A 115343-nucleotide genomic window follows, 5' to 3' on the forward strand; every position below is an offset into this window, starting at 1 on the left:
TGAAAGCGGTTGATGCGCTGCTGACCTGCGGAAAAGGTCAGCGGCTGGGGATTTTTGCCGGTGCCGGGTGCGGTAAAACGGTACTGATGAATATGCTGATTACGCATGCGCAGGCGGATATTTTCATCATCGCCCTGATCGGCGAACGCGGGCGGGAAGTGACCGAACTGATTGACGAGCTGCGCAGCAGTCCGCAGGCGGCAAAATGCATTCTGGTCTGCTCAACATCGGATAAACCGGCAGTGGATCGCTGTAATGCAGCACTGGTGGCAACGTCACTGGCGGAATATTACCGTGACGAAGGGAAAGAAGTGATTCTGTTTGTTGATTCACTGACCCGCTATGGCCGGGCATTACGGGATGTGGCACTGAGTGCCGGTGAAGTTCCTGTCCGGCTGGGGTATCCGGCATCAGTATTTGAGCAGTTACCGGCACTGCTGGAACGACCCGGCGCCACGACAACCGGGGTAATTACTGCGTTTTATACAGTTTTGCTTGATAGTGAGAATGAGCCGGATGGTTTTGGCGATGAAGTACGTTCGATTCTCGACGGGCATATTTATCTCTCCCGGCGGCTGGCGATGCAGAATCATTACCCGGCGATTGATATACCGGCCAGTATCAGCCGCGTTATGTCGCAGATTGTCTCTCCCGGGCATCTGACAGCGGCCGGACGCTTCCGGACACTGCTGGCTAAACAAAATGAACTGAAACTGCTGGTGGAGCTCGGGGAATATAAAGCGGGACTGAATGCAGAGAATGACAAAGCCGTTGAACTGACGTTACCGATGCGTCATTTTTTGTGTCAGTCACCGTCGGAATCCGTTGCTCCGGGCGAAACAGGCAGGTTGCTTGAACAACTCACACAATGAATTGCAGCAACTGATCGCGCACTTCAGCCTGAAAGAGCATTATGCTCAGGCGGCACTGGCACAACTGCACCAGCGTCACCGGCAGGAACAGGAAAATAAAGATAAACTCTTGCTGTTAATCAATGGGTTAGAGCAGCAAATTATTGATTTCGGGTGCCGCGGATTATTATCTTATACAGAGTTGAATGAACGCCGCCGCAAACAGGCAATATACCGCAAACAAATTCTGGATGTCCGTGTCCGGGTTGATGAATCGTCTCTTCAGCTGGAACAAATTTCGGATGATATTGCAGAAAGTCATAAAGTGATAATCAGCCTGAAAAAGAAAATCATTAAGTTCGGGTTATATAGTGAGCGATAGATTAATGTTATAAATAGAAACAGGAAGCCATAATGGATATTGAATCTTATTGCAGTAAGCCGGCATCCGTTTTTTGTGATAATTTCGCTGATAAAAAGATAGCCAATTTATTACCCGGGATGATAAAAAAGAAGGGAAATAAACAGTATGAAGATACGGTTCCGGTAATCTGTCTGCCAATGCAATTTAATAATGATAAATATTATTATAGAAATAAATTATATTGTCTGCTGAAGATAAAAAATAGTGATTGTCATTCCCGGAACGGGCATGATGTTACACTGATACCGGCATTATCACCGGATAAGATAAAAAATACTGTTTATCAGAATAATATTTCTCAATATGATTTATGTGAAAATACGGGAAATACCCGATCTGATAAAATCCCTGCTAATGTGATATCAGCAGAAAAACCGGAAATAATCCCGGTAAAAAGCGTTCAGACAGAAAGTATTCAGACAGAAAGTACTCAGACAGAAAGTATTCAGGCAGAAAGCACTCAGGCAGAAAGCGTTCAGGCAGAAAGTGTTCAGGCAGAAAGTGTTCAGGCAGAAAGTATTCCGGCGGAATATCGGCCGGGCAGCGATTGTGCTGACTCCGGTGCCAACCCGGCGCAGGTTATTTCTCCCGTGCTGCCGGAACTTTCTGTTTTCCGGATTTCCGATGTTCCCCCGGAAAGAAAGCATCTTCCGTTGTGGCAATATGCGCAGGAAAAAACATCTCAGATCACCAGCCATACCGGACCCCCCCGGAGTTCCCCGGAAAGCAGCAGTCCTGATTATTATTGTTCTTATTATTTTAGGCAGAAGCATCAGCCGCCGGAACCAGTACTTATTTACCGGGAAAAACCGGGGCGGTTTAAATTGGAAACCGGTTCAGAACCCCTTAACCGGCGTCTGAAATCCATAGTAAATATAAATGGAATTGATAATATTGATATATTATAGACGGATAAAATAAATGTATTATGATACATATCAGGCAATGGATTATCTGAGCTGTTACCTTCCTGAGAAAAAAGAAATAAACAGGCGTGTTATTTATTGCCGACTGGTTAATACACAGAATATATTGGATGTTTTAATTGATGTGGAATCATTTCTCCATTATTTAATTGGTGAAAATACCATTCCGTGGGAAATCATTCCTGAAAAATATCTGATTGAACTGATTAATGAGCATAAAAAAGAGATCAGGCTGCCTTTTTTCTCACCGGAATATTATTTCCCGGAACTCAGTACCGGAATACCTCCGGCAGATCGTACCCGTAAGCTTACATTCAGCGAAGAGGGGATTGATTTCTGTCTGATTGGTGCGAAAGGCCGGTTTGATATTACCGGAACACCGCTGACACCGGATCTGTCTGTTCCGGTAAATGCCGGGATTTATATGGGGTCAACCCGGACATTTACCGGGGTGATTCAGCAGATCACTGAAGGTGATGTCCTTTTCATTACACAAAACCAGCGATTTCTGAGAGCAGGAGGCTATTTTCAGATGACACTGAAGCAGGAGCAGGACGAAACGGTTATCACTGCGCGCGGGATTGTTCCGGAAGAGCCGGTTTCCGCACCGGAAAACACGGTGTTTGACAGCAGCAGAATACCGGTTCAGGTGGATTTTCTGCAGTACCGCAGGGTGTTTCCGCTGTCTGAACTGACGGCATTGCAGCCGGGAGATAAACTGGCGCTGCCGGCAGCGGATAATCAACTGATTATGCTGGAAATTAACGGACAGCGCTTTGCTCAGGGGGAACTGGTACGTATCGCAGAGCAGTACGCAGTCGAAATTCATCATATCTTTCAGAAGGGTGAATGATGACCGACAGCGCTGTTTCGATGATGCTGATGCTGGCCGCGGCATCCGTTTTACCGTTTATTCTGGCGGCGGGAACCTGTTATCTGAAATTTTCCATTGTCTTTGTGATGGTGCGTAATGCACTGGGTGTTCAGCAGGTACCGTCAAATATGGTACTCAATGCCGTTGCCTTTATTCTGGCGATGGTGGTGATGTTTCCGCTGGTCAGTAAAACGTACCATTATGTGGCTGAAAATCCGGTGGAATTATCACAGCCGGAATCACTGTCACGCTTTGCGGATGAGGGATTGCAGGATTACCGGGACTATCTCTTTCGTTATGCGGACAAACCACTGTTATCTTTTTTTGCGCAAACCGGCGTTGATGAAGATACGGACCCGGAACTGACAGATGCCCGTGAGATTGCCTTTTTTCCCCTGCTGGCGGCTTATGCGCTGGGGGAAATCAAATCGGCCTTTCTGATCAGCTTCTATCTCTATCTGCCGTTTATCGTGATCGACCTGGTGGTATCCAGTGTTCTGCTGGCGCTGGGGATGATGATGATGAGCCCGGTGACACTGTCGGTGCCGATCAAACTGATCTTATTTATTGCGCTGGATGGCTGGTCGCTGTTATCAACCAGTCTGGTGTCTCAGTATCTCGAACTTATGGATATTTAACATGGATGCTATTTATGCAGCGGATAAAGGGATTTATCTGGTGATTATGTTATCGCTGCTGCCGGTGACCGTCGCCACTGTGGTGGGGCTGACTGTCGGGTTACTGCAAACGGTTACCCAGATCCAGGAACAAACACTGCCCTTCGGGCTGAAACTGATTGCTGTATTTATCTGTATCTTAATGCAGCTCACCTGGCTGGGGGATTCCATGCTTAATTATGCCCGCGAAATGTTTTCACTGGCGCTCAGTGCAACGGCAGCAGGTTAATTTCCGGTGCTGCTATTCTTCTGGTTTCATGATCTGCTCCAGAGTGCTCTGCTCAGCAGTGTGCGGTTATTTGCGGCATTCTCTTTTCTGCCGTTTCTGAATGATAAATTTATTCTCAGCCGTACCTCGCGGGGGATTGTAATTTGCATCCTGGCTTTGTGCCTTGGCGGCAATAACAGCCATTCCGGCGGGGATATTTCACTACTCAGTGTGCTGAGTGAAATCATTGCCGGCACTGTGATGGGCCTGATTTACAGTACACCGTTCTTTATTTTTGCTGCTTTTGGTGAATATATTGATAACCAGCGGGGGGCTAACATCAGTGATACAGCTGACCCGACAACCGGGACAGATGCTTCGCCGTTTTCCACCTTTATGAACCTGTTTTCCGTCTCTTTTTTTCTGCTCAATGATGGTCTGGTATTACTGGTGGCCTCACTCCTGGACAGTTTTCATTTATTACCGCCCGGGACATTGCTGACGGAAATACGGTACGAGGCAGTATTTGACTGGCTGACAAACAGTCTGTCACTCTCTTTGTTGTTCTGTATGCCGGTACTGATTATTTTATTTATCTCAGAGGTCAGCCTGGGCATTCTGGCACTGTATAATTCACAGCTGAATCCGTTTTCATTATCGCTTTCAATAAAAAGTATTATTGCTTTTTTGCTCGCGCTTCTGCTGTTTCGCAGCACAACGGTAACGGATGTGACGGTACTGTTTGATACTTCTCCGGTAACATACTTTCTCAGGGGGAGTGATGGCTGAAAAAACAGAAAAACCCACCAGTAAAAAATTACAGGATGAGTCCAAAAAAGGGAATTCATTTAAATATAAAGAATTACTTTCCACAACCGGCTATGCAACAGGTATAGCGTATCTGCTTTATATTGCTGACTGGTCAGCATTCAGCCGTTTTTATCAGACGGTATTACGCAATGTAAATCATCTGTCTCTCCCGGTGTATATTCAGATGTTATCGGATATTTTTTTTCAGATGGTATTACCGCTGATTATGTTATGCGGCGTGAGCGTCAGTTTTGTTTCACTGATGCAGACCCGCTTTGCAGTTGCTACCGAAGCGATTAAATTTGATTTAAAGAAAATTGACCCGATTGCAGGGTTTAAACGTATTTTTACCAAAAAATCACTGAAAAACCTGGTTAAAGCGCTTATTTCACTGATTGTATATTTATCGGCGGGTTATATATTTATTGTGTTGTACACCGGAGATATTTATCAGTTAATTATGGCTCCTTTCTCTGAAGTAAGTGACGGTTTTCTCTATTTTACCGGCCGTTATATTTTTATCTTCATCCTCCTATTACTGCCATTACTGGTAATTGACTATATCGTTGAATACTTTTTCTTTTTTAATGATATGAAAATGGAAAAACATGAAGTTAAACAAGAGTATAAAAACAGCGAAGGTAATCAGGAAATAAAATCTGCGCGTAAACAACAGCACCGGGAGCTGCTGAATGCGGAAACCAAAGCACTGATAAAGAATTCAGATGTTGTGGTGGTTAACCCGACTCATATTGCCGTCGCAATTTATCTTGATCCGGAAAATGGCGTTATGCCGCTGATCACTGTTAAAGGGAAGGGTGAATACGCACTGGCAGTCCGCCGGTATGCTGAGAAACACAAGGTGCCGGTGGCCAGAGATATTCGTCTGGCGCGGACGTTATTCAGAAAATACCATGTTTTTGACACCATTATTGATAATGATCTGGATAAATTTCTCGATCTCTTACTTTGGCTGAATGAGGCAGAACAGGCTGCATTTGCTGATAGTGAGCTGCACTAATGTGTATCTGACAGGAAGATACTGAGGCGTATTTTATGAAAGTGATTATCAGTGCAATCAGATAGTATTGTCTGACTTGATAATCGGATATTATTAAGGAGAATTGTTATGGATGACAGTATTAATGCAGATATAAAATCACTTGTGGAACATATCTTTTTGTCTCTGGAAAACGGGGCATTTTCAGATATATTCAAACAGGATAAAGGCCATGATTTTAGTAATGTTTATTCTTTAGCCTGTGATTATTATGATAAAGGCCTTATTGAGCAGGCTGAAAAAATATTCAGATCTCTGTGTTTATATGATTTTAGTAATGTTAATTATTTGCTCGGTCTGGCAGCAGTAAAACAAGTTCAGAAACAATATCAGAAAGCCATTAATCTTTATTCACTGGCAATTAGTCTGGATGAAAGTAATGCATCAGCATGGTTTTATATTGGTCAGAGTTACTTATTTTCTGGTGATGAAAACTCAGCCATTACCAGTTTTAAAAAATGTCTTTCAATGTCATGCAGTGATAATGAAAGAGAGCAATCATTAGATTATATATCAATTCTGGAGGGTAATTTGTGAACATAAATAACTATCATAATATTGCGACCAGTATACCATTGACTGAAAATAAAACTAACGCAGAAGAATATGAAAGCTTTGATGTGAAGGCTTCTGATGTATCGAATATTATAGTTGATGATAAAATATTGACTCTTTTTTATAATGAATTATGTGAAATAAACTCAGCTTTGTCAGATCCAATGATAACAGAAAAAAAAGCATTAATAGAATTGGGTAAATATAATGAAATAATAAATGTTGAATATATTCAAAAGTTTATTCTGACCACGGAAAATAAACTTGCAGATAAAATAAGGAATGTACAGGAAGATATCCAATATTTTTTCTTAAAAAAAGAAATGGTTACTTTTGGGTATTTTGTCGACAAAATGGATGTTGCCTCCAGGTATGGACATAATATAAATGTGAAGTGTTACCGCAATGGATTCAGTCAGTATACGGAATTTTATAAAACACTAACAAAATTATTGAGCTCTTATGGTGAATATTCCCGGGGAGTGATTGACGATGGTAAAAGAACAAAATTCAGACAGAATTTATTTTATTGTAATCTGCACAAAGCGTTAATGGATTATTACCCTGTAACCGGTGATTTAAAGAATGATAAAAAGAATGATTGCTCAATATATAAAGGACGCTTTGAAATAGATGCAAATAGTGGAATAGACAATTGTTCAATATATATTGACGGGGAATTAATTGATTCCGGAGTTAGTTATGACAATGCAGTAAAAAAAATGGAATATTTTTTTTCTGTTATGAAAAACCCGGTATCAGGAACCCAGGTTATTAAAAAAATAAATACAGAAACAGACAGTAATGGTAATTTAGTAAGAATAACAGGAATGGTTGATGTTATGGTAATGCCTGAGGCATTATTCAGATGGCTTGAGTTTCCTATAAAAAAAGAAAATTATGACGAAATTAATTCTTTTTTCGAACAATCAATGGATAAATTAAAGAAATTTAATCATATTAATGATGATTATTCTTTGATATCTTCTTTATACGAATCTGCATTAAAAAAACCAGTGACATATTTAATGCTAAATTAAATGACAGCTATTTTAAAACAGCAGAGTCCGGAATAAATGAGGAATGGCCGTTAGATCAAGGTAAAATTAGTTCATATAATACCATTATGGATGGAATAAAAAAAGAATTCCAAATGACGCTTGATGAGTTTTCTCAGCGCTATAACACGATCAACAGCAATTACGATAATATGCTCAGAGTGATTACTACTATGATAAGTGAATTAACTCAGGAGTTAAAAGGTTTTTTACGTATTTAAAAAGGGTGAATACATGGATGTATCAGGAATTAAATCAGCACAGTTAAATGTTACCGGCGCTTTAGCCGGGGAAATTGATGAAGCAGAGAAAAGTAAAGTCGCTAATCAACAGGAAGATATCTCTCATTCTGAGAAAATCATAGAAGAACTGGGGGCTCGATACAACAGGGAAAGCGCGAAAAAAACAAAGCCGCAGCTTAACGGAAATCTGACGGGTAAACAGCATGACGATAAAGCCGCTGAGAAAAGAATGTCGATTAATGAGCTGTTTTCACGGTTATCTGATAATCTTTTTGATGAGCAGGTTAACAATTCAGATATAAATGAAAGTATTAAAAGTAATATACTGAAAAGTATGTGGTCTCCACAGAAAGAAAATGTTCTTAATAAAGAGATTGATAGTTACGCGTCTGCACTATCTGAGTTAATTAATGAGCTGTGTGAATATTATTTCGATGTGTTTCAGGATCAAAATCCGGATCATGATGATATCAGAATGTTCTTTTCCGGCGCTGAACGGACGAAAATAAACGGAAAAAATGATTTTGAGATTCTTTTTAAAAGCAAAGTAAATATTGATAGTGTTAACGATGTCATTGCAGGGAATAATACTGATTGTAATGACAGTATATGTATTCTCAGTGATATTCTGGATAGTATTACGTGTCTGCCGAAAGTAAAAAATAAAGTGCCGATAGCAGAGCCGGAAAAAATAAATTCACTTAAATTTGAATTAAATATGTTACGCGGTACGGCAGAAATACTGTCCTCAGCGAAAGAGTGTTTGTTTTCGGCACAAACATTGATCAATATGAATGATAAGAATACGTCGGAGTATAATAATTCACTCGCTGTTCTTATGGGAAAACTTGCCGATTTACGTGATCAAATAGCCCAGCAAAAACTGGATAATGATCGTGAATTAGCCAGGTTACAGCAGTTGGCATTGCAGGTAAAGACAGATACAGATGCAGCAGAAATTACTGCAAAAATAAAAAAAGCAGAATTCCTGCAAACTTTATTTAAATGGCTGGGACCTCTGATCACTGCAATTATGGCGGTATTAACTGTGATCACAGGTGGCTTATTAGCAAAAGCACTGGTTGCGGTTATTGTTATTATGACAATTATCAGTGAAATTGTAAAAGCTGCGGGTGGTCCTGATATTATGGCAAAAGTGATGGAGCCGGTGACCAAACTGGTACAAGTCATCCAAAAATTTATTAAAGACGTTGCGATGGTTGTTGGTAAAGCGGCAGGAAAATCACCGGAAGAGCTGAAAAAGCTGGAGAAGGTGATGGAAATTGCCGCAATGGTGATGGCTGTTATTGTGGTAGCGGCATTATTTATGGCGGTGGCTTCAGCAATAGGCGCTATTGCAGGGCAGGTTACGGCTCAGGTTGCGTCAGAAGCGATGCAGGCGGCAATAAAAAGTTTCTTTGCTCAAATACAGGCCGTGCTGATTAATATGATGATGTCATCAACAATTGTAAACGGTATCAGTTCTGTAACGAATGGTGTGTTACAGGCAGATATTACCCGGCATCGTGCAGATATGGATACAGATTTAGTATTACTGGACAGAATAACGGAATTAATGAATCAGATAATGGAAACTTTTTCTGAATCACAAAAGGATCTGATCGCGCTTAACGAGAAAGTAAGTAAATACGGAAATGAATCTTTTCAGCGAATGAAGTCAATGTTGCAGCAGGGGCAGCTGGCTGTTTAATTTATAAAGGGAACTGTGATGGAAATTATTAATAATGTCAGTACACCATCTTCTGGCTATATACCGGAAAATGACGTTGTACAGAAAAAAACAGTATTACCGGATAATACTGTTAACCGTGAAATCATCAGATTAGTGGCTGAAAATCAGTATTCTCAGCAAAATACCGTTAGCGGTAAAACGGCGGAAGAAATAATCAGGCCATTTTCACAGCATGTCATACCTTCTTTATTATCCGATTATGATAATAAACGAATGAGTGCAGTGATTGAGCTATGTAACGTGTTGCTGCTTGATGCCGTCAGTCAGCAGGAACGGCGGAATACATTAGAAAATCTGGCTATGCAGCAGGCCGGGAAATTAAAGGAATTGAAATATCAGGAAGCGGATTATCAGATAGCAGCGGCTGTTGTCGGGGCAATTGTGTCTGTGACGATTGCTGTTGCCGGCGGAAGTATGGCAATCAGCGGGATTAATCCGGCTAATCCGGGTGTAATGACAGCAAAAGGGCTTGCCGGGCAGGCAATATCCGGTTTATCACAGTCACTCGGACAGTTAGGTTCTCAGCCTATTGCAGCGATGGGTACCCGCTTACAAGGGGAAGGTGAGGTTGTTCGTGCTTTGAAAGATGTCCTGCTCAGTAACATGGCTGCACATAATAAAGTGTCAGATGATCAGAAAGCATTCCAGAAAAAGCTGCTGGAGATAATGAACAGTGAATTTGAGAATCGTAAGAATACAGTACAGAATCTGATTAATAATATGAAAGGATAGTTTCTCACTCCTTTATATTGTCTCACTCCTTTCATCAATCAAAGCCGCTTCTGACAGCGGCTTTTTTCTCATCATGAAGAAAATTCATCTTGTTTTGCCACTTCCGTTTTGATCTCTGCGGTGAATATCGGTATAAGAAAGGAATATCTAAACGTCTGGACGTCTAAATAATAATATTCACCTGTGCGGTAAGGAAGAACACATGAAACTTGAAACGCTCTCTGTCCATGCCGGTTATTCACCGGATCCGACCACCAAATCTGTCGCGGTTCCTATCTATCAGACCACCTCCTATGCTTTTGATGACACGCAGCACGGCGCGGATCTGTTTGATCTGAAAGTCGCGGGGAATATCTACTCACGCATCATGAACCCGACCAATGATGTGCTGGAGCAGCGCGTGGCAGCACTGGAGGGCGGAATTGCCGGGCTGGCGGTGGCATCGGGCATGGCGGCGATCACTTATGCTATCCAGACGCTGGCCGGGGTCGGTGACAATATTATCAGTGTCTCCAAACTCTATGGCGGCACGTATAATTTGTTTGCGCATAATTTTCCGCGCATCGGCATCGACGTCCGTTTTGCCGATCATGATGACTTCGCACAGCTGGAATCCCTGATTGATAACAATACCAAAGCGGTTTTCTGTGAAACCATTTCCAACCCGGCAGGGCATATCGCGGATATTGAAAAACTGGCAGAGATAGCACACCGTCACGGCGTTCCGCTGATTGTGGATAACACCGTTGCCTCTCCGGCACTGTGCCGCCCGATTGAGTTTGGTGCGGATATCGTGGTGCATTCACTGACCAAATATATCGGCGGACACGGCTCATCACTCGGCGGAATTGTTATCGATTCCGGAAAATTCCCGTGGCAGGAACATGCAGATCGCTTTGCGGTGCTGAATACTCCGGACCCCTCTTATCACGGTGTGAACTACAGCGAACACTTCGGTGCGGCGGCCTTTATTGCCCGCTGCCGCGTGGCTCCGCTGCGTAATACCGGTGCGGCATTATCGCCGTTTAACAGTTTCCTGATTTTGCAGGGACTGGAAACACTGGCGCTGCGCATGGAGCGCCATACTGAAAATGCTCTGCGTGTTGCGGAATATCTGCAGCAGCATCCGCAGGTGGCCTGGGTGAAATATGCCGGGCTGGCGGATAGCCCGGAGCATGCACTGGCGAAGAAATATGTGCAGGGCACCCCGGCGTCAATTATGTCTTTCGGCATCAAAGGGGGGGCAGAGGCGGGTGCGAAGTTTATCGATGCTTTGAAACTGATTGTCCGTCTGGTCAATATCGGTGATGCAAAATCCCTGGCCTGCCATCCGGCCACCACGACTCACCGTCAGCTGAATGAAGCCGAACTGGCCCGTGCCGGGGTATCACAGGATATGATCCGGTTATCCGTCGGTATCGAACACATTGATGACATCCTGGCGGATATCAGTGCGGCACTGGACAGTGCGAAATAATATTATTAGTCAATAAAATATAACCATAACAATATGTTCCGGAGATAGTATGAGAAAAATTATTGTATCGGCACTGCTCGCCTGCACCACATTACTGGCAGTGTCCTGCTCGCAAAATGACGATGAAAAACCGCTGAAAGTGGCGATTAACACCGGGCCGGATCAGGCTATCTGGGATGAAGTAGTTAAAGTCGCCAAAGAGAAGCAGGGGCTGGATATTGAAGTTATCGCTTTCAATGACTATGTCCTGCCGAATGAAGCGCTGCGCAACAATGATGTGGATGCCAATGCATTCCAGACCGTGCCGTACTATGAAGCGCAAAGCAAAGAGCGCGGCTATCAGTTTGAAGTGATCGGCAAAACCTTTATCTTCCCGATAGCGGCATACTCGAAAAAAATCAAATCCGCAGCCGAACTGCCGGAGGGTGCAACCGTCGCCATCTCCAATGAAGCCACCACCCTCGGCCGCAGCCTGCTGCTGTTACAGGCTCAGGGGCTGATTAAACTGAAAGACGGCGTCGGTTATCTGCCGACGACACTGGATATCATTGAAAATCCGAAGAAACTGAAGTTTGCGGAAATAGATACCCCGCAACTGACCCGCACCCTGGATGATCCGGATGTGTATCTCTCCGTTATCAACAATAACTTCTCATCTCAGGTCGGATTATCCGCTGCCCGTGACGGTCTGTTTATGGAAGGAGCGGATTCCCCGTATGTGAACCTGATCGTGGTCAGAGCGGCAGATAAAGACAATGAGAAACTGAAAAAACTGGTTGCGGCATTCCAGAGTGATGAGGTTCTGAAAAAGGCCGATGAGGTTTATAAGGGCGATGCTGTCCGGGCCTGGTAAATACGCGTCATCCTTCCGTCCATAGCGGCGTTGGCCGCACTCAGGGGCCCGGGTCACATACTGATGTATGCTCCCCGTGCCCCTTCACTTGCCGCCTTGCTCTGAACGGAATGATTTAACGTATTGAGAGCCGGGGCACAGGTGACGGGCAAAGAAAACAGAAAGCATGCGAGCCATGGATGGCGAGCCTGAGCGCACATGGAAGTGTTTACAGCGACTTTCTGTTTTTGCCCGTTGCCGGTGTGGGCACCGTAATCCCCGAATGTTGTCACTTTGCCGCCTTGCTCTGAACGAAATGATTTAGCGCATAACACTGAAGTGTTTACAGCGACGTTCTGTTTTTGCCCGTTGCCGGTGCAGGCACCGTAATCCCCGGTTTTACTCTTTCATCCTTATCTTGAATCCCCGGCGGATTGCCTGAATAATAGTCGCCACTGAGATAAGGAAAATACGATGAAACAACTGATTATCGGATTACTGGGTGTGGTGGTACTGGTCGGCGTACTGATGGTGTCCAACTACAACAGCATCCAGACACAGGACGAAGCGGTAACCGCCTCCGCCTCTGAAATGCTCAACCAGTACAAACGCCGTGCTGACCTGATCCCGAACCTGGTGAAAACCGTACAGGCCTCTTCTGACTTTGAACGTCAGGTCTTACAGGATGTGGTCAATGCGCGGGCAAAAGTCGGGCAGATGAATATCAACGTCAGTGACCTGAGTGACCCGGCACTGCTGGCCAAATTCCAGCAGGCACAGACTGAACTGGGTTCCTCGCTCTCCCGTCTGCTGGCGGTATCAGAACGCTATCCGGATCTGAAAAGTAATGCACTCTACAGCGACTTAATGGTACAGCTGGAAGGCAGTGAAAACCGGATCGCCGTTGCGCGCGGCCGCTATATCGAAAGCGTCCGTGAATACAACACCACTATCCGGAAATTCCCGGCAGTGATTATTGCAAACTATATGGGATACACCGCTAAACCCAACTTCAGCGTCGAAAACGAAGCAGAGGTCACAACAGTACCGGATGTGCAATTCAAATAAATAAAAAGGGATAACCGTTCAGTTATCCCTTTTCTGTATTAATCAGCCGGTTTACAGGCTTTGTTTCAGTGCTTTCTCTGCGGCCTGTAATGCCCGGCTGCGTTCCGTGGCATTCATACCGGAATGATCACGGGCGAGCCGGGTGTAAACGGCCGGCAGAACAAACAGGGTAAAGAGTGTTCCGACCATCATCCCTGACACTATCACCACACCAAGACCAAAACGGCTGTTGGCGCCGGCACCGGACGCAAACAGCAGCGGGATAAGTCCTATCACCATTGCGGCCGTGGTCATCAGTACCGGACGCAGACGTATCTGTGCGGCGCGGATAATGGCCTGACGGCGGTCGAGCTTTTCATGCATCTGCAGTTCATTGGCAAACTCCACCATCAGAATACCGTGCTTACTGATAAGCCCGATCAATGTTACCAATCCTATCTGAGTATAAATATTAAGCGTCGCATAGCCGAGCGCCAGCGGCAGCAGGGCACCGCAAACGGACAGCGGGACGGTGATCAGAATAATCAGCGGATCTGTCAGGCTCTCATACTGTGCAGCCAGCACCAGATAAATAATGATAAGTGCCGCCGCGAAAGCAAACATCAGTGTATTTCCTTCCTGTTTGAACTGCCGGGCGTCTGACTGCCAGTCATAACTGAACCCGGCCGGCAGCGCCTGTCCGGCCTGCTCCAGGAAATTCACCGCCTCGCCCAGTGTGACACCGGGGGCCGGTATTGCCTGAAAAACAGCCGCATTCTGCTGATCAAACTGGGTCAGTTTATTCGGTTCGACCGTAGTGCTGATTGTCACAATGGCAGAAAGCGGGATCAGCTGATTATCCCGGGTACGCACATACTGGCGCTCCAGTGCCTGCGGTGTCAGGCGCTGTTCGCGGGTGCTCTGCGGAATGACATCATAGGAACGGCCATCCATCGCGAAGCGGTTAATATAGTTCTCCCCGACCAGCAGATTCAGCGATTCGCCGATATCACTCATGCGGATACCCAGACTGTTGGCTTTTTCACGGTTGATCTTCACCTGCACGACCGGGTTGTTGTAATCGAGATCACTGTCAACCACCATAAATAAACCACTCTCCCGCGCCTGCTGCTTAATGTCCTCCATGGCCTGATACAGCACCGGATAACCCAGCGGGCTGCGCAATACCATCTGCACCGGCAGGCCACCGGCTGACCCCGGCAGCGGCGGCAGCTGGAAGACAAATATCTGACTGCCTTCTATCTCACTGACTGCCTGTTGCAGTGACTGCTGAACCTGCGCTGCGGATGTGGTACGGGCTGACCAGTCAGACAGGTTGATTCCGCCGAAACTGGCAGACGGGCCATCCGTGCCGTTGATAATCCACGTGCTGTCACTTTCCGGCAGTGTCATCATGACCTCATGCAGCCGCTGGTTAAAACGCTCGGCATAGGCGAGGTTGGCATGCTGCGGTGCTTTGACGGCGGTCAGGATACTGGCCTGATCTTCCGCCGGTGCCAGCTCCTGCTGCGCCTGCAGGTAAAGCAGCGGCAGGCTGATACAGACGGTGACAGCAAACAGGCCGGTGATCCAACGGTGATCGAGTAAAAAATTCAGGAGCCGGCCGTAGCCCGCAGCCAGTGAACTGAAAACATACTCCGCACCCGCCGCCATCCGGCCTTCATTCTGTCCGGCGTTCAGCATAAAGGAGCTCATGACCGGTGACAGCGTCAGCGCGACAATACCGGAAACAATCACAGCACCGGCAAGTGTCAGGGCAAACTCTCTGAACAGTGCCCCGGTCAGTCCGGACATCAGGCCGATCGGCGCATAGACTGCCGCGAGAGTAATGGTCATGGCAATGACCGGTCCCGCAACTTCACGGGCACCGATCAGTGCCGCCAGCACCGGTGACTTACCTTCCTCAATATGGCGGTGGACGTTTTCCACCACCACGATGGCATCATCCACTACCAGGCCGATAGCAAGCACCATCGCCAGCAATGTCAGCAGGTTAATACTGAAACCGGCCGCCAGCATGATAATTGCCGCACCCAGCATGGAGAGCGGGATCGCCAGTACCGGGATCAGCACACTACGCAGGGAGCCGAGGCACAGGAAGATCACTGCGATCACGATCGCCAGTGCTTCCAGCAGTGTCTGCATTACCTGATCAATGGAGGCCTCAATAAAACGGGCGGTTTCAAAGGCCATCTCTGCCTTTACACCCGGCGGCAGCGTTTTTTCGATCCCAGGCAGTAACTTTTTCATACCGTCAACAATGACCAGCGGGTTACCGGACGGCGTGGAGAAAAGACCCAGATAAATCGCAGATTCGCCGTTCATCAGGCCGCTGGTTTCGGCTGATACCGCACCGAGTTCGACGGTTGCCACATCTTTCAGCCGGACCAGACCGTTGCCGTCACTGTGGATCACCATATCGCGGAACTCATCGACGCTGGTCAGATCGGTATTTACATACACGTTGGCTATCACAAACTCGCCTTTGACCTTGCCGGGAGCCGCCTGGTAGTTATTGCGCCGTACGGCATCCGCAACATCAGCCGCTGTCAGGCCGCGTCCGGCAAGGCGTTCTGCATCCAGCCACAGCCGCATTGCCAGCGTCTGTCCGCCGAAAACCTGTACTTTTGACACTCCCTCAATCGCAGAAAACTGCGGTTCAACCACCCGGGAAAGATAGTCAGTCAGCGCCGGCAATCCGATATCACCGCCGGAAAAACCGATATAGGCGACCGCTGTGGATTCCCCGGATGATAATTCAATCACCGGATCATATGCCTGCTCCGGCAGTTTATAGCGCACCTGGTTTACCTTGGCCATTGCCTGGGCAAGGGCTGCCGTCGGATCACGGTTCAGTTCCATCCTTACTGTCACGGTACTTTGCCCCTGTACAGAAGAGGAGGTGAGGTAGTCCACCCCCTCCACGGAAGAGACAGACTGAGCAATCGGCTGGGTGACGAAACCCTGTATCAGCTCAGCGGATGCTCCCGGATAGCTGGTGGTGATGGTGATAGCCGAGCTTTGCAGCATCGGATACTGGCGGACAGGTAATTTGCTTAATGCAAACAGCCCGAGCAGCACAATCAGGGCGCTGACAACCAGCGCCAGCACCGGACGTCTGACAAAAATATCAGTAAAGGTCATCACTTCCTCCGGGATGCGGTTGTCTGCGCGGCAGCCAGCGTGTCGCTGTCACTCTGTACAATGGGGCTGCCGTCAGATAACCGGAGCTGGCCGGATGTCACCACCTGCATACCGGCGGTCAGCCCTTCCGTAATTTCTGTTTTGCCGTCCCAGCGTTTCCCGGTTTTGACCGCAGTACGGCGGGCAATCAGCCGGTTATCCTCACTTTTTTGCGCAACAAACACGGTATCGCCGTAGGCACTGTAAGTTACCGCAGTTTCCGGCACCGCAAGTACCCTGGAAGCTTCTTTCTGCGAAACCTGCACGCCCGCATACATACCGGCTTTCAGTCTGCCGTCATGGTTCGGCAGTTCCGCCTGAACGCGTACCGTCCGGGATTTGTCGATCAGAGGATCGACGGCCACAATTTTTGCGGAGAAAGTTTCACCCGGCCAGGCATCTGCCAGCACGGTGACCGGTTGCCCGGTATAGAGCTGAGGGACAGCCTGCTCATCCAGTGAAAAGTTGATTTTCAGCGTGCCGGCGTTGATCAGACTGACGACAGGATCACCTGCCTGAACATACTGACCTTCATGAACCTGACGTATCCCGAGTGTGCCTGAGAAGGGCGCACGGATTGTTTTTTGTGCGATCTGCGCCTGTGTCTGCCGGATAGCCCCCCGTGCCATATCCCGTTCTGCGCGGGTATTATCCACCTGTGCGGCAGCCACCATATTTTTACTGAATAATTGTGTTGTCCGGTTATGAAGCTGCTCGGTATTACGCAGCTGTGCCTGCAGTTTCGCGAGTTCTCCCTGTTCGATTGCATCATTGAGCTGCACCAGCGGCTGACCCTCTTTGACAGTATCACCCGAGACAAAACGGATAGCCGTAATACGCCCCGCGGTTTCCGGTGCCACCAGTACCTGGCGGGCGGCCTCCAGCTCTCCGACTCCCGCCAGTGTCCGGTTCAGCCCGGTTTCCTCAACCGGTGCCAGCGCAACCTGTACCGGCGGCATAACATACTGTCCGTCCGCGGTATCATCCTGCCCGGAGGCCATTACATAAGTACCGGCTGCACCGGCCAGGAGCACCGCGGCAGCCGCGGAACCGATCACATACTTTTTCTTCATCACTGTCAGCCCTTACAAAAAGCCATAAAACGGCATTAAAAAATAAAAAGAACCGGGATATTTGACACCGGAATGCCGTCGGACTATAAAACCTCAGGTTAAGTTGAGGTCAACACTCCGGGTGCCGGAATAACACTAAAGGAACATTCATCATGAAAAATGCCGGAAAACCGATCGATTCCGCCCGGGTGCTGACGGTGGGGGAAGTGGCTAAACGGAGCGGTGTGACCGTCTCCGCGCTGCATTTTTATGAGGAGAAAGGGCTGATCACCAGCACCCGTAATCAGGGAAACCAGCGGCGTTACCCGTCTGTGGTACTGCGCTATGTGGCGTTTATCAAGGCGGCACAGAGCACCGGGATTCCGCTGAAAGAGATTCAGGCGGTGCTCAGTCAGTTTCCGGTCAACAGTAAGCTGACATCAGAACAGTGGCGCATCCTGTCGTCACGGGTGCGCCGTTATCTGGATGAGAAGATCACCCGCCTCACCCGGCTGCGGGATGAATTTGATAAATGTATCGGCTGTGGTTGCCTGTCTCTGACCGATTGCCCGCTGCGTAACCCGGAAGATAAGCTCGGCGCCCTGGGAGCAGGCGCTCAGATTCTGAACCGTCCGGCGGATGATGAGGAATTTACAGCGGGATAAATTGAGTTTCCGGGCAAAATCCGTTAGAAGGAGAGGATAATACTAAGGAGTTATCGTGATTACCGAAGAATTTCTCTCCAATAATGTGCTCAGTCTGATTGTGCTGGTGCTGTGTCTGCTCGGTTCCGGCGGACTGATGATTTATAACCGCAAACGGGAAAAGGGCGAGCACGCCACATTAGTGCATGTTTCCCAGTTTATCATGTGGGCGCTGGGGGTGATTATCCTCGGGGATTTCACCGAACAGGGCATTGATCATTTTCAGTGGCGCTTTATCACGGCAGATACCGTCGGGATGATCTGCACCACACTGATCGTGCTGATGCTGATCCGCAAGCTGTTCCTGATGATAAACCGCCTGGCCGCCGCCCAGATCAAACGCGGCAGTGATGTCACGTCGGCGCATATTGTTTCCCGTGTGCTGAAAATCCTGATCGTGATAGTGGTGTTCCTGTTCTACGGTGAACACTTCGGGATGAGCCTGTCCGGCCTGCTGACCTTCGGCGGTATCGGCGGTATTGCCATCGGTATGGCGGGGAAAGATATTCTCAGCAACCTCTTTTCCGGCATTATGCTCTATTTTGACCGTCCGTTTAAAATCGGTGACTGGGTCAGCTCGCCTGACCGGCAGATTGAGGGCACGGTGGTGGAAATCGGCTGGCGTATCACCAAAATCATTACTTTTGATCACCGCCCGCTCTATATCCCGAACTCGCTGTTCTCCTCCATCAGTGTGGAAAACCCGGGGCGTATGACTAACCGGCGGATCAAAACCACAATTGGTCTGCGTTATGAAGATGCGGAGAAAATTTCACAGATTGTCAGTGAGATACGGGCTATGCTGAAAGCGGAGAGCAGCATTGATCAGCACCAGACGTTGCTGGTCTATTTTGATGAGTTTGGTGATTCCGCCCTCAATATTATGGTGTACTGCTTTACCAAAACCACGGTCTGGGCGGAGTGGCTGGCGGCACAGCAGGCGGTGTATCTGAAGATTATTGATATCGTACACCGCAACGGCGCAGATTTCGCCTTCCCGAGCCGGACTCTCTATATGGAACGCAACAGTGTCTCCCGCGAACCGCCGGGAGTGTGATCTGACGCCTTGCGTCATCCCCCCTGTTTCCGTTATTGTGCCGCCGGTTAATTCCTGAGAAGGTCATCAGAGGCGGCACAATATGGCGAAATATTTTTCCATCGGCGAGATGGCAAAGCTCCATAAAATCAGCATTCAGACACTGCGTTATTATGACCAGCTGGGGCTGTTCCGGCCGGTGTATGTCGATCAGGAAAGTAACTACCGCTATTACACTATCGATCAGTTTTCTCAGCTGGATATTATTAAATACCTGAAATATCTGGGAATGCCGCTGAAAGATATCAAACACCGGCTGGAAGACAGTGATACGCAGATCCTCAGTCTGCTGACGCGGAAAATTGCGGTGGTGGATGAAAAAATCCGCGAGCTTGAGCTGATTAAAAAGGTACTCTCCACCAAAAAAGAGACGCTGGAAAAAGGGATTGATACCGACAGTATCGGAAAAATCACCCGGCGTTATATTCCGCGCCGCCATATTTTATCGATGGATTATGAGCCCGGTCTGAGCTTTGAGGAGACCATGGAGTTCTCGCGGCGGCAGATTGCCAATATCCTCGAAGAGAATATCTCTATTTTCTACGGCGGCGTCAGCGGGCTGGTCTCCCGCAGTGAGTTTCTTGCCACGCAGCAGGTGCATTATCTGAACAGTTTTGTGATTGTCGAGCGCGACCTGTTTAACCCGCAGGTGCAGGATAAAATTACAGAAATTCCGGACGGTGAATTTATCTGTCTGATGTATCAGGGACCCTACAGCGAAAATACCGCAGCGTTTAAAGCCCTGACGGATTATGCGGAATATAAACGCATTCCGGTGGATAACATGATGTATGAAATCCCGGTGATTGACCCGCTTTCCACCAATGATGAGCGCCAGCTGCTGACTGAAATCCAGATCAAAGTGAAACGGCGTGAAATTGATACCCGCTGTCTGGTATAAAACTCTCCATATGCTATAGGTATTTATACTTTCAATACAAAAACAGGCTGATATTACTCAGCCTGTTTTTATTTTTAACACCGTATAATTACCCGTTTTGTGATGTGCATCCACTATATCGTAATTGACTCTATAGTAACTGGAGAGTCTATAGTTATCCACATTACAGCAATGGTTAAAAAGGTCGTTACCACCATACTATTAGTACCACACTATTACCCCCGCTGATCCTGAATCAGCCACCCGAACTGACTAATGATAATAAATGATGACATGCGGATCAGAGTGCTGATCTCATGAGGAGTCTGTTGTGCAAAAAAATACTGATTATGATTTGGAAACCAAACTGATCCACCAGGGTCATTCACCGGACCCGGCCACCGGCGCGCTGGCCAGTCCTATCTATCAGACCGCCACATTTGCGGCGCATTCTGTGGAGCATTTCGAAGAACTGTGCCGGACATGGGGCTATGTCTACAGCCGCGAGTGCAACCCGAACCTGACCGAGCTGGAAAGCAAACTGGCGATGCTGGAAGGGGCGGACAGCGCGATTGTCAGTGCATCCGGCATGGGGGCGATTGCCTCAACCCTCTTGTCACTGGTGAAAACCGGCGATCATATTGTCAGCGCGGACGGGATCTTCTCCCACACCCGCCTGCTGATGACAGAACTGCTGGCAAAATTCGGCGTGGAAATCACCTTCACGGATGCCACGAACAGCGACAATATCCGCGCCGCCATGAAACCGGCGACAAAGCTCGTGTATGTGGAAAGCCCGCTGAATCCGTCACTGGAGCTGGTGGATATCCGCGCGGTGGCAGACATTGCCCATCAGAACAAAAGCCTGCTGATTGTTGACAGCACCTTCTGTACGCCGATCCTGCAACGTCCGCTGGAACTGGGAGCGGATCTGGTGGTTCACAGTCTGACCAAGTTTATGAACGGTCACGGCGATACTCTCGGCGGCGCGGTTATCGGTTCCCGCGAACTGATCGAACTGATCAAATGGCCGGGATTATGCTGCTTTACCGGCGCGGCACTGGCACCAAACAATGCCTGGATGATTATGCGCGGGATGAAAACTCTCGATATGCGCATGAAAAAACACTGCGAAAATGGTCTGGCACTGGCGGAATTCCTGACATCTCAGGGCGAAATCGAAGAAGTCCGCTACCCGGCACTGAAAAATCATCCGCATTATGAGCTGTGTCAGTCCCAGATGAACGGCCTCGGCGGCGGTATCGTTTCTTTCCGTCTGAAAGAGGACATTCACGGCCTGAGCCGCGACCAGGTGAGCCGCAAATTTGTCAACTCCCTGAAACTGACCACTATTGCCACCAGCCTGGGGGAAGAACACACCCTGGTCCAGATGAACGGTGAAAACCTGATCCGTATTGCTGTCGGACTTGAGTCAGCAAAAGACATTATTGCGGATTTCCGCCAGGCCCTGGATGCTGTTCACGGCTGATAAGAAGAGATAACCATTATGGCAAATCACATGGCAAATCAATCCCGCGTCAGACGGATGCTGATTCTGTTTCTGCTGGCATTCGGCACCACCGCAATGTACAGCCTGCCTTACCTGAAGTCCTCGTTCTATGATCCGATGCAGCAGGCGCTGGGGCTGACGCACATTGAGATCGGTAACCTGCTCAGTCTGTATGGCCTGATCGGCATGTTTTCTTACTTTTTCGGCGGCTGGTTCGCGGACAGATTTTCTCTGCGTAACCTGATCACATTTTCACTGATTGCGTCCGGATCGCTGGGATTCTGGTTTGCGACTTTCCCGTCGTATAACACGATCCTGCTGATCCACGTTTTGTGGGGCGTCACTACGATCCTGACATTCTTCGCTGCGTCGATCAAAGTCGTGCGGATGCAGGGCACGGAAAAAGAGCAGGGGCGGATCTTCGGGTTTTACGAAGGATTATCCGGTGTGTCCGGTACACTGATCTCGTTTGTTGGTCTTTATTTCTTCGGCAAATTTGCCGAGGCGGCCATCGGCTTCCGTTATGTGGTCTGGCTTTATTCCGGTGCCTCGGTGATCTGCGGCATACTGCTGTTCTTCCTGATCGCGCACCGCAGCAGTACTGCGGAAAACGGCGAACCGGAAGAAAAAACCACATTCCGTTCTCTGATGAGTGTGGTGACCATGCCGAAAGCGTGGCTGATCGGGCTGATTATTTTCTCCACCTATGTGGTGTTCTCCAGCCTGACGTATCTCAGCCCGTATCTGTCACAGGTGTATGTGGTGCCGATTACCCTGGTGACGGCGCTGTCGATTATCCGCACCTATGTGATCAAAATGGTGGCTTCTCCGGTGGCGGGGATCGTGACGGATAAAGTCGGATCATCTATCAGCGTGATGTTTGTCGGCTTTATTATCATGGCCGTGAACTGTGCTCTGTTCCTCGTGATCCCGAAAGGTAACGCCTTTATGTGGTTTGCGGTGGTGAATATGGTGGTGCTGAGTGCATTACTGTTTGCATTCCGCGGTATCTATTTTGCCTCTGTTGCGGAATCGAAAATCCCGATGAAAACCACCGGTGCGGTTGTGGGCTTTGCCTCCTTTATCGGCTTCTCCCCGGATGCGTTCTATTATTCCGTGGCCGGCTACTGGCTGGATAAATACGGCGAAACCGGTTACAGCTATATCTTTATGCTCTCGGTCGCCTGTGCACTGCTGGGCGTGGTGGCAACGTTCCTGCTGCGTCAGATCAACCGCCGGGAAGCGGCAGGCAGCGGCATGACACTCTCGCCGTCAGTCTGAAAATAAAAAGACGGCACACAGCAGATAAAAATATAAAACAGACAGCGCCCCCGGTAACGGGGGCGTTTTTTATGCATAATCGCGGTTTACGGATGAAGCACGGAGACAACGATATGAATCTGAAACCGGCAGGTGTTTTGCTGATGAGTCTGTTTACGGCACCGTATGCAGCGGCGGAGTCCGGTGGTTTACCGCCGGAAGTCGTGCAGTTACAGCAGCAGGCACAGAGTGGTGAGGCGCAGGCGCAATATCAGCTGGCAGTACGCTATCTCAGGGGAGATGGTGTGGAAAAAAATGAGGCGCAGGCGGTGACATGGCTGGAAAAATCGGCCGCACAACATAATGCGGATGCACAGTATGTGCTGGGATCGCTGTATGCACACGGAAACGGTGTGACGGAAGATAAGAATAAAGCAATTGAATTCTATGACAAAGCCAGAGAGCAGAATCATCCGGAGGCTCAATACATGCTGGGCATAATGTATCTGGAAGGAAAATATGTTGCCCCGAATTATAAATATGCTCGTTACCTGATAGGTGAAGCCTGTAAAGGCGGGGCAGGCGGTGCGTGTGATGCATTTTCCCGTCTGCCTCCGCCGTAAGCGGTAACAATCCCGTATAATTTATGCGGGATTGTATGCGGTATCAGTAACGGTATTCCACGCCCAGCCAGAAGTTACGGCCTTCTTCCATATAGCCGTTGGTGTACTCGTAGGATTTATCAAACAGGTTATTGACGGAGGCATTGGCGGAAATGCCGTAACCGAAGTCATAATCCGCGCGCAGTCCGGTGAGAGCATAACCGGCCACTTTCTCATTGCTGTCATTGTACTGATAGCTCCATGCGCGGAACTCTTCGGACAGGGTGATCGTCAGCGGCTCGATCGGGGTGACTTTCACCCAGGCATACATTTTATGCTTCGGCAGCCCTTCCGCGTGATCAACATCTTTCGGATCACTGTGGATGTAGCTGTAGTTGATCCCGGTTTTCAGCCAGTCACTGACTTCACCTTTCACACCCAGATCCAGCCCGGTGTAATCCACACGGCCACTGTTCTGATTTTGGAAGTAGCGGTCACCGTTTTTAATCACCGTGTGTGCGAGGATCGCATCATCCACGCGGTTGTGATAGATGCTGGCCTGATAACCCCATTTATCGGTGATATTCCCTTCGTAGGTTAAATCGAAAGTCAGTGCGCGTTCGGCTTTCAGGTTCGGGTTAATGATGCCCAGTGAACCATCTTTTGGTTTCTCAGTGGTATAGCGCTCTTTTTGTGTCGGGAAGCGGCTGCGGTCAGAGACAGAGAACCGCACGTTATCCTGGTTGGCGAAGGTATATTTTGACATCACTTCCCAGTTAAAGGCGTGCTGATCATTATCATCCGCACCTTTATCCGCCTGACGGCTTTCGCGCCAGTCATAGCCGATGGCACCGATAAAATCGAGATCAGACGTGGCTGCCCACTGGTATTCGGTGGCGACAGAATAAGTGCGATCTTTATAACGCAGAATATCCCCGTTACGTTGTTTTTGTGCGCGGTGAACGTCATCTTTCCAGTGTGCGGAGAATGACAGCAGATCGCTTTCGCGCATGTCGATCCCTAACTGGAGAGAGGCACCGTTGCTGAAATCATCGTAATAGCTGTAATCGTACCCTTTGCCGTCTTTTTTATACATCAGCAGGGTATTTTCAAACTTATCATGGAACAGGCGGCCCTGGAGGTTCACGCCGTCTGTCAGCTGAGTGGTGCTGTTGAAATAGTAGCTCTCTTTGTTGTAATCCGGCCATTCCCACCAGCTGTATTTGCCTTTGCCCGGCACCGCAGACGGCGAACTGTCTTTGCTGCCGTTCTGCTTCAGATAAGTAAAGACATACTGGTCGGTTTCACGCGGGGTCCAGCCCACTTTCACCATACCGCGTTTATCATCGGATGAGGAGTGCGCACGGCGGCCGTTGCTGCCCGCCTGAGCGTTGTCATCATCGGAGCCCGGCAGGCCGAGGAAACGCTGTTTGTACTGGCTGCCGCTGACCTGGATAAACCCGAGGTCGTTGCGTGCGCCGACACGGGCGCTGGTGTTATAGGCATTATCCGCGCCGCGGGCGAAGCCCTGACTGAATGACACATTGGCTTCAAATGGTTTTTTCGGGGTGGCGGTGGTGAGGTTGATCGCACCGCCCATCAGGTTCGGTCCCTGTAACAGCGAGGTATAGCCTTTGCTCACTTCAATGCTTTCCAGTTCGCTGGTCATAAAGCGGCCGAGGTCAAGGTTGCCGTCATACGGGACATACGTCGGGATACCGTCGAAGAAAACCGGTACCTGACGGCTGTCAAAGCCGCGGACTTTCACCGTCAGCTCATTACGGTTGCCGGATTTTTCGAGAACCACACCCGGCATGGTGCTGATGGCTGTCGCCGCATTGGTTTTGTTCAGCGACTGCATCTGCGGCTGTGTGATGACATCCGGATTGGTGGCCACCGGGCTGCCCCAGACGGTCAGAATATCTGCGCTTTCTGCCTGTACCGCAGGCGCGGTTGCCAGCAGGATCGCTGAGCAGAGTAGAGTTCGTTTCATTATTATTTTTCCTGTTACCGATATGTATTTTTTTATATAACGACTTGCCGGACAAAAGGATAAAACGGCCGGTTCAGTGACCTGACCGGTTTATCCTTTAACTCACTATTTGGTTGTGCGGTTTTCCGTCAGCGCGGATATAACCGGACTTTAATATCCGCCGGGGACGCATAATATGGCGCGGACGTGACGAACAGCTTCACGCCGGTGTCCGCATACCGCCCGATGGTTTCTGCATTCAGCCCGCCTGCGGCAGACAGTGTGCAGTCCGGTGCCAGCACCGCGGCCTCTTTGACGAGACGGCGGATATCATCAGGGCTGAATTTATCCAGCTGTAACACATCCGGGTGTCCTTTCAGCGCCTGACGGGCCTCATCCGGGTTATCCGCTTCGACAATAATGGTTTTTTCCGGCGCTTCACGGCGCAGTGCGGCAATGGCTGAGCACCAGTTTTCCGGCTCTGCCAGGAAGCGGCGGTGATTGGCAAACAGCAGAATGGTTTCCGAACAGCCCTGACGGTGAATGATGCCTTTTCCGGCCAGTACGGCAGCCGTTGCCAGCAGCTTGGTGCCGGGAATGTTTTTACGGGTGCAGGCCAGCTGCGCATCCGGCTGATACTGACGGAGGGTATCCGTCATGCTGCGGGTCATGTGTGTCACGCCGCTGCTCCACTCGATCACATTCTGGACAATTTTCCAGCCCTGATGCAGGGCATCAGCACGTCCGGTGGCTGTCAGCAGGAGAGCACCGGCTTCGGCATAATCGCCGTCGTTCGCGTGTAATTGTGTCTGTAAGCCGAGTTTTTCCAGTAATTTCTGGCCCGGTATCAGCCCGCTGACATAACCGGCCTGCTTGCGGGAAAAGAGCATTTCCCCGCTCTGCGCGCCGATGCCGAGTGCGCGGGTGGTGAGATCGCCGTAATGAATGTCTTCCAGCAGGAGGCTGTCCAGAAAGGCATCACTGTAGTAGATCACTTCTGACCTCCCGGCAGCAGCAGGGCGGATTCCGGTACCACACTCCAGGAAACCATAGCCCAGTCGCGGGTGGCCGGTACCACCGGCAGACCGTCAGCCGCCTGCTTGTCGTAATAGCGGCGCAGCAGGGTCATCTCATGATTATCAAGCTGTCCCAGCGACCAGACCACACCGTCGGCAAACTGCTCAAATGTCATGTTGTCGCGGCTCTGGCAGTTCGGGCTGCGGATAAATTCCACGTCCGGATGAATGCCGAGCTGATTGAGGATATTCACCGCATAAATGTACGTCGGCAGAGTAACCGGTGTGCGGCCGATGGCGCGGATCACGCGGATATCGACAAATGTCGGGCTGACTGTGTGGGTGGTGTAAACCCGCAGCCGCGCGTGGCGGTTCAGTTTCAGCAGTGCGGCCTGTAAATCCATCACCAGCGTGGAGCGGGAAGCCACAGCGATATCGCACGGCGGCAGGGCTGACCAGTCATCTTCCCAGGCGCAGTGGCGGAAAGTGACGTGTGAACAGCCCTGAGTTTCTGCCCGCTGGCGGGCGACTTTCAGCATCCCTTCGCTGTAATCAATGCCGGTGACCTGCTCAAAGCTGTCTGCCAGCTGCAACGCGACAGAGCCCGGCCCGCAGCCGACATCCAGCAGGGTTTTCGCGCCGGTGGTATCGACGATCTCTTTAAAGCGGATCAGGTACGGATCGGCGGGGTTCGCACAGTTTTGTGCCATTTTCTCCGCACGTTTATCCCAGTGTTCCGGATCTTTGCGGGTTCGTTCGGCCTGTGCGAGATGGTCGCGGTAGAGTTGTGCGAAATCGATATCATCAATAGTCATGATCATCCCTTATAAGCGGGCTGCGCAAAGTGCGCAGCAATATGTTCTGGTGTCACATGATAAAGTGCCGCCAGGGTTTCCGGTGTGAGCAGCGCGGCAGGTTTGTCCTGGCAGGCGGGACGGTCTTTGCTGAGCATCACAATGCTGTCTGCCACCGCCGCCGCATGCTGCGGGTGGTGGGTGGACATCAGTATGGTGATCCCTCTCTCACGTAACTGTTCGATTTTATTCAGTAATTTTATCTGATTGCCGAAATCGAGGCTGGCCGCCGGTTCATCCATAATCAGCAGTCCCGGTTGCTGTACCAGGGCGCGGGCAATCAGTACCAGCTGTTTTTCCCCGCCGCTCAGGCAGGAGTAAGTACGCTGTGCCAGATGGGCGATCCCCAGATGCGCCAGTTCCTGCTCTGCCATCTGCCGTTCAGCGCGTCCGGGGGCGGCAAACAGAGAGAGGTGGGCACTGCGTCCGAGTGCCACCATATCCGCCACCCGGAATGAAAACGGCATGTTGTGCGCCTGCGGTACATAAGCAACGCGGCGGGCGAGTGCGGCGGCGCTCCAGTCACGCAACGGAGAGTCATCAATGCGGATCTCACCGGCTTTCGGCGGCAACAGGCCGAGCAGGGTTTTCATCAGCGTGGTTTTGCCGCAGCCGTTAGCCCCGAGCAGACAGATGATTTCGCCCTGATGTAATTGCAGATTTATGTCAGTGAGTATTAACTTTTCTCCGTAACCGACCGCCAGGCCACGGGTGATCAGGACATTGCTCATCCGTTCCTCCGTGTCTGCAACAGCAGAAAAATAAAGAAAGGTGCACCGACAGCAGAGGTCAGAATGCCGAGCGGCAGTTCAATCGGGGCAATCGTACGTGCCAGAGTGTCGGTCAGCAGCAGCATGATAGCGCCGATCAGCAGTGATACCGGCAACTGGTGACTGAAGTTGGCACCCACTAACAAACGGGTGATATGCGGGACAATCAGCCCGAGCCAGCCGATAATCCCGGCGACCGAGACGGCGCCGGCGGTGATCAGGGTGGCTGAAGCGATAAAAATCAGCCGCGTCATCGTGACATTCAGCCCGAGTGTACGGGCTTCCTCATCACTCAGACTGAGCAGATTCATGCGCCAGCGCAGCAGCAAAAGCGGCACCATCCCCGCGAAAATCAGCGGCGCAGTGGTTTTAATATCATCAGGCGAAATAGCGGACAGGCCGCCGAGCAGCCAGAAGGTCATGGCAGGCAATTGAGTGTAAGGGTCGGCGAGAATCTTCATCAGTGAAATAGCAGAGCCGCACAGTGCGCTGACGGCAATCCCGACCAGCACCAGTGACAGTACCGGATCATGCTGACGGGCCAGCCGGGCGACGGAATACACCAGTCCGACCACACACAGCCCGCCGGTAAAGGCGAACAGCTGGATAGTGAGCATTGACTGACCGGCAAAAATCCCGAAGATTGCGCCGACACCCGCCCCGGCGGACACACCCAGAATATCCGGTGACACCAGCGGGTTACGGAACATGCCCTGATACGCCGCACCGGCCATGGCCAGCCCGCCGCCGATAATCAGCGCGGCGGCAATACGCGGCAGACGGATTTGCCAGAAGACGGTCATATCGCGGCTCAGTGCCGGGTCATCCGCACCGGTATTGCCGGTGATTTTCGCCAGCACCACATCCCACAGTTGCTGCGGAGTTAGTGAGAACTTACCAACATTCAGTGCGATACCGGTGAGTAATACCAGCAGCAGAAGCAGTAACAGCGTTTTGGCGGAAGTGGTCATCGGGCTGATAACAGAGTGTTAATCTGTGCCTCCGATAACGGGGAGTGATAAAACAGACTGAAAAACAATCCGGTATCTGTTTTCAGATCCGCACTTTCCGGTTCAAACTGTGCCTGAAGACGGCGCAGTCCTAAAAGCCGGTTCAGTCCCGGCGGACTGTCCAGCCAGCCGGACGGCAGTCCTGCATAGTAAAAAACCTGCTTATTCTTCACCGCATTCAGGCTCTGCCAGACCTCACCCTGCATAATCGCGTCATAGGTCACAGCATCCTGGGCGATAATAAAATCCGGGTTCCACAGCAACAGCTGTTCGGATGAGACTTCTGCCAGTCCCTGCATATCCGGGACATCCGCGACATTTTCAAATCCCAGTAATTCCGGGGCTTCGCTGTGAATGGAGCCGTGCAGACCGGTTTGCAGACCTTTCGCCCCGCGTGCCAGATAAAAACGGCGTTTGTGTGTCTGGCGATCAGCAAAAGCGGCAGCATCCCGCAGCCATTTTTCGGCCAGTTGTGCCTGTTGTTCCGTGCGTTCTGCTTCTCCCAGCAGCGCACCGGCCCGGCGCAGCAAATCCGGTGTTTGTGCCAGATTACCGGACAACAGAATATACGGAATACCGGTCTGACGGCTGAAACGGGCTGCCTGTGAGCGGTAAGTGTCATCGGTCAGCCCGCTGTCAACAATCACGTCCGGCGCCAGCGCCAGCAGGGTTTCGGGAGAGAGCGTGCTGCCGCGTCCGGAGAGGCGTCCGGTGACCGGCAGGGCGCGCCAGCGGGGGGCAAAATACGGGCTGTTTTTCACTGACAGAGACGCGAAGCCCGGCAGTTTTTCCGGGGCAACCGCAAACAGCAGCTGATCAGTCGGCGGGCCGCTGCTGACCACACGGTGAATCGCTTCCGGCGGCGGAAGCTGACCATAAATAAAGACCTGAGAAGGGCTTTCCGGCACGGCAGATAATGCCGGGAAGGAGAGCAGCAGTGCGCAGCAGAAAAAAAATCCGGAACAGAGGCGGTTGAGTCTCATCGTAATCAGTCGTCATTATCGTTATATGTATTATTATATAGCGGGCGTTAGCGCAGAGCATGAGGTGAGTCAATAAAATCAGCGGTAAACAGGGAAGTAAGTCAAAATAAGGTAAAATCCCGTGCGGAATACGGTATAACTACGGGCTATTTCGGCGGATATGACGACACACAGACCAGTCTGTATTAAGATAAGCACTATGAAGAAAAAACGCCCTTCGTTACAGGACGTGGCTGACCGCGTTGGTGTAACCAAAATGACTGTCAGCCGCTTTTTGCGCAATCCTGAGCAGGTTTCCGAAAAACTGCGCGGCACCATTGCCCGTACCCTGGATGAACTGGGGTATATCCCGAACCGGGTGCCGGATATTTTATCCAACGCCACCAGCCGGGCTATTGGTGTACTGCTCCCCTCGCTGACCAACCAGGTCTTTGCGGAAGTGATCCGCGGTATTGAAACTGTTACTGATGCGGCCGGTTACCAGACAATGCTGGCGCACTACGGTTATCAGGCGGAGAAAGAAGAAGACCGTCTGGTCTCTCTGTTATCCTACAATATCGATGGTCTGATCCTGGCGGAACGCACACACACGCCCCGTACGCTGAAAATGCTGGCGACCGCCGGGATTCCGGTGGTGGAGCTGATGGACAGCGTGTCTCCCTGCTATGATTCCGCCGTCGGGCTGGACAACCGGCGCGCGGCATTTGAAATGACGCAGGCGATGATTGAGCGCGGCTGCCGCCGCGTGATCTACCTCGGCGCACGTCATGACGAACGGACATTCATGCGTCTTCAGGGTTACGAACAGGCGATGCGGGATGCGGGACTTGAGCCGGGTAATGTGATGACGCAGGAAAGCTCATCCTATTCGCTCGGGGCGAGACAACTGCACCAGGTCAGAGCCGATTATCCGGATGCTGACGGACTGTTCTGTACCAACGATGACCTCGCGATCGGCGCTGTTTTTGAGTGCCAGCGCCTCGGTATCCGTATCCCGCAGGATCTGGCAGTTGCCGGGTTCCACGGCCATGATGTCGGCCGGGTGATGACACCGGAACTGGCGAGTATCCTCACGCCGCGTGACCTGATGGGACGCCGTGCGGCAGAAGTGCTGCTGGCGCGTCTGCGCGGTGAACTGCCGTCTCAGCAGATAGTTGATGTCGGCTTCGAATTATTACCGGGAGAGAGTATTTAACGGCTCCCGGCCCCTCCTGATGTGACAGGAATTTCGTTTGAGATAACTGTCACAATTTATTCATCTGAAAACAGTGTTTGATTGCATTGTAACCATATCCGTTGGTAATGTTACCGGTAATAGTTACCGGTAACATGTCCGGTGATAATGACCGCATAAGAGGAATTGTTATGAGTGATAGCCAAAAACCACATCACGCCTTTGTATTGATGGGGGTTTCCGGCTGCGGAAAATCCGCTGTGGCTAACGGGGTTGCAACCGGGCTTAATGCGGCCTTTCTGGACGGAGATTACCTGCATCCGCGCGCCAATATTGAAAAAATGGCGGCGGGGCACCCGCTGAATGACGTGGATCGCGAGCCGTGGCTGAAAGCCATCAATGACGCGATTTTTGCCATGCAGCGGACGAATGAACTTTCCGTGATCGTCTGTTCGGCACTGAAAAAAAGTTACCGTGATATTTTGCGCCGCCAGAACAAAAATCTGTCATTTATCTGGCTGAAAGGGGATTTTGAGCTGATCGAAAGCCGCCTGAAAGCCCGCAAAGGGCATTTCTTTAAACCGGAAATGCTGATCACCCAGTTCGATACATTAGAAGCACCGGACACGGCCGACGAGCAGGATGTGCAGGTGCTGGACATTCAGCCGCCGCTTGAGGATGTGATTGCGGGCGCGGTTCAGATTATCAGACAGGTTTCCGGAGGTCAGTCATGACAACATTAACCCTGGTCTTAACCGCTGCCGGGTCGGTCTTACTGCTGCTGTTCCTGGTGATGGTGGCGCGGCTGCACGCCTTTGTGGCGCTGATGATTGTCGCTATCGGTGCAGGGCTGTTCTCCGGCATGCCGCTGGAGCAGATTACACAGACCATGCAAAACGGGATGGGCGGCACGCTCGGTTTTCTGGCGATAGTGGTCGCACTCGGGGCGATGTTCGGCAAAATTCTGCATGAAACCGGCGCACTTGACCAGATTGCCGTAAAACTGCTTAATTCATTCGGTGAAAAACGGGCGCATTACGCGCTGGGGGTCGCCGGACTTATCTGTGCACTGCCGCTGTTTTTTGATGTGGCGATAGTGCTGCTGATCGGCGTGGTTTTCGCGGTTGCCCGCCGTACCGGCGGTAACGTTGTGCGTCTGGCGATCCCGCTGTTTGCCGGTGTGGCGGCAGCTGCCTGCTTCCTGTTACCGGGACCGACACCGATGCTGCTGGCGGATCAGATGAATGCGGATTTCGGCTGGATGATCCTGATTGGCCTGTGTGCGGCGATTCCGGGTATGATCCTGGCAGGCCCGCTGTTCGGTAACTTTATCAGCAAATTTGTGACACTGGAGCTGCCGAAAGACCTGACTGAACCTGCGCTCGGACAGAGCAAAATGCCGTCGTTCGGTCTGAGTCTGGCGCTGGTGCTGTTCCCGCTGGTGCTGGTCGGGCTGAAAACGATTGCTGCACCGATGGTTGACCCGAAATCAGAGCTCCACGGCTGGCTGGTATTTATCGGACACCCGTTCCTGGCGATTCTGATTGCCTGTCTGGTGGCGATTTACGGCCTGGCAATCCGCCGTGGCATGAGCCGCAATAAAGTGATGGAAATCTGTTCTGCCGCTATCCAGCCTGCGGGGATTATCCTGCTGGTGACCGGTGCCGGCGGGGTGTTCAAACAGGTGCTGGTGGACTCCGGTGTGGGGCCTGCGCTGGGTGAATCACTGATTGGCGCAGGGCTGCCGATTGCTGCTGCCTGCTTTATTCTGTCTGCTGCTGTCCGTGTGATCCAGGGTTCCGCAACAGTTGCCTGTCTGACCACCGTTGGTCTGGTATTACCGGTTATCGGTGAACTGGGCTATTCCGGTGCACAACTGGCGGCACTGTCGGTCTGTATCGCGGGCGGCTCTATTGTACTGAGCCATGTGAACGACTCCGGTTTCTGGCTGTACGGGAAATTTACCGGCGCCACCGAAGCACAGACCCTGAAGACCTGGACGCTGATGGAAACCATCCTGGGGACCACCGGGGCCATCGTCGGCATGCTGTTCTTCGCCTTCCTGTAATATCAGCATTTTCATTCTCAGGCAGCGGATTGATAAGATCCGCTGCCTTTTTTATCACTCCCCGCCGTCCGCATAATATTCCTGTTTTTTCCGCCGATAGTAAATCTGTCCCCGGCGGCAATCTGCGCTATTTTCCTGTGTTGTATTATCTGTATTAACCGGAATTAACATGCTGAATATAATGAAAAAATGGATGTTTTTACAAAAAAAACAGCCCGTTGTCTTCCCGGAGGAACCGGCGGTTTATCCGGCACTGTCAGAGCACGTGATGACGGGAAATGCGGATGAACAGAAGCACTATCACGGTGAAATTTTGTGCCGTCACTTACTGGACGGCATCGCGGCGATAGAAATTATCCGCAACTCGCTGCTGGATTCCGGCACCCGCCTGGCGGGGGAACAGGGGACACTGGATGAAATCGCCATGCATAACAGTGAAACCCGCCGTTATATGCAGGAACTGTGCAGTGTGCTGGATGATATCAGTGAGCATGCAGATAAAGGGCTTGATTACACTCAGAAGCTGGTCTCGGTGCTGGGACAGATTAATCAGAATATTAATAACATCGAGCGCCTCGCCAACCAGACTAACCTGCTGGCGGTTAACTCGGCGATTGAAGCGTCTCATGTCGGCAGCCGTGGTGCCGGATTCTCTGTTATTGCCCGCGAGATAAAGCAATTATCCGGAGAAATTCAGGATGAAGCCATCAATATCACCACATTTACCGGCAAAATTAAGTCACATGCCAAAGCGATCCATACCGATGCGGAAGATAATCAAAAGCTGGTGAGCAGCATCCGTGATATTGCGGTTCAGGCGGAAGAGCGTTTACAGGATATGATCACCAGCTCCTCCCGGATGGAAGCAATTATCCGTTTTGTGGCGGTACAGCAGTTTCTCAATACCGTCAAACTGGATCACGTTATCTGGAAAGGGGATATCTACCGCCGCCTGCTGGACGGAAATGCGGACTTATCGGTTAATGACCATACCCAGTGCCGTCTCGGCAAATGGTATTACGCGGACGAAGGACAGCGGTTTATCGGCCATGATGCCTACCGGAAACTGGAAAGACCGCACCGGCTGGTGCATCTTTCCGGGCGCCTGGCGCTGGAAGCCAGGGCACAGGGCTCGCTTCAGGATGAGGAACTGCATTTATCCGCGATGGAGGACGCCAGCCGGGAAGTGATTGAGAACATCGATGATCTGCTGGCATCGATCAGTTACTGATATCAGGTGAACAGTGTGATTTGTCTGTTTTTCAGCTGTGTGATTTTTTCGGATAACTGAATTTTCTTGTCTGCGGCAGCAAAAGCATCCGGCGGCATATGGCTGACCAGTTCACTGAGATGATCAGGAGATTTCACAACAAGAAATTGTTTTTTATCCCGGATAAACACCACGGAATATTTTTTTTGATTTAATAATTCCAGCACATTACTGAGAGTGCCGGTACTGCGGCTGTCCCAGATCATCAGTCCGCAATCCGCGTCAGCGGCCATCGCTAAGTCTTTCGCTGTAAAAAATGCCCTGCTTCCCGGCGCACAGGTGGTTTTTGTTACCTGTACAGGCCAGTTTCCGAGGTTATGTCTCGGAACCCGGGAACTGCTGAAGACGGTGACGTGATGATAACCGGATTGTTTCAGAAATTGCTGAACGGCTGAATCCACCCCCGCGGCATCACCGACAATAATGCGGAGATGCCGGGCGGTTATTTTTTGCAGCCGTTCAGTGACCAATGGGTCTAATACTTTAATTTTAATCGATCCTGCGACGAAAATCGTCGTCATACCGGTCTCCAGGTGAGTGCAGCCACATAGATGTTATTCACTTTACTATAACCGCGAAGAACTTGACAGGCTGACTCCAATGACGCACCGGTATGGTACAGGTCATCAATTACCACGACATTCCAGCATCCGTCATTTTGGATTTGATCAAAAACAGAAAAGCTTTCACCGATGGCATTCAGTTTTTCCTGTTTGTCAGTCAGATTTTTGAGCGGAGTGTTACCGGGTTCTTTCATCAGCAGATGATCAAAATGCGGCAGGTCTGTTATTTTTGAAACTATCCGGACAATTTCTGTTACCGGCTGGCGGGAACGGGCGGTAGAAGCGGGCATGGGAAGGACGAAACGCGCATCCGGAAAACGGATTTTTATATTATCCGCAAGGCACCGGGCGAGCGGGTCAAGCTGAGACCAATCCTGTTTATATTTCAGCCGGTATAGTGCTTCACCCACTTCTGTTCTTTTGGTATCAAACTGCATGTGCCCGGCACTGTTTTCACCCAGTGGTCTGCTCCATTCGGTGTGTTTATCCAGGGCGAACCCCGCTTTCCAGCTCCCGTAGAGAGGTTTGATATTGGTCTTCATCATCAGTCCTTTGGTAACGAATACAACATGGTGATTGAAGGGTGATTAGAGATTATTCTTTTGGATGATGCACGTTTCCGGCGAATGTTTTGCGAGCAGAAGTGTAAAATAAGGGAGTAATACGTATAAAAAACCCCCGGAAACCGGGGGCTGAGTGAACATCGCTGTCGGGTAAACGGGCGGTGTATCAGGGGTGATGATGTAAAAATTCACTTAATTCACGGCGGGTTGGCGCACCATCAGAGCCGGGACGGCTGACCACAATGGCGGCAACCGCATTACCGAACCGGACGGCATCCGTGAGCGGCAGCCCGCAGGCCAGACCTGCGAGAACACCGGCGCAGTGACTGTCTCCGGCAGCGATGGTATCGGCCACCGGCACGCTGAAGGCTGGGATTTTTACCGGCTGCTGTCCCGGCTGACACACCACGGCACCTTCTTTATCAAAGCGGGCGATCAGCGGCAGTCCGTAACTGTCTGCAAACGCCTGTGCATCATCTGTCTGTATCTCAGACTGCCTGCCGCCCCGCGGATTAAGCTGTGCCAGCTCATCACGGTTGACGGTCAGCAGTGGTTTTCTCGTCAGCAGCTTTTCAATAAAGTCCGGATCAATATCCCGCAGACGCGGACCGAAATCCGCAAACAGGGTTTTATCGTCACTCTGTGCCAGCAGCCAGTTACGCAGCGGCGCACTTTCCGGGCTGACCAGTTCATAACCGGAAACATAAATCAGCGCATTGTCCGGCACCGGAATTTGTGCAAGCAGTTCTTCACTCCAGTGCTGCTCGCAACCTTCGATAGTGATAAAAGTACGCTCTTTACTCTCTTCCACCAGCGCCAGACACCAGCCGTTATCATGTGACGGATGGCGCAGCAGAACCGGCAGATTTTCCTTTTCCATCGCGGCAATGACCTGCTTTCCCCAGCTGCCGTTTCCGGCGGGGATGCCGTTGACCGGCACAATACCGAGACGGCTCAGGGCACGGGCGACGTTAAAGGCGCAACCGCCGATCTGCTGCCCGAGGGGCAGGGCGCTGATATCATCCCCGCTGCGCGGCAGTGCGTTCACTTCCAGCATCACATCGCCGAAAGCGGCGCCGATAATCAGGACCGGACGCTGGGGTGTCAGTAACGATACATCCATCAGTTCAGATTAACTCCGTGCCGGTTTCATCATCAGTGTCAGGCGGTATGCCGCCATGCTCACCAGGAAGGAGACAAACAGCCCCAGACTGGAATTCTCAAACACACCGGTGGCAAACGGCCCGTTAATAAAGCCGGTGTTGGTGACCAGCAGCCCGGCAACCGAGCCGCCGAGCCAGCACAGGAACGTCGGCAGAATAACGCCGGTATCGCCGTAGAGCGAAACTTCGTCGTAACCGGCTGTTTTGTGTTTGCTGTAGTAATCGGTGATAAAAATCGCCGCCCAGGAGGCCAGGAACAGCCCGCAGAACACCAGGAATGAAATAAACGGCCCGAGGAAATCACCGGAAACAAACAGAACATAAATCGCGATAGCCAGCACAATTACACCGTCGAGGGCAACGGCGGTGCGCTGTTTGAGTTTGATCCCCATACTCAGCAGGTTCAGACTGGCGGAATAGAGGCTGAGGACGGCGATAGTGACAATCCCCGCCACGGCGGCAGCCAGATACGGCACGGCCATCCAGGACGGCAGCAGACCGCCGATCGCGGCGATCGGGTTTTCTTCCGCGGCCAGATCAGGCAGTTGCGCGGTCAGCAGAATACCGGTCAGGATCAGCAACAACAACGGCAGCGCCGCGCCGCCGACCACGGAACCGAAAATACGGCTGTGGGATGAGGACGGGCTCTGATCACGGCTGTAATCCGCCCCGGCAATCGCCCAGCTGATGCCGGTTCCGGCGGCGATGATGGAAACCGCCGGCAGGAAACCGGTGATCCAGCTGCCGGAAGGACGGCTGAACAATGCCTGCCAGTCGGCGGTGGCCAGCAGCCAGAGTACAACAAACAGGGTCATTGCCCCGAAAATCCGCGTGATCCATTTCTGCATCAGCAAAACCGTGTTCTGCCCGAGAATACTGACCAGCACCGTCAGCCCGCCGAATAATACCAGCGCAACAGCCGTCATCAGGTGTCCGCTGCCCAGCCCGATGGCGGTAAACAGCGCGGCGAGCGTCAGTGTGCCGGTGATGATATTCACGGCTTCCCAGCCCATCAGGTTAAACCAGCAGAAAGCGGTCGGCGCGATATTACCGCTTTTGCCGAAACTGGCGCGGGAAAGGGTGAGAGTGGTGGTCCGGCCGATTTTACCGGCGATACTGGTGATCCCCACTAAAACAAAGGAAGCGACACCCGCCACTGCGGCTAAAACGGACTGAAAGAAGGACAGCCCGAACGACACAATAATCGCGCCGTAGACCACGCCGAGAATACCGATATTGGCGGCACACCAGACAAAGAAAAGTTCGGCCGGTTTTTTGGTTTGCCGGGAGGGCGGGATCAGACCGATCCCCAGTTCTTCTATCGTCGGATCGGTTTTGTTCAATGCTGAAGGTGCAGATTGCTGACTCATGACATCATCCTGTTCGTCGCGGCATACTCCTGCCTGAACTGTGCCAGACGGCGGGCATACGGCGTAAAATCGATATTATTTGTATGATTTATCAATGCGATACTATCAGCATCAAAACTGTCAATGCCGTGAATTGCGCCGCAGATAGCCGTTGCCATGGCACCGATGGTGTCCGTGTCTCCGCCCAGATTTGCAGCCAGTACCGCACAGCGTACGGGATTGGTGTTGGCTAAATCCGCGAGTGCAATTGCACACGGGATAGATTCAATATTATCCATACCGGCGCCGACTATCTCATAAAGATCGGTCAGTGCCTGTTCTTCATCCGTACGCCCGCGGACCACATTGAGCGCATACATAATCCTCCGTCCCAGCAGCGGGCTGAAGGTGGATTCGAACCGGCGCTGAACAGAGTCAGCCAGCGGTATGACAGCCTGTTTTATCGCAGACCAGTCAGTGCCCTCAACAGCCAGACTGACGGCCCGGGCAATCACGACAGCACCGGCAATGGCGATATCGGATTTGTGGGTCGGCAGACAGGAGAGCCTGACCTGCTCAATAAAACGTTCTGTATTATATGATGGCATCAGGCAACCGACGGGCGCGACACGCATCGCGGAACCGTTGGTCACACCATTTGCCTCTATTTTATCTAAAGGTATTCCCTGGTGTATGGCATTCAGCGCAGCTTTTGATGTCGGCCCCAGAATATTTTTTTCAAACGCCTGTATCCGGGTAGCCCATGCCATGATGTGGCGGGCGATCGTCTGCGGGACGACCGCACCGTGCTCCTCAATAATGGCATCCATCAGGGCAACACACTGACTGGTATCATCGGTAAATTCCCCGGCAACAAACTCGTTGGCGGCAATATTCTCCTCCGGGCCCGGCAGGAAAGTATCAATCCAGCCGAAGTGCTGACGGACACGGCTCTTTGGCCAGAGTTCCGACGGCATGCCCATGGCATCTCCGGTTGCCTGCCCGTAAAGACAACCGAGAATACGTTTTTCTGTCACACTTAACGGGACTGCTGCTGATTGTGTCATTTATTATTATCTGAACTGGTGTTGAATGAATTAAGAACAAAATATCTGTTATTGGTATGGGACTGCTGTGTGGCCTTTGTCTTTACTGAGTATATAATAGACTACAAATAAGTCCAGTTGAAGTCCAGTTGGGGCAATTTTAATCAGTATGTGATAGCGGACACAAAAGTTGCTACACTGTTTTCAGCCGTTATCCGCAGCATGACAGGAACCTATTTGTGGAACATGATTTTCTCACTTTTTTACAGCACCGGTTTGATCAGCAATCAACTGTTCCGTTATATATTCAGTTAAAACAAGGGATTGAAGACGCCATTACACAAAAGATGCTGACGCACGGCTGTGTTCTGCCGTCTGAGCGCCGTTTGTCTCAGTCGCTGGGTGTATCCCGCGTTACGGTAGTAAAAGCACTGGACTTACTGCTGAAACAGGGACTGGTGGTGAAGCATCACGGCAAAGGCACGCAGATTAATCTGCCGGTGCAGTACAACCTGTCCGGCGGGGGATTTTCCGCACAGGCGGCCGGCAGCGGTCAGGTTTCCAGCCGCTGGCTTATCCGTCAGCTGGATCGGGTACCGGACTCTCTGGCCTCTGAACTGGAATTATCCGCAGGTGATACGATGGCGGTGATCAAACGTGTCCGGCTGGTGGATGATATTCCGGTCTCGCTGGAAACCATGTTTATTCCGGAAGCCTTTCTGCCGCGCCCTGATTTGCTGGACGGTTCACTGTACGCACACTGGCTGGCGCAGGGTATTGAGCCGGATGTGCAGGAGTATGCGCTCTCTATCTGTCATCCGTCAGAAGAAGAGGCGAAACTGCTCTCTATCCCGCCGACAGCGTCACTGATGAAAATTATCCTCAGAAGCCGCGACAAAGCAGGCAGAGTTCTGGAATACGGTACGGCTATCTGCCGCAGTGATTTCTATCATTTCCACTTTACAGTAAAAGCCTGACAGCAAAAAAAACAGAAAGCAAAAAAGCACTGTAAAAACAGTGCTTTTGATAATGTTACGTTGCTGTTTATCAGGCCATCGCGGTGATGGTTTTATTCAGTAACGCATTGGCGAGTGTCTCTGCGGTCACCGTTTCATTGGTGTTCGCGGTAAGATCCCACAGGCCTATCTGTCCGTCATGGTTAAGCGTCACAATGTAACGGCAGCCGGATTTCAGTGCGTTGCTGTGCTGACGTTTCAGTTTGGCACGGGTGAAATCATTCAGGATTTTATATTGCGGTAACTGATGGCGCAGTGTGTTAGCCAGTAATAACGCTTCCACATTCTGCGCCGGATCTTCATAGGTCACCACGATATCCGGCTGATTAACAATCGCTTTATCCAGTCCGAGGGTCTGGATCAGCAGTAACAGCCGTTCGATCCCGATAGCAAATCCGGAGGCCGGTAACTGTTTGCCGCTGAATAATTCAACCAGACCATCATAACGGCCGCCGCCGCAGACTGTCCCCTGTGATCCCAGCTCTTCGGTGATCCACTCAAACACGGTGCGGGTGTAGTAATCCAGCCCGCGCACCAGACGCGGATTGACCACGTAGGCGATGTTTTCGCTGTCCAGCAGACGGCGCAGTTCATCAAAGTGCTGTTGTGATTCTTCGCCGAGGAAGTCCAGCAGGCGCGGCGCCGCTTCAATCATCTCCTGCATATCCGGATTTTTGCTGTCCAGGATACGCAGGGGGTTGGTTTCCAGACGGCGCAGGCTGTCCTCATCCAGCAGTGCCTTGTGCTGCGTAAAGTAATTCACCAGTTGCTGACGGTGCTCTGAGCGCTCTTCCGGTGTCCCGAGGGAGTTAATCTCCAGGCGGACGTGTTTATCCACGCCGAGTGCCTTAAAGATATCTTTCACCATAAAGATAAGCTCCGCATCCACATCTGCCCCCGGCATACCGAAGGTTTCCACCCCGAACTGGGTGAACTGGCGCAGACGGCCTTTCTGCGGACGCTCATAACGGAACATCGGGCCCTGATACCACAGGCGCTGCGTGGTGTTGTAGCACATGTTGTTCTCAATCACGGTCCGGACGCAACCACTGGTACCTTCCGGACGCAGGGTGATGTGCTCGCCGCTTTTATCGAGGAAGTTATACATCTCTTTTGAAACGATATCGGTGGATTCACCGACAGCGCGTTCAAACAGGGCAACCGGTTCCAGAATCGGCAGCCTGACCTCCTGATAGCCGTAGCGGGAAGTGATATTCCTGATCCGGTTTTCCAGCCACTGCCAGACCGGTGTTTCTTCCGGAAGCACACTTCTCATCCCTCTGATTGACTGAATCTTTTCCATTTTTAGTCCTCTATATACAGTTTCTCTGTGAGAAATTCCGGCTGTCATCATTGTCAGCCGATAACGCCATCTCAGCGGTCTGCTCAGTGCAGATCCCCGGGATGTACGACAGGGCGAGCCCGGGACGGGGATCAGTAGTGTTTTTTTCACGGCGCATAATAAAAAACAGATACAGCGGAATGGTCACCATTTGCAGCACCATGCCCCAGAACAGCGGTTTGGTACCGGCGCCTGTCAGCGCGACCATAATGAATCCCAGACCGATCAGGCTCAGAGTGGCGTAAATAATAAAAGTACGTCCGTACTGCATTTTTTTCGCGATCATGGCGATCGGCAGGGAAATCACGGCAAATGCATACGGGATCAGACTGGCGGATACCGCAAGAATAATGATGTTGCGGAACTGCTGTTCCAGGCTCGGTGAGATGGTAAGCAACAACACGGCGCTCATCATCCCGGCGGTGCAAATCAGTCCTTTATACGGGACACCGTGGCGGTTCACATCGGCAAAAAAACGGGGAAATGTGCCTTCTTCCGCCGCAGAGCGGGGAACTTCAGTCTGTAAAATCTGCCAGCCCGGCAGTGCGCCGAAGCAGGCAATAATCGCGAGTGCAGAGATTATCTGCCCCGCATGTGCGCCCCACAGATAGCGGGCGGTATCCGCAAACGGCGCGGTGGAGTTAACAAGCTGTTCGTGGGGCAGAATCCCCATCATGACATTGGTGGAACTGAGATAGCAGGCGGCAGCAATCACCAGCCCGATAATCGTAGCCAGCGGAATATTGCGGTGCGGATTAATCACCTGGGCAGATGAAACCGACGCGGATTCAATTCCCAGATAGCCCCACAGCGAAATAGCGGCGGCGGCAAAAATAGCATCTGTGTTACTGGTCTGAGTAACATTAAAACTGGTGATGTAACGTGTGTAATCAAAACTGGCCCAGCCGAAAATACTGATGCTCAGAATAACGGTGAGCATACAAAGGCCGGTAAAAATCTGCGCATAGCCGACGACTTTTGCGCCCTGCAAACCCAGCAGAACGAAAGCCCAGAGAATAATAATAGCGGTAATAGCGGCGTAAAGCGGAGTGTGAAGCTGCGGAAAGAAGTAAGAGAGATAACCGACACCGGAGATCAGTAAGGCACAGTTGCCTATCCAGGTCGAAAGCCAGTAAAAAAGTGATGTCTGTAACCCGATATACTGCCCGAATGTCCGGCCGATGTTGGCAATCACACCGCCTTTACAGGGGGAGATTTCACCGGTTTTGGCGAACACCAGCGCCAGTGCCAGCACGCCGCAGAAGGTCAGCAGGCCGCCCCACAGCGCGATCGAACCGATATGCGCGAGGGAGGAGGGTAACATAAACACGCCGCTTCCCATCATATTGGAAGCCGTCATAATAATCAGGGCTGTCAGGCCCATGCGGTGGGTGGGTTTACCATTGGGAACCATACCATTTTGTCCTCACAGAAATACTCCAGCTGCGGATGAGGGAGCAAAAAATCTCACGATCAGAGAACTGAGCCGTGTTTTTTGGTCTTTTTTCTTGCATCATCCTGTGTCGCTGTATAGGTTAGAGAGCGTTGCCGGCAGGATTGGCGTCTGCGCCGGCAACGAACCGTAAGGGGGCAGTGGATATTTACCACTGCCTTTTTTTATGCCGCGTGTAAGTTAAAATCCGCGATAACGTCGTCGATCAGTTTGTCGATCTCTACGGTATCGAGGTGGTGCGCGGTGGTGATCAGGTGAGCCACGTCGCCGGATGTTGCCAGGCAATGTTCTCTCCAGACGCGTTCTGACGGGCAAGGGAACACAACAGTGATGGAGTTCTTGTTGCGCCATGCATTGATACCGGCTTTCTGCATACGGTCAACAGCGTACTGCGCCATATCCAGACTGCGGGTGATGCGGCGTTTCCATTCCTCAGCTGAATGTGAACGGATAGCTTCCCACAGCATCAGTGGTGTATGACCGTTACGTGAACCGGTGATGGTTTTGTCGTGTGCGGAGATGTAGTCGATTTCAACAGAAATACGGTCTACGTTTTCTTTCTTCGCAACAACGATACCGCAAGGGATTGGTGAACCAATCATTTTGTGGCCGGACACACCGATGGAGTCGATACCGTCTGCAAAAGTGAATGGCTGTGCGTCATCAACGAATGGCAGGATCATGCCGCTCAGTGCCGCATCGGCGTGCAGATAGTAATCTTCACGTTTGATACCGGCTGCTTTCAGGCGTTTCTGAATTTCTGCGATATCATCGATTGCACCGCGGACAGTGGTACCGATGTTAGCGAAGATGATCGGATGCGCTTCTTTATCGTCAGCGATTTTTTTCATCAGATCGTCATAGTCGATTTCGCCGCTTGGCAGAGATTCAACAACCTGAGATTTGATGCGCAGTAATTTAACGATTTTCGCAACGGAATAGTGAGTATCTTTTGAATAGTACAGGGTACCGTCAGGGAAGATTTCACGGCCCAGGTAGCAACCGAACATATTACCTTCGGTACCGCCGTTGGTGACATAACCCCAGCTTTGTTCAAACGGAATTTTGAACAGGTCTGCGAAATACTCCATCACTTCTTTTTCGAAATCGAAAGAGTTCAGCAGGTAGTTGCAATATTCGCCCCAGTCACCGCAGTTGTTGATGGAGAAACGTAAGAAGCGTTCCAGATTGGTGTAATCAAAATCCGCTGATTCAGGATAGCCGATGTTGAAATACTGGTTTTTTACGCAATAAGCCCAGAATGCATCAAGTTTGTTTTGATCATTGATAGACAGAGTCATACTTAATTACCTCTTGTTTTTCAAAATTGAAGACTGTGAAGCGGAGCAAATCACGCTTTGTTTTGTTCGTCATTGATATACAGAATGTCGTTGCCTTTTTTCGCACGGCCGGCAGCCACGAAGCTGAACAGCGGGATAGTGACGGACATCATGACCAGACCCCAGAACATAGAATCAGAACCGGAACCTAACAGGGCAAAGACACAGTAGATAATGCCGATAACCACCAGGACGTTATAGAAAATGAATGTTCTGCCGCGGTTCATTTTTTTGGAAACCATGATGATTGGCAGAGAAATCAGTGCATACATGTATGGCAGCAGAGATGCGAAGACAGACATCAGGATGACGATTTCGAACTGTTTGGCCAGGTTTGGTGATGCGGTCATTAACAGCACCAGGCTCATCAGTACCCCGGTGAAAATCAGGCTTTTCATCGGAACGTCATTTTTGTTCACATCAGAGAAGAATTTAGGGAACAGACCCTGATCGGCACCGGCACGCGGACCTTCAGACTGCAGGATTAACCAGCCGGAGATAGAACCGAAGCAGGCGATGATACTCAGGATAGACGCAACAGTACCGGCAGTTTCACCGAACATGTAACGGGCAGCATCCGCAAACGGCGCAGCAGAGTTAACCAGTTCTTCATGCGGAACCAGACCCATGATAACGGTGCAGCTGCCGACGTAGCAGACTGACGCAATCAGCAGACCATAAACGGTGGCACGCGGAACAGTGTATTCAGGTTTGTCGACCTGGCCGCTGGAAACCACCGCGGATTCAACACCCAGGAAGCCCCACAGTGCGATAGATGCCGCAGTAATAATAGCAGTGGTATCACTTTTACCGGTGCCGTTATAAACCTGAGAGAACATCTGCGGATCGAACCAGAACCAGCCGATGACACCGACACCGAGAACAACGACCAGCATGCAGCTTGCAGTGAATGACTGCGCACGACCGGCGACACGGGCACCGAAGCTGGCTAACACCACAAAGCCCCACAGAATCGCGATAGCAACGACACTGCCGATAGCCGGGTTTTTCAGTTCAGGGAAGAAGTAGCTGAGGTAGCCGACACCGGCAACCAGCAGCGCGACGTTACCGACCCAGGCACTGATCCAGTAACAAACTGTGGTCTGGAAACCGATAAACGGACCGAAAGCATCGCTGGCGTAAGCCACGATACCGCCGTTACGCGGTGTGATAAGACTGGTTTTGGCGAAAACTAATGCTAATGCGATAACACCAATGATTGTAAATAACCATCCCCATAAGGAGATGTAACCGACGCCCGCGAGGTTAGTCGGCAGCATGAACACTCCGGAACCCATCATATTTGATGCGGTTACCAGGGTCAGCGCGACCACCCCCATTTTATGGGCGGAACTGGCACTCATGTTTCCCATAATGCTTTTCCTGTAATGATTGTTTAATTGGAAAGGTGCACCCGATGACAATTACCGAGATAGGGAAAACTTAATTTTTAAATGTCGTTCTAAATTTGATATTGATCAAAAAAAACAGCGCTTCCATAACAGTTTCGGCTGAAAATGAATATTTTATGAGCTGTTTTTCAGTAAGTGACTCTGTCCCCCTTTTTAAGTGCTAATAGTTCAACTTTTTGTGTGGTTATTATTTTACTTTTGTCATTCCGGAATTAACAAACAGGTTAAGTAAAAAATAAATATACTTTTTTCAATGCGATAAAAAAGAATGGCATTCAGAAATAAAAACAGGTTTCATGATATGAGTTAAAATAATAAAACCGGTTTTGTATTATATTACTCATTAGATAAATTGATTATTTTTAGCGATTGGAGCGCTGACCTATGCCAAGAAGAGAGCGCCTTTATTTTCCGGGATTACCACAGCTGATTAAACTTAACGGACACAATCATGAAAAACTCTTTCAGGAAGAGAATGATTACGCCCGCTTTCTGACCTGCATTGACAGGTCTTTAGAATCATACAATTGCGAGCTTCATGCATATTCACTTCAGGCCGATACCGTATTATTGCTGCTGACACCAAAATCAAAAGAAGATTTAAGCCGCTTCATTCAGCACATCGGACGCCAGTATGTTCCTTATTACAATAATAAATATCAGCGCAGCGGCGCATTATGGGATCGGCGTTATAACAGCTGTCTGATTGAAGCAAATTCCTATTTTCTTTTGGTCTCTCAATATGTTGATACACTCACATCCGACCAGTCAGAATATAATGACAGACATAACTTAAATTATTCAAGCTATGCTCATAACGCCGGGGAATGTACTATTCCGAGAATGACTGAACACCAGTGTTATTTACAATTAGGAAAAACACCGGAAGAGCGTGGTATCCATTACCAGCATTTTTTATATACCACCATCAGTCAGTCGGTTATTGAGCGAATCCAAATCTGTCTGAATCAGAATTGCGTACTGGGTACGAATCAGTATTGTCAGAAACTGGAATTTGAAGTGAACCGGACCGTGCGCCCGCATCAGAGCGGACGGCCGCGCAAACATTACAGTAATGATGTGGCAGACTGGATCTGGCTGGAAAACCGCGCCTCTAAACTGCTGGCACGTTATTGTTATCAGGAAATCCGTTTTCCGCTGCTGGAATACTGGGATGACCATATGAAGAATACTGCCGCATTCGCAGAGGATAATCATAACGGACCTAAGCTTAATTGCAGTCATCCGGCACTGCTGCGCGGTGAGGGAACGATGGGCTGCCTGCGGGTGATTGCACAGCATCAGCGTTTACAGTCGAAAAGCAAGTTATGGTATATCGGTGCGATGTTCCGCAATGTGGCCGGACAGAAGCAGGATTTTGAACAATATCACCAGATTGGTGTGGAAGCCTTCGGTTACGATAATATTGATATCGAGCTGGAGCATATTTTAATGCAGTATGATTTTTTCAGCTCATTGCATCTTACGCCGTATATTGAACTGAAAATAAATACCGCGGGCAGTGAAGAAGAGTTCAGCTGCTTCCGTCAGGCACTGAGAGACTATTATCAGCCGTTTCTGCCGTTCTTTGAGGAGCCGTGGCTGGCCAGACTGAAAGATAAACCGGAGCAGTTATTATCCGTACCGCACAAGCTGCTGGATATCGTCAATAAAAAAGCCCCCCGGCTCAGTGAGTTTCTCTCTGAAACGTCCGCCGCCCGCTTTCGTCAGTTACTTGAATCCCTTAACCGCCTGAAAATTCCGTACAGCGTAACGCCGGATCTGTATCCGGTGAATAATTACTGCCATACCCTGTTTGAATGGCGCACCACCCATCCGGACAGCCACGATGAACTGTTATGCCGCGGCGGGCGCTATGATGCCAGCGCATCACATCTGCTGGATAAACAGGTGGCGGTCAGCGGTTTTGCCTTTATGCTTGATCCGATTATTTTCCTGATCCGCAAATGCCACAAACAACTGCTGCGTCAGAATGCAACGGATGTGGTGCTGATACCGGAAAACACCCGTGCCGCCGGACACGCGCTGATAGTCGGCCGTCGTCTGCGCACACTGTTCCCGCAATTCACCATTAAAAATGATTGCTCGGGAATGCGGATCAGCACCTGCCGCAAGAATGCGGAGCGTAACGGCAGCCGTTTTATTATTGTGGTGCCGTCAGAGAATGATAAAGAGCTGGAACTGACCGATAAAGATAACGGAATGATTCAGTTTGTGAATGAGAATGCCATGATCGGGGTTCTGGGACACAGCGTAAACGGCTGAGGGGAGAGACTCCGCAGATAATCAGTTATCTGCGGAGTACCGGGTTACTGTTGACTGAGCAGGGTTTCCAGTGCGTTATAGAGTGCGGTGGCACTCTTCTCATAACCCGGACCGGAGAGATGGACTTTATCCGGCCGTGCGAGATCACGCAGCACCCAGCTGTTGATCGCACAGTCGCCGCCCATGAACTGTTGCCAGTCCCAGTAGAGTAAGCCTTCACTTTTCGCGACAGACTTCTGGATCTGCATTACATTGTGCAGATTGGCCGGCTGTTGTGAACGGCAGTCAGGTGCGGTTTTGTTCTTGATGCTGTCGCCCGGGCCGACCAGCAGGATCACCGCATCCGGCATGGTATTGCGGATATTGCGCACCACATTGGTCAGCTGCTGACGGTAGAGATCCAAATCCAGCGTATCATTAAAGGCTTCGTTGGTGCCGTAAGCCAGGATCACCATTTCCGGATCGGTCTGCGCCAGGGTATTCACCCACTGCCGCTGCCATTTTTCCGTCATGGCGATGGTGGCACCGTTGATACCGACAGATGAGAGCATCACACCCGGATGATTGCGGGTAATAAACCAGCCGCCGATATTCAGCGGGCTCTTCTCATTCGCGGTGATGTCTGCCGGGAAGGTCACCGGCACACTGTCAGAAAAACGCCATTCTGAGGACGGCGTCAGGTTCAGCGTGCCGCCTCTGCCGCCGCGTACCGCAACGGAGGCCGGATAACCGGTCTGGTACAGCACCTGCATATCATACTGATAAGAGGACGGACTGCGCTCTTTCATCGTCAGGGTGCTGTGCGGGGTCAGCGGCGAAATAATAAAACCGCCCAAAGGGAAGTTTGGTGCATCATCTTTGCGGCTGGTCAGGAATGACCACTGTTTTTTCGGCTCAGTGAAGACGAAGTTTGCTGTGCGCTGCCCGGCAATAATGCTCGGCGGCACAAAGCCGATCCCCGCATTGCCGTAACGTGCCTGAAATTTGTCACGCAGCGTGCCGGAGAAAAAATCCGCCGCGGTGTGAGAGTCACCAATCTGGACAATATGAACACGCGCGGACGGGTCCCGCAGGCGGTGTGCCAGGCGGCTGAGATTCGGATCGCCGTAGTTGGTCAGATCATTGCGCGACACCGGTGCCGGTGTCTCCGGCTGTATCCACGGTTTATCCTGCGTGTTCTGGCAGGAGAGCAGGGAAAGCGCTGCGGCAAACAGGGCTCCGGCTCCGGCCAGCTTAAGGGGCCACGACGGGCGTTTTTGTTGTTTCATCATGTGTTTCTGTGTTTTCCTGCGCCGCCGGGGTTTCCTCCGGCGCAGCATTAAATTTAATCAGATCAAATACCGTGTCAGCAATGGCTTTCTGACCTTTGTAGGTAAAGTGAATACCGTCACCGCTGCGCAGCTTGATATTGCTGCTGCCGTCACCGGGGTAGTCTGAATAGATATTATCCTGATATTTGAAAATGGCATTTGCGGACAGCCAGATTTCACCGGCATTGTTAATTTCCGTCTGATAAACACCACTCAGATAGTGTACACCATCCGACAGCTTATCTTTTCGCATATTCGGCGGTCCGATCCAGATGACGTCCACACCCTGTATCCGGGCTGTTAACAGAATATCCTGAATCCGCTTGCGGTACTGTGCTTCCCATTCCGGCGACTTAAAGCGCAGATAACGCCCGCCGCCCTCCGGCGGCATGTCCCACGGATCATTCGGGCCAAGGAACACCACCAGCAGGCGGATATCCGGGTTGGCAGCCAGAGTGGTTTTGATAGTCTCCGGCCAGTTAAAAAACTTCGGATACGTCAGGCCGGTACTCTGTTTGCTGAGGTTGATACTCTCAATGCCGTAGGTTTTGGCCAGACGGGATTGTAACACAGGCGCGACCCCCTGCATGAGGGAATCGCCCGCGAAGAAGACTTTATCCCCGGCGGCCAGGTCAATAACGGATTTCGGTGTCTTTTTCGTCAGGATGTGTTGTGCCACCTGTTCCGGGTTGAGCTTCAGCACAGAACCGGCGATTGCCGGACGTTCCCGGTTCAGCAGTTCAGGGAAGGTGACTGACAGCGCGGCAGCCGGATAACGGTAGCCGTTGATAAAATGCAGCCCCACCTGAAACTCTTCCGGGAATGCTGTATTGCCGGGAACCGCTTCTTCCGTTTCTTCAACAATATGATTGCCCTGTGCATACGTCCACAGCGTCTCACCGGCGGCCACCACGCCTTCCTGAAGGTAACCCCCGAGATCCCATCCGTAATGCCCCTCCAGCTTCGCCCACGGCGCAGGCTGGTGGTAGGTCTGTTCCCAGTAACGGGCCAGCGGGTTCTGATTCAGCCAGACCAGTGCCACGGTCGCTGTCAGCACAATAAAGACGACCTTCAGTGCCCGCTCGAGATTTTCTGTAAAATCAAAAATTCGCATAGATAAAACCCGGCATTCCTGAAGGAGAGAAAATAAAGACCAGCGTCATAAAGAGTGCCAGCGGTAAAGGATACCAGACCCATGAGATCCGCCGGTAATAGTGTCCGGCGCGGTGATACAGACTGACGCACAGCGGATAGATAATCAGCAGCAGCCAGAAAGCGATAATCAGCGGTGCACTGGCCGTCACTGAGGCAATAAAGCCGTCAGCGGTCAGCTGAGTCAGCATGGTGAGGGCATCACTGAGGGTGGCGCTGCGGAAGAAAATCCAGGTCAGACACAGCACATGGAAAGTGAAAATCCGGGCGATCCAGACCCCGGTTTTCTGCCACAGAGTCTCCGCCGGATCAGTGCGCGGCGGCAGCAGTTTGTGTTTGATATTCATCAGCACAATCCCCAGCCCGTGCAGTGCCCCCCAGATGATAAACGGCAGTCCGACACCGTGCCAGATCCCGGAAATCACCATCGCGATAAAGGCATTGAGGTTCATCCGCAGCCAGCCCTTGCGGTTACCGCCGAGCGGGATATAAATATAATCACGGATAAAGGTGGAAAGACTGATGTGCCAGCGTGCCCAGAACTCTTTCAGGTTGGTGGCAAGATACGGCGCATTGAAGTTCAGCGGAACCCTGAACCCGAGCAGCATGGCAATCCCGGTGACCAGGTTAGTGTAACCGGAGAAGTTAAAATAGATATTCCAGGCATAGGCGTAAACGGCCACCAGGATCTCACCGGCACTGTAATTGACCGGCGAACTGAAGACCGGGTTGGCGAAGTTTTCCGACAGATAGGCGCTGAATAAAAACAGTTTTACCATCGCCAGCGTGATCAGCAGCAGCGCTTTTCTGTAATCAATGATTTCCCGTGAGGCCGCCTGCACCTGCGGCATAAAGGCTTTGGCACGGTTTATCGGCCCGGCGACAATGCTCGGGAAGAAACAGAGATAGAGCACCACATCCCAAAATGGCGCTTTTTCAATCTCTTTGCGGCAGACCGACACCACATAGCTGACTGAATGGAACGCGTAGAATGATAAGCCCAGCGGAGCCAGCACGGAGAGCACCGGCAGTTCAACCTCGACACCGGCCTGCAGCAGCGCGCTTTGCAGGGATTCCTGCATAAATCCGTAGTATTTGAAAACCGTAAAACAGCCGATGATCCCTGCCGCCAGCAGGCTGTATATGGCCCGTGCGGACAGGCGGCTGCTCAGAATATTGGTCAGCAGATAAATGAACAGGGTATAACCGGCCAGCACATAGGCGAAGCTTGCCTGAAATGAAAAAACAAACAGGTAACTTGCTGCAATTAAAAGAATATTCTGTAAACGGGTCTTTTTTTGACAGAGCCAGTAAATCAGAAAAAAAGCAGTAAAGGAGGCAAGAAATTCAAATGAAAAGAAATTCATATCAGGCTCTGTGCAGGCTTGTTGAAAATGTCATAATTAGCGTGCTGAGTATAATATAAGTTATCAACCACGATTCAATAAGAATATGAGATGCGATAAAAAAACCCGCGTAATACTCGGATTAGCGCGGGTTTTCGGGTGTCTGTTGCAGTGAACAGAGCAATTATGTGTTTTGGGCGACCTTCTGTGCTGATGTGATCAGTTTTTTATTACTGTCATACATCTGGCGGAGGTAACGGTTATACGCATCTCCCTTCTGCGAATAACCTTCCAGCTGACTGATAAGTTCCGGTGTACTCAGTGAGTCATCATCACCCAGACGCTGTTTTGCCCTTTCTGAACGCAGTGAATTATAAGCACGGTGCGTATTCAGATTTTTCATGTAAGCAGTGACACTATCCTCAATAGTGCTGTACGCGTAGTAGCCCTGAACCTGTCCGGCTTTGGCACTACAGCCCCGTCCGCAACGCATACCAAAAAGGTTATTGTTGGACTGAGCCAGTTTTGATGTTCCCCATCCTGACTCGGTTGCCGCCTGTGTGGCAACGAAGTGGGTGGGCAGGATATCGACACGGCTCAGCAGCGCGTTCCAGTTGGTGCGCTTAGGCGAGCTGCATGTCATATCATAGCTCCGGCAAAGCTTTCCGAGCTTTGCAATATCACTCTGTGACCAGTGTTTGGCATTCCGGTGTTCCAGTAACCAGGTGCGGTCATTCATGATTTCGCGATTCACTTTGTCAATCGCAGGGACAATGGCATTTAAAAACGCTTTCTTACGGGGTGTACCTGACGCGTATTTCTTCAAATCAGGCAGTGTTTTCAGCAACTGCTTGTTTTGAGACGAATACGGCAAGCTTGTCGTGGTACTGGTTGAGGCAAAGCCCGAACCGGTAAAGAATAGTAAAATCAAGAAAGCGAAGACTGCATTTGTCCTCATCGTATGAGAGGGCATTGCCTTTTCCTCGTTTTATTGTCTGAACAAAAATCGAACGAATACTAGCAAAATACAAAATCCAAGGCCAGCCTTATTATCCATCGTTTAATATTAATGGGGAATGCTTTGACAGGATAAAATCCTGTTTCCGGATTTTATGTATGTCTATTAGTAAGTTAAAACGGACATGAAATGGCAGCCGATTTTAGTAAAAATGGCGGAATAATCCGGGAAATTAATGTTTTTTACGTCGTGCCGCGTCCTGTTTTGCCTCTTTCCCGCGATTTTTGCCGGATATTTTTATCAAAATTTGTGGTCAGTAATACTCAAAATTGAGGATTGCAGTGGTATTGATACGGCCTGCACTGAGCCGGGAAGCATCATAAACATAGTAATATGCCCAGAGACTGAAGCCATTGTTTACTTCAATAAATTTGTCCTTTCCCCATTCAAACAGGTAGGAATCTGCGCGTGGCTGCCGTCCCGGCGGGGTGATCACCAGCGCGCTGTTGTCATTGGTATCCGCATAACGGCCGACCCGGATACCTGCACCCTGCGCTGCACCCGGTGACGTATCCACAAGGGTTTTCATGTCCCGCAGCCAGACCTGATTGCTGGCCAGATAAGCTTTCACCGGCCGGCTGGTACGGCCGTTCAGGCGATCATGACAGGAGATATCCAGATAAAAGCGGGTCATCCCGGCGGTTTTATTGCGCAGCAGCTGTGCTCTGTCGATTTGCGGCAGTTCAACCAATAAATCTGCATTATTAAAGGTGCAGGTCGTTTCACGCGGCTGATAAATGACATCCAGCGGTTGCAGGAACAGATCTTCGTTATGCTCCGGCCAGTGACCGCTGAGCAGATAACTGATGATATCGAATCCGAGGCGGATAAAAAATGAAATGAGTCCGATCCGCGTGGTGTCTGCCGCTATCACCGCACCGTCAAAACGGTACTGACTGCCGGGAACGGTCACATCGCTGCGTGAATTTTGCGGCATGACCCGGGCGCTGAGTGTAAAACTTGTCTGAAGGCGATCTGCCGGATAAGGATTTCTGCTGTAACCGAATTTCTGTGTGTTGTCCGGACGGATGTCGATCACACGGAACTCGACCGGATAACGTCCGTTCTGAAAACCGACCACCACCGAACGTTTTTGCAGATAAGAAGCGTTGGAGACACTGTTGCTGCGTGCGTTGCAACTGAATTCCCCGCTGTGGCGGGTATTGAAATTGAGCGTGGTTTCCGTCTGACGGTAAAAGGTTTCTGACAGATCAGCGATCAGCGGCGGAGCCTGTTTATTGCCGTCGTTGGTGCACTCCGCCTGTGCATAACCGGTCAGCAGTACCAGCAGCGCGGTAAAAAGATACGATTTTCTGAGCATCGGTGATGCCTCCTTATTCCGCACAGCGCAGAGGTGTGCTCTGCGGACCCGGCGTGAGTGTGATGCGGCAGTAACCGCTGTCCGTATCCGTCAGGCGGACATTAATCTGCGCAGGCTGTGTTTCGCTTCTTATATATATGAGGCTGTTCTGCCCGACATAACCGATACTGTTATTGTCTCCGTCAGTGACTTCCGTTCCGAACGGCAGAGGTTTTCCGTTATGACGTACCGCGTGCAGATAAAATTCCTGCCGGTTATCGGTTCTGAAATTCACGAGTGTCACCGCACCGGCGTAAGGCACGATATCCTGCACATTTCCCAGCAGTTCAGCCGCATTTTCCGGTGCCTGTGACGCGTCCAGGATCAGCGCATTTTTGCGGTAGGCGGACAGGTACGGCACCAGTACCTGACCCTGTGTATTGGTGGTGACATTACGGTCATTATTGACGATGGCATTGGCGGTGCCCGGGACATTCACAATGGCAAAGGTTTCCCCCGGCTGATTGGCGGTGAGAATACCGCCGGACCAGACCACCAGGCTGCCGGTGGCACCGGCGCCGAGCTGGCGGTAACGGCCGGACTCACTGTAAGACGCATTCAGTGTCGCCGGGGCCGCACGGTAAGCGGCACTGGTGCTGAAGGTTGTGCCACCGGCCTGCTGATGAGCGGCATTGACGTTATAACTGAGAGCATTGCTTTGCCCGGCGGTGCCGCTCAGACCGATATTGCTGCTCTGATAACGGCTGTCCTTTATCATGCTGTTTGCTGTCAGGTACACTTTGCGGCCGGATACCGTCAGCGGGACAGAGAGTGTCAGGTTAATCCGTGTCTCTTCATTATTACTGCTGCCTGCCGGATTGCTGCTGTCTTTACTGTAACGGGTCCGGCCCGCACTGAGGGTGTAATTGATATCCTGCCAGTTATTGGCATAACCCAGCTGATATTCGCGGGTGCTGTCCTGACCGCCCCAGTAATCACGCAGCGTACCGGCGAGATACACCGAACCGTAATCCGCGCCGATCCGCTGGTTGATATTGATATTAAAGGTGCTGCGCTGGCGGTAACTCTGTGACTGCGGTGATATCTCACCGGCGGACGCCTGCCGGTTGAGCAGTTCCTGATACTGTACCGCGTCAGTCAGGCTGAAATAACCGCTGGTGGAGTAACGGTAAGCCGCCAGTGAAAAATTGGTATTGGTCTGATGAATAAACCGGCTGTAGGCCACTTTGTAGCTTTCGCCCCGGTAGCGCGGCATGTCCTGATCAAACCGGGCATCAGAGTGTGTGACATCCAGCGACAACGCGCCGATTGGCAGGTTAAAGCCGCTGCCGAGCAAAAACGCCTGATAATTTTTTGCCGCAATCATGCCGCCGTAGCCGGTCAGCGTATTGTTAATGCCGTACCGGAGATTGAGCTGTGCAAAATCCGGATGGTAAGCATTATCTGTCAGCTGAACTTCACCGGCATTCAGCTCATAGTTAAAAAGACCTTCTTTTAACATGTTCGGAACGGCGGAGAAGGGCACCATAAAGTGATTGATCTGCCCGTCCGCTTCATTGATTTCGACCTGTAAATCCCCGCCGGAGCCGGTCGGGAGCAGTGAATCGACCACAAACGGGCCGGGGGGAACACTCTGCTGCCAGATAAGCTGCGAGTCCTGATAGATTTTTACCAGTGCGTTTGTCTGCGCCACGCCGCGTATCACCGGGGAAAAACCCTGCCAGGTATCGGGATACATACGCATATCTGTTTTCAGTGTCGCACCGCGGAAACGGACGGAATCGAACAGATCTCCGGAGGTGTAGCTGTCTCCGGCACGGAAATCAGATTTGATCGCCGGAAAGCCCCGTTGCAGATAGCGGGTGTTGGTATTCCATTTCGTACTTTGTCCGCTGCTGTAGGTCAGAGAGGATTGATCGCGGAACTGCCAGCCGGCCAGATTCAGGCCGCTGTTCAGAGTCAGATACACATTGTCATTATCACTGCCGTCACGTTTATTGGCGGCGTGATAATAGTTAGCGTTATAACTGACCATTGCGGCATTAACACCCTGATCCCACAGGGACGGATCGACATACCCTTTGAGCACACTATTCAGCATGGCCTGCGGCACATTCAGCATCAGCTGAAACTGCCCGGTATTCAGGGTGTAACTGTCCGGCGGAATCAGACTGCTCAGCGCGATATAACCCTCTTCATCTGCCTGCGGCGGCGGTGTCGTGTTACGCAGTCCCAGTTTCGGCACATCGTCCTGCGGTATCAGAATGGTGTGTCCGCTCTGTTGCAGACGCAGGGGGAAGCGTCCCTTCCATTCGCCGTTTACACTGATCTCAACGGTGTATTCGCCGTCGGGCAGGGTATCATTGCGATCAAAACGGGACAGATCTGCTTTGGCAGAATCGCCGTAAAGGAAGTTGGTGTTAAATCCGGCCGCGGCTGCCGGTGTGCTGAACAGCACCGGCAACAGTGAAACAAGGGCGGTAAAACGGCAGATATAACGTGACATCAGGCGGCTGTTCAGTTCAGTGACAGCGGATAGGTATTGATGGCACCGAAATCGTCGATCAGTGTCAGCGTATAGTGATTTCCGGCCGGTAATCCGGATGCGGCAGGCAGGGTAAACTGAGCGTAAGGTGCAATCATCGTACCTTCATCAGCCAGATCACGGCCGTCAGTCGTCGTTTTCAGACCGAGAATATTAATATGATAAGGAGAATCATTTTTCAGAATATAGTGCTGACCGTCACGGGTAAACGTCAGACGGGTATGGGCTTTATCCGCACTCAGGGTCAGGCCGGACGGGCGGTAAAACAGTTTGATGCGCGAGCGGATAGCAATCTGCATCATATTTTTGTCCGCACTGTTTTCCGGCAGTGGCGGAATATCCAGTAAATTCAGATAGAAAAGAGATTCTCTGTCCGCAGGAAGCTGTGCCGGTGTCATTTTTACGCGCAATTGCTGACCATTTTTGCCGTCGATTTTCACCACCGGCGGCGTCAGAATAAACGGAACATTGGCCGTTTCCGGGGTGGAACCGGCATTGCCGTCATCAATCCACGCCTGCACTAATGCCTGCTGTGTTCCGGTATTAAATAATTGTACCGGAACTTCCTTGCTGCCCTGCGGATAAATAACACGGGTGGAATTAATAATAACATTTGCCCGGCTGACAAATGTCATCGTTAATAACAACAATGTTAAGATTGTTTTTTTCATGATGTGTATTTTCAAAAAATCAGACCCCTTTATTAAAAGAGGCCTGAAAATATCAGAAGTAAGACAGGTTATATGTCAGCATGGTATTAATTTTACCGGGCTGAGCTGGTTCGCTGCCGACTTTATAATATTTAGCGTAAAACTGCATAGCGCCGCCGGTGGCTGCAATTTTAGTGTCATATGGCATATTTAAATTAATTACTTCATTGGTTTTTTGTGAGGTCAGTGCAATCCCGACATTTTTAGGATTACCTTTCTCATCAGTTTCCTGATTGATCAGATAATTGCCGTTATTGGAAATCAGATTGGTGGATGCAAAATTAATATGCAGTGATTTACTGTCTTTATCACTGGCGTTACAGTCTGATAATTCAATGGAAAATGCTTTTTTTCCTTCATCGATAGCACCCGGTCCGCTGATCTGATTAACCGTGATTGGATCTAATAATACCGACATGTTCGCATTACCGTTATTAATAGTACAGGTGGCATCAGTAATAAAACCGGTGAAATTGATGGAACCACCGGATGCGGTAGTCGCCGCAGACGCAGAGTTAGCAACAAAAATAAGAGAAACAGACGCTGCAAGAGCGAATTTTTTATTCATTATCCTCTCCGGGATGGAATATATAATAAATTAAGCAGCGGAATTAATTACTCCGCCTGTAAATTTATTTTCTGTCTGTAATAGTTTTTAGCTGATTCTGAAAAAACAAATCAGCAGGGTTTATTTAGTTAGTAGCATCAATAAGAAATAGTTTCCCCCGGTAATTTTTATTACCGCTGACAGGAAAGAAGATTCTTATACATCAGAATGGAAGGCATAACTAAAACGAAACAGAGTATATAGTCATGAAATGATTAATTGAAGTGTTTTTCTGAACCGGGAATTAAAAGGTGAGTTTTATCTGTAATATCCGGATACGGATAGTTACTTATGGTTTTATATACTGCGTTTTTATGTTACTGCGATGTTATACGTCAATTGTTGTTAATATTTTTAAATATTCATTTAAAATATGTTAAAAAGTGCAGTATTTAATATTATTTTTTCTTTATGATTATTGTTTGCAATTATTAAGAATAATTATCATTAACTGTATTAACAGCGTAAAATCAATCACTCAGAATGATTCCGGTATAGAATATCGGCACGGTGACAGAGAACTTTAATTATTTTCAACTTTATTTTAGGCGTGACAGGATAGCTATCAGAATCGGCTGATAACGAATGTAATTATTTATATAGATATTATTTCAGGCCGGATCTGAGGAGCGGGCAGCGTACAGCTGCCCGGGCAGGATCAGTTTTTGTTCTGTTTATGGAATGTCAGACGTTCTTCAAAGTAGTCTTTCAGGTGAGATGCCAGCCCGTGGATTTTGTCATCCAGCTGACGAACCAGAAATTCATCACTGTTCATATCATCAACCCGCTGCATCGCGAGGTCATCAACATATACTTTTTCTTCCGGCGTCAGTTGTGCCATTGTCTGTCTCTCTGAATATAGTGGGAATATGGTATGTTACCACGATTTTAACGGATAACACGCAGGTGTCACGATGGATGAAAAACAACTATATCATTATGCCATATGGCTGCTGGGCCGCCGGGAATACGCCGGGGCGGAACTGGCCCGGAAACTGAAACGAAAAATTGCCGAAAAGCAGGAAACGTCCCCGACAGACGAGCATGTCCTGCCCCGTGTGATGACACGGCTGACCGATTCTCAATATCTGGATGATACCCGCAGTATCGTGCTGTTTTTTCAGGCAGGAGTAAGAAAATTACACGGGCCGGTACGGATACGGCAGGAATTACGTCAGAAAGGCTTTTCCGGCGAACTGATTGATTCGGTTTTTTCCGCACAGGAAACCGACTGGTTTGAGCAGGCCCGTGAGGCAAAAATGAAGAAATTCGGGGAAAGCCGCCCGGCAGACTATAAAGAGAAACAAAAACAGATGCGTTATCTGATGTACCGCGGTTTTACCTCTGATCAGATTTATGAATTGTACTGACGCCAGCAGGAATTATTTATTTTTATTTAGTGCCTGCTGTATTGCCTCATGGTAGCGGTGATACAGAAAATCTGTATTGAGCCCCGCCTGCTGTAACTGTACCGCCAGCAATCGTAACCGCTTATTTGTCTGTTCATATTCTGTGCTGTCCGGCGGCAGAACTGACAATAATTCCGCCAGAGAAACGGCTTCCTGCCGGGCCAGTAATGCCGGGGGAAGATAGCCGGCATTCTTCAGTAAACGGTAGCCGACCCGCAATTCAGGCGGAACGTGGCTGTCATCATCAAGTGCGAGTGGTTTCCCTTCCCCTGTCAGTCCCTGCAATTCCCCGCTTTCGAGTGCGGCCTGAATATGGCGTTCTGCCAGTGTGTCAAAAATAGTCATGTTGTATCTGTTTCCTGTCACCGGTCACGGCTCCCGCATTATAACAGAACCGGTTTCTGCCGTATAAATAACCGGTTTTACTCATAAACACCCGCTTTACTACTGAATAATAATCAAATCCTTGTGAAGGATTAAATGAATGAAAATGCATTTTATGGTGTGCCGGTATGTATTTTTGGTGTTATCTGAGTAACGCGTGTTATTTGTACCGAAATACGTATTTAAAGAGTATTTAATCATAATAGTGTGTTTTTTTGTTCTGTCCGTGATGGCGTATTTCTCTGGTGTTTTTAGTTGTATCGGATAAAAATCCCGGTAGATTCTATTATTTGGTTAATACTGTTAGTTTAAACACATCAAATAAGTAATTTAGCTTAATGGTAACACGGGGTTTTTTCATGATAGCGATACGTATTGTTAATATTATGTTTGTTTTTTACTTCTTATTTGATCGGTAGTTTACTGTGATTTGTATCACTAAAGCTGTTTTTGAGTTACGTTTGTTACTATATTAACGCGTAAAATGAGCTATTTGTGCTTTTTATCAAAAAAAGACAAGAAAAAAATAAAGTTTTTTAAATTCGTATTTTTTGCATAAAAATGCACATTTGTGCGTGAGGATAGTATGTATTTTGTTATGTTTTGAAACAAATTGAATAAAGTGCACATTCATAAACTGTTAGTTTGTTGTTTTGATATTTGATGTTTAATTGAAGTTAAGTGTTGTAAGTTAGTATCGTTTTGGATTTAAAATCTCAGAAGAGTCAATATTCGGGTTAGGGTAAGTAGTATTACTCACCAGAACATACCATTAGTTTTTACTCATTCAATTTGTATTTTTATGGTTATTTATCTTATTACGATTATTTTGTAGTAAATTTAGCTTAGGATGATTCCTAAAACCGCTATAGACATTCGAAATCCCCTCCCTATAATACGCCGCCGATTCAACCATAAGTAAAATTTTCTAAGTCCGGATACAGGACAATTCAGGTGAACGTTAAATAAATTAATTAAATAACCCAATCGCGTTTATAGCCGTCAGTGATTCAGATGACGGTACATTTTTTTCTGTGATGCATTAAATGCGTCAGGGTTTCCTGCACCCGGAATTTCCGTATTCACGTCCTTCAATTTTGAGAAAAATAAACAATGAATAAAATATTCAAAGTCGTAAAAAATCAACGGACAGGGAATTCTGTTGTCGCATCTGAATTCGCAAAGGGTGCAAAAAAAGGGAAAAAACTGGCACTGTTATCTCTGGTAATGCTGATGGGAAGCGGGCTGAGCGTATCTGCACAGGCAGATGATCCGGATGTTTCTGCGGCGCAGTGGTTGGAAACTGAGTATCTCCCTGCACAATATAACAGTGAAACTAAAACGTGAGCGAATAATTCAAACGAAAAATCACAAGCCAGGTTTATTAACGATGGCAGTGTTAAAGATCTTAATTTAAATAACGAAAAGACTAAATTCACAAATAACCTTGATTATCAGACAACCTGGTTTAATTTGCAGGAATTATGGGCCAAGAATACCGATAAAGATAAAGTCATTTCGATTACCGAATACCGTGATGGTAAGGCTCTTCCCGGTGATGCCTCACTGAGTGCGATTGAGGACTGGCAGGTACCGGATAATCCGTCCGCATTCGAACAAATCGAGTGGGAAACGGAAGATGGCAAAACAGCTTATCTTCAGGCATATAACACTGATAAGTTTAAAGTCACGGTTAACCCGGATCTGGGGGTTTATCTGCTGGAAGAACAGCCGGTGTTATCGCCGTTTTATCATCTGACGCTTGCGGAAGTGAATAACGGCACCCTGAATATGACCGCAAAAGATAATGTTGACTGGGATATTGATTTTATTAAAGACAGTTCATTGTTTGTGGCGAAAGCGGATTCAGGCAAAAATGCTGTCATCAATACCACCAGCAAGCTGCATGTCAATTTCGGTGAAGCATATGGCATGAATATCTCCTCCGGGAGTGTGAAATACAAACTTCAGCCGAAGAATCAACTGATTGATAGTGTTCCGGCTCCGAAAGGACTTGATGGATTTACCGCATCAAACGGCATTACCTATCACACCGGTGACACCATTGTTATCGGGGATGCGGAAGGATTGGCAGCGTACAACAATATATTAATCGATGCAGTTAAGGCTAATAAATTAACCGGTCAGGAATATAAAGATCTGGTCGCTGCAACGGTTGTCAGCAGTCCGCAGGATAAAAATTATTTTGATATTAATATCAACCTGAAAAGTCTGGAAAACGAAGACATTAACCTGAACAAAGCTATTACCGCAGGTATTGGTTATCGATCTATTTTTGAGGTTGCCGGTGCCGATAGTGTGCTGAATATTGATGACGGTGCAGATATCCGTGGTGAAACGAAGAGCAATTCAGGTACTTACCGTGCTTATCATATCTATGCTCACGATGGTGCGAAAGTGTTCCACAATGCCACAACGTCTGTTCCGAATTATAAAGGCCAGAACGCACTCATCGAGGATGCTGAATTTACCAACCGCGGTACGTTATTGCTGGGTGATGGTAAAACCCGTATCCACGGCGATGAAGTCTCCGGGAGCAAAGCGCAATATATCAACCTCGGTAAAATTGCTGTTGAGGCATTTGACCTGGCCAATAATGATCCCGGTGATAAAGATGTTACTGCAAATACCGGTATAACAGCCGGCAACGGCGCGCTTGTTACTAACGCTAAAGGCGCATCTTTGCTGCTGGGGCAGAAAGGTATTGCTGCTGAACAGGGAACCGTTACGGGTGTTGAAGTGCGGGGGGCATCGTTTGTAAACGACGGTGAAATCCTGATGGGCAAAGAGGGTGTGACACTGTCCGGCGGCCGTAAGGATGATACCTGGGATATGCGGGTGATGTCGAATGCCGTGGCAGCATTGCTGAATGACAAAATCGCTGCTGACGGTAAAAACAGGATTGTAAATAATGGCACAATCACCATCGATAAAGGCGTCAGTAATGCAGTCGGAATTAACGTGGCGTCGGCAGTGGATCGCACTGAGGGTTCAGAGCTGACGGTTCTCAATAATCATGAGATTGATGCGGCAGGCCGTTATACCGTCGGAATGCGGATATCCGGTAAGAAGCAGGATAATGATGTTATCGAAAACCGCGGAATTATCAGAGTCTCCGGTGAAGGTTCTGTCGGTTTGTTTGCGCTGGGCGATTCCACGATCACTCACACCGGTGACGTGATTGTTACGAACAGCGCTAAAACTGTCGGCAGCAAGAAACCGGCCCGTACAACGGGGATTCGCGCGGATGACGCCAGGGTCGATATTAAGGGCGGAACTGTTGAGCTGCAGGGGAATAACACGGTAGGGGTATTTGCCCGTGCAGGTGGTGAGATAGATCTTAACAAGGGACAGGTGTTATTTGATAAAAACTCTGTCAACCAGACCGGGTACTGGATTGCCGGCCGTAAAGGCAGCGATGAAGCCGACAGCTCTAAAATCAATTTTGGTGGCGGTGATGTGGAACTGACGCTGGATAACAATGATTCCACTCTTTTCCGTGTCGATCAGAAAGCACAATTCCTGGCATCAGGTGACAGTAAAACAAGCTACCGTTTTGATATCAATGGTGAAAAAAGCCGTGGTTTCTATATTGCCGATAAAGGGACAAAAGTTGAAACCGGCAATATGGTGCTGAATGTTAACGGTAAGAACGCAACCGGTCTGTATCTGGCAAATGGTGCCGGTGCTGATGATAAAGTGACTCTGGATAAAGCCACCACGATTAATGTTACCGGCGAAGACGGAACCATCGCAGTTATCGACGGTAATTACTATGATATTAATGGTAATCAGATGGCACAAGGATCGGATAAAACCACGCTGATATCCCACGCTAATCTTAAGTCAGGCGCTGCGGGCGGTAATATCTCGAAGAATGCCATCGGCTATAAAGTGATCAATGGCGGCGTGCTTAATCATGACGGTAATATTGATTTCAGCACCGCAGATAATGCCACCGGTATCCGCGTGGAAAGCGGGACGGTAAATAACAGCGAACAGGCCGGTATTACGGTTAATGGTGTGGGTGTTGATATTTACGGCAAAGATTCTGTTGTGAATAATACCGGTAAAATTACCGCCAATGACGGTATCGCGGCTGTCCGCCTGAACAAAGATACGTCAATGACCATCGGCGGCACCGGTACTATCCTCGGTGAAAAGTCGGCAGATGCGGTACGGGCGCACTCCGGCTCAAACGTGAAACTGGATAACGCCAATATTGACGTTACCGGCAGCGGCAGCGGTCTTCATCTGCTGAATGTTGATGATGATGCCGGTGCGTTTAAACTGTCCGGCAGCGGAACTATCAATGTCAGCGGTGAAAAGGCCTCCGGTCTGAGACTGGAAGCGGATGACGGCAAAGGCGGTATGACGATGGCGAAAAGCGATCTCGATACCTCCGGCGCCAAAGATACCACTATCAATGTGGAAGGTAAGGGTGGTAACGGTATCGTGACCAATACGTCCGGTAATGTTACCAGCGGTATGAATGTCAATATCGCGTCTGCGGAAGGTGAATCCGCACTGGTGGTGCTGGGTCAGACCAAAACTATCAAACAGAGCGGTAAACTGACGTCAGCGTCCGACCACAGTGTGGTGGATCTGACCGCGCTGAAAAATGCGTTCAGCTTCGCCAACAGCGGCGAAATTATTGCGGCGGACACAACAAACGGCATCGCGGTTGATGCGGGTCAGAACAGCAATATCAGCTTCGGCAACAGCGGGACTATCAGCGGAAAATCCATACTGGGCAACGGCACCAACAGGATTGATCTGAGCGGTAAAACCAGCGGGCTTATCACCGGTCACGGCGACAATACCGCGACGATGCGCGGCAGCGCGAAAACCGGAATATTGTCTGCCGGTAACGGTAATAACACCATTGAAATGAAGGATTCAGCTAAGACTGACATGCTGATGACAGGGCACGGGAATAATACCCTCACTCTGAATGGTGGTACGCAACTGAAAAACGGTATGCTCGGTAATGGCCGCAACAATGTGATTCTGCAAAATGTCTCTGCCGTACAAAGCAGTGCGCTGTTCGGTAACCTGACAGCAGGCGGCGGCGCGCAGGATACGCTGACGCTGAAAGGGAAAACGAGCCACTATGTATTACAGGACAGCAGCAAAATCAGCGGCTTTGAAAAGCTGAATGTTGAGGAAGGCCGTTTCGAGCTGCGCAATACCGATATCACACTGAATGAAGTGACAACAGATGACGGTATCACTGTGAAACAAGGCGGAGAGCTGTTTATCAATCAGGATAACGCGCATACCTTTGCTCATCAGTTACAGGGGGATGGCCTGGTCACGACGGCAACCGGCGGACAGGCGTTTGCCTTTGATAATAAGAGTGCGGCTTTCGCGGGGAATAACTTCACCGGCACACTGCGTCTGACAAACGGTACGTTTGATATCGCCGGTGATAACACCCGCGCCCTGCAAAAATCCCGTCTGGATATCGGTGATAAATCTGTTGCGACCGTCCGTGAGGGCGTCGGTACACAGTCATTCGATCGTCTGGCAATGAGCGGCGGGACACTGGCCTTTAAAGACAATATTACCGGCAGCCGGATCATTGATGACAACATCAGTGTGAATTCACTGGAGCTGAATAACGCCAAAGGGACTGTTCAGGTGAAAGCGGATGGTTTTGATAACCTGCCAACGCCGTCAGCCAATAATAAAGTGCCTCTGCCGGAGCAGGATGAGGGTGATTCCGTCGCTCAGTTAGTGAATGCCGGTCAGGCCTCGGATTACACCGGCGGGCTGAATCTGGAGCTGACCGGTAAAGACGGCAATGTGATCCCGTCCAATACCAAAACAGAGCAGGATCTGCGCCAGGACGGTACTGTTGTTGCGAAAGGTACCTATGATTACGGCTTACAGACCCGTGCTCAGGCAGGTGGTAAAGCTGACGGGTTGTATGTGGCTTATCAGCTGACTGAAGTGGATTTGCTGGGCAAAGGTGGTGATGCTCTGGTGCTGGCGGCACAGGCCGGAAAATCCGGTTCGGCGGCTAACCTCGGGGCGAAAATCACCGGACAGGGTGATCTTGCGATTGATACCGCAAGCGAATATGTCACGCTGTCTAATAACAACAACGATTACACCGGCAGCACGTTTGTCCGTCACGGCAAATTACGGGCAGAAGCCGATAATGTGCTGGGCAACACGCAGTTACTGGATCTGGCATCCGGCACCTCGGTTGAACTGACCAGTACCGCCGGAGCCGGTACAGAACAGACTGCCGGGAAACTCACGTCTGCGGCAAACAGTCTGGTTTCACTGGGTAACGGTAAACTGACCGTGAAAAACGGCGGTGAGGTAAACGGCTATCTGAGCGGTACTCAGGATGGTCAGCTGGTGGTCAATAATGACACGCTGACTGTCACCGGGGCGAACAACGGGATGCATTCCGCCGTGACTATCGATCAGCCTGCGCAGGTCACTATCCGTAATATCGCGGGTCTGGGCGACAGCCTGATTGCGGTGGCCGGCACACTGCGCACGGAAGGTGCTCAAGGCCTGCTGCGTAATCAGCTGACCGGCAATGGCACCACGGAAATCGCACAGAAATCGGATGCACAGCTGACGGCAGATAACAGCGGCTTCAGCGGACGCTTTACCACAGATGCTGACAGCACACTGCGTGCCTCACAGGCAGAGCATATCGGCAGCGCGGCGATTGAAAACGCCGGTACGCTGGTACTGACACATAATGACGGTAAACAGGCGTGGGATCTGACCAACAGCGTCACCGGCAGCGGGACTCTGGTAAAACAGGGCGCGGGCCGTATCACGCTGACGGACAAATCCGCACAATATACCGGGACCACTGAGATCCTGAACGGGGCATTACAGGCGGGCAGCTATGATTCCGCACTGGTGATGAACAGCGGCCAGGTCAATATCGGCAGTCAGGGTACATTTGCCGGTCAGGGAACCCTGAAAGGTAATGTGAATAATGCCGGTCAGTTCTATGTCGGTGAGCTGGATAAGAAAGATCTCGGCCGTGCCACTGAATATCGTGTTGACGGTAATTTTGTCAACAACGGCGGCAGTATCTGGCTTGCCAGTCAGAAAGACACGGAAAGCCGTCTGAATGTCGGCGGTGACTTCACGGCAAACGGCGGTTCGATCACACTGAACACCGTGCTGAACAAAGGTCATGAAGAAACCATGACTGACCAGCTGGTGGTGGACGGTAATGTCAGAACCGGTGCAAACGGCGCGACCACGCTGAATATTAATAACGCGGGCGGTGAAGGGGCGGATACCCTGAAACAGCCGGATGCGATTAAAGTGGTTCATGTCGGCGGAAAATCAGATAAAGATGCCTTTAAACTGGGCGGGCCGGTTGCTATCGGGGTGTACGAATACCTGTTACACAAAGGGTATAAAGATGACAGCTGGTATCTCGATTCCTTCGATACCAATATCTATCCGCCTGATGAAAACAAGGAAGATCCGGAGCGTAACGTGAACCCCGGGGCCGGTGGTTACATGGCGAACCGTACCGCAGCACTGGGTATGTTTACCATGACCCTGCATGATCGTCTGGGTGAACCGCATTATGCCGACAGCTTCAAAGGGGATGATAATGCCTCCTCAGTCTGGCTGCGGATCACCGGCGACCGTCAGCGTCATGATGCGGTTAACCGTTCCATGCGTATCAAAGGGGATACCTACACCACGCAGCTGGGCGGCGATATCATCAGCTGGAACAATGATGCGCAGGACACCACAATCCGCGGCGGTATTATGGGGGCTATCGGTAAATCTGATTACACCAGTACCGCCAAACGGACCGGGACGAAATCAGATGCCAAAATTGACCGTGCATACAGCGTCGGCTTATACGGCACCTGGTATCAGAACCGTGAAGATGAAAACAATGCGTATGCGGATGTCTGGGCGCAGTATGCCTGGTTTGATAACAAAGTCTCTGTGGCGGGTAACTCATCCGACTATAAGAGCAACTTAATCAGTGTCTCTGCAGAAACCGGTTACAGCATGGCGGTCTACAAACCGGATGCGGATAAACAGTGGCTGCTGACACCACAGGCACAGGTTGTCTTCAATTCTTATGATGCGGATGACAGCAGTAACGGTACCGGACTGAAAATGAAAGGTGAGCGCAGCAACAGTGTGGATACTCGTCTGGGGGCCCGCCTGACTTACGCAAACCAGAAACAGTCTGATAAATCCGCTCAGCCGTTTGTTGAGGTTAACTGGCTGTACAGTAATGCGAAAAGTGATATGACCTTCAACGAGCACTACACTTTCAATGATGATATGCCGGCCAGCCGGGTGGAAATCAAAGCGGGTGTGGAAGGACAGATTTCACCAGACTGGACAGTCTGGGGTAACGTTTCCCACCAGATGGGGGCGGATAATTACTCCGGTGACCGTGCGATGATCGGTGTGAAATACCAGTGGAAATAAGCTGAACCGCTGAGATAAAAATCCCCCTGTGTTGCCACAGGGGGATTTTTTTTATCAATAACTTTCCTGATGTCAGCGCAGCAGCGCAAAAGGGTAACTAACAGTGTGAAATCAGTTTGCAGAAGCAGGTTCTAATTTAGCTTTTTTGCTTTTTTCTTCTGACAGTGCCTGCTGGCGGTTACGTTCCAGTTCCAGTGCACCGAAGTGAGACAGAACACAGAAGATAATGCAGCAGACGATACCGCCTAACAGCAGATAGAAACCGCCGTGCCAGCCCATACGGTCAACAATGAAACCGAACAGAGTGGTACCCAGGGTGGCCCCCAGGATGTAGCTCATGAAGCCGCGTAAGCCAACAGCTGAACCGACCGCGAAGCTTGGTACGATTTCCATGGTCTGAACAGATGCCAGGAACTGAGGCACATAAATCAGGCAACCGACAACCGCAGCGAAGAAGGTCACGACAGCCAGGGACTGGCTCTGCCAGTAACCGATCAGGCAGAAGAAAATCAGAACCATACAGACGATCGCCAGCGGCATTCTGCGGCCTTTGAACAGTTTGTCGGTCAGCCAGCCTGCCAGCAGGGTGGACGGAATTGCAGCCCATTCGAAGAACAGGAAAGCAACACTCATCTGATCTTTACTGAAGTTTTTCTCGGTCAGCAGGTAAATCGGCAGCCAGCTGATGATCCCGAAACGCACCATGTACACGAACACATCAACAAAAGAGACATACCAGGCGTTTTTGTTTTTCAGCACATAGGTGCAGAAAATCTGGAATGCCGTCATATTTTCCGGAGACTGCTCTTTCTGAGCGTCAGATAACACCACTTCTTCTTCCGGCATCATTTCAGCCAGAGCCGGTAAGCCTTCCTGTTCAGGAGAACCTTTACCCAGCAGCAGGACGATTACCGCAAAGGCTACCGCGATAACAGCCGGAACCGCATAGCTTGCCGCCTGCCAGTGTTCAGTACCGAGAACCGCAAATGCCGCACCCACGATTGGCGCAACGATACCGCCGCCGACGTTGTGGGAGATATTCCAGAACGCCCCGATACGGCCGCGTTCACGGCGCGGGAACCATTTGGCGATAGTAATAAAAGAAGGACCGACGCCCATCCCCTGGAACAGGCCGTTGAGGGCAACGAAACCGACGAACAGCCAGAACGCGTTGCTGAAGCCCATACCGAGGTTAACGATGGCACAGAGGATCAGACCAAAGGCCATAAAGGCTTTCGGGCTGGCTTTATCTGCCAGGCTGCTCATAATCCCTTTACTGATCCCGTAGGTGATCAGCATGCAGCTGGTTAACATACCGATCTGTGTTGTGGTCAGATCGAGGTTTTCTTTCAGATACGGAGTGGAGAGCGTAAAGTTATTACGGACAATATAATACGCTAAGTAACCGAGGAACACGCTGAGCAATGCCTGAACGCGATAACGTTTGTAAGTGGCAGGCACTTTTCCGGGTGCTACTTTATTTTTTGCCATAGCCGGCTTTAAAAATGACAGCATAATTTCACCTGCAGAAATGTATTTTAGAATAGGATTACTGTATGTATGGTCTTTTTTTTTCTGACAGGGTTATCATGTTCCGCCTGAATAAATATCTCAATATCATGGTTTTGGGTCACTTATGACTCAATATGAAAAATAAGAGGCATAAACTGACACAAATAAGTTTATTTATATGTTTGCTTCGTATCGTTATGAAACAGAAAGGAAAATCAATGTAACGAATGATAAGCTAAAGTGAATGAATAGCTTTTATATTGAACTGTAAGGGTTTTATTCTTATTTTGTTGTTCCTGTGATTTATTGCTATTATTGTTTCCTGCATTGTTATTATCTGTTTATGACGACGATTTGAAATTTCACGCAAATTACCGAACCTATTTGTTATTTCCTTTAATAACTGCGCGACTGATGCCGGTAAACAAACGGGTAATATTTGTCTCAAACAGGCTTTTGCGACAAACTGAAAAAGATGTCATTTTTTTGATGTGAGTCACACCCCGCAAACGAATACAGAACTCAGCTTATGCCACAACTCCGAATCCGCCGCTTTGCGGCCTGTATGATAACCGCCGCCGCGCTGATATTCAGCCTGTCAGCTGCTGCGAAAAAGGATGAACTGGTGATTGCCACCACGTTTTCACCGGAAGCGACTGCCCACATTATCAGCAGCTGGCAGCAGCAGCCCGGTGCAGCCCGTATCCGGACGATTAACCGTACCAGTGCGGCGCTGGAGCGTCTGCTGGATACCCCGGCACTGGAAGATGTTGATCTGGTGGTGACCTCATCCCCGATGTTATTGCAGCATTTGCAGGAGCATGACCGGCTGGCGGAACTCTCCGGACTCCCGGACGTTTCGCGGCGTCTGGTGCCGTTGCGGCTGCGTGATCATGCAGCCGCGGTGGCCTTTTCCGGTTACGGGATTCTGGTGAATAAACGACGGATGACGGAAAATAACCTGCCGGTTCCGGTGTCATGGGACTCCCTGACAGACAGCCGCTACCGCGGATTACTGCTGATGAGCAGCCCGTCACGCTCGGATACGTATCATCTGATGGTCGAGTCACTGTTACAGCAGCGCGGCTGGGATAAGGGCTGGGCTCTGCTGCTGAATATCTCGGGTAATCTGGCGACGATTTCGTCACGCAGTTTCGGCGTGGCGGACAAAATCAAAGCCGGGCTGGGCGGTGCCGGGCCGGTGATTGATAACTACGCCCGGCTGCTGCTCGGCGATCCGGAGCTGGCGTTTAATTATCTGCCGGATTCCGCCACATCCCCGACCTTTGTTGCGATCAGCCGTTACAGCCTGAATAAAGAGAATGCCCGTGCGTTTATCGGCTTTCTGCTCAGCGAACAGGGACAGAAAGTCCTGGCTGACAGCAGCACCGGCAAATATCCGGTCACACCGCTGCCGCGGGAAAATCCGCGTGAGCCGGTGCAGCGCCGTCTGCTGAACTCCCCGTATCAGATGGATGAGAATCTGGTACTCAAACGCCAGCGTATGGTGCAGCAGCTGTTTGACACCGCGATCACCTTCCGCCTGACCGAGTCCATTGATGCCTGGCGTGCGCTTTACACGGCGGAAGCCCGTGTGAAACGGCCGCTGCCGCATATCCGGGCATTGCTGACGGCCATGCCGGTTTCGGCACAGGAGAGCTCGGATCCGGCTTATTACTCCCGCTTTGACGATAACCGCAAAGCCGAGGAAGAATATATCCGCTGGCAGCAGTTCTTCCGCGAACAGCAGCGAAAAGCCATTGCTGAACTGGAAAAAGTCCGATGAAATACCGTATTTCCCGTTTTATCGGCCGTTTCAGTATCAGTGCTATTCTGCGCGGTGCGTTTGTGATCGGCACACTGATGACGCTGATTGTCAGTTGCGTGAGCCTGTATGCCTGGCAGGCGCAGAACCGGCAGATCCGTTATGCGCTGGGCGATTATTTCCCGCGTATTCAGGCGTCGTTTCTGATCGAAGGACAACTGAACACGCTGGTGGATGAACTGAATGAGTTCCTGAAAGCCCCGGACACGGTGGCGCGTCTGCAACTGCGCAACCAGATCACACTGCATTTGTCGCAGATCGAATCGATCAACCGGAAACTGAGCGGGCAGGATCAGGTGCAGATCGCCGCGATTGTGCAGCAGGGACAGGCACTTTTGCAGCGTCTTGATAATGCCCTGTATACCCTGTTTCTGGCACGGGAGAATGTGAATACACTGTCTGCCCGGATCGCCTGGCTGCATGATGATTTCAATACCGAGCTCAGTTCGCTGTCACAGGATATCAGCTGGCAGCAGGGATCACTGCTGGATCAGATAGAGCAGGACCCGTCCCGGGCTATCGCCTTACAGGGCAGTCTGCGCAAAGTGCAGGGGGAGCTGCAGCTGATTTACACCCTGGCACGGCTGGAGGGGCAGATAATGGATGATCTGACCGGGCGTCTGCGTGATGAGCAGAATGAAAACACGGAAAGCAGCACCGATTCAGACAGTTATGTCCGTTATCTCACCTATCTGAAATCCGGAGCGGAATCAAACGAAGCCGCACTGGATATGTATCCGAGCACGGTGACACTGCGGCAGACCATTGATGAACTGCTGGATATCGGTTTGTCTGACAGCAAAATGCCCGGTGTACTGAAAAACTACCGGGCGGCGAAAGCGGAACTGGCGGCGGCCACGGCGGAGAAAGAGCGTATTCTGGAGCGGTTCCGCACCCAGCTGGATGTTCAGCTCGATAACAGCCACAGCCAGTTACAATCCCTGAATCACCATCTTGCCAGCATCATGAGTTACAGCGGCACCATCATTATTATTACCGCTTTGCTGGCTCTGCTGCTGGCGGTGATCTTTAACCACTATTTTATCCGCACCCGGCTGGTCCGCCGCTTTACGGTACTGAACCGGGCTGTTGCGCGGATCGGACAGGGTGATCTGACGGCGGATATTCCGGTTGAGGGACGGGACGAAATCGGCCGCGTGGCGATGCTTCTGCGCCAGACGCTCAACCAGATCAACCGGCAGAAAGTGCAGCTGGTGCAGGAGATCACTGACAGAAAAGCCATTGAGGAGAATCTGCGCGCCACACAGAATGAACTGATCCAGACCGCCAAGCTGGCGGTGGTCGGGCAGACTATGACCACACTGGCACATGAAATTAATCAGCCGCTGAATGCGCTATCCATGCATATCTATATGGCGAAGCGGGCACTGGCGACAGAAGGAAACACCAATGCGGTCAACGCACTGAATAAGTCCGCACAGCTGATCACCCGGATGGACGGCATTATCCGCTCCCTGCGCCAGTTTGCCCGGCGGCGGGACGACGGTGCGACATTGCAGCCGATTGATTTGCACCAGAGCATTCAGGATGCCTGGGATATCCTGGCGTTACAGAACAAAATGCGCGATGTCACCCTGCATCAGCCGGACTTCCTGCCGCAGGTGCAGGGGGATGCTATCGGGATACAGCAGGTGCTGGTCAATATGCTGTCCAATGCGCTGGATGCGTCTCCGGCGGCAGCGGAAATTGTGATTGATTTTACAGAATCCGCCACGGAACTTTCTCTCTTTATCAGTGATAACGGCTGCGGCTGGCCGGCGGAACTGGCGGACTCACTGATGAAACCTTTCACGACCAGTAAAGAAATCGGCCTGGGGATCGGCCTGTCAGTCAGCAGCTCGATTATGCAGCAGCTGGGCGGCAGTCTGCTGATCGCATCCACACTGACCCGCAACGGATGTGTGATCCTGAGCTTTAAAAAGGTAACTGAATATGCTTGATGATAACTACGATATCTTATTAATTGATGATGATACGGATGTCCTGGAAGCTTACTGTATGTTGCTGGTACAGGCCGGATACCGTGTTTATGCCTGTCATGACCCGCTGGTGGCAAAAGAGCTGGTGCACCGCGACTGGTGCGGTATTGTGCTCAGCGATGTCTGTATGCCGGGATGTTCCGGTATTGATCTGATGGCATTATTCCTGGAGAAAGACAAATACCTGCCGGTACTGCTGATCACCGGTCACGGTGATGTACCGATGGCCGTGGAAGCGGTCAAACAGGGCGCGTGGGATTTTCTGCAGAAACCGGTGGACCCGGAGTATCTGCTGACGCTGACAGAAAAAGCACTGACGGCCCGTAAACAGCGGGTAACCCAGCGCCGCTGGAGTTCAGAACAGCTGACACTGAATTTTGCCGGTGAGAGCGAATGGACAGAGCATGTCCGTCAGCAGCTTCAGGGACTGGCGGAAACACATGCGGCAGTATTTCTGCATGGTGAGCTGGGGTGCGGCCGGACTTACCTGGCGCGCTATCTGCATCAGATCAGTACCAATAAACGCGGTCCGCTGGTGATCAAAACCTTGTTCAGCGGCGGGGATATTCCGCTGGACGCCTGGCTGGATGAAGTGGCGGACGGCACGCTGGTGATTAAAAATATCGATCTGATGCCGCTCAGTCAGCAGCGCTGGCTGGTGCAGCATATCCGCCAGGAGCAGCGGACATTCCGGCTGGTGGGTATCGCAGATACACCGCTGATTATGCTGACCAAACAGCAGAAGATTATTGCCGAACTCTATTATTGCTTCTCCATGACACAGATTGCCTGCCTGCCGTTATCCCAGCGCAAAGCCGATATCGCACCGTTATTCCGCTATTATCTGGAGCAGGCCTGCTTCCGTCTGAATCATCCGCTGCCGAATCTTGCGGAAGCGCTGGTGAAAAAACTGACCCGGCGGCACTGGCCGGGTAATGTGAATGAACTGGCGAATGCGGCGGAGCTGTATGCCGTCGGGATTATGCCGATGGGGGATACCGCAAACCCGCTGTTGCCGTCAGTGGCACCCACGGCACTGGATCAGCGGGTGGAAAGCTATGAGCGGCAGATTATCACTGAAGCCCTGAATATCCATCAGGGGCGGATCAACGATGTATCTGAATATCTGCAAATTCCGCGTAAAAAACTCTATCTGCGGATGAAAAAATACGGACTGGATAAACACCACTACCGTATATAGTATAAATAAATCTGATCATTGTCTTCCGTAAGCCGGTTTATGAAAAATAAACCGGCTTTTTTCTTTATTTTTATTGTTTTTTAATTTAAAAAATTTGAATGATTTGTTCTTGTTATTTGGTGATGGGGTTAATAACTGAAATATATCGCCTACCACTAATGTAATTATCAGAATTAGCGATTTGTGCGCTTTACGGGGTGGTTATTTAACAATAAATGCGCCTGTTCTGAAACTATTTGTCACATTATACATGCAATAAGTGCTTTTTTTGACATATATTGCTATTTATCGCCAAATGAAGCCGTAATCGTGTTGTAAAATGAACTTTCCGGGTGAATAATCTACAAGGCTTTATGTCAATAGAGTCAGAGAGTAGTGGTTAATATAATAGGAATATAAAATGAAAAAGACATTATTAGCTGTATTAGTCCCGCTTGTTGCATTAAGCGGCGCTGCAAACGCGGCAGAGATTTATAACAAAGACGGTAACAAACTGGATCTGTACGGTAAAGTCGATGTTCGTCATTTATTCAGCGACAATGACCACTATGGCGACAGCCAGAACGGTGATGACTCCCGTTTTCGTATCGGTCTGAAAGGTGAAACTCAGATCACTGATCAATTAACCGGCTTTGGTCGTTTCGAAAACGAAATCAAAACCAACGGTACTGAAGGCGACAACAAAAACAAAGTTCGTTTAGCCTACGCTGGTCTGAAATTTGCTGAGTTCGGTTCACTGGACTACGGCCGTAACTACGGTGTTATCTATGACACCAACGCATGGACCGATGTGCTGCCAATCTTCGGTAACGACACCATGACCCAGACCGACGTCTACATGACCGGTCGTGCTGCAAACCTGCTTACTTACCGTAACTCTGATTTCTTCGGTTATGTTGACGGCCTGAGCTTCGCATTACAATATCAGGGTGCGAACGACGATAACTCTATCGCTAACCGTGGTTCTCACAACACAATCAACGATACCTACAGCTACGACAACACCGCTAACGGTGACGGCTTCGGTTTCTCTACCGCGTATGACATCGGCTGGGGTGTGAGTGTTGGTGGTGCATATTCAAGCTCCGCACGTCCGCAGGGTCAGAAAGAAAACCTGGCAAGCGGCGCTCTGGGTGACCGTGCAGAAGCATGGAACGTCGGTGCTAAATTTGACGCTGACAACCTGTACCTGGCAGCAGTTTACGGCGAAACCCGTAACATGACTCACTACGGTACTAACGACGACAACCGTGGCTTAACTGCTAACAAAACTCAGAACATCGAGTTAGTGGCTCAGTATCAGTTCGATTTCGGTCTGCGTCCGTCCATCGCTTACCTGCAGTCTAAAGGTAAGAGCCTGAGCGGCGGTTACGGCGACGACCAGGATCTGGTTAAATATGTTGATTTAGGTGCGTACTACTACTTCAACAAAAACATGTCTGCTCTGATCGACTACAAAATTAACCTGTTAGACGAAAACGACTTCACCCGTGGTTCCGGTATCAATACCGACAACGTACTGGGCTTAGGTTTAGTTTACCAGTTCTGATTTAGTTCAGAGAGCGTATAATGAAGAAGGAGGCGAAAGCCTCCTTTTTTTATATCTGAAAACCAGTGAAATAATCACTTTATAAAATTGTTATTATACGGGATGTTATTAATCCGGTTTTCTTCAGGCAGTAAAAAAGGAGGCGGTTGCCTCCTTTTTTGGCTTATTGCTTGTAATTTGAATCGACACAGACAAATCACCAATAAGAATTTGTTCGAACGCAGTAATAATAGCCCATGTCAGAAAAAAACATTTAACTATTGATGTTATTTTTGGTTTTTCTTTTATTCATTTTGTGCTTATGATTAATTAATACGGAATGTAAGAGAATATGAATAGTATTTTTGATGTTTGAGTCTGTGCGCTGCAGAGGATTACAGATCAGATTGTTTTATATATTGTGCCGGCGAACCGGCACATCAGCGTGGTTATGCAACCTGTACATCCCCGATCCGCCGCAGGGCATCAGTAACCAGTTCCCAGAAGCGGGTGTGATCCAATTTCACCGCCACCTGGGTCAGGCAATCTGCCGGAGCCGGTGAGCGGAAATCCGCAACGGTCATACCGAGAGTCAGTGTGCCGGTCAGCTCCACGTCCAGCGGCACTTTGCGGGTGGTCATCACGGACGGGTCGATCACATACGCCACCGCGCAGGGGTCATGTACCGGCGGGTAATCAAATCCCTGAGCGCTTTTGTACATGGTGCCGAAAAATTCCAGCAGTTCGAGGACAAACTGCGCCGGTGCAGTGCCGACCGCCGCGATTTTACTGATGACTTCCGGAGTTGCCAGCGCCTGATGCGTCAGATCCAGCCCCACCATGGTGAGCGGCCAGCCTGCATTGAAGACAATGTGTGCCGCTTCGGGATCAATTTTTATATTGAATTCAGCAACGGCACTCCAGTTGCCGGTGTGATACCCGCCGCCCATCAGAACCACTTCCTTTACCCGGTCAATAATGCGCGGCTCCAGCCGTGCTGCCAGCGCGATATTGGTCAGCCCGGCAGTGGGAACCAGAGTAATGGTTTTCGGCGGATGCGCCATAATAGTATCAATGATCAGCTGAACCGCATGGCGCGGATCTAACGTCAGCACCGGCTCCGGTAATACCGGCCCGTCGAGGCCGGAATCGCCGTGAATATCCGGTGCGGTTTCAATCTCCCGGATCAGCGGACGCGGGCAGCCTGCCGCAAACGGAATACCGGTAATACCGGCAATCCGTGCGACAGCCAGTGCATTGCGTGTCACTTTCTCCAGTGTCTGATTGCCGACAACTGTGGTGACGGCCAGCAGTTCAATCTCCGGATTACCATAAGCAAGTAATAGTGCGATGGCATCATCATGGCCGGGATCGCAGTCAAGAATGATTTTTTTCTTCACATATTCCTCTTTATTATTTGTCCGTCTGAATATCAGGCTATGTTACACACTCTGTGCCCGGAAAAATAATAAGCCACCCGAAAATCTGATCGGTGACCGGGATAATCACGGAAATGACACAATAATACCGGAGAATATATGCAGTTCCGGGGCGGAGAAAATTCAGGGACAGGCCGGCGGATTATCCGCGGAGAGGGTCCCAGATTTGCTGAAAACGTTTTGAATTACTGGCGGTATAAATAACGGTATGGGAAATATTCCGGTGTCCGAGATAATCCTGGATCAGGCGGGTATCCCGGCCGAGATCCGCAAGGGAATACCCGCAGGCGTGGCGCAGCATATGCGGATGGGGAACCACGGAAATATTGGCGGCCTTACCGTATTGTTTTAATAATGTATGTACCTGCTGCCGGGAAATGGCACCGCTTTTCTGCGATAAAAATACCCATTCCAAATCCTGGTTACGCCAGGTCTTTCTTATATTGAGCCAGGATACCAGCGCATTATATTCAATATCAATAAGGGGCTGTGTGGTCGAAAGCCCGCCTTTCAGGCGCCGGACATAAATAAGCCGGCTGTCCAGATCAATATCAGAAAGTGACAAATGACATAATTCGCTGACGCGGAAGCCGTGCAGATAGCACATTAAAATCATGCAGTAATTTCGCTCGGCATAACGGCTTTTCTGTGCTTGTTTCAGAATAGCGTCAACTTCAGAACGGGTCAGAAACTTACGTTTAGCCATGATTTATTCCTGTTTATTGTCCGATAAGTTCATAAAAACCAGAGATAGCACTATAGCAAGTAATAAAAATGAATAAAGACAACGGACAGGAATGAAAATACTACAAAATGTTTACGTATTGACAATATATTCATAAAAACCAATTAGGAATTATCTTCTTTTAATCTGGCACAAAACAATTTCCGTCTGTTTTACAGAGATAAATATTACAGATTTAAAAAAAGACAAAATACATCAAATTGTTTGTAATTATCACCAAAGGTTTCTCCTTAGTCAAATATTGATGTGTTAGCCTGATCGCCAGTACATAACTCATTAATTTTCAAAAGGATAATATTTTATCCTGCCTTATGCCAACTGCCCGCGTTGCGTTCATTCGTGTTTTTTACAACCACTGAAAACACACAGGGGTTAAAATGAAATATTGCACTGTTTTATTTCACATTAAATAATTTATACGGAATTTTTTATAAAATCACAGCATTTTGTTTCAAACAGGACAATTTGATGTATTTTGTCCCGTTTTTTTATATATCCGGATAACGGTGAAGACATATTCATCAAATAACGATAACGCCGCGCAGAGTCATATTTTCGCGTGTGAGTGCGTTATTTTTAATATCAAAAAAAACAGAACGCAATATAGGAAATAACATGAATCTGAATAAATTAGCATTGGTGCTGGGTTTTGGTATGTCTGTCGTTGCAGGTGCAGCATCTGCTGCTGATCAGGGACACGGTACTGTTAAATTCACCGGTTCAATTATTGATGCACCTTGCTCAATTACACCTGATACCGAAAACCAGACTGTTCCGTTAGGCCAGATCTCTACTGCTGCATTAAAAGATGGCGGCCGCAGTAATTCCCGCGATTTTAAAATCTCATTAGAGAATTGCACAACAGAAACGTATAAAACCGTACAGACCACATTCACCGGTTCAGAAGATGCCGATATTTTAGCCGGTGCTCTGGGAATTGAAGGTATTGCCAAAAATGCAGCCGTTGTTATTACCGATGCGGGCGGCAAACAGATCAAATTAGGTACCCCGAGTGCAGCGCAGACACTGCGTGACGGTAATAACGATCTGAACTTTGCAGCGTATTTACAGGGATCTTCTGCTGAAGCGGCTGTTCCGGGTGACTTCACTGCTATCGCGACTTTCGCACTGACCTATCAGTAATTAATGCCGGTACAGTTCAGGGATGAACTGTATCGCTTTTCAGTTGTGTGCGTTTAGCGGAGGCAGGAAATGGCGTGCAGAGTCATCACTCAGGGATTGCTGATAACGATAGTGTGTTTTTCCTCTTATACAGCAGCAGGTGAAACAAAACAGGATGCAAAAACCAGTTTGCGTTTCGGCGCGGTACAGATGCAGGGCACGATTTTCGAGCCGGTTTGTACTATCTCGACAGCCAGCCGTGAGCAGGTGGTGGCGTTGACAGATGTTTCCGTTCCGCAGCTGCGTGACGAAGGGCAGGGACCCGCAGACTATTTCTGGATCAGGCTGGCGGAATGCACCGTACTGCCGGTGAAAGGTGGTACGGCGGATAACCTCCGTTTCCGGGTCACTTTTGAGGGCGATGAACAGGACGGACATTTTCAGCTGAACGGTTCCGGCAAAGGCGCTTCCCTGGCGATTGCTGATCGCAACGGGAATGAGGCTGTTCCCGGTAAACCCTTACCGCCTGCAGTTATTGATCCCGATAATATGGCGCTGCGATATCAGGCGCGTCTCGTGAAAAACAGCGATGAACTTCAGTCCGGTCATTACCGGGCAACAGTGGGCTTCAAGCTGGAATATTATTAAACCGAGCTGACTGGAACCATTATGGTAATTTCGCTGAGTACCGTCTCCCGGCGGAGACTGACAGTGCTGATTTCATTTATTCTGACCGGTATTTCGCAGGCCGCTTATCCGGATAATCAGGATATTGAATTTAATACTGATATTCTTGATGTAAACGACAAACAGAATATTGATCTGTCCGATTTTTCCCGTGCCGGCTATATCATGCCCGGTACTTACGACTTTTTTATCCGGGTGAATAACAGTGAGTTGCCTGATATTTATCCGGTTTCCTATATTGTGCCGCCGGATGATCCGAAAGACAGTAAAGTCTGTTTATCGCCGGAACTGATGGCACAGACCGGGCTGAAACCGGAATGGGCAGAGCGCCTGCGCTGGTGGAATGACGGCAAATGCTTGGATACCGCGTCACTGCCCGGGATGTCAGTAACACCGAAACCGGCTGACAGCGGGCTCATCCTGACACTGCCGCAGGCCTATCTGGAATATACCGCCGCTAACTGGGACCCGCCTTCCCGTTGGGATGAGGGGATTTCCGGCGTGTTGTTTGATTACAACGTGAATGCCGGTGTTAATGACCCTGCTCACGGTAAGCAAACACAGCAGGTCACCGGGAACGGGACGCTCGGGGCAAACCTGGGGGTCTGGCGTGCCCGTGCGGACTGGCAGGCGAATCTCCGTCATACCACCGGTGCCGGGGAACGTTCCGAACGTGACTGGACATGGAGTCAGACCTATCTCTACCGGGCGATAGCCCCGTTACAGGCAAAACTGACCATGGGGGAAACCTTCTCCCGCTCCGATGTTTTCGATAACTTCCGCTACATTGGTGTCAATCTGGCAACAGATGACAACATGCTGCCGCCGAATCTGCGCGGCTATGCGCCGGAAGTCACCGGCGTGGCAAAAACAAACGCCAAAATTACGGTCAGCCAGCAGGGACGGGTGATTTATGAAACCCAGGTCGCCCCGGGACCGTTCCGTATTCAGGATATCAATGATGCGGTCAGCGGTAAGCTGGATGTCAGGGTGGAAGAGCAGGATGGCTCTGTACAGTCCTTTCAGATGGATACCGCCAGTATTCCTTACCTGACCCGTCCGGGCCGGATGCAGTACAAACTCTCCGCCGGGCAGCCGTCCGAAATCGGCCGCCACGGGAAAGGCCCTGTCTTCGGAATGGGGGAATTCTCGTGGGGGATCAGCAACGGCTGGTCATTGTACGGCGGCTCCCTGGTTGCCGGGGACTATAACGCAGTTTCTCTTGGTGTTGGTCGTGATTTGATGGCCCTCGGGGCCATCTCTTTTGATGCCACCCAATCTTTTGCCAGTCTGCCGCAGGAGGATAAAAACTACCGCGGCGGCTCATACCGTCTGAGCTACTCCAAGCGGTTTGAGGAGCTGGACAGCCAGGTCACCTTCGCCGGATACCGTTTCTCTGAACGTGACTTTATGAGCATGAACCAGTATCTGGATCGCCGCTATTACGATAACAGTGCGGATAACAATAAAGAGCTTTACACCATCATGTTCAGTAAGCAGTTCCCGGATGCGGGGCTGAGTACCTATCTGAACTACAGCCACCAGACTTACTGGAACCGGCCGGATAACGATAACTATAACCTGTCGCTGGCGAAGTATATGGATATCGGCAGTTATAAAAATATCAACATCAGCTTATCGGCTTACCGCAATAAATATCAGGATAAGAATGATGACGGGGTGTATCTCAACATCAGTATGCCGGTGGGCGATCGCGCAACAGTCAGCTACAACAGCATGATCAACCGTCACGGTAACTCCCATAACGTCAGTTATTACGATCGTCCGGATGATAACAACAGTTACCGTCTGGGAACGGGGCTGAGCAGCAACGGTAAAGCGTCTGTCGACGGCTATTACATGCATTACGCTGACAGTGCGCTGGTCACCGCCAGTGCCGGACATATTGACGGGGAATATACCTCGGCATCGCTTTCGCTTCAGGGCGGGGTGACGATGACGCCGCAGGGCGGGGCATTCCACCGGATCAATATGCCGGGCAGTGCCCGCCTGCTGGTGGATACCGGCGGTGTCGCGGATGTGCCGGTCAGAAGCACCGGGGCACTCAGCTATACCAACCGCTTCGGGAAAGCCGTTCTGCCGGATATAAATAATTACTTCCGCAACAGTGCGGCTATCGATATCAACAAACTGCCGGAAAATGCGGAAGCACGCCGTTCTGTTCAGCAGCTGACACTGACGGAAGGGGCTATCGGCTACCGTCAGTTTGATGTGCTGTCAGGACAGAAAGCGATGGCCACTATCCGTCTGGCGGATGGCAGTGAACCGCCGTTCGGTGCAGTGGTCACCTCTGCGGATAACCGTGAACTGGGTATCGTCAATGACGGCGGGCAGGTCTACCTCAGCGGTATTAACAGCGGGGATATTCTGACGCTGCGGCGCGGCAGTGATACGGCGTGCCGGATGACGGTACCGGAACTTCCGCCGGGACAACCGCTGTACACCCTGTTACTGACCTGCGGCGCAGAGCCGCAATCCGTCCCGGACAAACCGCAGCCGGTTACGCTGCCGTCTTCCCCGCTGCCGGCTGATCGTCCGCAGCAGGGAAAGTGGCTGAATATCACAGGCCGGACAGATCCGGCACCTTCCACACGTAACGAAATGAGTGATTCATTATGATGTCAGTTAAACACACCCGTCTCTTCGTCCCGGCCATTGCGGCTGTATTGCTGGCATCAGCACAGTCTCATGCCGCCATCGCGCTGGACAGAACCCGTGTCATTTTCAACGGGGCGGAAAAATCCGTCAGTCTGAATGTCAGTAATATGAACAAAGAACTGCCGTATCTGGCTCAGGGGTGGATTGAGGATCAGAACGGGCAGAAAGTGTCGTCGCCGCTGGTGGTGCTTCCGCCGGTACAGCGTATTGAGCCGGGTGATAAAAGCCAGGTAAAAATTCAGTCATTACCGGCGATCGCCGCACTGCCGCAGGACAGAGAAAGCGTCTTCTATTTCAACCTGCGGGAAATTCCGCCGCGCAGCAACCGGCAAAACGTTCTGCAAATCGCCCTGCAAACCCGGATCAAACTGTTTTACCGCCCGGAAGCTATCTATGCCTCACAAACGGATCTGACCAATCCGTGGCAGGAGAAAATCACCCTGACACGCCGCGGTGACCGCTATGAGGTTAATAATCCGACCGCTTATTACGTCACGATTGTGGATGCACTCAGCGGGCTCGGCGGCAAAAGTCTGGACGGATTTTCCCCGCTGATGGTGGCACCGAAAAGTCAGGGGACGCTCGGTCTCAGTGCATCAGCACTCGGCAGTGCACCGGTGCTGAGTTATATCAACGATTACGGCGGCCGTCCGCAGTTGCAGTTCAGTTGCAGCGGTACAGAGTGCCGTGTGACAAAAACGGCTGCCGGTAACTGAGCAGACAGAGGATAAACCATGGATGAGCGGATCAGAAAAACAAGCTCTCTCCGGCGGATACTGGCGGTTGTGCTCTGTATTTCGGCGGGAGGTGCTGCGGCACTGCCGGAACGGGTGGCCGGCATCCGGGGTGTTCCCGGGATCACCTATATCACTATTCGCGGCAATGTTATCGCACCGCCGCCGTGTGTTATCAACAACGGCAACACTATTCTGGTGGATTTCGGAGAGGTGCTGAGCACCCGCATTGACGGGCAGCGCTATAAACAGCCGGTGAATTACACGGCAGAGTGCACAAAGATGCCAACCAATGCAATGACACTTGCCATCACCGGCAATACCGCCGGATTTGATTCCGGATTGCTGCAGACCGAAATCGCCGGGCTGGGGGTGCGCATGCTCTATCAGGGGCGGCAGCTGAATCCCGGTGAAAAAGTGAAATTTACCTATCCGGTCTTTCCGGCGCTGGAAGCCGTACCTGTCCGCGATATGACAGCAGTGCTGACCGGCGGGGATTTCTCTGCGGTGGCAACGCTGGAACTGGATTATCAGTAAGGAGCCTGACAATGGCAAGACATGACCGGTGGTTACAGAGGGTGCTGCTGACCGGGCTGCTGTGTGCTGCCGCAGGAAGTACCGCCGCGCCGAATATGAAGCTGTTCGGCACTTTGCTGGTACCGCCTGCCTGTACGATCAGTGACAACGGAGTGATTGATGTGTTTTTCGGTGACAACGTCGGCGTGCATAAAGTGGATGGCGTCAATTATACCCGTGCCGTTAATTACACCCTGGTGTGTGAGGACAATAACAAAGGCTGGGATCTGGGATTGTCCGTTACGGGGCCGGTCAGCGGGTTTGATGATGCTGCCTTGCAAACCAATATTCCGGATCTGGCTATTCATCTGACGCAGAACGGAAAGCCCTTCACGCTCAACAAACGCATTGCGGTATCACCGGATAACCCGCCGGTCATTCAGGCGGTGCCGGTGAAACGGCCGGGCAGTACACTGCCGGAAGGCGCATTTGATGTGACCGCCACACTGCTGGCGGAATATCAGTAGGAGCAATGCAATGAATGAGACAGTAAGGCGCTTTTTTATCAGTACCTGCGGGGTATTTTTGTTATCACTGCCGGTTGCGGATGCCGGGGCTGCCGCTGATAACCTGTATTTTCACGGCACGCTGGTGGATGAACCCTGCACGATACGTCCGGGTGATGAAACGGTGGAACTGCCGTTCGGGAATATCCCTGATAAAAATCTGTACGCCTATCAGCGGACACCGTCAAAAGAGTTTCAAATCCGGCTTTCGGAGTGTGATACCTCCATCGGCAAGCGGGTCACGGTGATGTTTGCCGGGGATGAAAATCCGTTTATCGGCGGAGCGCTGGCCATCAGTCCGGGCAGTCAGGCGGAAGGGATTGCTGTCGGACTGGAAAATGCGGACGGCACGGCGCTGGCAGTTAATGAAGCATCACCGCAGATCACGCTGAACGACGGGCTGACACTGCTGAACTTCCGTGCCTATGTGCAGGGCGAACCGGATGCGCTGGCAAACAAAACCATTAAACGCGGGCCGTTCAGTGCCATTGCGACTTTTCATCTCAATTATGACTGACGGGTAACCAGAGGCACGCTATGAACAGATTTCTGAAAATAACAGCGGCGGTTGCGCTGCTCTGGTCCGCTTCGGCGGCGGCATCCATCTTTTCTTATATTACAGAATCATCAGGGAAACCGACGGATGCTGTTTACACCTACATTATTGAGCGCTGGGATCCGGAAGACCCGTCGGCTCCCAACCCCTGTTACGGCTGGCCTGTCTGCTGGATCAATATCAACCATAAACACGATGTGGATGGTTCACCCGGCTCCTCCACAAAATCCATTGTCCGTGTGGAAAAACTGAGAACACTGGCGGAAGTGCGGGAAGCGGTTTTTCAGAATATCTCTCTGCCCTATCAGGGAAAAGCAGAACACAGAGGGCCGTCGCTGAATTCCAATCAGGAGTGTGTGGGGCTGTTTTATGAATCAGCATCAGGCGGCTGGTCGAAGAACGGTCGTCTGCTGCCGGGGTCATTGTGCGGGATCGCACCGCCGCCGGTGGGCGCCTGTGAGGTAACCAGCGGCTCAGTGATTCTGGATTACGGCGATATTGATGAAGTCAGTCTGCCGGATGCCGCGCGCAATAAAAGCATCACCGTCACCTGCAACCTGGACATGGATATCCTTGTGATTGCTTCCGGTTCTGACAGTGGCCGTGTTCCGCTGCGCCCGGATAACAGCCTGTATGCGGATCTTTATCTTAACGACAACCCGGGTGAGAGGGGGGCTCCTATTCATGTTCCGGCCGGTGGTGCGACACAGGTGGATGTGAAATCGGTTCTGAAAGTGAACGGACGGGTTGCCCCGGGAGCCTTTGAAGGTTCCGGTTCCATCATTCTTGTCATGCCGTAATTTCTTATTTTTATCTCACGGCGTTGCAGAAACCGGCAGCGCTGTGGGCCCGGAGTGAGACTAAAATATGATTACAGAAGATACTGATTTAACCGTTAATAAATCTGTCGGCTACCGGATCTTCCGCAAACGGAAAGAACTGGGCTGGTCCGGCAGCCGCCTGGCAGACCAGCTGGGGATCAGCCAGCAGCAGTTCTCGCGCTATGAGCGGGGATGCAGCCAGATTAATGTCAGTCTGCTGGTCAGGGCGGCTGATATTTTACAGACACCGGTCAGCTGGTTTTTCGCTGACTGTCCGGAAGCGCGTTCATACCGGGAGTGCTTCCGGGGAAAAGCGGATATTTATATGGCGGAATCTGTTCCTGAGTATGGCCTGCCCGCACAATCCCGGTACAAAAGGAAACCGGATGAAGGAAAACAAACGTAAACACCTGATGCAGTCTGAGGTGGAAAAAATGATGGCGGCTGCGGAAAACGGCCGTGACCCGGAGCGGAATACCTGTCTGCTGTGGATGTGTTTTGTCCATGGCTTCCGCGTCAGTGAACTGGGACAACTGAGTTTATCGGACATGGATGTCGCCGCCGATAATCTCTATATAAGACGCCTTAAAAACGGCCTTTCCACCACCCATCCCCTGAGCCGTACAGAAAAAAATCTGCTTACCCGCTGGCTTAACTGCCGTTCCCGTTATCCCCGTGCTGCTGAAAACCACTGGCTGTTTTTATCCCGCAAAGGCGGGCATCTTTCCCGATCCCGTATTTACCGGATCTTAAAAGAACTGGGGGAAATGGCGGGGCTGCCTGTACCGGTTCATCCGCATATGCTGCGTCATGCCTGCGGCTATGCGCTGGCAGATAAAGGGGCTGATACAAGGCTGATTCAGGATTATCTCGGACACCGCAATATTCAGCATACTGTGCTGTACACCGCGGCTAACGCCGGACGCTTCCGCGGATTGTGAGACTAGATTAATGTAACATAATAAACCAAAGTGTCGCTATATTATTTCGTGTTCATTTGTCGGGCAATATTTAAATTTAAAATATATCAAAATAAGTTCAAAATTCCGTCGATACCCCCTTACGGCTATTTCGTAATCATATTCAGTTTGTTTTTCATACAAAAAATGTGTGTTTTTTATTCCGTGCAGAATCTTCTTAACGATTCGTGCTGGCCGCTTCTGACATAAAACAGCAATATCCCGTCTTTTTTCTGACCCGTATCTTCTTCCTGTTTCCCGCCGTATCCGCCAAATCAATTTTTACCACCCGGTAAATTTATACATTTCAGTGTGATAGGCAAAACGCAACATTTTGGTTTATTTGGTTGCGTCACGGGTATGAGAAATAACCAGCCGGAACGGGCGCGGATAACGAAATAAACCGGATAACCGGAGGGATCACAAATCCGCTGACGGTAAACAGATACAGGTTGTTCCGGTGTTGTATCAAAAAGGCAAAAAGCAAAACATTGCTTATATATTCCTTATGTAAGCATTTTTATCTAAAACAAGTGGAGCAGGAATTTGGATATGAGTATGAAAAAAGTGGTTCTCGCACTGGCAGTTTCTTCCGCAATGGCAATGACTGCACAGGCAGCAAACCAGGGCGGCGGCAAAATCAACTTCAACGGTGAAGTGATTGACGCAGCGTGTTCTATCGATGCAAACAGCCTGAAGCAGACTGTTGAACTGGGCAGCGTGGCCAAAGTACAGCTGGCGAAGGGCGGTAAATCCACCCCGGTTGATTTCACTATCCAGTTACACAACTGCGATATCACCGATAAAACCACCACAAAAGTTACTTTTAAAGGTGTGGCCGGTGGTGCTGCGGCAGATGGCCTGGATAAAGCCTTCGGCGTCAGCGGTCCGGCAACCGGTGCAATGGGTGTGGTTGTAACGGATGCGGGTGGTAACGTCATCGCACCGGGGGCAGTATCATCCGCATTTACCTTAAATGAAGGTGATAACACGCTGAACTTTAAGGCGTATATGCAGGGTGCAACAACCGCTGACACCGTTGCGCCGGGTGCTTTCACCGCAACAGCTGACTTCCTGATGGATTATCAGTAATCGGGGACAGTGTGCTTACCCCGTACCGGATATCCGGTACGGGGAACCGGCGGAGAGCAAAAGTGAAGGTAAACATATTCAGTACCGGGCTGCTTGCAATTTGCCTGACTGCTTATGCGGCAGAGGGTGAACGGCAGACCGGGCAGGTCTGGTTACAGGGATTTGTTCTGGACTCCTCCTGCACCATCAATATGCAGGATCAGTATCAACGGATTGAAATACCACAGGTTGCGGCAACCGGGTTATATCAGCGCGGATACAGTTCAGCCTTTGCTTTTGCTGTCCGGCTGGAAAACTGCCTGCTGTCAGCGGATGACAGAAATGTACAGATAACCTTTACCGGCCCGGCGGACAGCAACGGATTGTTTACCGTCAGCGGAGAGGCGGAAGGTGTCGGGATTCAGCTCAGTCAGGAAGATGGTTCGGTGATCATGCCGGGAAAAGCAGTGGCACTTCCGGATATACCACAGACAAAAAATATCACACTGAACTACCGGTTACGACTGATTGCTGATCGTAAATCACTGAAAACAGGGGCATACCGGTCAACCGTTAATTTTAACCTGGATTATTTGTGATGAAAGCTACTGTATTTTCGCCGGGCTGCGGAGTATCACGTCCGGCGGTGCGGTTAAAACCGCTGACATTTCTGATCCTGCTCTCTCTGTTTTCTGCGGCGGTTCAGGCGGAGGATGTCACTGAATTCAATACGGAGGTATTGGATCTGGATGAGCAGGGAGAGATTGATTTATCACAGTTTTCTCAAGCCGGTTATGTGATGCCCGGTACCTATTCACTGGCGCTGAAAGTGAATAACAGTATGCAGGCCGAGCGGCAAATCCGTTTTCTGGCTCCGGATAATGATCCGCAGGGCAGTATGGCCTGTATTACAGCGGATATGAGCGATGAGCTGGGATTAACCTCATCAGCGAAAGGGCAGCTGACCTGGTGGCACAACGGAGAGTGCGCTGACCCGGCATCCCTGCCCGGCATGACTTTACGGGCGGATTTTGCTGCCGGGGCGCTGCGCGTCAGTCTGCCGCAGGCTTATCTGGAATATACCGCGGATAACTGGGATCCGCCGTCACGCTGGGATGAGGGTATTGCCGGTTTTATCCTGGATTACAACCTGAATACACAGCTGACAAAACAGCGTGAGGCCGGAAAAAGTAACCGGCAGGATTTCAGCGGGAACGGCACCACCGGCCTGAATGCCGGTGCCTGGCGTCTGCGTGCGGACTGGCAGGGACGCTATTCACGCACCAATCATGAGTCTGATCAAAGCTGGGACTGGAACCGGTTCTATGCTTACCGCGCCATTGCACCACTGCGGGCAAAATTAACGCTGGGGGAAAATTATCTCACCTCCGGTATGTTCGACAGCTTCCGCTATACCGGTGTGGCACTGGATACGGATGACATGATGCTGCCGCCGAACTTACGCGGCTATGCACCGGAAGTCGCCGGTGTGGCGAAAACTAATGCGCGGGTCACCGTGAAGCAGCAGGGGCGGGTGATTTATGAAACCACGGTTGCCGCAGGGCCGTTTCAGATCCGGGATTTAAGCAATGCCCTGTCCGGCAAACTGGATGTGGAAGTGGCAGAGCAGGACGGCACCGTTCAGACCTTTCAGGTGGATGCGGCGAGTGTGCCGTATCTGACCCGTCCGGGTCTGGTGCGTTACAAAGTGGCGCTCGGTAAGCCCTCGGAATATGACCATCGTGTCAAAGGACCGGAGTTTATCAGCAGTGAGTTCTCATGGGGCGTCAGTAACGGCTGGTCAGTGTACGGCGGCGGATTATTTGCCGGGAAATACAATGCGGTTTCAGCGGGTATCGGCCGTGACCTGCTGATGCTGGGAGCACTGTCAGCGGATGTGACACAGTCCCGCGCATCACTGCCGGGCGGTGAAACCAAAAAAGGCGGCTCTTACCGGCTGAGTTATTCCAAACGGTTCGATGCCACCAACAGCCAGGTTACTTTTGCCGGATACCGGTTTTCAGAGCGGGACTTTATGACGATGTCGCAATATCTGAATGCCCGTTATCACAATTCAGCGGTCACAGGGAACGGCAAAGAGATGTACACCATGACATTCAGCCAGACACTCAGCTCACTGAATACCAATGTGTACCTGAACTTTAACCATCAGACGTACTGGGATCGTCCGGCAAGTGATAACTGGAATATTTCCACTTCCCATTATTTTGATATCGGGCAGGTGAAAAATATCAGCCTGAACTTATCGGCTTACCGTAACCGCCATGAAGACGGACGCGATGACGGAATGTATATCGGGCTGTCTGTGCCGTGGGGAGAAAGCGGCAGCATTGGTTACAGCGGACAGTTCAGTAAAGGACAGAACAGCCATTCAGCGGATTACAGTGATCGTATTAACGATCGGACAAATTATCGTATCACCGCAGGGATGAGCAGTGATCACCGCACTATTGGTAACGGCTACCTGGATTATCGCGGCGATAAAGCAGAAATGACCGCTACCGCCGGATTTGAAGGTGATCGTTACAGTGCGGCAGGCCTTTCTGTGCGCGGCGGATTCACCGCCACAACGGAAGGTGCGGCACTGCACCGCAGCGGCGTCATGGGCGGAACCCGGATGCTGGTGGATACCGGCGGTGTGGCGGACGTTCCTGTCCGCGGCGGTGGCGGAGAAACCACCACCAATATCTTCGGTAAAGCGGTCGTCAGTGATATCAGCAACTATTACCGCAGCAGTGTGAATGTGGATCTGAATCAGCTGGGGGAAAATGCCGAAGCAACCCGTTCAGTGGTGCAGGGCACGCTGACGGAAGGCGCTATCGGATACCGCCGCTTCGGTATTGTCTCCGGACAGAAAGCGATGGCGGTTCTCCGCCTGGCTGACGGTGATATTCCGCCGTTCGGCGCGGTGGTACAGAACAGGGATCATATACAGACCGGGATGGTCAGTGAAGACGGCATGGTCTGGCTTTCCGGTATTAATCCGGAAGAGGCAATGCAGGTGTCGTGGGGCGGGGAAGTGCAGTGTGAAATCCGTTTCCCGGAAACTATTCCGGCCGGGAATCTGCTGCTGCCGTGTGTCTCTGCGACGAAGACGCAGCCTGAAAAATCAGTAACAACAGAAGAAACACCCCGCCGGCCGACAACCGCCGGTGCGGAGAACACAAGAGAGAGTAATAAATGAAGAATCAATACCGCCGTTTTACTTCACGGTGCCTTCCGGCAGTGATACTGGCCGCCATTCTGGCTGCACCGGCAGGGCATGCGGCAATCGCACTGGACAGAACCCGGGTTATTTTAAACGGCAGTGAACGTGCTGAAAGTGTTGAGATTTCTAATCAGAATAAAGAATTACCGTATCTGGCGCAGGCCTGGATTGAAGATGCGCAGGGTAACAAAATCAAAGATCCGCTGGTGGCGCTGCCGCCTATTCAGCGGGTGGAAGCCGGTGAGAAAAGCCAGGTGAAAATTCAGCCGACAGCTGCAATGAAGATGCTGGCACAGGATAAAGAGAGCCTTTATTACTTTAATCTGCGGGAAATTCCGCCGAAAACGGACAAAGCCAACACCTTGCAGATTGCCTTACAGACCCGCATCAAGCTGTTTTACCGCCCGGCCGGGCTGGTCGTGGCGCAGAATGCAAAGCCGTGGCAGGAAAGTATTACGCTGACACGACAAGGGAATACATACACGGTGAATAATCCGACCCCGTATTACGTCACAATTTCCTCTGCGTCAGCGGCTTATAAAGGAAAAGATGTCAGCGGTTTCAATGCATTAATGATCGCGCCAAACAGCAGTGAAGTACTCGGCGGCAGCGCCGTATCGCTGGGGAGTGCACCGGTGCTGGGTTACATCAATGATTACGGTGGTCGTCCGAAGATGATTTTTGCCTGTCAGAGCAACACCTGCCGGGTGAGCGAAGTAAAACCGGGCTGATGTGTAACCGCAGATCAGGAGCAGAGAAAGTGAGAGTATTCATTCCGTGTGCAGCGGTGTTGTGTTCCGGTCTGCTGATGTGTTCAGCGGCACACAGCACGGATGTTGAAGTGAAAGGGCAACTGGTATTTGAGCCGTGCACCTTATCGCCGGCAAGTGAAAACATATCGCTGCCGTTCGGCACGATGGTCAGAAGCTATTTTTATACCACAGACCGGACACCATCTGAGCCGTTCACGATTGAACTGACCGGATGTGATACCGGGATTGGCAAAGAAGCATTTGTGACCTTTCGCGGTGCGGAAAGCAACGCTTTACCGGGTTTACTGCTGCCGGATAACGGCACATTACCGGGATTGGCGATCGGCATTGAAACGCCGGAGGGCAAACCGCTGCCGCTGAATAAAACCAGCCCGGTATATGCGCTGAGCGACGGCACAACCACGCTGAATTTTCAGGGATATGTACAGGCAGAACCGGATGCGGTTAAGGATAAAACGCTGACGACAGGTGTTCTGTCAGCGACAGCAACCTTTGAAATCACCTATCCGTAGATTGCCCGGATGATCATTGACAGGATTGTATTATGACATTCACACAATATGCGTGTGCTTTATTACTTGCCGGGTTGTTATCCGCTGCGGTAAGTCCGGCTGCATTTTCTGCCCCGCGCAAAGCCGGTGATGAGGGCCGGATGAAAATCAATATTTCCGGCTCTGTCATTGCTACCGGGCGGTGCACGTTTAAAGATTCATCGCCACAGGTGATTGAGTTCGGTGATATCCGTTACTCCTCCGTTTCCGGGGTGAACAATCTGAGCGGCAGTTACAAACAGCCGATCAGCAGTGAAATGACATGCAGCGGCGATACGGCAGGGAATACCCGTTTCCGCCTGGAGTCAAAAAGCGGCGCTCCGGTCACTGATGGCAGTCATCAGTTACTGCCGGTGAATATCGGTAATGACAGGAATCCGAATCTGGGCATCCGGTTGCTGGTCAATGGAAAACCACAGGATGTGAATACAGATTTTGTCATGGATATTCAGCACTTACCCATGCTGGAAACAGAACTGGTTCAGTTGCATCCGGATGATGATACCTGGCAGAACGGCCGGTCTGTTTATTCTCATGCCACATTAATCATGAGCTTTAATTAGCCGGGGGAATGGAGAAATGCATAAAATACTAGCCTTTGTCTTATCCCCGCTGCTGTTATTCACCGCCTTTTCATCATTGGCGGTTCAGTCAGGGGATCAGTCCGCCATCCGTTTCAGCGGCACATTAAGGGCAATGACGATTTGTCGTGTTAATAATGATCAGGTGATTACCGCTGATTTTAAAAACGTCGGTATTAATAAGCTGGACACGGAAGTCTACAGTCTGCCGCTCAGTTACACACTGGACTGTCCCGGAATCAATCCGGCCAATACGCTGCGGATGATCTTTATGACATCCCGCCCGGCTGTTTCTGACTCTTCGGCGATTGAAAGTGACGTCAGTGGTTTGCTGGTGAGAATTCTGAAGGACGGCCGGCCGCTCGAATTAAATACATTTTTTAACATTGATGATGTGACGCAGCAGCCAAAGCTGGAAGCCCGATTGGTGAAAGTGCCGGGTACGGATTTAACACAATCCCCGTTCCGTGCCACCGGCACGCTGGTAGCGGAATATTTGTAGGAGTAAGCGATGAATAAAATAATGATACGCGGGGCGGCGCTCTTTTCCCTGCTGATGATATCGCAGGGCGCTAATGCAATCGGCTGGGTGGGCGCCAGCGGAATATGTGTTTCCGGTAGTAAAAACACGATTCAGTACAGCCTGTATTGTGACTGGAAACCCAATACCGGGGCTTATTACGGAAGTGGTCAGACAGTGAGTTTTTTGATGGCTCAGGGTGGTAACACCGGAGATGACCATGCTTATGTGCCGAAAAGTGGTTATTACACAACGAAAGTCTATTGGTGTGCATACCCGGATACCATGGATACCTGCAGTAAAGCGAAAGGCTCTGTCATACTGGTTGGGGACAGAGTCTGGCTTGATTCATCCCGCTCATTCGCACAGCAAAAAATTTATAATAATAACCAGACAAAAAAAGCGCCTTCTGCAGGCGGATACTGTTTTACTATCACGGATGATAACGGTTATGAATACCGGGGAGATATGGGATATGGCCCTGATAATCGGGGTAAATTTTGCGGGGATGCTCACCGCCTGCCGGTTGAACCCCCAAAATGCAGCTTTAACAATGGCGCAGACCTGGATGTTCAGCTGGGAAAATTAGAGCGCACAGATATTGCCGTTAAATCCGGCACAACAACCCCGGTGACAAAAGATATTTCCATTAAATGTGACGGTAATATTATTTATAACGCCAATATGAAACTGGATTTCACACCGATCTCTGTCAGCAATGAACAGGTGGTCAGCACCAGTACCACGGGGTTGGGTGTTGCTGTGTTATATAACGGAAAAACAATTCAGCCCGGACAAACGTTTCCGATCAGTTATCAGCCGGGTATTCATACTCTGACTCTGGGATTTGAGGCAGTACGTGACCCGGCCGTTGCGGCGACAGACCTGAAAACCGGGGATTTCACTGCCAGTGCGGTGCTGGTTTTTACCGAGCAGTAATTACAGTTTAATACTGCGGAAGCGTGCCACATTACTGGCGGTATATAACACGGTGTGCTGAATATTGCGGTGGCCGAGATAGTCCTGAATTAACCGGGTATCTGTTCCTCTGTCCGCTAATGCATAACCGCAGGCATGACGCAGCATATGAGGATGTGCCGCAATATTCAGATCGGCGGACAATCCGCTGTCACGGATAATACGGAATATCTGCTGGCGGGATAAACGGCCGCCCTTGCGGGAAAGAAAAAGCCAGGGTTCGGCATAATGAACGGATGAATTCCGCTGTGCCAGCCACTGTGTCAGCAATTTATATTCAAGGGACTGTAATGGCTGATTGGTACTTAATCCGTTTTTCAGCCGGGTAATATGAATGGTCTTTTCATTGATATTAATATCACTGAGCATTAATCCGGTCAGTTCACTGGCGCGTAATCCGTGACTGAAACAAACTGCAATCAGGCATTGATTACGGATATGATTAATTGAGTCAGGTAATGATGATATTAAGGAATGAACCTCCTGTTCACTCAGGTGTTTTCGTTCTTTCATGGGAATATTCAGTCTGTTTATTATAGTCAGGTTTAATTCTTTTTCAGACGTTATCACAGAATAAAAGGATGGCCTATTTTTCATCATTATCAGAATTATGTTGTTAATGTGTAAATTTGATCATGTATTGCTGATTTATCTGAAGATAATAAACCGAGTGCATTACTTGTTGTTTACATTGTCGTTATATATTTCATTTTCCCGTGTTTTTTATGTTTCATTTATCTCCGTGGTATTTATTGTTAATCAGCGTTATTTTTTATTTTTGTTAATTAAATAAACTTCATTTTATTTAGGCAATAAATGCTATTTGTTTTTTATTGATCTCCGGAATATATTTCCGGATGATTTTATTTCTGAAGGTAATGAATATGACAGAAATTCAATCCGGCGCGGATATGGCGTCGGTAAATCGTGCTGTCGGTGACCGGATTTTCTGCAGACGAAAAGCACTGGGTTATTCCGGGCAGCAGGTTGCTGCCTGCCTGGGAATAAGTCAGCAGCAGTTATCCCGTTATGAACGGGGACAAAGCCGGATTAATGTGGGTATGCTGGCCAGGGCGGCTGATGTTTTACAGACACCGGTCGGCTGGTTTTTTGCCGGGTGTCAGGACAGAAATTTATGCGGGGAAAGTCTCAGCGTTCAGTCTGATATCTATACTGCGGAGTCTGTTACGGCCGGCATAACGGCGGCAGACTGAACAAAGCGGCTCCGCCGGTATGGCGGAGCCTCAGATTGTTGGCAAAGTCCGGGAAAAAACAGGCCGGGATTTTGTCAGCAATCTTATGTCAGAAAATCAGTTCTTTTTCACAAACTCAGATTTTAGTTTCATCTGACCAAAGCCGTCGATTTTACAATCGATGTTGTGGTCACCTTCCACTAAACGGATACCTTTGACTTTTGTGCCGATTTTCAGCATGGATGAACTGCCTTTGACTTTCAGGTCTTTGATGACTGTCACGGCATCGCCGTCCGCCAGTAAATTACCGTTGGCATCTTTGACAATCAGCTCGTCGCTTTCCGCTACCGGCTCGGCATCATTCCACTCGTGGGCACATTCCGGGCACACGTACATTGCACCATCTTCATAGGTGTATTCAGAATTACATTTCGGACATGAAGGTAATGACATAATGAGACTCTCAGATTTTTACAATGGGGAGCAGCAAATTGTCACGTGATGGTGTGATATCTGCCCGTGGTTATATGCACTGTCTGCAGTGCGGGCGTCAGTATAGCGGGATCGCTGCTATTTTGCAGCTTTTACCGGATAAAGAGTGTGGTTATCGCTTTTTCCGCTGACCGGGGAATAAACAGGTAAATAACGCAATAACGGCCTCAGGTTTCCTGATAAATCCGTCAGTGCTGAAAATAACCGGAGTTTATCGTTTTTTTCTGAATAAGTACTCAGGGGGAGTACTTAATTACGCAACAGACTCTTATATATTATGACTGCATTATTTTAATAACCGGTTTCTGACTTTCTTGTTTATTTGTCTGTGGCACATCAGGAGTGAAATATGCGTAATGTTGTCCGTTCTTTATTATTGTCTGCGACGCTCGCGGTAGGTTCCTTAAATACCGCCTTTGCCGATCCGCATTTAAATTTTGCCTGGCCGGTCAATGTGGGGCCGTTAAATCCGCACCAGTATGCGCCGAACCAAATGGCCGGACAAACCATGGTGTATGAACCGCTGGTCCGCTATATGAATGACGGAACGGTAAAGCCGTGGCTGGCAGAATCATGGACGGTTTCGGATGACGGAAAAACCTATATTTTTACCTTACGTGATGATGTGAAATTCTCCAATGGCGAAAAGTTTGATGCCGCCGCAGCCAAAGTAAATTTCGATGCTATTCTGGCAAACCGCGAACGCCACGCCTGGCTTGAGCTGGCTAATCAGATTACCGGCGTTGAGGATATCGCACCGAATCAGTTAAAAATCACCCTGAAAGATGCGTATTACCCTATTTTGCAGGAGCTGGCACTGCCGCGTCCGTTCCGCTTTATTGCGCCGTCACAGTTTAAAGATGGCGGCACCAAAGACGGTATTATGAAACCAATTGGTACCGGTCCGTGGGTATTAACGGAATCCCGCCTGAGTGAGAAAGATGAATTTGTCCGCAACGAATTATACTGGGGTAAAAAGCCGGTTTATGAATCCGTCACATTTAAAGTGATCCCGGACCCGAATACCCGTGCGGTGGCATTTGAAGCCGGTGAAGTGGATTTATTGTACGGAACGGACGGGATTATTTATCCGGATACCTATCAGCGTTTTAAAAATATGCCGGGATATACCACCAAACTGTCCGCGCCTCTGGAATCTCTGGTGCTGGCAATTAATACCAAAACCGGTCCGACCCGCGATTTAGCCGTGCGTAAAGCGATTAATCACGCAGTCGACAAAGATAAAATGATTGAAAAGGTGCTGTACGGTACGCAGTTAAAAGCGGACACCCTTTTCTCAAAAAATGTGCCGTACGCGGATGCGGGTTTGACACCGTATTCTTATAACGTTGAAGAAGCGAAATCCCTGCTGGAAAACGCCGGCTGGAAAGCGAAAACCGAAAATGGTATCCGTGAGAAAGATGGCGAGCCTTTGGTGGTGGAGCTGAATTTTGTCGGTACTGATGCGGTGGCGAAGTCGATTTCTGAGGTGGTGCAGGCAGATCTGCGCCGCGCCGGGATTGATGTGAAACTGGTCGGGGAAGAGGAAAGCAGTATCTATTCGCGCCAGAAAGACGGCCGTTTCGGGATGATTTTTAACGGCACATGGGGTGCTCCGTTTGATCCGCACGCGTTTGTCAGCTCAATGCGTATTCCGTCGCATGCTGATTACCAGGCACAACAGGGGCTGGCGGATAAAGCAGAGATCGATGCCAAAATCACACAGGTGCTGACCACTACGGATGAAAAACAGCGCCGTGCGCTGTATCACGACATCCTGACCCGCCTGCACGAAGAAGCGGTGTATCTGCCGCTGACCTACATTACTGCCATTGCGGTGGCAAAACCGGAAATCGGTGATGTGCCGTTCAGCGCGATGTCGAATGAGATCCCGTTTGATCAGCTGACACCAGCTGCCAAGTGACAGGCCCGCGATTATGATGCGATTTATTTTCCGGCGGGTGCTGCTGCTGATCCCGATGCTGTTCGGCACCTCGCTGTTTATCTTTCTTATCCTGCGCCTGGGGCCGTCAGACCCCGCGCTGGATTATCTGCGGCTGTCCAAAATTCCGCCGACCCCGCAGGCGGTGGAAAGCGCCCGTGAGCTCCTTGGTCTGGATAAGCCGGTCATGACCCAGTATTTTCACTGGCTGTCTGACGCGCTGCATCTGGATTTTGGTATTTCTTATGCCACGCAGAAACCGGTACTGCCGGATCTGCTCTATTTCCTGCCCGCCACGCTGCAACTGGCGGGACTGGCGCTGGCGCTGACGATTATCCTGTCTGTGCCGATGGGTATGCTGGCGGCGCGTTACCGGGAGAAATGGCCGGATCAGCTGGTGCGGGTGATCGCGTTTATCGGGGTTTCCATGCCGAATTTCTGGCTGGGATTCCTGCTTATTCTGCTTTTTTCCATGCATCTCGGCTGGCTGCCGCCGATGGGCAAAGGTGAAGCAAAACATCTGGTGATGCCGGTGATTGCTATCTCGCTGATGTCACTCGCGATTAATGCCAGGCTGCTGAGGGCAAGTATGCTTGAGGTCGCCGGGCAGCGGCATGTTCGTTATGCGCGGCTGCGCGGGTTGTCCGAAATGACGGTGGAGCGTTCGCATATTCTGCGTAACGCCTGGCTGCCGATCATAACGGCTATCGGAATGCATATCGGGGAACTGCTCGGCGGTGCGCTGATTATAGAGAGTATTTTCAGCTGGCCGGGTGTGGGGCGCTATGCTGTCTCCGCCATTATGAACCGGGATTATCCTGTAATTCAGTGCTTTACCTTGCTGATGGTGGTGATTTTTGTTCTCTGCAACCTGATTGTGGATATTATTTATGCGATTGCGGACCCCCGTATCCGCCTCTCTGCGGAGGGTATTGAATGAGCGATATGATACTGAAAGCCCCGTCCGCCGGGCGGACACTCAGCCGCAATCTTCTGCTGTGGTTTGCGCTGGCCGTGGTGGCGCTGCTGGTTCTCGCGATGATTGCCGGGCCGTGGATCTCTCCGCATGATCCGGATCTGGTGGAATTATCGAACCGGCTTCAGGTACCGGACAGCCAGTACTGGCTCGGTACCGACCATCTCGGGCGTGATATTTTTTCCCGTCTGATTGCCGGGGCGCGGATTTCTCTCGGAACCGTAGCAATCACGCTGGTGATTATTATGACGCTCGGGCTGGTGATCGGCGGTATTGCCGGGTTTACCGGCGGGCGGACGGATCAGATTATCATGCGGTTTACGGATGTATTTCTGACGTTCCCGACACTGGTTCTGGCGCTGTTTTTAATCGGGATACTCGGTACCGGGCTGACAAACGTGATTATTGCGATCGCACTTTCACACTGGGCATGGTATGCACGTATTGTCCGCGGAATTATTCTCTCACTGCGTCACCGGGAGTTTCTGCTGGCGGCACGTCTGAGCGGTGCCGGCAATGTGCGGATCTTTCTCCGGCATCTGTTCCCCGCCACCATTTCTCAGTTGATCGTACTGGCGACGCTGGATATCGGCCATATGATGCTGCATGTCTCCGGGTTGTCATTCCTCGGGCTGGGCGTGGCGGCACCGACCGCAGAGTGGGGCGTGATGATCAGTGATGCCCGTCAGTTTGTCTGGACATCACCGATGCTGATTTTCTGGCCGGGTTTAATTTTATTTTTCAGCGTGATGGCGTTTAACATCCTCGGGGATGCACTGCGCGATCGTCTGGACCCGACACTGAGGGCCGGAACATGTCATTAAATCATTCTGTACTGGATATCAGTCATTTATCGGCGGGTTATCTGCATAATAATCATGCGCATTTCCTTATTTCTGATCTGTCATTTTCCCTGCGGCGCGGCGAAGTACTGGCGCTGGTCGGGGCGAGCGGTTCCGGTAAATCGATGACCTGCTCTGCGGTACTGGATGTTCTGCCTCCGGGAGTGCAGAAAACACAAGGTACTATCCTGCTGGACGGGCAGGCGGTCACCGGTCAGGCTCTGCGCGGCAGGCAGGTTGCATCGATTATGCAGAATCCGCGCAGTGCGTTTAACCCTGTACGGACAATGCATCAGCATATTATTGAAACACTGAAAGCGACCCGGCAGCCGCTGCATGATATTGATAAACGCATCCGTGATGTGCTGGCGGAAGTGGAACTGGGGGACAGTGAGCATATTCTGAAACTCTATCCGTTTGAGATGAGCGGCGGCATGTTGCAGCGGATGATGATCGCGATTGCTATTCTCAGTGATGCACCGTTTCTGTTTGCCGATGAGCCGACCACCGATCTGGATCTGGTGGTGCAGATGAAAATCCTCGATTTGCTGGATCATGTTGTGGCTGACCGGCAGACCGGACTTTTGCTGATCACTCACGATATGGGCGTGGTGGCGCGTCTTGCCGATCAGGTGGCGGTGCTGTCAGACGGGAAAATTATTGAAACCGGATCGGCGGAGGATATTTTTGCCCGGCCGCGCTCGCCGGTGACCCGTAATCTTATTTCCGCGCACCTTTCACTGTATGGTCTGGAGCTTTCCGCATGACACTGATCTCTGTTGAACACCTGAGTAAAAGCTACCAAAGCCATTCACTGATGGGGGCGGGAAAACCGCGCTGTATTCTCGATGATATTTCCCTGACCCTGAATGAGGGCGAAACGGTTGCGCTTCTCGGGCGCAGCGGCTGCGGAAAAAGCACTCTGGCGCGCCAGATCTGCGGGCTGGAATATCCGGAAAAGGGAGATGTTTTCTACCGGGGGATGCCGGTACGTAAACTGGATAAAAAACAACGCCGGCAGTTCCGTTCGGAGATCCAGATGGTCTTTCAGGACCCGCCCGGTGCGGTTGATCCGCGGTTTACTCTGGAGCAGACCATTGCCGAACCGCTGAAACTGCTGACCTCACTGGATGAAACACAGCGCAAAGCCCGGATAGCGGAGTTGCTGGATATGGTGGAACTGCCGCTGTCAGTACTCGGTAAACTGCCGTCACAGATCAGCGGCGGGCAGTTACAGCGTATCTGCATTGCGCGGGCGCTGGCACCGGACCCGCGTCTGATTATCCTGGATGAGGCCGTGTCAAACCTGGATATTCATCTGCAGGCATCTCTGCTGACACTGCTCGGTCAGCTGCAGAAAACCCGGGGTATTGCCTATCTGTTTGTCACTCACGATTTGCGGCTGGTCAGCAAATTTGCGGCTCGGGTGGTGGTGATGGATGAGGGCAAAATTGCCGAAACCTCACCACAGGGCTGTATTGAACAGCTGCGCCATCCTGCATCACTGGCGCTGAAAAATGCAGTATTACCGCCGTTTCCGTCTTCCCGGAGACGTCAATCCGCCTGAAAATAGTACAGAAAAAAGCGCCGTGATATCAGCAGGGCGCTTTTACTCTCATTTTATGGTTTACGGCGCTCAGACTTTATCTGAACAACTGCATTTGGCGGCGGTTTCTTTGTGATGATGAGTATCTGTGCTGCAACAGGCATCAATAGCTTTGTTGATAATATCCGCCAGCTTATTGACGGTGGAAATAATAGAAGAGAGCTGTTCGCACACATCGCGGCAGTCCGCATGTGAATGGCCGTTATCCGGGATCACCGGCGGAGTCAGACTGTCACAGAGAATTTCCTGTAATACCAGCAGGAAGTTCGCAATACCGGTGGTGTAGATATAAGAGCGCCCGCCGGTCTGCTCTGCCAGCCGCTGATACTCCTTTGTCACTTTGTCTCTTTCCGCAACAGACGGGAAGCGGTCAAGGTTTTCCGGCCGGTCATCCGGCGTCCCCTGATAGGTATATACTTTAACGCCGTGGAGCTGCGCGACACTGATCGCTTCACTGTTTTTCATCACGGCGGCGTTAGTCAGTATTCCGCCGCCGCCCTCCATACCTTCATCACCGAGCACAAAAACTGCCCGCCGTGCGCCGGGACGCCAGTCGAAATATCTGCAGGCATCGATAACGGCACGGCACAGATCTTCTTTATTTCCCGCGTGGTCACGGCCGTCGGCTTCCGGAAACGGTTCCCGGGCCTGCAGATTTCCGGCGGGAGCGCCTTTGCTCATCAGATAATCACTTAGCGACTTATCAAACTTTGTCCCGGGCCAGGTATCCTGGATGCCCAGGAATGTAGCCCTGAGCTGAGACGGACAGCGGGCAGCCGCTTTTTCTATCGCCGCATCTATTTCCCGGCTGAGATCGGCAGACTCATCAGACATTGAACCGCTGGTGTCAATGATAACCACCAAATCCAGAGCAATATCACTGTTACCGCCCATGACGAACACTGACGGGTCAATACCGGCTGCCGGTGCCGGCAAATCCTGTGTGCTGAGATCCTGATTCATTGTGTTTCCTCTGTGGTTATTGCAGTGACAGACAGCGGAGAAATCGTCTCCGTGTGTTACAGGTGTGTGTTTTCTGTGCAATCTGTTGCGCAGAGGAGCAGTATCTTTTTATTTTTCAGTGATGTATTTCCTAAAAAATAAAAGAGTCAGGCTATTTATTGAGGGGATCATGGCCCCGGTGACAGTGGCATGGCCGGGGCAGAAAGGAGGAGGAGGTTTTTACAATAAAAAATCGAATCTGTTAATATTATTATTTAAAAACAATGAATTATCTATATCCAGTAATGTGTGAACAGTATCTGAGGAATCATATTGTTTCCTGAGTTCGTTCAGAAAAACGATCAGTGAAATATCCAGCGCTGTGAGTATCCGGAAAAGCAGGCTGACCGTCAGATTACCTTTACCCAGTTCATAGCGGGAGACCTGCTGCTGACTGATTTCAAGTGTAAAGCCTAATTTTTCACCGCTTATTTTTTTCAGCTTACGAAATCTGTACAGTACCTCCCCGATATTTTTATTGAGTAAATCTGAATCTATGCATTGATATTTCTGCACCATTTATCTCCGTAGATTAAATCTGTCATAGCAGGAATGGTTGTTATTCCCGATAAATAATTATCGGTTGTGTTTTTGGGTTTTATTTGTATGTCTGGTGTTTTTTCGAAAAAACTAATTTTGTATCGAATGATTAAAATTAAATAACACATGTTATTTTTTGATGCAAATATAATATCTGCATGTTTTGTTATTTTCATAAATTTACAAAATTGGTGTGTAGTTTAATCACTTTTATTTGATGTAGTGCAAAATATAAAGAATTACTCATGTTTTACCTATTTTTTTTGTTGAAATTTTTTATTCGATCAGATTTGCATCTTGTCTGGTAAGATATGTTAAGTAAATATAGATGCAAAAAACGCTATTTTATCTAAAAAATACGTATATTTTCAGTGTATTATGTTTTTCGTAATCATGGGATATAATCTTATTACTTATTATTTTACAGTGTGTTATATCGAAATTCGCATGATTTTAGTTGTTTTTTAGTGACATTATATAAGCGTTAAGATTGATACCGGAATTTGTTGTAAAAAATAACATTTATAACAAAATTATGTTTGATTTGGTTTCAATACATTAAATTTTGTGTAAATTGTAGTATTTTGGTTTTTTATTCCATTCTTAATCCAAATATAGATAAATAAAGAATAAACACGCCGTATTTTTTGTTACCAAGTAATGTTTACTTACATCTTTCATATTAATTCATTGAAATATCAATTGAAAATAATGAAAACAATTCATTAACATAAATATCATTAACTCGTCTTATGTGTATGCGTGGTTGTAATGATATATAAATACACGTAATGTTACTCGTATATATAACCTGAATAACGTCCGATAATAATATAAATCTGCTGACTTTATATATTTATAAAGTTACGGGTGTTTTTTAAATTTATTTTTATATTTATATCCTGCTTTTATTGTTACGCCGGGAGGCTTTCCCCTATGAAAAAATATAAATCTGTAAAAAGATTCGCGTTACCGGTATCTATTATACTGGGGTCGGGATTATATTCCCTTCCCGGAATGGCAGATCCCTGCACATCGGTTACAGACGGAGACGGACAAAAACACCTGACCTGTAACTCAACCATCTATTATTACAGTGCCGGTGAGCACGGCGGAACCCCTTTATCCGATTATGCGAGTGTGACCATCAATACCACGCAGGACGCGTCAACCTCTCCACTCCAGGGCTGGGCGGTTTACGGGAACAGCAGCACCTATAATTTTAATGAACTGAATATTGAGACCAGCGGCGCCAAAGCTGACGGTATTGTGACAAAAAACGGTGCCAGTAAAATCAATATTGATAAATTAACCATTAAAACCACCGGGTCCTCTGCGGATGGCCTGAACGTTGGCAAGGAAAGCAACGGCACAATTATTACGGTGGGTGATGATGCGTATATTGATGCATTCGGAATGGGAGTGCGTGCTAACTCATCAACCACGGGAACAAACGAAAACCTGATCACGCTCGGGAAAAATGCGGTTATTATTTCCCATGAAGCGGGCAGTAATCTGGAATTTCTGGGTCGGGAATTAGGAACCGGTTATGCGGTTTATGCCGGGAATACCAATTCCGCGGCAACCGGCGATGCCCGGGTGGTGATCGGTGATAACAGCACTATTGTGGCAAACGGCAGCTCAGCGCATGCGGTGTATGCCAACAAGAGCGGTATTATCGAACTGGGTTCAACGAATATCCGCGCCGAAGGTACGACGGCACACGGTGTTTATGCCGAAGCCGGATCGAAAAAGGTCGGTGGTGCAACAGTCACTGCGGGCAGTCAGGTGTATCTCGGCGGTGATACCACCATTAATGTGGTCAGTGATGGCCGGAAATTTGCCCTGTATGCCAAAGGGGCGGATTCACAGATCTCCTCTTCTGATCGCCTGTCCGGTGACAGCATCCGCAGCGTATTCACCGTTGACGGTGATATAAAAGCAGAGACAAAAGGAATTATTGATCTGCAAATGGCGGATAACAGCCGGTTTACCGGCAGTACCAACTCACTGGAATACAATGCGGCAGGTGCACCGAATACGACCACAAACGGTACCATTAACCTGGATATTGCCGGTGCAAACAGTATCTGGAATATGACGGCTGATTCTGTGCTGTCAAACCTGACACTGACCGGCGCAACACTCCGTTTTAACTCTCCGGACGATCTGACCGATCCGGATGCCTTTGTACCGAAAACACTCACCGTGGCTGGTGATTACACTGGTAACGGCGGGCACTTAATCCTCAATACCGTATTGAATGATGATAATTCACCGACGGATAAATTACTGATCAAAGGTAATTCTGCCGGAACCACGACGGTCGGTTTTGTGAATATCGGCGGGCAGGGCACACTGACCACACTCAACGGTATTGAAGTCATCACCGTTGACGGTGTTTCTGATGGTACCTTTACTCAGAACGGGCGGATTGTTGCCGGGGCGTATGATTATTATCTGGGACGCGGTAAAAACGGCAATGAGAAAAACTGGTATCTGACATCAGACTACAGCCCGGTGACTCCGGGTCCTGATCCGGAACCAGAGCCGGAACCGGAACCGGAACCGAAGCCAAAACCGGAGCCGGAGCCAGAGCCAAAACCGGAGCCGGAGCCAAAACCGATAGTCCGTCCGGAAGCAGGGGGATATATCAATAACCTGTATATGGCAAATAACCTGTTTAATGTGCGTCTGCATGATCGCCTCGGGGAAACTCAATATACCGATGTACTGACCGGTGAGCGCAAGGTGACCAGTCTGTGGCTGCGGAATGTGGCCGGACATTCAGTGGTGAAAAGCGGTAATGGTCAGTTAAGAACCGGGACAAATCGTTATGTGGTGCAGCTGGGCGGGGATATCGCGCAGTGGTCTGATAATGATCTTAACCGCTACCATATCGGGTTAATGGCAGGTTACGGCCGCATCAGCGGCAAGACCACAAACCATATTACAAATACCCGGGCCAGCTCTCACGCAGATGGTTACAGTGCAGGGATCTACGGCACCTATTACGCTAATGAGGCGGATAAAACCGGTCTGTATGTTGACAGCTGGGTGCAATATAACTGGTTTAAAAACCGGGTTGACGGGGATGAATTACCGGAAGAGAAATATAACTCTGACGGTATCACGTTGTCTGCTGAAGCCGGGTACAGCTTCCTGATCAATGAAACACAGGGCAGTGAGGGCAGTATTAACCGCTGGTATATTCAGCCGAAAGCACAGGTGACTTATATGGGTGTGAAAATGGATACACACACAGAAAGGAGCGGTACCCGCGTATCGGCAACCGGTGAAGGGAATATCCAGACCCGTCTCGGGGTGAAAGTGTACGGTCTGGGACAGGCATTGCAGGATAAAGAAAACGATCGTCACTTCCAGCCGTTTGCTGAGATTAACTGGCTGAATAACAGTAAGATGACCGGTGTTTCCATGAACGGTGAGCACGTCAGTCAGTCCGGTACCCGCAATATTGGTGAAATCAAAGTGGGGATTGAGGGACAACTGACCCGCAATGCGGATATCTGGTTTAATGTGGCACAGCAGGCTGGCAGTGATAACTACTCGGATACACAGGGTATGTTAGGTCTGAAATATCGCTTTTAACTGTAAATAAGATTTCCGGCCGTGATAACAGCGATTCTGTTATCACGGCTTTTTTGTGTCCGGCGGCAACAGAGATTTAATCGTTACCCCAGCGGTTAAGAAACTCTGCGATATCATCGATCCGCTGTTTATTGATACCGGCTTCAGCCGCCATCTTTTTCTGAGCATCCTCACTGATTTCTTCGCCGTTCGTCAGACAGGTGATCAGCAGCTGGAAATAGTGCGCCAGTCCGTCGTACTCCTGCTCTTCAACCGGCTCTTCCGATTCCAGCGCATACTCATCCGCGATGTCATAGTATTTATCAGGTACTATATTTTCCATAAATCCCTCCGGGGCTAACGCCGGTGTCAGTGGTTGGTATTGTCCCATTGTATCTGATCCGGCTTCTTTTTCGCACCAGGCCCGGTGTCCGATCGCTGAATAAAACAGCGTCTCTGTTTTTATGTCCGGATTCAGACATAAAAAAAGACCCCCGATCATTATCGGGGGTCTTGTCACAGAGCCGGTTTTGCTATTTCCGCTGTATTATCAGAAGCTGTAACGGATACCCAGGTTGCCGCTGTAAGGTGTTTCCACATGGCTGCCTTTGGCATAGTTGAACTCTGCATAGGCTGACCACTGATTATTCATCTGCGCCGTCAGACCCACACCGTACTTACCGACGGTTCCGGACATATCGTTGCTGAATGATTCGGTGTCATTAATCACCACGCCGTTGTTCTTTTTAAACTCGTGGCTGACTGCCAGACGGGCGTAAGGTTTAATCAGTCCGCCGTTTTCAGTGATAAACGTTTTACCGAATGTGGTACCGATTTCACCTTTCACAGATTCAGCAGCATCAGCTTTCACTTTCATATCGCTGCTGAAACGGTAGTCCGTTTTTTCGCCGCGGAAGTAAGATCCCAGTACATAAGGCTCGATAAAGTAACTGCCCGCGGTGATGTGTTTACCACCTTCCACAGAGAAACCGATGCCGTTGGTGTTATCTTTGGCAGTGGTTTTGCCGTCATTAAACTGCGCGCTGTTTTTGGTTCTGAAATGGTTGGCTTTCAGCACGCCGTCCACATAGTAGCCGCTGTTGTGCATCCAGGTGGTGTAAACACCAAGACCTAAGCTGTCCACTTTACCGTCACTGGTGCGGGCATCCAGTTCAGAATGTGTGTAGGAGAACATTCCCCCGATCAGCAGGCGGCTGTTATCCAGCACAATCGCGTGGTCACTGCCCAGCATCAGTCCGTTCATATCCTGGGTGTAACCGACATTGCCGGTTGAGATACGGTTACGGCTGCCGATATATTTACCCCACACACCATCCTGCGCAGTCTGGTTATCACGCAGATCACCCAGGCGGGTTCTCAGTGTGGATAATTCGCTGTTCCAGATAGTTGGCGTTACGTTTGCCATTGCGATGGCGTTTTTACCGCTTTCGGAGATTTCAGGCTCCGGTTCCGGTTTTGGTTCCGGATCAGGACCCGGGTCCGGATTTGGTGCCGGTTCATTTGCTTTCGGCGATAAATACCAGTTATCACTGTCCTGCTCATCACCCTGTACCAGGTAATATTTATAAGCACCGAGGTCAACACTGCCGTTCACCAGCGCAAAACTGTTGCTGTCACTGCCGTTAGCAAAAATCAGATGGTGCGGATTCACACCGCCGCGGCTTTTCAGCTCCTGACCGGAATCCATCACTCTGACATTAAACTCACCGCTGATACTGTTGCTGATATTCAGGAAATCACCGGTACCACCGTTAATATTGGTGTTCATGACAAAGGTGCCGGAACCGGTCAGATCTGAAATCTGCAAGCGGCTGTATTTACCCGCATCACTGCCGTCGCTGCTGCCGAATACCACGGTTCCGTTGCTGGTCAGTTTTTCAATGGTCGCTTCGGATTCACTGGTGGTGTCATTATGCTTCAGATACAGGAACGCATTATCACCGGCCAGATTAAGGCGGGTAACATACGCGCCTTTCGCATCCAGTGCACCGGTCCAGCTGTGAAGGCTGCCGCCCTCCATGGTTACTGAACCGTTATTCACATTCAGGTCACCGGTGGAATATGCACCATAGGCAATAAAGGATGAACCGCCATTTTCAACGGTGGTATCCTGAATATGACCAAATTCCCTGACCAGTTGTGTGCCGCCGTTAATCAGCGTACCAACCGCATCGGCATAGTATTCAACAATCTGCTGACCGCCCTGATGGATCACAGACCCGGTGGCAACCTGATCTTTGCCAATCCATCCGTCCCGTTCAACCCACTGTCCGCCGGTCCAGCCGCCTTTTTTACCGCTGACAATCTGCTGTCCGTAAACCTGAGTATCAATGGCTTCACCGCTCTGAATACGCTGCACACCGCCTTCATAAATAATGGCATTCTTTGCTGTCTGCTCATCAATCCGGAAAGTATCATCGGATGTCCATTCGCCATTCAGCCATTCACCGTCGACACCGGTAATAATCTGAGTACCATAAACACGGGTATCTTCCGTATTACCGTGGGTAACAAATTGCAATGCGCCGTGGTTAATTGTTGTATTGCTGTCGGTCACTCCGTCCTTTCCGGCATAGATCTGCTGAACTGCGCCGTTATACAACACGGTATCTATCGTGTTACCGCTGCTCATCTGATAGCTGCCGCCACCGATATGGCTGTTGGTTGCGGTGCCGCCATAGATAATATGCTGCCCGCCATTGACGACGATGACATCTTTGGTATTTGAGGTACTGGTAACGGATTGTTCCAGATAACCGCCGTCGATTAAAATTGCCTGTGCATAACCCCGCGTACCGACTACCATTCTTCCGCCGGTATTTACCGTGGTGTTATATGCCTTAGCATCATTGCCCAGGCTCAGGCTTCCGTTATTTTCAACAATTGTGTTATACGCTACGGAATCTTCCATCATCGACATAAAGCCGCGGTATATTTTGGAAGGATCAGACGGATTAGCAATTCCGCCTTTGACAATATTTCCGATAGCAACACTACCGCTTCTGAATGTAGTCTGGAAGGAATCGATCGTATTATTCAGGCTGTAAGAATTATTCTCAACATAAAGAAATTGCTCGGGAAACCAGGTCCGGGTTAATGTCTGACCATTAATATATTGGTTACCGGTGATAATAGATTGGTATTTATTGTCCCATTTATCTTTTGCGATTGGCCAGCCGTCGGTTGCACTGCTGAGAATCGTATTGATATCAGGGGTTTCAGCCTCTGACTGAAAAGGTGGTGGTGGTTCCGGTGTATCCGTGGCATAAACGCTGAAAGAAGCGGAAAACAGTGCAATCAGCACTGAATTATTAAATGTCATATCCAAGTCCTGGCTATAAAAGTGAATTAAAATTATTTATCAGATTTAATGTAGTGTTGCGGGCTATATAAAAATCGTCCGGAAATAAAACGGAATAATGTTTTTTAATTGACAGTAAAATAATGAGGAACCCGGGAAAATACCGTCTTCCGGTGATATATCGGATATATAGCCCGCTGATAAAAAATATCACGCAGAGGGTAACGTCTCTACTCACCCCTGTTGTAATGAGGGGTTAATATGTAACAATTTAAGAATAGTAAGGAAATAATCTGAGGGTATAAGAAATATTAAATTATTTAACCACGAAATATACCTGAAGACTGATAGCAGAGCTTTGTTATTGAAAGTGCCGGGTTGTGGTATAAGTACCCCGGTGCGCAGATATCAGCTGAAACACAAATGTACGGATTAACCGTGTCGGCGGGATATATATATCCATCAGTTAATTTTCTGATTTCACTGAATTAATATATAAGTATTAGTGACGTATTCTGTCATTTTCCTGTTTACACTGAATATGACTGTAAAATGTCCAGATGTTCATATTGGCGATATATTATCTTTTTTTAACTATTTGTGCGTATTTTCACTTTCCCGCATCCGGTTTCCTCCGGTAAAATTTCACTTAGTGCAATACCGCATCCGCTTTCCGGCAATACTCCGCGCCGTTATTTAATTATGAATAATATGAAAAACAGAGTGACCAACCGCATCTTACCCGGCGCGGTGCTTATTTTTGTGACCGGTTCTGCTTTCAGTGCACCCGGTGATCAGCAGTTTATCCATCAGCAACAGCAGCAGGATGCCCTGGAAGAAAAATTTGGTGCAAAGGCGCCGGATGTTCGTCTGGCAGCACCCGCAGCCCCGGCCGGTAAGCTTGCATTTCCGCAGGAAACACCCTGCTTTGATATTCAGCAGGTGACGGTCAGCGGGACGGAATCCCTGCCGCACTGGCTGCCGTTACAGCGTCTGGCAAATGAGGGCGCGGGACAGTGCCTCGGTGTGCAGGGCATTAATCTGCTGATGTCTGATATACAGAACCGCCTGATCAGCCACGGCTGGGTCACCACCCGGGTGCTGGCGCCGCAGCAGGATCTGACACAGGGGAAGTTGTCGCTGGTTGTGGTTCCGGGCCGTGTGCGCCAGGTGCGCTTCACGGATGATTCAGATAAGTACGCCACTCTTTACACCGCCATGCCTGCCCGCGAAGGCAACATGCTTGATTTGCGGGACATCGAGCAGGGGCTGGAAAACTTACAGCGTCTGCCGACCGTGGAAGCCTCAATGGAGCTGGTGCCCGGTGATGAACCCGGTGAAAGTGATATCGTTATCACCCGCAAACAGAAAAAAATGTGGCGGCTCAATGCCTGGGCGGACAACTCCGGCACGGACAGTACCGGGAAAAATCAGGGCGGGCTGATGTTCGCGCTGGATAATCCGCTTTCCCTCAGTGACCTGTTTTATGTGACCGCTACCCGTGACCTGCTGTTTACCGGCGGGAAAGAATCCGCCAACTACAGTGCCCACTATTCAGTGCCGCTCGGTTACTGGCAGTTTGCCCTGACCGGCAGCAAATACGATTACGTGCAGACCGTGGCACTGCTCAACGGCGACGCGCGTTACAAAGGCCGCAGTGAAACCCTCAATGCGCAGCTCAGTAATGTGCTGTACCGCGACGCGACGGCCAAAACCACGCTGAACTACGGCGTGAATCTCCGCCAGACCCGTAACTATATTCAGGAAACTGAAATTGAGAACCAGAAACGCCGCACCAGCACCTGGAAAATCGGACTGGATCACCGGCAGTACATCGGGACATCGGTTCTGGATGCGGGTGTCAGTTATCAGCGCGGTACCCGCTGGTTCGGCGCGATGCCGGCCTGGGAGGAGTACCGTCCCGCCGGCAGTGACGATTACGCCACGGCGCTCTCCCGTATCTTACAGTTCTCCGCCTCTCTGACTGTACCCTTTGCACTGGGTGAACAGCAGTTTCAGTATCAGGGCGAATACCTGCGCCAGTTGAGCGGTACTCCGCTGACCCCGCAGGATCAGTTCTCTATCGGTAACCGCTGGAGTGTCCGTGGTTTTGACGGCGAACGGACGCTGAGCAGTGATGACGGCTGGTATTTCCGCAACACCCTCTCCTGGAACACGCCGCTGCCGCAGCAGCAACTGTATATCGGTGCGGATTACGGCCGTGTCAACGGGCATAACCGCGACTGGCTGATCGGCCGGACACTTGCGGGTGGTGTGCTCGGCCTGCGCGGAGCGTTGAGCCCGGCCGGGCTTTCGTATGATTTTTCTGTCGGTACACCATTTTCGAAACCGGACGGCTTCAAAACTGACAATGCTGTCTTCAATTTTAATGTGAGCTGGCAGTACTGATGCCTGCTGTACGGATGATTACCCGATTTTCAGGGAACTGAGATTATGAACAAACACTGTTACCGGATTATTTTTAACAAAGCCCGTCAGATGATGATGGTGGTATCCGAACTGGCAAAAAACCACAGCAGCGACAAATCCCGCACACAGAGCGGTGCCGGTATCACCCCGCTGACGGCGGTGATTTCCCCGCTGCGGCTCAGTATCATGCTGCTGCTCGGCTGGATTGCCCTGCCGGTGACGGCGGGCGGCATTGTGGCGGACGGCTCCGCTCCCGGTAACCAGCAGCCGACCGTGATCTCCTCCGCCAACGGTACGCCGCAGGTTAATATTCAGGCGCCGAACAGCGATGGTGTCTCCCGTAACCAGTACAGTCAGTTTGATGTGGACAGCAAAGGCGCGATCCTCAACAACAGTGCGGTCAACACGCAGACACAGCTGGGCGGGCTGGTCACCGCCAATCCGTGGGTGGCCAAAGGTGAGGCGAACATTATCCTCAATGAGGTCAACAGCGCTAATCCGAGTCAGCTTAACGGCTTTGTCGAAGTAGCCGGGAAACGGGCGGATGTGATCATCGCCAACCCGGCGGGGATCACCTGTAACGGCTGTGGTTTTATCAATGCCGGACAGACCACCATGGCTGCTGCACAAGCTTTACTGGAACAGGGACGGATCAAAGGCTTTGATGTCGATAAAGGGCAGATTGCTGTCACCGGCAAGGGCATGAATGATACGCAGAGCAACTATACCCGGCTGATAGGCCGTGCGGTGGAAGTGAATGCCAAACTGCATGCACAGGATCTGACCATCACCACCGGGCGCAACATCACGGATGCGCAGGGTAATGTGGTGACACAAAAAGCGGCTGACGGCACCACTCCGGCTTTTGCGCTGGATGTGGCGGCGGTCGGCGGTATGTATGGCAATAAAATTAAACTGGTCGGCACCGAACACGGCGTCGGTGTGCGCAATGCGGGCACTATCGGGGCGCAGGCCGGTGAACTGAGTCTGTCCGCTGACGGCAAATTACAGAACAGCGGTATTATTACCGCAGCAACGGATGTGAAAGCGACACTGACTGACAATATCACCAATACCGGTACAGTCAGTGCCGGGCGGGATATTCAGCTTAACACCGCCGGGGATACGGATAACCAAAAACAGATCCTGGCGGGACGCCATATCACCGCTGACAGTCAGGCACTGAATAATGCCGCAGGTGCCGTGATGGCAGCCGGTGCGGATAAAGACGGGCGGCTGACACAGACCGGCGATATGACCCTGACCGCCGCGAAAGGTGCCACCCTTAACGGACAGCAACTGGCGCATGACCGCATGGCGGTCACCGCAGCCGATATCTCGCTGGAAAACAGCCGCACGGCAGCGAAAGAGATGGCGCTGACCTCCGCCTCCGGACTGAACCTGAAAAACGCGGACGTTTCCGCCTCCGGCACGCTGACCGCAGTTGCGCCGGACGGTATTGATAACCGCAGCGGCAAACTGACCGCCGGTGCGCTGCAACTGACCGCCCGCAAACTGGATAACACACAGGGGCAGATAATCCAGACCGGTACAGATGATCTGACACTGAACCACAAAGACGGGATCATCAATAAAGACGGCACGATCGCCGGCAACAGCAACAACATCACACTGAATGCAGACAGAACCGATAACCAAAAAGGCCGCATTCAGCATGCCGGAACCGGCACAGTCAGCATCACCACGCCGGACTTCACCGGACAAAACGGTGTGATTGTCTCCAACGGTCATCTGATGATGAAAGGCGGAAACTATCAACTGGACAACAGCGAAACCACAGCCCGCACGATCACCGGGGAGATGAACACGCTGTCTCACCGTGACGGTAAAATGGTGCAGCGTGACAGCGGTGCACTGACACTGGCGGTACAGCACGCCCTTGATAACACACAGGGGGTGATTGCCGGGCAGCATCTGACCCTCAGTGCAGAAACACTGGGCAACCAGCGCGGAAAACTTCAGGGCAGCGCTGAGGCACAACTGACCGTCACCGGAAAAACGGATAACCGCGACGGGGAACTGCGCGGCGGCAAAC

The 115343-nt window shown here is 50.3% G+C and carries 96 protein-coding genes (2 of these 96 cut by a window edge); 60 read left to right on the forward strand and 36 right to left on the reverse strand.

The features are described 5' to 3' along the window. The 14 genes from sctN to R5268_RS00280 form a co-directional block, all read left to right on the forward strand. Positions 1-872, forward strand: partial view of a type III secretion system ATPase SctN gene (gene sctN, locus R5268_RS00215; RefSeq protein WP_317418576.1) — the 3' portion only. It extends 421 nt beyond the left edge of the window; the window shows 872 of its 1293 coding nt (coding positions 422-1293); its start codon lies off the left edge, out of view; its stop codon occupies positions 870-872. Then, on the forward strand, positions 853-1233 hold the full coding sequence (locus R5268_RS00220; protein ID WP_218454679.1) for a hypothetical protein: 381 nt from the start codon (positions 853-855) through the stop codon (positions 1231-1233). Before sctN ends, R5268_RS00220 begins: the two co-directional genes overlap by 20 nt. Positions 1234-2307: 1074 nt before the next feature. Further along, positions 2308-3054, forward strand: coding sequence for a FliM/FliN family flagellar motor switch protein (locus R5268_RS00225; RefSeq protein WP_317418575.1), 747 nt, complete (start codon positions 2308-2310; stop codon positions 3052-3054). Further along, positions 3051-3713, forward strand: a complete 663-nt coding sequence (locus R5268_RS00230; protein ID WP_317418574.1) for an EscR/YscR/HrcR family type III secretion system export apparatus protein — start codon at positions 3051-3053, stop codon at positions 3711-3713. Before R5268_RS00225 ends, R5268_RS00230 begins: the two co-directional genes overlap by 4 nt. A gap of 1 nt (position 3714) precedes the next feature. Next, positions 3715-3981 (forward strand): type III secretion system export apparatus subunit SctS, encoded by a 267-nt coding sequence (gene sctS, locus R5268_RS00235; RefSeq protein WP_317418573.1) that lies wholly within the window; start codon positions 3715-3717, stop codon positions 3979-3981. Positions 3982-3987: 6 nt separating this feature from the next. Then, positions 3988-4749: a type III secretion system export apparatus subunit SctT gene (sctT, locus tag R5268_RS00240; protein ID WP_317418572.1), complete on the forward strand. Its 762-nt coding sequence runs from the start codon at positions 3988-3990 to the stop codon at positions 4747-4749. Further along, on the forward strand, positions 4742-5791 hold the full coding sequence (locus tag R5268_RS00245) for an EscU/YscU/HrcU family type III secretion system export apparatus switch protein (protein WP_317418571.1): 1050 nt from the start codon (positions 4742-4744) through the stop codon (positions 5789-5791). The genes sctT and R5268_RS00245 overlap by 8 nt, the downstream gene beginning before the upstream one ends. Before the next feature lie 108 nt (positions 5792-5899). Further along, positions 5900-6367 (forward strand): tetratricopeptide repeat protein, encoded by a 468-nt coding sequence (locus R5268_RS00250; RefSeq protein ID WP_218454675.1) that lies wholly within the window; start codon positions 5900-5902, stop codon positions 6365-6367. Beyond that, positions 6364-7425 carry a hypothetical protein gene (locus R5268_RS00255; RefSeq protein WP_317418570.1) on the forward strand — a complete coding sequence of 354 codons (1062 nt, stop codon included), beginning with the start codon at positions 6364-6366 and terminating at the stop codon, positions 7423-7425. The genes R5268_RS00250 and R5268_RS00255 overlap by 4 nt, the downstream gene beginning before the upstream one ends. A 252-nt stretch (positions 7426-7677) precedes the next feature. Further along, entirely contained in the window at positions 7678-9396 is a 1719-nt protein-coding gene (locus R5268_RS00260; protein WP_317418569.1) for a hypothetical protein, read from the forward strand. Between the two features lie 18 nt (positions 9397-9414). After that, entirely contained in the window at positions 9415-10170 is a 756-nt protein-coding gene (locus R5268_RS00265) for a hypothetical protein (RefSeq protein WP_218454672.1), read from the forward strand. A gap of 202 nt (positions 10171-10372) precedes the next feature. Next, a complete protein-coding gene (locus R5268_RS00270) occupies positions 10373-11647 on the forward strand; it encodes a bifunctional O-acetylhomoserine aminocarboxypropyltransferase/cysteine synthase (RefSeq protein ID WP_218454671.1) in 1275 nt (424 codons plus the stop codon). Between the two features lie 49 nt (positions 11648-11696). After that, a complete protein-coding gene (locus R5268_RS00275; protein WP_317418568.1) occupies positions 11697-12500 on the forward strand; it encodes a MetQ/NlpA family ABC transporter substrate-binding protein in 804 nt (267 codons plus the stop codon). A gap of 453 nt (positions 12501-12953) precedes the next feature. Continuing rightward, positions 12954-13547, forward strand: coding sequence for a LemA family protein (locus R5268_RS00280; protein ID WP_046894696.1), 594 nt, complete (start codon positions 12954-12956; stop codon positions 13545-13547). A 51-nt stretch (positions 13548-13598) separates the two neighbouring features. On the opposite strand, the gene R5268_RS00285 is transcribed toward R5268_RS00280, so the two are convergent. Both R5268_RS00285 and R5268_RS00290 read right to left on the reverse strand, forming a co-directional pair. Continuing rightward, positions 13599-16691 (reverse strand): MexW/MexI family multidrug efflux RND transporter permease subunit, encoded by a 3093-nt coding sequence (locus R5268_RS00285; protein ID WP_317418567.1) that lies wholly within the window; start codon positions 16689-16691, stop codon positions 13599-13601. Next, positions 16691-17803, reverse strand: a complete 1113-nt coding sequence (locus tag R5268_RS00290; RefSeq protein WP_107679244.1) for an efflux RND transporter periplasmic adaptor subunit — start codon at positions 17801-17803, stop codon at positions 16691-16693. The genes R5268_RS00285 and R5268_RS00290 overlap by 1 nt, the downstream gene beginning before the upstream one ends. Before the next feature lie 152 nt (positions 17804-17955). On the opposite strand from R5268_RS00290, the gene soxR reads away from it, so the two are divergent. From soxR to R5268_RS00320, 6 genes are all read left to right on the forward strand, one after another. Continuing rightward, complete coding sequence (gene soxR / locus R5268_RS00295; protein ID WP_052926708.1) at positions 17956-18447, forward strand: redox-sensitive transcriptional activator SoxR; 492 nt, start codon at positions 17956-17958, stop codon at positions 18445-18447. A gap of 58 nt (positions 18448-18505) precedes the next feature. Beyond that, the gene (locus tag R5268_RS00300; protein WP_410795814.1) at positions 18506-19543 is read left to right on the forward strand and encodes a mechanosensitive ion channel domain-containing protein; all 1038 of its coding nucleotides are present in this window, start codon (positions 18506-18508) and stop codon (positions 19541-19543) included. 82 nt (positions 19544-19625) lie between these two features. Then, the gene (locus R5268_RS00305; protein WP_317418566.1) at positions 19626-20483 is read left to right on the forward strand and encodes a MerR family transcriptional regulator; all 858 of its coding nucleotides are present in this window, start codon (positions 19626-19628) and stop codon (positions 20481-20483) included. A gap of 310 nt (positions 20484-20793) precedes the next feature. Then, positions 20794-21951 (forward strand): aminotransferase class I/II-fold pyridoxal phosphate-dependent enzyme, encoded by a 1158-nt coding sequence (locus R5268_RS00310; protein ID WP_317418565.1) that lies wholly within the window; start codon positions 20794-20796, stop codon positions 21949-21951. 30 nt (positions 21952-21981) lie between these two features. Continuing rightward, a complete protein-coding gene (locus R5268_RS00315) occupies positions 21982-23253 on the forward strand; it encodes an MFS transporter (protein ID WP_107679240.1) in 1272 nt (423 codons plus the stop codon). A gap of 113 nt (positions 23254-23366) precedes the next feature. Continuing rightward, the gene (locus R5268_RS00320; protein WP_052956704.1) at positions 23367-23855 is read left to right on the forward strand and encodes a tetratricopeptide repeat protein; all 489 of its coding nucleotides are present in this window, start codon (positions 23367-23369) and stop codon (positions 23853-23855) included. Positions 23856-23898: 43 nt separating this feature from the next. Here R5268_RS00320 and R5268_RS00325 read toward each other — a convergent pair whose 3' ends face one another. The 6 genes from R5268_RS00325 to R5268_RS00350 form a co-directional block, all read right to left on the reverse strand. Continuing rightward, positions 23899-25827 carry a TonB-dependent receptor gene (locus tag R5268_RS00325; protein WP_317418564.1) on the reverse strand — a complete coding sequence of 643 codons (1929 nt, stop codon included), beginning with the start codon at positions 25825-25827 and terminating at the stop codon, positions 23899-23901. Between the two features lie 128 nt (positions 25828-25955). After that, on the reverse strand, positions 25956-26801 hold the full coding sequence (gene modD / locus R5268_RS00330; RefSeq protein WP_317418563.1) for a ModD protein: 846 nt from the start codon (positions 26799-26801) through the stop codon (positions 25956-25958). Then, positions 26798-27637, reverse strand: coding sequence for a class I SAM-dependent methyltransferase (locus tag R5268_RS00335; RefSeq protein WP_218454664.1), 840 nt, complete (start codon positions 27635-27637; stop codon positions 26798-26800). Before R5268_RS00335 ends, modD begins: the two co-directional genes overlap by 4 nt. A gap of 2 nt (positions 27638-27639) precedes the next feature. Further along, entirely contained in the window at positions 27640-28407 is a 768-nt protein-coding gene (locus R5268_RS00340; protein ID WP_218454663.1) for an ABC transporter ATP-binding protein, read from the reverse strand. Beyond that, a complete protein-coding gene (locus R5268_RS00345; RefSeq protein ID WP_107679234.1) occupies positions 28404-29417 on the reverse strand; it encodes a FecCD family ABC transporter permease in 1014 nt (337 codons plus the stop codon). Before R5268_RS00345 ends, R5268_RS00340 begins: the two co-directional genes overlap by 4 nt. After that, positions 29414-30439 (reverse strand): ABC transporter substrate-binding protein, encoded by a 1026-nt coding sequence (locus R5268_RS00350; RefSeq protein ID WP_317418562.1) that lies wholly within the window; start codon positions 30437-30439, stop codon positions 29414-29416. Before R5268_RS00350 ends, R5268_RS00345 begins: the two co-directional genes overlap by 4 nt. Before the next feature lie 199 nt (positions 30440-30638). Here R5268_RS00350 and gntR point away from each other — a divergent pair, with 199 nt between their 5' ends. The 4 genes from gntR (at position 30639) to R5268_RS00370 (ending at position 34912) form a co-directional block, all read left to right on the forward strand. Beyond that, positions 30639-31634 (forward strand): gluconate operon transcriptional repressor GntR, encoded by a 996-nt coding sequence (gntR, locus tag R5268_RS00355; RefSeq protein ID WP_317418561.1) that lies wholly within the window; start codon positions 30639-30641, stop codon positions 31632-31634. A gap of 170 nt (positions 31635-31804) precedes the next feature. Beyond that, positions 31805-32347, forward strand: a complete 543-nt coding sequence (gene gntK, locus R5268_RS00360; protein ID WP_317418560.1) for a gluconokinase — start codon at positions 31805-31807, stop codon at positions 32345-32347. Then, positions 32344-33681, forward strand: coding sequence for a gluconate transporter (gntU, locus tag R5268_RS00365; RefSeq protein WP_317418559.1), 1338 nt, complete (start codon positions 32344-32346; stop codon positions 33679-33681). The genes gntK and gntU overlap by 4 nt, the downstream gene beginning before the upstream one ends. A 169-nt stretch (positions 33682-33850) precedes the next feature. Beyond that, positions 33851-34912 carry a methyl-accepting chemotaxis protein gene (locus R5268_RS00370; RefSeq protein ID WP_218454661.1) on the forward strand — a complete coding sequence of 354 codons (1062 nt, stop codon included), beginning with the start codon at positions 33851-33853 and terminating at the stop codon, positions 34910-34912. Positions 34913-34914: 2 nt separating this feature from the next. Here R5268_RS00370 and R5268_RS00375 read toward each other — a convergent pair whose 3' ends face one another. From R5268_RS00375 to R5268_RS00395, 5 genes are all read right to left on the reverse strand, one after another. Beyond that, entirely contained in the window at positions 34915-35472 is a 558-nt protein-coding gene (locus R5268_RS00375; protein WP_107679229.1) for a hypothetical protein, read from the reverse strand. Further along, positions 35469-36059, reverse strand: coding sequence for a ComF family protein (locus R5268_RS00380; protein ID WP_247715688.1), 591 nt, complete (start codon positions 36057-36059; stop codon positions 35469-35471). Before R5268_RS00380 ends, R5268_RS00375 begins: the two co-directional genes overlap by 4 nt. Positions 36060-36243: 184 nt before the next feature. Beyond that, positions 36244-37200, reverse strand: coding sequence for a PfkB family carbohydrate kinase (locus R5268_RS00385; protein ID WP_317418558.1), 957 nt, complete (start codon positions 37198-37200; stop codon positions 36244-36246). A gap of 9 nt (positions 37201-37209) precedes the next feature. Continuing rightward, positions 37210-38610 (reverse strand): purine-cytosine permease family protein, encoded by a 1401-nt coding sequence (locus R5268_RS00390; protein ID WP_182105596.1) that lies wholly within the window; start codon positions 38608-38610, stop codon positions 37210-37212. Further along, positions 38607-39626 carry an ADP-ribosylglycohydrolase family protein gene (locus R5268_RS00395; protein ID WP_247716807.1) on the reverse strand — a complete coding sequence of 340 codons (1020 nt, stop codon included), beginning with the start codon at positions 39624-39626 and terminating at the stop codon, positions 38607-38609. Before R5268_RS00395 ends, R5268_RS00390 begins: the two co-directional genes overlap by 4 nt. Positions 39627-39874: 248 nt before the next feature. Between R5268_RS00395 and R5268_RS00400 the strand changes: the two genes are divergently transcribed. Then, on the forward strand, positions 39875-40612 hold the full coding sequence (locus tag R5268_RS00400) for a GntR family transcriptional regulator (RefSeq protein WP_317418557.1): 738 nt from the start codon (positions 39875-39877) through the stop codon (positions 40610-40612). A 70-nt stretch (positions 40613-40682) separates the two neighbouring features. Here the strand turns inward: R5268_RS00400 and hisS are convergent, their stop codons facing one another. The 4 genes from hisS to hdcC form a co-directional block, all read right to left on the reverse strand. Beyond that, positions 40683-41954, reverse strand: a complete 1272-nt coding sequence (gene hisS, locus R5268_RS00405) for a histidine--tRNA ligase (protein WP_046894674.1) — start codon at positions 41952-41954, stop codon at positions 40683-40685. 10 nt (positions 41955-41964) lie between these two features. Beyond that, entirely contained in the window at positions 41965-43407 is a 1443-nt protein-coding gene (locus R5268_RS00410; protein WP_317418556.1) for an amino acid permease, read from the reverse strand. A gap of 203 nt (positions 43408-43610) precedes the next feature. Then, positions 43611-44747, reverse strand: a complete 1137-nt coding sequence (locus R5268_RS00415) for a histidine decarboxylase (protein WP_317418555.1) — start codon at positions 44745-44747, stop codon at positions 43611-43613. A 50-nt stretch (positions 44748-44797) separates the two neighbouring features. Further along, positions 44798-46159 (reverse strand): histidine-histamine antiporter, encoded by a 1362-nt coding sequence (gene hdcC / locus R5268_RS00420; protein ID WP_166708632.1) that lies wholly within the window; start codon positions 46157-46159, stop codon positions 44798-44800. A 423-nt stretch (positions 46160-46582) separates the two neighbouring features. Here hdcC and R5268_RS00425 point away from each other — a divergent pair, with 423 nt between their 5' ends. Then, a complete protein-coding gene (locus R5268_RS00425) occupies positions 46583-48484 on the forward strand; it encodes an ATP phosphoribosyltransferase regulatory subunit (RefSeq protein ID WP_317418554.1) in 1902 nt (633 codons plus the stop codon). A gap of 44 nt (positions 48485-48528) precedes the next feature. Here R5268_RS00425 and R5268_RS00430 read toward each other — a convergent pair whose 3' ends face one another. The 9 genes from R5268_RS00430 to R5268_RS00470 form a co-directional block, all read right to left on the reverse strand. Continuing rightward, the gene (locus tag R5268_RS00430; protein WP_317418553.1) at positions 48529-49755 is read right to left on the reverse strand and encodes an SGNH/GDSL hydrolase family protein; all 1227 of its coding nucleotides are present in this window, start codon (positions 49753-49755) and stop codon (positions 48529-48531) included. Further along, on the reverse strand, positions 49718-50908 hold the full coding sequence (locus R5268_RS00435; RefSeq protein WP_317418552.1) for an SGNH family hydrolase: 1191 nt from the start codon (positions 50906-50908) through the stop codon (positions 49718-49720). The genes R5268_RS00430 and R5268_RS00435 overlap by 38 nt, the downstream gene beginning before the upstream one ends. Next, positions 50895-52313 carry an MBOAT family O-acyltransferase gene (locus R5268_RS00440; protein ID WP_317418551.1) on the reverse strand — a complete coding sequence of 473 codons (1419 nt, stop codon included), beginning with the start codon at positions 52311-52313 and terminating at the stop codon, positions 50895-50897. The genes R5268_RS00435 and R5268_RS00440 overlap by 14 nt, the downstream gene beginning before the upstream one ends. 163 nt (positions 52314-52476) lie before the next feature. Beyond that, entirely contained in the window at positions 52477-53265 is a 789-nt protein-coding gene (locus R5268_RS00445) for a protein bax (RefSeq protein WP_317418550.1), read from the reverse strand. Between the two features lie 298 nt (positions 53266-53563). Next, entirely contained in the window at positions 53564-54631 is a 1068-nt protein-coding gene (locus R5268_RS00450) for a fimbrial protein (RefSeq protein ID WP_317418549.1), read from the reverse strand. 13 nt (positions 54632-54644) lie between these two features. Further along, entirely contained in the window at positions 54645-57137 is a 2493-nt protein-coding gene (locus R5268_RS00455; protein ID WP_317418548.1) for a fimbria/pilus outer membrane usher protein, read from the reverse strand. A gap of 11 nt (positions 57138-57148) precedes the next feature. Next, positions 57149-57847, reverse strand: coding sequence for a molecular chaperone (locus R5268_RS00460; protein WP_317418547.1), 699 nt, complete (start codon positions 57845-57847; stop codon positions 57149-57151). A 52-nt stretch (positions 57848-57899) separates the two neighbouring features. After that, a complete protein-coding gene (locus tag R5268_RS00465) occupies positions 57900-58454 on the reverse strand; it encodes a fimbrial protein (RefSeq protein WP_166708628.1) in 555 nt (184 codons plus the stop codon). Positions 58455-59151: 697 nt separating this feature from the next. Further along, on the reverse strand, positions 59152-59334 hold the full coding sequence (locus R5268_RS00470; protein WP_107679211.1) for a hypothetical protein: 183 nt from the start codon (positions 59332-59334) through the stop codon (positions 59152-59154). A 73-nt stretch (positions 59335-59407) separates the two neighbouring features. Between R5268_RS00470 and R5268_RS00475 the strand changes: the two genes are divergently transcribed. Continuing rightward, positions 59408-59863: a regulatory protein RecX gene (locus R5268_RS00475; protein ID WP_107679210.1), complete on the forward strand. Its 456-nt coding sequence runs from the start codon at positions 59408-59410 to the stop codon at positions 59861-59863. Between the two features lie 12 nt (positions 59864-59875). On the opposite strand, the gene R5268_RS00480 is transcribed toward R5268_RS00475, so the two are convergent. Further along, the gene (locus R5268_RS00480; protein WP_107679209.1) at positions 59876-60247 is read right to left on the reverse strand and encodes a DnaJ family domain-containing protein; all 372 of its coding nucleotides are present in this window, start codon (positions 60245-60247) and stop codon (positions 59876-59878) included. Between the two features lie 1152 nt (positions 60248-61399). Here R5268_RS00480 and R5268_RS00485 point away from each other — a divergent pair. Further along, complete coding sequence (locus R5268_RS00485) at positions 61400-61633, forward strand: ESPR-type extended signal peptide-containing protein (RefSeq protein ID WP_317418546.1); 234 nt, start codon at positions 61400-61402, stop codon at positions 61631-61633. Positions 61634-61759: 126 nt separating this feature from the next. Then, on the forward strand, positions 61760-68761 hold the full coding sequence (locus R5268_RS00490) for an autotransporter outer membrane beta-barrel domain-containing protein (protein WP_317418545.1): 7002 nt from the start codon (positions 61760-61762) through the stop codon (positions 68759-68761). 111 nt (positions 68762-68872) lie between these two features. On the opposite strand, the gene pgtP is transcribed toward R5268_RS00490, so the two are convergent. Next, positions 68873-70276, reverse strand: a complete 1404-nt coding sequence (pgtP, locus tag R5268_RS00495; protein ID WP_107679208.1) for a phosphoglycerate transporter PgtP — start codon at positions 70274-70276, stop codon at positions 68873-68875. 526 nt (positions 70277-70802) lie between these two features. Between pgtP and R5268_RS00500 the strand changes: the two genes are divergently transcribed. The 4 genes from R5268_RS00500 (at position 70803) to R5268_RS00515 (ending at position 76848) form a co-directional block, all read left to right on the forward strand. Next, positions 70803-72059, forward strand: a complete 1257-nt coding sequence (locus R5268_RS00500; protein ID WP_410795812.1) for an ABC transporter substrate-binding protein — start codon at positions 70803-70805, stop codon at positions 72057-72059. Then, positions 72056-74059, forward strand: coding sequence for a two-component system sensor histidine kinase PgtB (gene pgtB / locus R5268_RS00505; protein ID WP_317418544.1), 2004 nt, complete (start codon positions 72056-72058; stop codon positions 74057-74059). Before R5268_RS00500 ends, pgtB begins: the two co-directional genes overlap by 4 nt. Continuing rightward, entirely contained in the window at positions 74052-75299 is a 1248-nt protein-coding gene (gene pgtA, locus R5268_RS00510; protein ID WP_317418543.1) for a two-component system response regulator PgtA, read from the forward strand. Before pgtB ends, pgtA begins: the two co-directional genes overlap by 8 nt. Before the next feature lie 400 nt (positions 75300-75699). Next, entirely contained in the window at positions 75700-76848 is a 1149-nt protein-coding gene (locus R5268_RS00515) for a porin (protein WP_317418542.1), read from the forward strand. Positions 76849-77276: 428 nt separating this feature from the next. On the opposite strand, the gene R5268_RS00520 is transcribed toward R5268_RS00515, so the two are convergent. Together R5268_RS00520 and R5268_RS00525 are read right to left on the reverse strand one after the other, a co-directional pair. Beyond that, positions 77277-78227 (reverse strand): nucleoside hydrolase, encoded by a 951-nt coding sequence (locus R5268_RS00520; protein WP_317418541.1) that lies wholly within the window; start codon positions 78225-78227, stop codon positions 77277-77279. A 181-nt stretch (positions 78228-78408) separates the two neighbouring features. Continuing rightward, entirely contained in the window at positions 78409-78972 is a 564-nt protein-coding gene (locus R5268_RS00525; RefSeq protein WP_046894653.1) for a tyrosine-type DNA invertase, read from the reverse strand. A gap of 654 nt (positions 78973-79626) precedes the next feature. On the opposite strand from R5268_RS00525, the gene R5268_RS00530 reads away from it, so the two are divergent. The 18 genes from R5268_RS00530 (at position 79627) to R5268_RS00615 (ending at position 95315) form a co-directional block, all read left to right on the forward strand. Next, positions 79627-80154, forward strand: a complete 528-nt coding sequence (locus R5268_RS00530; protein WP_046894652.1) for a fimbrial protein — start codon at positions 79627-79629, stop codon at positions 80152-80154. Positions 80155-80223: 69 nt separating this feature from the next. Continuing rightward, positions 80224-80781, forward strand: coding sequence for a fimbrial protein (locus R5268_RS00535; protein WP_317418540.1), 558 nt, complete (start codon positions 80224-80226; stop codon positions 80779-80781). 21 nt (positions 80782-80802) lie between these two features. After that, positions 80803-83460, forward strand: a complete 2658-nt coding sequence (locus R5268_RS00540; protein WP_317418539.1) for an outer membrane usher protein — start codon at positions 80803-80805, stop codon at positions 83458-83460. Continuing rightward, positions 83457-84215: a fimbria/pilus periplasmic chaperone gene (locus tag R5268_RS00545; RefSeq protein WP_317418538.1), complete on the forward strand. Its 759-nt coding sequence runs from the start codon at positions 83457-83459 to the stop codon at positions 84213-84215. The genes R5268_RS00540 and R5268_RS00545 overlap by 4 nt, the downstream gene beginning before the upstream one ends. A gap of 18 nt (positions 84216-84233) precedes the next feature. Then, a complete protein-coding gene (locus tag R5268_RS00550; protein ID WP_317418537.1) occupies positions 84234-84770 on the forward strand; it encodes a fimbrial protein in 537 nt (178 codons plus the stop codon). Between the two features lie 11 nt (positions 84771-84781). Next, the gene (locus R5268_RS00555) at positions 84782-85276 is read left to right on the forward strand and encodes a fimbrial protein (RefSeq protein ID WP_112549787.1); all 495 of its coding nucleotides are present in this window, start codon (positions 84782-84784) and stop codon (positions 85274-85276) included. A 10-nt stretch (positions 85277-85286) separates the two neighbouring features. Beyond that, complete coding sequence (locus R5268_RS00560) at positions 85287-85832, forward strand: fimbrial protein (RefSeq protein ID WP_046894646.1); 546 nt, start codon at positions 85287-85289, stop codon at positions 85830-85832. Between the two features lie 20 nt (positions 85833-85852). After that, complete coding sequence (locus tag R5268_RS00565; protein WP_317418536.1) at positions 85853-86671, forward strand: adhesin; 819 nt, start codon at positions 85853-85855, stop codon at positions 86669-86671. A gap of 67 nt (positions 86672-86738) precedes the next feature. Beyond that, entirely contained in the window at positions 86739-87098 is a 360-nt protein-coding gene (locus tag R5268_RS00570; RefSeq protein ID WP_107679198.1) for a helix-turn-helix domain-containing protein, read from the forward strand. Then, on the forward strand, positions 87079-87633 hold the full coding sequence (locus tag R5268_RS00575) for a tyrosine-type DNA invertase (protein ID WP_317418535.1): 555 nt from the start codon (positions 87079-87081) through the stop codon (positions 87631-87633). The genes R5268_RS00570 and R5268_RS00575 overlap by 20 nt, the downstream gene beginning before the upstream one ends. Positions 87634-88203: 570 nt before the next feature. Continuing rightward, entirely contained in the window at positions 88204-88743 is a 540-nt protein-coding gene (locus R5268_RS00580; RefSeq protein ID WP_317418534.1) for a fimbrial protein, read from the forward strand. Positions 88744-88805: 62 nt separating this feature from the next. After that, positions 88806-89321: a fimbrial protein gene (locus tag R5268_RS00585; RefSeq protein WP_218454646.1), complete on the forward strand. Its 516-nt coding sequence runs from the start codon at positions 88806-88808 to the stop codon at positions 89319-89321. Further along, positions 89321-91927 carry an outer membrane usher protein gene (locus R5268_RS00590; RefSeq protein WP_317418603.1) on the forward strand — a complete coding sequence of 869 codons (2607 nt, stop codon included), beginning with the start codon at positions 89321-89323 and terminating at the stop codon, positions 91925-91927. Before R5268_RS00585 ends, R5268_RS00590 begins: the two co-directional genes overlap by 1 nt. Continuing rightward, positions 91924-92682: a fimbria/pilus periplasmic chaperone gene (locus R5268_RS00595; protein WP_317418533.1), complete on the forward strand. Its 759-nt coding sequence runs from the start codon at positions 91924-91926 to the stop codon at positions 92680-92682. The genes R5268_RS00590 and R5268_RS00595 overlap by 4 nt, the downstream gene beginning before the upstream one ends. 29 nt (positions 92683-92711) lie before the next feature. Then, positions 92712-93236, forward strand: a complete 525-nt coding sequence (locus R5268_RS00600) for a fimbrial protein (protein WP_317418532.1) — start codon at positions 92712-92714, stop codon at positions 93234-93236. A gap of 32 nt (positions 93237-93268) precedes the next feature. After that, on the forward strand, positions 93269-93838 hold the full coding sequence (locus R5268_RS00605; protein ID WP_218454643.1) for a fimbrial protein: 570 nt from the start codon (positions 93269-93271) through the stop codon (positions 93836-93838). A 16-nt stretch (positions 93839-93854) separates the two neighbouring features. Then, complete coding sequence (locus R5268_RS00610; RefSeq protein ID WP_218454642.1) at positions 93855-94358, forward strand: fimbrial protein; 504 nt, start codon at positions 93855-93857, stop codon at positions 94356-94358. Positions 94359-94367: 9 nt separating this feature from the next. After that, positions 94368-95315 carry a fimbrial protein gene (locus R5268_RS00615; RefSeq protein WP_218454641.1) on the forward strand — a complete coding sequence of 316 codons (948 nt, stop codon included), beginning with the start codon at positions 94368-94370 and terminating at the stop codon, positions 95313-95315. On the opposite strand, the gene R5268_RS00620 is transcribed toward R5268_RS00615, so the two are convergent. Continuing rightward, entirely contained in the window at positions 95316-95867 is a 552-nt protein-coding gene (locus R5268_RS00620) for a tyrosine-type DNA invertase (protein WP_218454640.1), read from the reverse strand. 371 nt (positions 95868-96238) lie between these two features. Between R5268_RS00620 and R5268_RS00625 the strand changes: the two genes are divergently transcribed. Beyond that, entirely contained in the window at positions 96239-96568 is a 330-nt protein-coding gene (locus R5268_RS00625) for a helix-turn-helix domain-containing protein (RefSeq protein WP_218454639.1), read from the forward strand. Positions 96569-96664: 96 nt separating this feature from the next. Here R5268_RS00625 and R5268_RS00630 read toward each other — a convergent pair whose 3' ends face one another. Further along, positions 96665-97000, reverse strand: a complete 336-nt coding sequence (locus R5268_RS00630) for a zinc ribbon domain-containing protein YjdM (RefSeq protein ID WP_127377838.1) — start codon at positions 96998-97000, stop codon at positions 96665-96667. A 388-nt stretch (positions 97001-97388) separates the two neighbouring features. Between R5268_RS00630 and nikA the strand changes: the two genes are divergently transcribed. The 5 genes from nikA to nikE are packed head-to-tail and all read left to right on the forward strand — an operon-like array spanning position 97389 to position 102366. Further along, a complete protein-coding gene (gene nikA, locus R5268_RS00635; protein ID WP_317418531.1) occupies positions 97389-98963 on the forward strand; it encodes a nickel ABC transporter substrate-binding protein in 1575 nt (524 codons plus the stop codon). Positions 98964-98976: 13 nt separating this feature from the next. Further along, positions 98977-99921 carry a nickel ABC transporter permease subunit NikB gene (gene nikB, locus R5268_RS00640; RefSeq protein WP_046894632.1) on the forward strand — a complete coding sequence of 315 codons (945 nt, stop codon included), beginning with the start codon at positions 98977-98979 and terminating at the stop codon, positions 99919-99921. Positions 99922-99926: 5 nt separating this feature from the next. Beyond that, positions 99927-100781, forward strand: coding sequence for a nickel ABC transporter permease subunit NikC (gene nikC / locus R5268_RS00645; RefSeq protein WP_218455659.1), 855 nt, complete (start codon positions 99927-99929; stop codon positions 100779-100781). Then, complete coding sequence (nikD, locus tag R5268_RS00650; RefSeq protein WP_107679190.1) at positions 100772-101566, forward strand: nickel import ATP-binding protein NikD; 795 nt, start codon at positions 100772-100774, stop codon at positions 101564-101566. The genes nikC and nikD overlap by 10 nt, the downstream gene beginning before the upstream one ends. Further along, a complete protein-coding gene (nikE, locus tag R5268_RS00655; protein WP_107679189.1) occupies positions 101563-102366 on the forward strand; it encodes a nickel import ATP-binding protein NikE in 804 nt (267 codons plus the stop codon). Before nikD ends, nikE begins: the two co-directional genes overlap by 4 nt. A 69-nt stretch (positions 102367-102435) precedes the next feature. Here the strand turns inward: nikE and R5268_RS00660 are convergent, their stop codons facing one another. Then, a complete protein-coding gene (locus R5268_RS00660) occupies positions 102436-103368 on the reverse strand; it encodes a VWA domain-containing protein (protein ID WP_317418530.1) in 933 nt (310 codons plus the stop codon). 219 nt (positions 103369-103587) lie between these two features. Next, positions 103588-103926, reverse strand: coding sequence for a helix-turn-helix domain-containing protein (locus tag R5268_RS00665; protein ID WP_046894628.1), 339 nt, complete (start codon positions 103924-103926; stop codon positions 103588-103590). A 957-nt stretch (positions 103927-104883) separates the two neighbouring features. Here R5268_RS00665 and R5268_RS00670 point away from each other — a divergent pair. Further along, positions 104884-107556: an autotransporter outer membrane beta-barrel domain-containing protein gene (locus tag R5268_RS00670; RefSeq protein WP_317418529.1), complete on the forward strand. Its 2673-nt coding sequence runs from the start codon at positions 104884-104886 to the stop codon at positions 107554-107556. A 76-nt stretch (positions 107557-107632) separates the two neighbouring features. Here R5268_RS00670 and R5268_RS00675 read toward each other — a convergent pair whose 3' ends face one another. Both R5268_RS00675 and R5268_RS00680 read right to left on the reverse strand, forming a co-directional pair. After that, positions 107633-107878, reverse strand: a complete 246-nt coding sequence (locus R5268_RS00675; protein WP_046894627.1) for a DUF2543 family protein — start codon at positions 107876-107878, stop codon at positions 107633-107635. Positions 107879-108085: 207 nt separating this feature from the next. Then, positions 108086-110878, reverse strand: a complete 2793-nt coding sequence (locus tag R5268_RS00680; RefSeq protein WP_317418528.1) for an autotransporter outer membrane beta-barrel domain-containing protein — start codon at positions 110876-110878, stop codon at positions 108086-108088. 690 nt (positions 110879-111568) lie between these two features. On the opposite strand from R5268_RS00680, the gene R5268_RS00685 reads away from it, so the two are divergent. Continuing rightward, a complete protein-coding gene (locus R5268_RS00685; protein WP_317418527.1) occupies positions 111569-113266 on the forward strand; it encodes a ShlB/FhaC/HecB family hemolysin secretion/activation protein in 1698 nt (565 codons plus the stop codon). Positions 113267-113311: 45 nt separating this feature from the next. Beyond that, positions 113312-115343, forward strand: partial view of a hemagglutinin repeat-containing protein gene (locus R5268_RS00690; RefSeq protein ID WP_317418526.1) — the 5' end (the start) only. Its footprint extends 5942 nt past the window's final position; 2032 of the gene's 7974 nt are visible here — the first part of the coding sequence; the start codon lies at positions 113312-113314; its stop codon lies beyond the right edge, outside the window.

This window comes from Morganella sp. BCCO 40_0007, from assembly GCF_032989665.1.
In the GTDB taxonomy this organism is placed as follows: Bacteria; Pseudomonadota; Gammaproteobacteria; order Enterobacterales; family Enterobacteriaceae; genus Morganella; species Morganella sibonii.

Bases quoted from the DNA above. Each gene is read 5' to 3' on its own strand.
- R5268_RS00230 (WP_317418574.1), top strand. From the start codon at position 3,051: ATGATGACCGACAGCGCTGTTTCGATGATGCTGATGCTGGCCGCGGCA.
- sctS (WP_317418573.1), top strand. From the start codon at position 3,715: ATGGATGCTATTTATGCAGCGGATAAAGGGATTTATCTGGTGATTATG.
- R5268_RS00245 (WP_317418571.1), top strand. From the start codon at position 4,742: ATGGCTGAAAAAACAGAAAAACCCACCAGTAAAAAATTACAGGATGAG.
- R5268_RS00250 (WP_218454675.1), top strand. From the start codon at position 5,900: ATGGATGACAGTATTAATGCAGATATAAAATCACTTGTGGAACATATC.
- R5268_RS00260 (WP_317418569.1), top strand. From the start codon at position 7,678: ATGGATGTATCAGGAATTAAATCAGCACAGTTAAATGTTACCGGCGCT.
- R5268_RS00265 (WP_218454672.1), top strand. From the start codon at position 9,415: ATGGAAATTATTAATAATGTCAGTACACCATCTTCTGGCTATATACCG.
- R5268_RS00270 (WP_218454671.1), top strand. From the start codon at position 10,373: ATGAAACTTGAAACGCTCTCTGTCCATGCCGGTTATTCACCGGATCCG.
- R5268_RS00275 (WP_317418568.1), top strand. From the start codon at position 11,697: ATGAGAAAAATTATTGTATCGGCACTGCTCGCCTGCACCACATTACTG.
- R5268_RS00280 (WP_046894696.1), top strand. From the start codon at position 12,954: ATGAAACAACTGATTATCGGATTACTGGGTGTGGTGGTACTGGTCGGC.
- R5268_RS00285 (WP_317418567.1), bottom strand. From the start codon at position 16,691: ATGACCTTTACTGATATTTTTGTCAGACGTCCGGTGCTGGCGCTGGTT.
- R5268_RS00290 (WP_107679244.1), bottom strand. From the start codon at position 17,803: ATGAAGAAAAAGTATGTGATCGGTTCCGCGGCTGCCGCGGTGCTCCTG.
- soxR (WP_052926708.1), top strand. From the start codon at position 17,956: ATGAAAAATGCCGGAAAACCGATCGATTCCGCCCGGGTGCTGACGGTG.
- R5268_RS00305 (WP_317418566.1), top strand. From the start codon at position 19,626: ATGGCGAAATATTTTTCCATCGGCGAGATGGCAAAGCTCCATAAAATC.
- R5268_RS00315 (WP_107679240.1), top strand. From the start codon at position 21,982: ATGGCAAATCAATCCCGCGTCAGACGGATGCTGATTCTGTTTCTGCTG.
- R5268_RS00320 (WP_052956704.1), top strand. From the start codon at position 23,367: ATGAATCTGAAACCGGCAGGTGTTTTGCTGATGAGTCTGTTTACGGCA.
- R5268_RS00325 (WP_317418564.1), bottom strand. From the start codon at position 25,827: ATGAAACGAACTCTACTCTGCTCAGCGATCCTGCTGGCAACCGCGCCT.
- R5268_RS00335 (WP_218454664.1), bottom strand. From the start codon at position 27,637: ATGACTATTGATGATATCGATTTCGCACAACTCTACCGCGACCATCTC.
- R5268_RS00340 (WP_218454663.1), bottom strand. From the start codon at position 28,407: ATGAGCAATGTCCTGATCACCCGTGGCCTGGCGGTCGGTTACGGAGAA.
- R5268_RS00345 (WP_107679234.1), bottom strand. From the start codon at position 29,417: ATGACCACTTCCGCCAAAACGCTGTTACTGCTTCTGCTGCTGGTATTA.
- R5268_RS00350 (WP_317418562.1), bottom strand. From the start codon at position 30,439: ATGAGACTCAACCGCCTCTGTTCCGGATTTTTTTTCTGCTGCGCACTG.
- gntR (WP_317418561.1), top strand. From the start codon at position 30,639: ATGAAGAAAAAACGCCCTTCGTTACAGGACGTGGCTGACCGCGTTGGT.
- gntK (WP_317418560.1), top strand. From the start codon at position 31,805: ATGAGTGATAGCCAAAAACCACATCACGCCTTTGTATTGATGGGGGTT.
- gntU (WP_317418559.1), top strand. From the start codon at position 32,344: ATGACAACATTAACCCTGGTCTTAACCGCTGCCGGGTCGGTCTTACTG.
- R5268_RS00370 (WP_218454661.1), top strand. From the start codon at position 33,851: ATGCTGAATATAATGAAAAAATGGATGTTTTTACAAAAAAAACAGCCC.
- R5268_RS00375 (WP_107679229.1), bottom strand. From the start codon at position 35,472: ATGACGACGATTTTCGTCGCAGGATCGATTAAAATTAAAGTATTAGAC.
- R5268_RS00380 (WP_247715688.1), bottom strand. From the start codon at position 36,059: ATGATGAAGACCAATATCAAACCTCTCTACGGGAGCTGGAAAGCGGGG.
- R5268_RS00385 (WP_317418558.1), bottom strand. From the start codon at position 37,200: ATGGATGTATCGTTACTGACACCCCAGCGTCCGGTCCTGATTATCGGC.
- R5268_RS00390 (WP_182105596.1), bottom strand. From the start codon at position 38,610: ATGAGTCAGCAATCTGCACCTTCAGCATTGAACAAAACCGATCCGACG.
- hisS (WP_046894674.1), bottom strand. From the start codon at position 41,954: ATGGAAAAGATTCAGTCAATCAGAGGGATGAGAAGTGTGCTTCCGGAA.
- R5268_RS00410 (WP_317418556.1), bottom strand. From the start codon at position 43,407: ATGGTTCCCAATGGTAAACCCACCCACCGCATGGGCCTGACAGCCCTG.
- R5268_RS00415 (WP_317418555.1), bottom strand. From the start codon at position 44,747: ATGACTCTGTCTATCAATGATCAAAACAAACTTGATGCATTCTGGGCT.
- hdcC (WP_166708632.1), bottom strand. From the start codon at position 46,159: ATGGGAAACATGAGTGCCAGTTCCGCCCATAAAATGGGGGTGGTCGCG.
- R5268_RS00425 (WP_317418554.1), top strand. From the start codon at position 46,583: ATGCCAAGAAGAGAGCGCCTTTATTTTCCGGGATTACCACAGCTGATT.
- R5268_RS00430 (WP_317418553.1), bottom strand. From the start codon at position 49,755: ATGATGAAACAACAAAAACGCCCGTCGTGGCCCCTTAAGCTGGCCGGA.
- R5268_RS00435 (WP_317418552.1), bottom strand. From the start codon at position 50,908: ATGCGAATTTTTGATTTTACAGAAAATCTCGAGCGGGCACTGAAGGTC.
- R5268_RS00440 (WP_317418551.1), bottom strand. From the start codon at position 52,313: ATGAATTTCTTTTCATTTGAATTTCTTGCCTCCTTTACTGCTTTTTTT.
- R5268_RS00445 (WP_317418550.1), bottom strand. From the start codon at position 53,265: ATGCCCTCTCATACGATGAGGACAAATGCAGTCTTCGCTTTCTTGATT.
- R5268_RS00450 (WP_317418549.1), bottom strand. From the start codon at position 54,631: ATGCTCAGAAAATCGTATCTTTTTACCGCGCTGCTGGTACTGCTGACC.
- R5268_RS00455 (WP_317418548.1), bottom strand. From the start codon at position 57,137: ATGTCACGTTATATCTGCCGTTTTACCGCCCTTGTTTCACTGTTGCCG.
- R5268_RS00460 (WP_317418547.1), bottom strand. From the start codon at position 57,847: ATGAAAAAAACAATCTTAACATTGTTGTTATTAACGATGACATTTGTC.
- R5268_RS00465 (WP_166708628.1), bottom strand. From the start codon at position 58,454: ATGAATAAAAAATTCGCTCTTGCAGCGTCTGTTTCTCTTATTTTTGTT.
- R5268_RS00470 (WP_107679211.1), bottom strand. From the start codon at position 59,334: ATGGCACAACTGACGCCGGAAGAAAAAGTATATGTTGATGACCTCGCG.
- R5268_RS00475 (WP_107679210.1), top strand. From the start codon at position 59,408: ATGGATGAAAAACAACTATATCATTATGCCATATGGCTGCTGGGCCGC.
- R5268_RS00480 (WP_107679209.1), bottom strand. From the start codon at position 60,247: ATGACTATTTTTGACACACTGGCAGAACGCCATATTCAGGCCGCACTC.
- R5268_RS00485 (WP_317418546.1), top strand. From the start codon at position 61,400: ATGAATAAAATATTCAAAGTCGTAAAAAATCAACGGACAGGGAATTCT.
- pgtP (WP_107679208.1), bottom strand. From the start codon at position 70,276: ATGCTGTCATTTTTAAAGCCGGCTATGGCAAAAAATAAAGTAGCACCC.
- R5268_RS00500 (WP_410795812.1), top strand. From the start codon at position 70,803: ATGCCACAACTCCGAATCCGCCGCTTTGCGGCCTGTATGATAACCGCC.
- pgtB (WP_317418544.1), top strand. From the start codon at position 72,056: ATGAAATACCGTATTTCCCGTTTTATCGGCCGTTTCAGTATCAGTGCT.
- pgtA (WP_317418543.1), top strand. From the start codon at position 74,052: ATGCTTGATGATAACTACGATATCTTATTAATTGATGATGATACGGAT.
- R5268_RS00515 (WP_317418542.1), top strand. From the start codon at position 75,700: ATGAAAAAGACATTATTAGCTGTATTAGTCCCGCTTGTTGCATTAAGC.
- R5268_RS00525 (WP_046894653.1), bottom strand. From the start codon at position 78,972: ATGGCTAAACGTAAGTTTCTGACCCGTTCTGAAGTTGACGCTATTCTG.
- R5268_RS00530 (WP_046894652.1), top strand. From the start codon at position 79,627: ATGAATCTGAATAAATTAGCATTGGTGCTGGGTTTTGGTATGTCTGTC.
- R5268_RS00535 (WP_317418540.1), top strand. From the start codon at position 80,224: ATGGCGTGCAGAGTCATCACTCAGGGATTGCTGATAACGATAGTGTGT.
- R5268_RS00540 (WP_317418539.1), top strand. From the start codon at position 80,803: ATGGTAATTTCGCTGAGTACCGTCTCCCGGCGGAGACTGACAGTGCTG.
- R5268_RS00545 (WP_317418538.1), top strand. From the start codon at position 83,457: ATGATGTCAGTTAAACACACCCGTCTCTTCGTCCCGGCCATTGCGGCT.
- R5268_RS00550 (WP_317418537.1), top strand. From the start codon at position 84,234: ATGGATGAGCGGATCAGAAAAACAAGCTCTCTCCGGCGGATACTGGCG.
- R5268_RS00555 (WP_112549787.1), top strand. From the start codon at position 84,782: ATGGCAAGACATGACCGGTGGTTACAGAGGGTGCTGCTGACCGGGCTG.
- R5268_RS00560 (WP_046894646.1), top strand. From the start codon at position 85,287: ATGAATGAGACAGTAAGGCGCTTTTTTATCAGTACCTGCGGGGTATTT.
- R5268_RS00565 (WP_317418536.1), top strand. From the start codon at position 85,853: ATGAACAGATTTCTGAAAATAACAGCGGCGGTTGCGCTGCTCTGGTCC.
- R5268_RS00570 (WP_107679198.1), top strand. From the start codon at position 86,739: ATGATTACAGAAGATACTGATTTAACCGTTAATAAATCTGTCGGCTAC.
- R5268_RS00575 (WP_317418535.1), top strand. From the start codon at position 87,079: ATGAAGGAAAACAAACGTAAACACCTGATGCAGTCTGAGGTGGAAAAA.
- R5268_RS00580 (WP_317418534.1), top strand. From the start codon at position 88,204: ATGAGTATGAAAAAAGTGGTTCTCGCACTGGCAGTTTCTTCCGCAATG.
- R5268_RS00590 (WP_317418603.1), top strand. From the start codon at position 89,321: ATGAAAGCTACTGTATTTTCGCCGGGCTGCGGAGTATCACGTCCGGCG.
- R5268_RS00595 (WP_317418533.1), top strand. From the start codon at position 91,924: ATGAAGAATCAATACCGCCGTTTTACTTCACGGTGCCTTCCGGCAGTG.
- R5268_RS00605 (WP_218454643.1), top strand. From the start codon at position 93,269: ATGACATTCACACAATATGCGTGTGCTTTATTACTTGCCGGGTTGTTA.
- R5268_RS00610 (WP_218454642.1), top strand. From the start codon at position 93,855: ATGCATAAAATACTAGCCTTTGTCTTATCCCCGCTGCTGTTATTCACC.
- R5268_RS00615 (WP_218454641.1), top strand. From the start codon at position 94,368: ATGAATAAAATAATGATACGCGGGGCGGCGCTCTTTTCCCTGCTGATG.
- R5268_RS00620 (WP_218454640.1), bottom strand. From the start codon at position 95,867: ATGAAAGAACGAAAACACCTGAGTGAACAGGAGGTTCATTCCTTAATA.
- R5268_RS00625 (WP_218454639.1), top strand. From the start codon at position 96,239: ATGACAGAAATTCAATCCGGCGCGGATATGGCGTCGGTAAATCGTGCT.
- R5268_RS00630 (WP_127377838.1), bottom strand. From the start codon at position 97,000: ATGTCATTACCTTCATGTCCGAAATGTAATTCTGAATACACCTATGAA.
- nikA (WP_317418531.1), top strand. From the start codon at position 97,389: ATGCGTAATGTTGTCCGTTCTTTATTATTGTCTGCGACGCTCGCGGTA.
- nikB (WP_046894632.1), top strand. From the start codon at position 98,977: ATGATGCGATTTATTTTCCGGCGGGTGCTGCTGCTGATCCCGATGCTG.
- nikC (WP_218455659.1), top strand. From the start codon at position 99,927: ATGATACTGAAAGCCCCGTCCGCCGGGCGGACACTCAGCCGCAATCTT.
- nikD (WP_107679190.1), top strand. From the start codon at position 100,772: ATGTCATTAAATCATTCTGTACTGGATATCAGTCATTTATCGGCGGGT.
- nikE (WP_107679189.1), top strand. From the start codon at position 101,563: ATGACACTGATCTCTGTTGAACACCTGAGTAAAAGCTACCAAAGCCAT.
- R5268_RS00660 (WP_317418530.1), bottom strand. From the start codon at position 103,368: ATGAATCAGGATCTCAGCACACAGGATTTGCCGGCACCGGCAGCCGGT.
- R5268_RS00665 (WP_046894628.1), bottom strand. From the start codon at position 103,926: ATGGTGCAGAAATATCAATGCATAGATTCAGATTTACTCAATAAAAAT.
- R5268_RS00670 (WP_317418529.1), top strand. From the start codon at position 104,884: ATGAAAAAATATAAATCTGTAAAAAGATTCGCGTTACCGGTATCTATT.
- R5268_RS00675 (WP_046894627.1), bottom strand. From the start codon at position 107,878: ATGGAAAATATAGTACCTGATAAATACTATGACATCGCGGATGAGTAT.
- R5268_RS00680 (WP_317418528.1), bottom strand. From the start codon at position 110,878: ATGACATTTAATAATTCAGTGCTGATTGCACTGTTTTCCGCTTCTTTC.
- R5268_RS00685 (WP_317418527.1), top strand. From the start codon at position 111,569: ATGAAAAACAGAGTGACCAACCGCATCTTACCCGGCGCGGTGCTTATT.